Here is a 112,039-nt window from a genome sequence, read left to right as displayed (position 1 = left end):
ATGCCCTGGCTTGAACCGGTCACCCTTCGCGGCGCGCATGCGCGGCTGGAGCCGTTGTCCCACGATCATCGCGACGGGCTGGTCGAGGCGGTGAAGGACGGCGAGCTGTCAAAGCTCTGGTACACCGCGATCCCGCAGCCGGAGAACATGGCCAAGGAGATCGACCGCCGGCTCGGCCTGCAAAAGGCCGGATCGATGCTGCCGTTCACGGTGTTCGACGCCGACGGCAAGATTTCCGGCATGACGACCTACATGAACGTCGACACGTCGAACCGTCGCGTTGAGATCGGCTCGACCTGGTACGCCAAGCGTGTGCAGCGCAGCGCGGTCAATACGCAGTGCAAACTGCTGCTGCTGACCCATGCCTTCGAGAAGCTTGATTGCATCGCGGTCGAGTTCCGCACGCATTTCTTCAATCACCAGAGCCGGCGTGGCATCGAGCGTCTGGGTGCGAAGCAGGACGGCATCCTGCGCAGCCATCAGATCGCGCCCAACGGCACGTTGCGCGACACCGTGGTTTACAGCATCATCGCCAGCGAATGGCCGACGGTGAAGGCGCATCTGACCTATCAACTCAACGAAAAGCCGCGCTGACACGATAGTCGGCGCCAGAAACGAGACGATGGAAACGTTCGATTATGTGATCATCGGCGCAGGCTCCGCCGGGAGCGTGCTGACCAACCGCTTGAGTGAAGACGCAGGCACCAAGGTGTGCGTGCTCGAGGCGGGGCCGAGCGACTGGCATCCCTACATCCATCTGCCGGCCGGCTTCATCAAGACCTTCCATATGAAGAGCGTGAACTGGGCCTATCAGCAGGAGGTGGGTCCCTACACCGGCGGGCGCAGCATCTATGCGCCGCGCGGCAAGACGCTCGGCGGCTCGTCCTCGATCAACGGCCACATTTATAATCGCGGCCAGCGCCAGGATTTCGACACCTGGGCGCAGCTCGGCAATCGCTGCTGGGGCTATCCTGACGTGCTGCCCTATTTCCGGCGCATGGAGAGGCGGATCGGCGAGGGCGACGACACCTATCGCGGCCGCGACGGCAACCTCACCGTCACCACCATGGACTGGCAGGATCCACTCTGCGAGGCCTTCATGGCAGGCGCGGTCAGCCTCGGCATTCCGCGCAATCCTGATTACAACGGCCAGATACAGGAAGGCGTGTCGTACTGCCAGCGCACCATCCTAAACGGCCGCCGGGTCAGCGCCGCGACCGCGTTCCTGCATCCGGCGCGGCGGCGGCCCAATGTCGATGTGCGCACGCATGCGCATGTCACCGGCATCATCTTCGAGGGCAAGCGCGCGGTCGGCGTGCGCTACAACCGCGGCGGCAAGCACGGCGATCCCCTGGAGATCCGCGCCACCAAGGAGGTCATCCTCTCCGGCGGCGCCTACAACTCGCCGCAGCTGTTGCAGCTCTCCGGCGTCGGCGCGCCCGAGCTGTTGCAGGCGCACGGCATCGAGGTGCGCCACGCGCTGCCGGGCGTCGGCGAAGGTTTGCAGGATCATTACGCGCCGCGCTCGGTGGCGCGGGTCAAGAACATCAGGACCATCAACGAGCTTCGCCGCGGCTTCAGCCTGTGGGGCGAGGCGATCAAATGGGCGACGACGCGGCGCGGCCTGCTGTCGCTGTCGCCTACCATGGTCTACTGCTTCTGGCATTCCGGCGAGACCACCGAGAGCTCCGATCTGCAGCTCACCTTCACGCCGGCGAGCTACAAGGAAGGCGTGCAGGGCCAACTCGAGGACGAGCCCGGCATGACGGTGGCGTCATGGCAGCAGCGGCCGGAGAGCCGCGGCTATGTCCGGATCCGCTCCGCCGATCCGTTCGCGCCGCCGATCATCCAGACCAACTACCTCGCCGAGGAGATCGACCGCCGCGTCGTCGTCGCCGGCATGAAGCTGGCGCGCCGGCTGCTCGCCTCCGAGCCGCTCAGTCCGTATTACGCCTATGAGGACTTTCCGGGCCCGAAGGTCACGAGCGACGACGAACTGCTCGCGGCCGCGACCGAGCGCGGCACCACCACCTTCCATCCCGGCTGCACCTGCCGGATGGGACCGGCGGACGCGCCGTGGGCGGTGGTCGACGACCAGCTTCGGGTCCATGGCATGGAGGGCCTGCGCGTGATCGACGCCTCGATCATGCCGCGGATGATCTCAGCCAATCTCAACGCCTCGACCTTGATGATCGCCGACAAGGCCTCCGACATGATCCGCGGCAAGGCACCCGAGGCGGCTGCGAAGCTGCCGGAGTATGCGTGACGGAATAGAGGCGTACGCGATGTTGCTTCTTGATCAGCGCGCTGTGTCTAACACCGTCATGCTGAGGAGGCCGCGAAGCGGCCGTCTCGAAGCACGACGGCCCGAGTGGGCCGTGCATCCTTCGAGACGCGCTACGCGCTCCTCAGGATGACGGGACTAATATCAGGAGCTCAGCCGTAGACGAACGCCTTGTCCTTGAGGTCGATCGCCGGGAATTCGTCCTTCTCGGCCCAGTAATCCTGGTTGTGCTGCCACTCCGGCTTGTCGCCGCGCTTCGGCAAGAGGTGCATGCCGCGCATCATGTAGCCGGGGTTGAAGTTCTCCGGATCGATCCACGGCAGCAGCGGCATGTTGTGGTCTTCGGGGCGCAGTTCCGGCGTCACCTTGTTCGCGCCGGTCGCCTTCATGTGCTGCAGCAGGCGGCAGACGAAGTCGCCGACCAGATCGACGCGCAAGGTCCAGCTGGCGCGGAAATAGCCGAACACCCAGACGAGGTTCGGCACGCCGGTGAACATCATGCCGCGATAGGTCACGGTATCGGCGAAGTCGAGCGGCTTGCCGTCGATCTCGAAGTCGATGCCGCCGTTGGCGGAGAGGTGGAAGCCGGTCGCGGTGATAATGATGTCGGCCTCGAGCTGCTTGCCGGACTTGAGCAGGATGCCCGTCTCGGTGAAGCGGTCGATCTCGTCGGTGACGACCGACGCCTTGCCGCCCTTGATGGCGTGGAACAGGTCGGCATCCGGCACGAAGGCGATGCGCTGCCGCCACGGCCGGTAGCTCGGCGTGAAATGCGTGGCGATGTCGTAGTCCTTGCCGAGGACGGCTTCGACCGCTGCCAGCAGGTCCTTCTTGGCGCCCTCGGGCTCGGCGAAGGTCCGCCTGGTGAAGGCGTCCTGCTCGAACAGGATCTTGCGGCGGGTGATCTCGTGGATCCAGTGCTCGTCGACCTGCAGCCTGCGCAGCTCCTCGGCGATCTCGATGGCGTTGCGGCCGGTGCGGAAATAGGTCGGTGAGCGCTGCAGCATGGTGACATGGCCGGCGTCCTTGGCCATCGCCGGGATCAGGGTCGCGGCGGTGGCGCCGGAGCCGATCACGACCACGCGCTTGCCCTTGTAGTCGAGGTCGTCGGGCCAGGTCTGCGGATGCACGACGGTGCCCTTGAACTTCGCCATGTCGGTCCATTCGGGCGTATAGCCCGCGTCGTGGCGATAATAGCCCTGGCACATCCAGAAGAAGTTGGTGGTGAAGCGCAGCCGCTCGCCGGTGTCGATGCGCGTCGCATCGATGGTCCAGAGATTGGTTTCGTTCGACCACTTCGCCGCGGTGATGGTGTGGCGATAGCGGATGTGACGGGCGATGTCGTTCTCCTCGATCACCTCGCCCATGTACTTCAGGATCTCGGCCGCGGTCGCGATCGGCGCGCTGGTCCACGGCTTGAAGCGATAGCCGAAGGTGTGCAGGTCGCTGTCGGAGCGGATGCCGGGATAGCGGTGGGTGGACCAGGTACCGCCAAAAGTCTTCTGCGTCTCCAGCACCACGAAGCTGGTGCTGGGGCATTGCGTGGCGAGGTGGTAGGCGGCGCCGACGCCGGAGATGCCGGCGCCTGCGATCAGGACGTCGAAATGCTCTGTGGTGACGGGCTCGGCGGCCCGGATCTGGGTCTGGACGTTCATCTTCCCTGGTCTTCTTGCTTGTTGGCTTGTTTGTTGAGCTGCAGAAGCAAGACGCCGGAGCCATTGCCCCGGCGTTTGCCGATATCGGAACTAGACTTCGCGGCGGCTGAGGAAAGCCAGCCGCTCGAACAGGTGCACGTCCTGCTCGTTCTTGAGCAGCGCGCCATGCAGCGGCGGGATCAGCTTGCGCGGATCGCGCTCCCTGAGCATCTCCGGCGTGATGTCCTCGTTGAGCAGCAGCTTGAGCCAGTCGAGCAGCTCCGAGGTCGAGGGCTTCTTCTTCAAGCCCGGCACCTCGCGGACTTCGAAGAAGATCCGCAGCGCCTCTTCCACCAGGCGCTTCTTGATGCCGGGGAAATGCACGTCGACGATCCTACCCATCGTCTCGGTGTCGGGGAACTTGATGTAGTGGAAGAAGCAGCGGCGCAGGAAGGCGTCCGGCAGTTCCTTCTCGTTGTTCGACGTGATCATCACGATCGGGCGCAGCTTCGCCTTGATGGTCTCGCCGGTCTCGTAGACGTGGAATTCCATGCGGTCGAGTTCGAGCAGCAGATCGTTGGGGAATTCGATGTCGGCCTTGTCGATCTCGTCGATCAGCAGCACCGGGCGCTTCTCGTTGGTGAAGGCCTCCCACAGCTTGCCGCGCTTGATGTAGTTCTTGATGTCGGACACGCGGGCGTCGCCGAGCTGGCTGTCGCGCAGTCGCGAGACGGCATCGTATTCGTAGAGGCCCTGCTGCGCCTTGGTGGTCGACTTGATGTGCCAGGTCAAAAGCGGCGCGTCGATCGCCTTGGCGACTTCCTCGGCCAGTACGGTCTTGCCGGTGCCGGGCTCGCCCTTCACCAGCAGCGGGCGCTCGAGCACGATGGCGGCATTGACGGCGACCTTGAGGTCATCGGTGGCGACGTAGTCCTTGGTACCCGTGAATTTCATCTATCTGTTTGCCTTGCTTCGTTCGTCGGCGGCCCGGGCCCCCACACGAAACGACCGCTCTCGCAGCGGTCGCATGTCCTCTCCGATATCTTGTCCGGTACAATTCTAATTGAAAAAGCCGGGCGGTCTAGCGCGGATTCCGCAGCGCAGCGGTACCGATGTGGGCTTCCGCATGGAATGTCATGCATCATCTTTCCGCTCTGCGGAATGATCGCCGGCGTGGCGCGACCTTGCCGCGATGGCGCGGGCGCCGCCACGGACCGACGGCGGCGGAGGTAACCCGGTGAAAGTGGATGGCTGATCTCGGGATGAAGCACGGCCGGGGGCCCTTGACGCCACCGGCCCAGCGGGCGATCTAGGTGGGTATGTTCCTGCAGTTTTTCACATCGCTGCGCGACGCCCAGGTCCCCGTGACGCTACGGGAATATCTGACCTTGATGGAAGCGCTTGACGCCGATCTCGCCGAGCAGACGGTCGAGAACTTCTACTATTTGTCGCGCGCCGCGTTGGTGAAGGACGAGCGCAATCTCGACAAGTTCGACCGCGTGTTCGGCACTGTGTTCAAGGGGCTCGAGAGCTTGCTCGACGCCATGGGCAAGGCCGAGATCCCCGAGGAGTGGCTGAAGAAGCTCGCCGAGAAATATCTCACCGAGGAAGAGAAGAAGCAGATCGAGGCCATGGGCTGGGACAAGCTCATGGAGACCCTGAAGAAGCGGCTCGAGGAACAGAAGGGCCGCCACCAGGGCGGCAGCAAGTGGATCGGCACCGCCGGCACCTCGCCGTTCGGCGCCCATGGCTATAATCCCGAGGGCGTCCGCATTGGGCAGGAGAAGAACCGCAACAACCGCGCCGTGAAGGTGTGGGACAAGCGCGAGTTCAAGGATCTCGACGGCAATGTCGAGCTCGGCATCCGCAACATCAAGGTGGCGCTGCGGCGGCTGCGCAAGTTCGCGCGCACCGGCGCGCCCGACGAGCTCGACCTCGACACCACGATCAAGGAGACCGCCAACCACGGCTATCTCGACGTGCACATGCGCCCCGAGCGGCGCAACGCGGTCAAGGTGCTGGTGTTCTTCGATATCGGCGGCTCGATGGATTCGCATATCGAGCAGGTCGAGGAACTGTTCTCGGCCGCCAAGAGCGAATTCAAGCACATGGAATATTTCTACTTCCACAACTGCCTCTATGAGGGCGTGTGGAAGCAGAACAAGCGGCGCTTCACCGATCGCACGCCGACCTGGGACGTGCTGCACAAGTACCCGCACGACTACAAGGTGGTGTTCGTCGGCGACGCCTCGATGTCGCCTTACGAGATCATGGTTCCCGGCGGCTCGGTCGAGCATGTCAATGAAGAGGCCGGCTCGGTCTGGCTCGATCGCATCATCCGCACCTATCCGCACGCGGTGTGGCTCAATCCGGTGGCGCAGAAGCACTGGGACTATTCGGAATCGACCACCATCATCCGCCGCCTGTTCTCCGAGCGCATGTATCCGATCACGATCGAAGGTCTGGAGAACGCGATGCGGGAGCTGGTGCGGTAACCAATCCCGTCATTCCGGACGGTCCGCAGGACCGATCCGGAATCTCGAGCTGACGAAATTCGATCGAGGTTCCGGCTTCGATGCTGCCGCATCGCCCCGGAATGACGATCAAGAAAAGCCAGGGAGAGCCCCATGCCCCAGAATATCCACCGCGGCATCAAGGTGATGATCGACGAGGCCAATGCCGAGATCGAGACCATCAGCGCGGCCGATGCGATCACGCTGATCGGCAAGAACGACGTCGTCATCGTCGACATCCGCGATCCCCGCGAGATCGAGCGCGACGGCAGGATCCCGGGCGCGTTCTCCTGCACCCGCGGCATGCTGGAGTTCTGGATCGATCCGAACAGCCCCTATGCCAAGCCGATCTTCCAGGAAGACAAGAAGTTCATCTTCCACTGCGCCGGCGGCCTGCGCTCGGCACTCGCCGCCAAGACCGCGAAGGACATGGGCCTGAAGCCCGTCGCGCATATGGGCGGCGGCTTTGCCGCCTGGCGCGAGGCCGGCGGGCCGGTCGAGGCGTGGGAGCCGAAGAAGAAGGGCTAGGCAGGATGTCACACGCGGGCTTGACCCGCGTGTCCATCGCTTCAAAGCAAGATGGATTGCCGGATCAAGTCCGGCAATGACGATGGAGAGACACGCAAGATGACGACGACCGACGATCCGCTCGTTTCGACCGAATGGCTGGCTGCGCATCTCGGCGATGCCAACGTCAAGGTGCTCGACGCGACCTTCAAGCTGCCCGGCGTGCTGCCATTGCCGAAGGACGATTATCTCGCCGCGCATCTGCCGGGTGCTGTGTTCTTCGATGTCGACGCGGTGTCCGACCATGCCAATCCGCTGCCGCACATGTTTCCGAGCGCCGAGCAGTTCGGCCGCGACATCGGTGCGCTCGGCATCGGCAACGCCGACACTGTGGTGATCTATGATGCCGGCGGCTGGGTTGCGGCGCCGCGCGCCTGGTGGATGTTCCTGTCCTATGGCCATCGCAACGTGCGCATTCTCAACGGCGGCCTGAAGAAGTGGCGCGCCGAGGGCAGGGCGGTCGAGAGCGGCGAGGTGAAGCCGAAGCCTGCGACCTTCAAGGCGAGCTACGATCCGAAGCGCGTGCGCAGCATCGAGCAGATGATCGCCAATGTCGAAAGCCGTGCCGAGCAGGTGATCGATGCGCGCGCCGCCGACCGCTTCGAGGGCCGCGCGCCGGAGCCACGGCCGGGCATCCGCGCCGGCCACATCCCAGGCGCCCGCAACGTGCCCTACAACCAATTGTTCGATGCCGCGACCGGCGAGATGAAGCCGCTCGATGACCTGCGCAAGTCGTTCGCGGGCGCCGGCGTGAAGCTCGATGGCCCCATCGTCACGAGCTGCGGGTCCGGCGTCTCGGCCGGCGTGCTGACGCTTGCGCTCTACCGGCTCGGCGTCACCGAGAGCGCGCTCTATGACGGCTCGTGGTCGGAATGGGGGCAGGCGAGCGGCCCGCCGATCGCAACGGGGCCGGCCTGACAGGTCATTCCTGCTTGCTAGCGCCGGGTGAGCGGCACCAGGGTCGGCTGGCCGAACGGATCGAGCTGCTGCTGCTGAACGACCTGCCGAACCGGCGGCGCGCGGACAATCCGCCGCCGCTCCTTGCGATGTGCCGGCTTGCTGACCGCGCTGCGCTCCGGCTTCTTCGCCTCAGCGGCCTTCGGCGCTACCGGCACTTCGACAACAACTTCGGGCCCACCCAGCGTTGCGATCTTGGTCGCGGCCGCGATCGCCTCGGGTGATGGCGGCGGGGCGGGCTCCGGCGCAACCATTGCTGGTGCCGGTGCAGCAGGCGCGGGCTCGCTGGTTGTGGCGGGCGGATCAGCGACGGCGGCGACCTTGGCCTCGGTGGCCGCCGGTGCGGCTTCGGCGGCAGCGGGCGTTGGCTCCGATGCCGGCGAAGGATCTGCGGTCGGAATCTGCGCCGCGCCGTCGACGGGCTGAGCTGGTGGCGCGGGGATCTCCGTGGCTTGAGCCTCCGGCTTCGGCGGAGCGGGTGGGACCCGATCATCCGCCGTCACGGCGGCGACCTTCTCCGGCTCGGCTGCAGGGGCGGCGATCTCAGCGGGAGCGGCCGGTTGTTCGGACGCGGCCGGCTCGGACGGGGCTGCCGGCGTATCGGTCGTCACCTTGTCGGCGGCGGGCGGATCGACCCGCACCATGGCAAGCACGGGCGGGGTCTCGGGCTGCTGCGCGAATTGCGGCTCGGGCGGCGGCGCCCGGCGGGCCGGAATGCTGGCGAACTCTTCATGTGCCGCGCGAAACAGCGCGGCTGCCCCTAACCCGAACACCAGAAGCGAGGTCGCCAGCACGATCGCGGCGAACAGAAAACGAAGGCCGGGGAGCATGGGCGCGGGTTCCCCCTTCTGCGGGAGGGTCTTCGATGTCGAGGGAACGCGGTGACCACACAAGAAAGCCGGCGTCGTGAGCGCGAATCAGGCCGATTCGAAGATATCGCAACGTCCCGGGACTGTTTGTTACAAAATGCGGGTGATTGATGACTTTGGCCACGTGGACAAACATTCCCGACCCGTGAGACATCTTTGCCGCAGCGTCGACGCGAAATCACAAAAGGCCCGGAATAGCCCGGGTTTCGCGGATTTGTCTTGAATGCGCCGCTATCTTCCTGCATTGGGCCGTTAACAGTCCGGTGTGGCTTGGGGACTATAACAGAGCAATGATGATCAACCGCATTCTGACGATTTGCGCTGCCGCGGCTCTCGGCGTGGCAGGAACCTCGCTTGCGCATGCGCAGCAGGGTTATCCGGCGTCCCAGGGCACCGCCTATTCGACGGCACCTCAGCCCTACCCCCAGGGCAGCATGCCGGATTTCGACGCTCTCAATGACGATGACGGACAGGATTCGGCTGCACTGCCGCCGCCCGGTCCGGTGCTGTCGCCGAACGACCCGCGCTATGGCCGTCCGGCGAATGCGCCCACCTATTCCGATCGTGGCGCGCCGACCGGCCCAGTGATGTCGCCGGACGATCCGCGCTATGGCCGCCCGATGAATGCTCCTCCGGTCTATTCCGACCGTGGCGCGCCGACTGGGCCGGTGATGTCGCCCGATGATCCCCGCTACGGCCGTCCGATGGGGCCGCCGCCGGTGATCTACGGCGATCGTCCGGGTGCGCAACAAGCCAATCGCGACAATGGCGTTCCGGCCGCCGGTGTTTCCTACGGCGACGACCGCGGCGGCATGCGTCCGCCCGAGGGCGTTACCGGAGCCGTGCCGCAGCAGCAGGCGCCGGTCGATGCCAACGGCAAGCCGGTGCAGATCGCGGCGCTGCCGCCGGACGAGCAGCCAGAAGACGCCCCGGCGCAACTGCCGCCGAATCTGCGTCGCCAGGAAGTGTCGTTCGCGACCAAGGAGCCGGCAGGCACGATCGTTGTCGATACGTCGAACACCTACCTCTATTACATCCTGGGCAACGGCCGGGCGATCCGTTACGGCGTCCGTGTCGGCCGCGACGGCTTCACCTGGACCGGCGTGCAGAAGATCACCCGCAAGGCCGAGTGGCCGGATTGGCATCCGCCGACCGAGATGATCGAGCGTCAGCCCTATCTGCCGCGCTTCATGGCCGGCGGACCCGGCAACCCGCTCGGCGCCCGCGCGATGTATCTCGGCTCGACCGTGTACCGTATTCACGGCACCAACCAGCCGTCGACCATCGGCAAGTTCGTTTCGTCGGGCTGCATCGGCATGCTGAACGAAGACGTCTCCGACCTGTTCGAGCGCGCCAAGGTCGGCACCCGCGTGGTTGTGCTGCCCGGTGGTCCGCCGCCGGGAACGGCGACGGCTTCTGCCACGCCCCCGAACCCAATGGCTCCCTCTGCGGCCCAGGCTCAGGCGGCCGCGCCGCTGCCCGGCACGCAGCCGACCACGGTGCAGCCGCTGCCCGCACCGGTGACGGTGCGCTAGGCCAACCGGCAAGTTCATCATTGAAAAAGGCGCGCGAACAGCGCGCCTTTTTTTGTTGCAACAAGCCGCGCATTTCGACGTTGCAGCTTGGGAAGCAATGCGATGCAGGACGTCTGCGAGACCTATCCGCCGCTGAATGCGCCAAAGCCTGTCGCCGATGACGTATGGATGATCGATGGTCCGATCATCCGGTTCGGTCCGCGCTGGTTCAAGATGCCGTTTCCAACGCGCGCGACGATCGTTCGTCTGCCGGGTGGGCGGCTGTTCATTCACTCGCCGACACCATTGCTGGCCGAGCTCAAGGCCGCAATCGTTGAGCTGGGCGTACCGCGCTGGATCATCGGTCCGAATCGTCTGCACTATTGGTGGATTCCGGAATGGCATGCTGCCTATCCGGATGCGCGCATCTTCCTTGCGCCCGGGATCAAGCAACAGGCGGACAATCGGCTGACCTTCGAAGGCGAGCCACTGGAACGATCATCCGGCTATCCCTGGGATGAGTGGATCGCGACGCTGCCGGTGGCAGGCAGCTATATGACGGAGGTCATGTTCTTCCATCTGCCGTCGCGGACATTGCTGCTGACGGACCTGATCGAGAATTTTGAGGCCGGACGAGTCCGCTCGCCGTTGATGCGGTTCCTGATCTGGCTCGGCGGCGTGCGCGATCCCGATGGCAGCACGCCAACCGATCTGCGCTCGACCTTCCTGCAGGACAGGGACGCGATGAAGGCCGCCGTCGCCCGCATGATCGAATGGGATCCGGAGCGGATCATCCTCGCCCACGGGCGCTGGTACGACCGGAACGGCCGCGCCGAGCTCGAACGCGCGTTCCGCTGGCTCGGCTAGTCGCGGTGAATGCTGCTGTCAGGCCAGGCGCCGCGGCGGCTCGTTGCCCTTGGTGAAAGCGTCGATGCACTCGACCATCTGCTGATAATGCGCCTGCAGGCTCTCGCGCGTCGCGTAGCCGAGATGCGGCGTGATCACGACGTTGTCGAGCTTGCGCAGCGGGTGATCCGACGGCAGCGGCTCGACCGAGAACACGTCGATGCCGGCGCCGGCGATCGTCTTGTCGCGCAGCGCCGCGAACAGGGCGTCCTCATCGACGATCGGCCCGCGCGCGGTGTTGACGAGATAGGCCGACGGCTTCATGCGGGCGAGATCGGCGGCGCCGACCAGTCCGCGCGAGCGCGGGCTCAGCACGACATGGATGGTGATGATGTCTGATGTCGCGAACAGCTCGTCCTTGCTGGCATAGCCGACGCCGGCCTCCTTGCACTTCTCCGGCGTCAGATTAGGACTCCAGGCGATGACGTTCATGCCGAACACTTTGGCCATGCCGGCGACCTTGCTGCCGAGCTTGCCGAGGCCGATGATGCCGAGCGTCTTGCCCTCGATCTCGGTACCGGCAAAGGTCTGCCAGGCCTCGCCGGCGTGCATGCGCGCATTCTCGCGGCCGATGCCGCGCGTCAGTTCCAGGATCAGGCCCATGGTCAGCGGCGCGGTGGGATCGCGGCTATATTGGGTGCCGCACAACACCACCTTGCGGTTCTTGGCGGCCTCCATGTCGATCGCCGCGTTGCGCATGCCTGACGTGATCAGGAGCTGCAGCCTGGGCAGCGCGTCGAGCAGGCTCTTCGGGAACGGGGTGCGCTCGCGCATCGCGCAGATGATCTCGAAATCCTTCAGCTTCGTCGCCGCTTCCGCCTCGCTCGCGAACGGCTTGTCGAACACGGTGACGTCGACCCGGTCCTTGACCTTCGGCCAGTCGGCCACCGAAAGCGCGATGTCAAAATAGTCGTCGAGGATTGCACAGCGGAGCCGCGTCATCGGGGAGGTCCATTCAGGGTGAGGACGACGGCGGGAGATCAACCGTCGGGATACCCGTCATGGTCGCGCGCAATCGGCAGGCGCGCAAGCGGCCGCGGTTTCAAAAAGCGGCGATTGTCACACGCGCGGCGACGGCTTCTTCGTGGCGCGGATATCGGCGAGCATCGAGCGGACCGCCGGCGACAGCGCCATCTGCTTGGCACGGCAGGCCGGACCCGGGCCGCGCATATAGTGCAGTTCCGGCCGGTAGGGATTGAAAGCCTTGGCGACGAAGGCGCGCCAAAAGGCGCGGAATTCGGCGAACAGCGTCGCCTCGCCTTTGGTCGTCGGGCGCGGAAGGGGTGCTGAAATGATGGTAGCCATGACGTGGCCTCAACTGTTTTGGCCGCGGTTCTGCCGCCAAAATCGCCGTTTTTCGACGTTGAGAACGAGTTTTGGCCTGATTTATTAAAAGATGGTTTCAATTGTCGTGATTCGGCGCACACATGACGTCGAACCCGTAATCACCCGTGGTGAAGCCGCCAAACGTGGTGAACGGACGGAAAACAGAGGTCCCGCGGTTGCGCTTTTGGGGGCCGGCCGTTACATCGGCGGCAGCAAAATTTCCACAAATCGGATCAATTCCAGGGACAGCGGATGGCTCGCCAGTTCATCTATTTCATGCAGGGTCTGACCAAGGCGTACCCGACCCGCAAGGTGCTCGATAACATCCATCTGAGCTTCTACCCGGACGCCAAGATCGGCGTGCTCGGCGTCAACGGCTCGGGCAAGTCGACCCTGCTCAAGATCATGGCCGGTCTCGATAAGGAGTATAACGGCGAGGCCTGGGTCGCCGAGGGCGCCCGCGTCGGCTATCTCGAGCAGGAGCCGCACCTCGATCCGGCACTCAACGTTCGTGAGAACGTCATGCAGGGCGTCGCCAAGCAGAAGGCGATCCTCGACCGCTACAACGAGCTTGCGGTCAACTATTCGGACGAGACCGCCGACGAGATGACCAAGCTGCAGGACGAGATCGAGGCCCAGGGCCTGTGGGATCTCGACAGCAAGGTCGACCAGGCGATGGACGCGCTGCGCTGCCCGCCCGACGATGCCGATGTCACAAAACTGTCCGGCGGTGAACGCCGCCGCGTGGCGCTGTGCCGCCTGCTGCTCGACCAGCCGGAATTGCTGCTGCTGGACGAGCCGACCAACCATCTCGACGCCGAATCGGTGTCGTGGCTGGAAGGCCATCTGCGCAACTATCCCGGCGCGATCCTGATCGTGACCCACGACCGCTACTTCCTCGACAACGTCACGGGCTGGATCCTCGAGCTCGACCGCGGCCGCGGCATCCCGTACGAGGGCAATTACTCGTCCTGGCTGGTGCAGAAGCAGAAGCGACTCGAGCAGGAAGGCCGCGAGGATGCCGCGCATCAGAAGACGCTGGCCCGCGAGCAGGAATGGGTGGCGTCCTCGCCGAAGGCGCGCCAGGCCAAGTCGAAGGCCCGCTACCAGCGCTATGAGGATCTGCTCAAGAAGGCGAGCGAGAAGCAGACCCAGACCGCGCAGATCATCATTCCGGTCGCCGAGCGGCTCGGCGCCAACGTCGTCGACTTCGAAGGTCTCAGCAAGGGATTTGGCGATCGCCTGCTGATCGACGATCTCACCTTCAAGCTGCCGCCCGGCGGCATCGTCGGCGTGATCGGTGCCAACGGCGCCGGCAAGACCACGCTGTTCAAGATGATCACCGAGCAGGAGACGCCGGACAAGGGCACCATCACGGTCGGCGAGACCGTGCATCTCGGCTATGTCGATCAGTCGCGCGACGCGCTCGAGGGCAACAAGACGGTGTGGGAGGAGATCTCCGGGGGCAACGAGCTGATCCTGCTCGGAAAGAAGGAAGTCAATTCGCGCGGCTACTGCTCGGCGTTCAACTTCAAGGGCGCTGACCAACAGAAGAAGGTCGGCGCGTTGTCAGGCGGTGAGCGCAATCGCGTGCATCTCGCCAAGATGCTGAAGTCGGGCGCCAACGTGCTGCTGCTCGACGAACCGACCAACGACCTCGACGTCGACACGCTGCGCGCGCTGGAAGAGGCGCTCGAGGATTTCGCCGGTTGCGCCGTCATCATCAGCCATGACCGCTGGTTCCTCGACCGCATCGCGACCCACATCCTGGCCTTCGAGGGCGACAGCCATGTCGAATGGTTCGAGGGCAACTTCCAGGATTACGAAAAGGACAAAATGCGCCGGCTCGGCCAGGACAGCATCATTCCGCATCGCGTGAAGTACAAGAAGCTGACGCGCTGACCAGTATGAACGGTCGAACGCGGCATCTCGCCGCGCTCGACCGTTCTTCGTTGGCAGGATCGTGACGGCATCGCGGCGCAATCTGCGGCCAGTTGTCGCTTTTCAAGCGCGCGGGATTGCGTAGATAGAGCGCTCCGCAATTTTCAATCCTGCGAGCACTCCACCATGTCCGCACTTTCTGAGGCGCGCGCCCCCGCGAAGGGCCGGTCGCTGCGTCCCGTTCCCATGCTGATCTTCGGATCGCGCTGGCTGCAATTGCCACTCTATGTCGGCCTGATCATCGCCCAGGGCGTCTATGTCGTGCTGTTCCTCAAGGAACTGTGGCACCTGTTCGCCCATGCCTTCGATTTCAGCGAGCAGCAGATCATGCTGGCCGTTCTCGGCCTGATCGACGTCGTCATGATCTCGAACCTGTTGGTGATGGTGATCGTTGGCGGCTACGAGACCTTCGTGTCGCGCCTCAATCTGCAGGGACACCCGGACGAGCCGGAATGGCTCAGCCACGTCAATGCCAGCGTGCTGAAGATCAAGCTGGCGATGGCGATCATCGGCATCTCCTCGATCCATCTGCTGCGCACCTTCATCGAGGCCGGCGCGCTGTCGTCAGGCAAGGGCAACTACACCGAGACCGGCGTGATGTGGCAGACCATCATCCACTGCGTCTTCATCCTGTCGGCGATCGGCATCGCCATCGTCGACAAGCTGTCGAACGACTCGATTGAAGGCGCCAAGCAGGCCGCGCATTGAGCGCGGCCGCCAAGGTTCACAGCAATCCGGTGTCGTGGTAAGGCTCACGACACTGATATCGCGGGCGTTGGCCTGATGCCGCGCCCATTGGACCGCTGCGTGAACAGGTTGTTGGATTTGACATTCCTCCGCGCGCTTGCCCTCGGGCTCCTGCTCGCATCCGTCGTCTCACCCGCGCGCGCCGCCGATGCCGCGTTCACGCAATTCATCGCCTCGCTGTGGCCGGAGGCCAAGGCCGCCGGCGTGTCGCGCGAAACCTTCGATCGCGAGACGCGCTCGCTCGAGCCCGACTACAAGCTGCCCGACCTGATCCTGCCAGGACGTCCCAAGACCGGCGCACCGGCGCAGGCCGAGTTCGTGCAGGTGCCGGCCGATTATATCAGGGAAGCCTCGATCGCGCGGCTCGCCGCCGAAGGGCAGCGGCTGATGCAGAAGTATCGCTCCTCGCTCGATGCGATCGAGAAGCGGTTCGGCGTCCCGGCCACCGTCGTGCTGGCGATCTGGGGCCGCGAGACCGACTACGGACGCTATTCTCTGCCCTACGACACGTTGCGCGTGGTGGCAACGCAGGCCTATGTCGGCCGTCGCAAGGATCAGTACCGTACCGAGTTCATCCTGGCGCTGAAGATCCTCGGCGAGGGCGCGGTGACGCGCAAGGAGATGCGCTCATCGTGGGCGGGAGCGACCGGCTACACCCAGTTCCTGCCGTCGGAATATTACAAGCACGGCGTCGATCTCGACGGCGACGGCCGCGTCGACATCTGGCATTCGGTGCCGGACGCGCTCGCCTCCGCCGCGCAGCAGCTGGTCAACAAGGGCTGGCAGCCCGGCGTGCGCTGGGCTTATGAGGTGCAGGCGCCGGCCAATGCCGACTGCACGATGGGCGTGCCTGAAGTGACGAAGCCGATCAGCCAGTGGCTGCGCGCCGGCTTCGTGCCGGTGCGCGGGCAGAAGCTCAGCGCCGCCGAGCAGGCGCAATCGGCGTCGCTGCTGCAGCCGGAAGGCAGCTACGGTCCGGCCTTCCTGACCACGCCGAACTACTTCGTGATCAAGGAATACAATTTCTCCGATCTCTACGTGCTGTTCGTCGGCCACCTCGCCGACCGCATGACGAGCCCGCAGCCATTCGCGACGCCATGGTCGGCGTCGAAGCAGCTGCGCTCCGCCGATGTCGAGGCGATGCAGCAGCAGCTGACGAAGATCGGTCTCTACGAGGACAAGCTCGACGGCAAGGCCGGGATGCAGACCCGCGCGGCGCTCGGCGCCTATCAGAAGCAGGCCGGGCTGAAGGTTGATTGCTGGCCGAGCGAGGCGGTGCTGCGCGCGATGAACGGGCAGCGCTGATCGGGCTGGCTCGCAAGGCCGCCTGTTGGCGTAAAAGCAAAAACCCGGCCGCGAGGCCGGGTTTTCGAATGTGATGCTGAAAACGTGTCGGTCGATCAGTCGCAAACCTGGATGCGACGGAAGCGCCAGCCGTAGCCGTCCCAGAAGCGCTCACGAACCATGCGGCACGGGGCCTCTTCGACGTAAACCGGCGCCGGTGCGACATAGACCGGCGCGGGGCGAGCGCCTGCGATCGCGCCGCCCAGCAGGGCGCCGCCGATCAGGCCGCCGGCAACGCCGGCTGCGACGGCGCCGCCGTCACCAGCCTTGGCAGCCGGAGCAACGGCCAGCGAACCGGCAATCGTGGTAACGGCGACAAGGGCAGCTAAAGTCTTCTTCATGTCTTTGGCTCTCCTGGAAGGTGGTGGCGTCGTGGTTCGGCGCCGGGTTGAGGTGACTCACACGCTGATCTCGAACTGCTGTCTTGCTAAACAGCGCAGAACAGTCAACCGAAAGTAAACGTCCGCAGGCTGATCGCGCAGAAAAGCGGTTTTTTCTGGCCATCTGCAGCAGATGTCCCGGAGAAACAGTCGGTTTTTCCGGGACATTTGGTTCGATTTAATCGAGATGAACGGCGATCAATCGCAAACGCGGACGCTGCGAACGCGCCAGGTGTAGCCGTCCCAGAACCGCTGGCGCTGCCAGAAGCAGTCGGGGCCGTAGCCGGGTTCGGCGACATAGGCCGGACCGGGCGCATAGTAGCCGTATCCGGGACCGTAATAGCGGTTCTGCGATGCGATCGCGCCACCGACAATGGCGCCACCGATCAATCCCGCAGCGACGCCGGCGGCGACACCGCGTTGTGCCTGGGCGGGGGCGGGCACCGCCACAGTCGAAGCCGCCACAGCGGCAACGGCGCAAAGCGCCAGCAATGTCTTCTTCATGGCCTCACCTTTCTCGCGGCAGCAGGGACAGCGTGCATTGGCGATCTGTCTCGCCGGAGGGTTCCATATTCAGCTTGAATGATCAATGAACGACGCTGCCGCATTCGCGACCAAATGCTTGCAGCTTTTGCAATATCTTGCAACGCACAAGCCCGATAGCGCCGCGGCGAGGCGCCTACTCATGGGGGCCGGCGGCGAAGGCAGCGGTTATTGGCCCGTCAGCCACCCGGCGGGTGTCGGATTCCTGACCTCCGATCGATTTAGACTCATTCCAATATGAATCCCGCATCAGTTTGGAATTGCTACAAAAACCGCTTTTTCCTTTTGCATCCCGCGGGAGCCGACAATATCCATATTGCCAAGCATCACCGTTGGACCCCGCCTTTCTCCGATGATTGTCTGTTCCTGTAACGTCCTCAGCGACCACGATGTCCGCAATGCCGTTAATGGCGGTGGGGCCGTGACACGAAATGCCAAGCAGGTGTACGGCTGCCTCGGCTGCAGTGCCGAATGCGGCCGCTGCGCGCGCACCATCAAGGCGATCATCGACGAGGCGCTCGGTCCCTGCGCCAAGGCCTGCTGCTCCGGCTGCCCCCACAGCGGCCATCCGCACGCCGCCAACGAGGACGCCGAGCCGGCCGAATTCGCGCTCGCGGCCTGCTGAAGCTTCTCGTTTCGACGCGCTTCCTGACGGCGAACGGGCTTCCGCTTCGCTGGAAGACGCTGCGCCAAATCCTTCGAATCCGGTTACCCACGCGCTGCTTCTGCGAAGGGTTGCTCTTGCCCGCAAACTGATTTAGAAGCATTCTAAGTTTAGCGCCGGCCTAGGTTGGCCGCGACAGGTGGAGTGGATCATGCAAGGCGACCCGAAGGTCATCGATTATCTGAACAAGGGGCTGCGCAGCGAACTGACCGCCATCAATCAGTACTGGCTGCACTACCGGATGCTCAACAATTGGGGCCTCCTGGAGATGGCCAAGGTCTGGCGCAAGGAGTCCATCGAGGAGATGGAGCACGCCGACAAATTCGTCGATCGCATCCTGTTCCTCGACGGCTTCCCGAATCTGCAGGTGCTCGATCCCCTGAAGATCGGCCAGGACGTCAAGGAGATCATCGAGTGTGACCTCGCCGCCGAGATCGGCGCGCGCACGCTCTACCAGGAGGCGGCGACCTACTGCCATGGCGTCAAGGACTATGTCAGCCGCGACCTGTTCGAGCAGCTGATGAAGGACGAGGAAGACCACATCGACTTCCTCGAGACCCAGCTCGACCTGATCAAGCGCATCGGCCTTGAGCTCTACACCCAGAAGCACGTCGGCCATCTGAAGGGCGAGGATTCCTGACCGGCTGTCTGCCGGCGCGCCGAGCGTCTGCCAAAATACGAGAGGCCGTCCTTGCGGGCGGCCTCTTTTGTTTTTGCGAACGGGATCGAGCTATTCGTCAGTAGCACCGCGTGATGTTGACCGTGCGGTCGCCGCCCCGGCCGGGCACCGTGACGCTCTCGGTGGGGCAGCTCGACACATAGGGCCGATCCGACGGCACCACGGCCGGCGGATAGCGATGCGCCCAATCCCACGGCACGTCCTGGGTGTAGGTGTAACGGACGTCGCTCGAGACTGGCGCCGGGACGTCGGCAGCGAAGGGAACGCTCGCCGCGCCATCATAATAACCGCCCGCGTCCGGCAACACGATGCCGGGGACCCGCACATGATGGCGGAAGGCTGGATGGTGCGAGGAGAACGTGCCGCGCGCTGCGGATCCGGATCTCGCATATGTCTCGGTCGGGGAAGCAAGCAGCAGCGCTGCAACGCCAAGGGACGCCATCAGCGCCCCAGTTGTTCGATACGCCATTCTTCGAAGAGCCATGGCACGCACCAACTCGCGGTTACGGAGCATTTCTGCAGACGCTAGGCCGCGCCTCACGGCGCCCGCAAACTCATCCTTAATTATTGGTTAAAAAGTAAGGTTAACAGGGAGTAACTGTTTCAAATTGACGCGACCTCGCGCGCAGGCTTCCCGCGCAGGCGGCGGGCGCCGTTCAGACCGCATCCGCCGGAACGAAGCAGCTGATGATGATGCTGCCGCGGTGGTGCACGTACCACACCACGGCCTCGCCGACCGGGTTGCCGCGATCGCGGATCACGGCGCGCTCCGGCACCATCATCCACTCGCCCTCGATCGGCATCCAATAGGCGCCGCCCCGAACGTCGTAGCTGGTGCGATGGCCGTCGGAGATGTCGCAGCACGGCACGCCATTCGGCGCGATCACGCTCTTGAACCAGGCGCGGATATCGGGCGGCACGTTGTCATATTGGCCGTTGTCGAACGCCAGTGCAGCGCCCGCCATCATGGCGAGCCACGCAAGCACCGCGACATGCGTGAGCTTTCGCATTGCCTTCCTCCGGCGAAAACTTCTACGTGACCCGCGCGTAGCGTCACGTGAATCCGGTGTTTGCGCGATTAGGCACGAACCGCGCGCGGGATGCATGCTCAAAGAATCAGCGAATCCGCGTGTCTTGCTTGATGCAGTGCGGGATGGTTGCGCTCAGGTTGGTTGCTTCGTGCGCGCCTTCTTCGCGGCTTTCACCGCGATATTGTCCCGCGCCATTTCGAGCACGCTGCGCAGCGTGATCTGATCCGCTTTCGCGAGGCGGACATTGGTGCTGCCGCTCTTGCCCCAGCCGCCCGGCACCGGCCGGAAGATCTCCGGCTCGGCCTCGACCAGCATCGCCTGCTGCTCAGGTGTCAGCTTCACCATGCCCCAATCCTGGTCGGGATAGCCGAGGGTTGCGAAGATGCGCTTGCCGACGCGGAAATCGGTTGTGCCGTGATGCGCGCCTTCAACGACCTCGGGCAGGCTCAGCGCAATGCGGCGGAAGCGATCAGCGGACATTGCCATGACCTCGATCGCTACATCGTCGGCGCCGTCTGCAACAGTCCCTGCAATTGCCTGGCATAGAACTTCGCATCGCCGGTGGTGAGATGGCCGCGTGTCTCGCTGCTTGCCGGGATCAGATCAATCCTGCCGTTCTTGATCCGCTTCACTGCAGCTTCAGTGACGCCGGTCTCCGGCGGGTTGCGTTCATCGTCGGCGGCATTGATGGCACACAGGGTGGCCTCGATCTTCTCCATTCCGGCGGAAGGATCGTAGTCGTGCGAGGCCTCCCATTGATAGATGTAGTCGTTGGCATCTGATGTGACCGGCAGCGCCAGCTGGTCGTCGACCAGCTTGTCGGCCTGCGCCGCGGTCGGCGCCAGCGTCTGGTAATTGAGCGTGCCGCCGGCACTGGCGAAGCGATAGGCGGCGACGGCGTATTTCATCATCCGCGGCTGGCTGGTGTAGTTGCCGCCATTGTAGTCGGGATCGTTGCGGATCGTGTCCAGCATCGTCCGACGCAGCATCCAGTTGCGTGCCGCCATAGCGGTCGGCTGCGAGGCCATCGGCACCAGCACGTCCATCATCCGCGGATAGCGCACGCCCCAGATCCAGGTGTGCATGCCGCCCATCGAGTTACCGATCACGAGCCGCAGATGCCTGATGCCGAGCCCTTCGGTGACCAGCCTATACTGCGCGTCGACCATGTCGTTGTAGTCGTATTTCGGAAAGCTCGTCCGCATCGCGTCCGACGGCTTCGACGATTTGCCGTGCCCGATGCCGTCAGGGATGATGATGTAGTATTTCGCCGCGTCAAGCGGCTGGCCGGGGCCGAACAACTGGCCGGCAAAGCTCGGCGTCAGCATGCTGGCGGCCGAGCCGCCGGAGCCGTGCAGCACCAGCACCGGCTGTCCGGTCGGTGCGCCGACCGTGGTGTAGTGCAGCCGCAATTCCGGCATCACCTCGCCGCTGTGAAACTTGAAGTCCTTTGCGGTCCACTCGCCGTCCTGCGGCGTGGGGTAATCTGCAGCCATGGTCGGTACCGATATCGAGACGAGAGCGGCCACAAGCGCCGCGCACCAACGGATCATCATGCTTCTTCCCACGCGCGGCGCGTTTGTCCAGCCGCTTCGGTGCAAGCCTAGCATGGAGGAAGGAGATGTCCGAGAGTACGTCGGCACGGCTGGCGAAGAAGTGTTCGGCTAACTCTGCTTCAGCACGTTCAGCGCATACCATCCCCAATAGACGCGGTGACGCTGGATCAGGCCGTCATCGATCTCCATGACCTCGACCAGATCCATCTGATCGCCGTCCGGAGACTGCCGTGGATACTCCCAGGTGAGAAGGCGGCCGTCGCTGAAGAAGCCCTGCTTGAAGCGCCGCCGTTGCGGCGGGTTGGTGCGGAACACGCGCGTGATGAACTCGCACAGCGCGTCGCGGCCGCGGACGATCCCGTCTTTGGTCTGCATCAAATGCTGGACCAGCGGGCTCTCGATCGAGGCGTCGGCTGCGTAGAGCGCGAGCGCCGCCTCGAGGTCCTTGTTGCCAAGCGCTTCATCCCAGAGCCTGTAGATGCGTTCCGCGTCGTTGCTGCCGGCTGTCATGATCGTTCCCTTGTGTTTGATCGACTGCCGCCCATTTGAACGGAACAGGCCGCCGCGACGTTTCAGGAAAATCTGAAATGAGCTGCGCGGCACGGCGCATGCGGGTAGGACGCTTCGGCGCGATCTGGAGGACAATGCGGTGGGATCATCCCAGGCCTTGCAGACAGGATTTTCGCGGATCGCCGAGGCCTTGGGCGATCCGGTCCGCGAGGCCATGGTCAGTGCGCTGGCCGACGGCAAGGCGCTGCCGGCGGGCGAGCTTGCTGCGGTCGCCGGCATTTCGCCGCAAGGCGCCAGCGCGCATTTGCAGAAGCTGGTCGACGCCCGCGTGCTGTCGGTGTGGGCACAGGGCAGGTTCAGATATTACCGGATCAGGGACGACGACGTCGCGGCGCTGATCGAGAACCTCGTCGATCTTGCGGCCAAGGCCACCGTCGGGCGGCGGCGTGCGATGCCGGCCGAGCAGCTCAGGCGATCGCGGACCTGCTACCACCACCTTGCGGGTCAGCTCGGCGTGCTGTTGTCGAATGCGCTGATCCGCCGCCGCCTCGTCGTGATCGACGGCCGCGATGGTCGCGTGACCGAGCAGGGGTTGGCCTGGTGCCGGGCCGAGGCAATCGATTTCGATTCGGCGCGGCAGCCGCATCTGCGGCTCTGCAACGACTGGACCGAGCGCGTGCCGCATCTCGCCGGTCCGTTTGCCAATGCCGTGCTGGCGCGGCTGGTCGAGATGCGCGGCGTTGCGCCGCATCGGATTCCGCGCGCATTGCGGATCACCGATCGGGGGCGGGCGTTCTTCGACCGGCTTGGCGTCCAGGTTCCGTTCTGAAGGCGACGAGGTGAACTAGCGGCCGTCCTCGACCTCGGTCTCCGGGCGGTCGTTACCTGATGCGGTTTCGGTCAACCATTTGCCGTCCGACGTCTCGTACTGGATCGCCTCGGTGCGGCCGGGGACGCGCTGCTCGTTGGCGGCGCGTCGGGCAGCGGCGAGTGCCGCGGCATGGGTAGGAAATGGTTCCGAGAACACCCCGTTGACGGTATAGGCCCAGCCGCCGTCGTGCTGGACGACCTTGTAGATCACGTGGCTCATCCGGAACCTCGCTCCACCGTGGACGATGACACTGCCAGAATAGACCACGATGTCGTATTTTGCAGCAGCCGATCGTCCTTGAGAGAGCCGCCCCGTTGCCGCGGGCGAGGGAGACCGACATGTGCCGCAATATCAAGACGCTGTTCAACTTCGAGCCGCCCGCCACCGAAGACGAGATCCACGCCTCGGCGCTGCAGTTCGTGCGCAAACTGTCCGGCTTCAACAAGCCGTCGCAGTCCAATGAGGCCGCCTTCAACCTGGCCGTGACCGAGGTCTCGAATGCCGCGCGCAGGCTCCTGATCTCGTTGCAGACCACGGCACCGGCGCGCGATCGCGAGGTGGAGGCGGAGAAGGCGAGGGAGCGTTCGCGCCTGCGATTTGGCTGAGGGCGGGGCGCACCGTGATGCAGGTCACGGTACGGCGCCACGCGTCCGGGCATCGGTGCAGTTCACCCGATCCCGGAGCAACGCCATGAAGCCTGCCCTGCTCACGTCCTGTTCGATTGCGTTTGCCGCGCTCTGGACCTGCGGCATGCTGTGGTCGAGCGGGACGATCGACCTTGCCAACGTCATCATCCTGTCGGCCTGCGGGGCGTTCGCGGGCGTTGCCTGGTACTACGCGATGCGCTGGGTCTTCCAGCTCATGCACCTCGCTCGACCCTCCGATCCTCCGGCCAATCCCGGCGCGGAGCCGTAGGCATCGGGCGCGGCACGGACAGAGCTGGCCGTGTCGCCGCGCGAGGACAGGAAGGATTACTTCTTGTCCTTCTTGCGGTGCTTCTTCTTTTTCTTGTGATCGTCGTCCTCGTCGTCATCTTCCGCGAAGTCGATGGCGTCGACGTCAAGCGCGATCGCCTCCGCTGCCGCGCGCTCGGCGGCATCGCGCTCGGCGAACTCGGCGGCTTCACGCTCCTTGGTGCGCTTGTAGTCTTCCCAGGCGTCGAAGATCATGTGCAGCCACGGCATCACCTGTTCGATCGACGGCAATTGTCCGGGCGGGCCGGCTTCACCGCGCGGGCCGGCCGGTCCCTGCGGTCCCTGTGGACCAGCTTCGCCGCGCGGACCCTGCACGCCCGCCTTGCCTTGCGCTCCCGGCTTGCCCTGGGGACCCGCCTTCCCAACCAGTCCGGGCTTGCCTTGCGGGCCCGGCTTGCCGCGCGCACCTTCCGGCCCCGGCCGCCCCGGATGTCCTTGCGGACCGGGCCGACCCGGCTCGCCCTGACGGCCCTGCGGCCCCTGCGCCCCTCGTGACCCCTGGCGGGAGATTGTCTCGTCAGCCACTGATATGCTCCGTCGCGATTTCAAGCCGCTTGTAACAGAGGTTGGATGACGGCTTCAATTCTGCCGGGCGCGGCTGATGCAAGCGATCAACAGTCATAATTCGATGCGAAGATTGTGACGGGAGGACGCGTTGCGGATTCTGAACGACAGGCGCGGGGCAGTTGCAGGCGACGCAACAGGGGCGCTGACGTTCGACATCGTGGTGACGCGGCACGATCTGCGCGATGAAGTGGCGTTTCGCAACACCGGCGTCCTCAATCTGTATGCCGAGCTGTTTCCTCCGAACGAGCGCGACGCCCCCGACGACATTGTGCGCTGGGTGCTGTCAGATGATGTCGGCGAGCGACGAGAGTTCAGCGTCGGTGATCAGCAGCTGTCATATTGCCTCGACTCGCGCTGCTTCATCCTGCGCGCGGAAGGGCGCGCGATCGGCCTCGGCTTCTTCACCTACGATCACGCAAGCGAGCTGATCTACTGCAACTATGTCGGCGTCGCGAAGGCGTGGCGCGGCGGCGGCCTGGCGGGCCGGTTCTATCGCGAGATGATCGAGATGCTCGACGCCTTGTTTCCGCGCAATATCGGCGTGGTGCTCGAGGTCGAGCCGTATGATCGCGATCGCTTGGCGGCGATCATCGGCGATCTCGAACGGACCGGCGTGAGGCGGCTCGCAGCGGATCAACAGACCGAGATTCGCAGATTGCTGCGCGTCAACTGGTACGACAAGCTTGGCTATTGCTTCTTCTGCGACGCGCGCGGCATGCAGCCGCTTGAGTGTCGCTCGCCATGCCTCGATCCATCGCTATTGCCATCCGCTTGGGTCGGCGCGGAGGAAAATTATTGGTTGGCCTGGCAGTCGCGGACCGGCGCGCCCTCGGCGGAGGGCGAGCGCGCGGGTGAGCTCTGGCAAAGAGCCGTCGCTGCGATCTATGTCGAGATCCTCGCAAAATCGCTGGTCGACGACGATCCGAAGGGGCGGCGCGACTATTGGGACTATGCGACGGCGCTGGTCGCGCAGACGCTGCAACAGGCCGGGACGACCGAGGTGCGTCTCGCTCGCTGCCTCGATGCCGACGGCAGCGAGCTATTGTCACGCTGGCGGCGGCTTTCGATCGACCTGCCGATCTAGCGTCGACGTGCCGCAAAGCGTGATGAGATCCGGTTGAATCATCATCACGCTTAGCTCGTTGTCCAAGCACGATCTTCCCGGAAAGCCGCTTCGCGCGCTCCCGGATCTTGCTCTAGGCTGCGGCGTGCTCGCTCAGCGGCACGTCGATGCCGTCGGCCGAATATTCGCGGATCTTGTTCCGCAATGTCCGAACCGACAGCCCGAGCACGCGCGCGGCGCGGGTGCGGTTGCCGTCGCAGCGCGCAAGCGTTTGCAGCACGAGCTCGCGCTCGACTTCATCGACGGTCGCGCCGATCAGCAGTGGGACGATTTCATTTGGAGCCAGCGACGGCAGCAGAGCTTCCGGCGACGGTACGGTGGACGCGTAAGACATGAACTCCTCCCGATCAACGCCCGCTTCGTCGGTGAAGCGAAGACATCGAGAACCAACTACCCCGTAGATCCACGGTGTGCCGGTTTGGTTAACAAGCCCTTAACGCGCCCCTAACTCCCTGCTCTGTAAGCAAAATACCCAGAAATCGCCACGATTGCGGTTCCATCCGTCACAATGTGCGGTAGCCGCCATCGACCATCACGATCGATCCCGAGACATAGGCCGACAGGTCCGAGGCGAGGAAGATGGCGGGGCCGACGATGTCCTCCGGCTTGCCGGCGCGGCCGAGCGGGGTGTGGTCCATGAAGACCTTGACGAGGTCGGGATTGGTGGCGCGCACCTTCTCGTTCAAAGGCGTCTCGATGAAGCCCGGCCCGATTGCATTGACGCGCACACCATCCTTGCCGAGTTCGGCGGCCAACGCCTTGGTGAAGCCGAGCACGCCGTGCTTGGAGGCGGTATAGGCCGGCGAACTCGGCGTGCGCAGATGCACGAAGGACTGGATCGAGCCGATGTTGACGATGCGCCCCTTGTTCTTGCGCAGTGGCGCGAGGAACGAATGCGTCACGTTGAACACGCCGGTGAGATTGATCGAGATGATGTCTTCCCAATCCTTGATCACGGCCTCGTCGGTGCCGAGCATGCCGTTGCGGCGCGCGATGCCGGCATTGTTGACCAGGATCGAGACCGGCCCGACCTTGTCGGCCACCTGCTTTGCCATCGCGACGCAGGCGTCGCGATTGGTCACGTCGAGCGCAAAGCTCTCCGCCTTGCCGCCGGCATTGCGGATCTCCCTGGCCGCTTCCGCCGCCGCATCGCCGTTCATGTCGAGCAGCACCACGCGCGCGCCCTCGCGGCCGTAGCCCAGTGCGATGGCGCGCCCGATGCCCGAGCCCGCACCGGTGATGACGGCGATGTGATTGTCGAGAAGGGCCATGGCGTTTCCTCGTTCTGATTTGTGAGCGTTGTCGACAACACTATTCAAAACTGCGCCAACCGAAACGCCAAGCCGCGTTTGCGCGTTGCTGTTATCCGGATTCGGATGACAGTTACGGACCGCGGACATGGACCCGCATATCAGACACTGGAAAGTTGCGATCGAGCGCTTTTGCGCGGCGCCGGATCCCGACTACCGCGAGATGGCCAAAATGGTCGCGGAGATCGCCGCGACCGACATCGACGAGACGCTGCGGCATGCGGCCGCACAGGTGCTGCCGATCCTGCGCCAGGCGGCGATGAAATCGGCCGACCGCCGCACCAAAGCGATGGCGCTGCGCCGTCTCGGCATCGTCAACGACGCACTGCACATGCTGTCGGCGCCGCGGTTCGGCCGGCGCGGCCTGGCGCCGAAGGCGCTGACGCAGGAGGAGCAGTACCGGCAATTGCTCGGCCTGCCGTTCGGCCGCCGGCTCGCAGCGACCGAAGTCCAGCAGGCTTTCAAGCGCGCCGCCAAGACGGTGCATCCCGACGGCGGCGGCAACGGCGCGGCATTCCTCGAACTCGCCGCCGCGCGCGACGCCCTGATCAAGCATCACTGACGCTGGATGGCGTCATATCTGACAGCACAAGGACGGACGCCGCGCTGTTGCCGCGTGTCCGCCCTGTGCGTGATCGAATGGCGTTCGCTCAGAACGCGCAGGTGCCGTTGTTCAGGAGGCCGGTCTTGTAGCTGAACGCGGCGTCGAAGGTCGGCAGCTCCTCGCTGACGATGGAGAAGTTCGCCGGCCACGGCGTGGTCGGGATGCTCTGGTCCCAGATCTGGCAGAAGCCGGTGTCCTGCCAGCGGATCAGATGATAGGGCGTGGCGCTGGCCGGGCTTGCCGCGGCAAGCAAGGACACGGTGGCGGCAATGGCGGCACAGGCAATCGCAAGACGACGCATGGGAAATCTCCGGTTTGAAAAATGAATGCTCCGCGGGGCAATCCTGGAGCTCAGGGGCCGATCGCCCCGGACATGCAGTGAGTATTGCAACCCCGGGAACAGGTTCAACACCGGTCGTGCGAAAGCACCCGTCAACAAATCGGCCATCGCTGTGCCAAATTGCGCCTGTTTACGCGCTTGCTACAGTCGGAGCATCGCGATTCGCAGCCGTGTCACGACGCGAGCAAATCGACGAGAGCAAATCGACGTGAGTAAATCCTGGGGAGACCGCACATGAAACCTTCATCCACCCTGCGTGCTGCGCTTGTCGCGCTGCTGGCGTTCATTGGCCTTGCGTTCTCTTCCGCGGCCCGCGCCGACAGCGGCTTCGTGACGCTCACGATCTACAAGGCCGGATGGATCATCGGTGGCTCCGGCGGCAGCGGCGTGTTGACCTTCCGCGGCCGCTCCTACCGGCTCTCCACCGGCGGCCTCGACTACGGACTGGTGTTCGGCGGCTCCAAGACCGTGCTACGCGGCCGGGTCAGCAACATCAACCGTCCGTCCGACGTTGCCGGCGTCTACGGTGCGGCCGGCGCGGGGCTTGCCGTCGGACGCGGCGCGCGTGCGATCGTGCTGACCAATCAGAAGGGCGCGGTGTTGGAGTTGACCGGCCACCAGGTCGGCCTGATGGCCAACGCCGATCTGAGCGGGCTTGCGATCACGATGCGGTAGAGCATTTCGTTCGGTTTATCCCCGTCATCCTGAGGAGCGCGTCTTCGCGCGTCTCGAAGGATGCACGGCCCGGCTGGTGGCCGATTCATCCTTCGAGGCTCGCCGAAGTGGCTCGCACCTCCAGCGACAATGGCATAGCCATTGCGCAGGGATGACGGGGGCAGCTAGTCTAAAGCGTTGAGTGCGCGAAGCCGCAAGGCCGTGCCGGCACCGGCCGGGGCGAAGCCGCGTTCACCTGAACAGATGCAGCGCGGCGTATTGCAGCAGCATGATGGTCTTGGCGTCGACGATGCGGCCGTCGCTGATCATGGCGAGCGCGTCGTCGATCGCAAGCTCGAGCACCTCGATGTCCTCGCCCTCGTCGGCGAGCCCGCCGCCGTCACCGATGCGCATCGCGGCATCGTATTCGGCGACGAAGCAATGCAGCTTCTCGGTCACGGCGCCCGGAGACGTGAAAGCCTCGAACACCTTGCGCACATGCACGAGCCGGTAGCCGATCTCTTCCTCCGCTTCGGCGCGGATGCGTGCTTCCGGCTCGGCATCGTCGAGCATGCCGGCGGCAACCTCGATCAGCAGATCGTCATAACCGTTGGCGAAAGCGGGGAAGCGTAACTGGCGCACCAGCACGACGCAGCGGGTCGTCAGATTGTAGGGCAACAGCGCCGCGCCGTTGCCGCGATCGTAGACCTCGCGCACCTGGGTCTGCCATTCGCCGTTGGCGCGCCGGTAGTCGAACGTCGCGCTCTTCAGCTCGTAGCGGCGCTTCGAAAGCAGCTCGACGTGCTTGACGCGAACGCGGTCGGCGATGCTCATGCGTCGGTCCTCAGCCCTCTCACGGCGTCGCTTCGCGCCCGTCGAGCCATTTGGCCAGCATCACCGAGGTCGACTCGTCATAGCCGAGCGATTGGTAGAACGCGCCGGCCTTGGCGTTCTCCCGCCGCACCAGCAGTTGCAGCTTCGGCACGCCGGCGGCGCGCAGCCAGTCCTCGGCCGCCGCCATGATGGTGCGGCCAAGCCCCTTGCCCTGGCGGTTGGGATCGACCGCGACGTAATAGACCCAGCCGCGATGACCGTCGTGGCCGACCATCGCGGTCGCGACGATCGCATTGGCGTCGCGGCCGACCAGCACGGCTGAATTCGGTCCGCGCCGCGCCAGCGCGATGTCGGCAGCAGGATCGTTCCATGGCCGCGTCAGGCCGCAGGCCTGCCACAGCGCGACGACATCGGCGATGTCGTTATCGGTGATCTCTGCAATGGCGAGGGAGGCAGAGGAGGAGGGCATCGTCGTCTGCGCGGTCACAGCACCTTGCCCGGGTTCATGATGCCGAGCGGATCGAGCATCGCCTTGACCTGCCGCATCAGCTCGATCGCGACCTTATCCTTGACGTCAGGCAATTCGTCGCGCTTGAGCACGCCGATGCCGTGCTCGGCCGAGATCGAGCCGCCCATCCGCAGCACGATCTCGAACACGACGGCATTCACGTCGTGCCAGCGCGCCAGGAAGTCGGCCGCATTGGCGCCGACCGGCTGGCTGACATTGTAGTGGATGTTGCCGTCGCCGAGATGGCCGAACGGCACCGGCCGCGAACCGGGGATCAGCTTCACCACGGCAGCATTGGCTTCCTCGATGAAGGCGGGCACGGCTGCCACGGGCACCGAGATGTCGTGCTTGATCGAGCCGCCTTCCGGCTTCTGCGCCGCCGACATCTCGTCGCGCAGCTTCCAGAACGCCTGGCGCTGGCTCAGATTGGCGGCGATGACAGCGTCATCGACGATGCCGTCCTCCATGCCCTGGGCCAGGATCGCCTCCAGCGTGTCGCGTGCATCGTCGCGCGACGACGACAATTCCATCAGCACGTACCAGGGGTGCTTGCTCTCAAGCGGATCGCGGATATCGATGCCGTGGCGGATCGAGAAGTCGACCGCGACGTCGGCGAGCAGCTCGAAGCTCGTCAGCGCTCCGGCCGCTTGATCGCGCGAGATCGACAGCAGCTTGAGTGCGGCCGCCGGCGAAGCCAAGCCGACATAGGCGGTCTCGACCGCACGCGGCCGCGGAAACAGCTTGAGCGTCGCCGCGGTGATGATGCCGAGCGTGCCTTCGGCGCCGATGAAGAGATTGCGCAAATCGTAGCCGGTGTTGTCCTTTTTCAGCTTCGACAGCGCGTTCAGCACCCGGCCGTCAGCCAGCACGACTTCAACCCCGAGCGCCATTTCGCGCGCCACGCCATAGGCAAGGGCTCCGGTGCCGCCGGCATTGGTCGAGAGGTTGCCGCCGATCGTGCAGCTGCCTTCTGCGCCGAGCGACAGCGGAAACAGCCGGTCGACCTCGGCTGCCTTTTGCTGCGCGATCTGCAGCACCACGCCGGCCTCGCAGGTCATGGTGTTGGATTCGACATCGATATCGCGGATCTTGTCGAGACGCCGGAGCGAGACCACGACCTCGCCATTGTGCGGCGTCTGGCCGCCGACCAGGCCGGTATTGCCGCCCTGCGGCACCAGCGCGATCCTGTGCTCGGTCGCAAGCTTGCAGATCGCAGCGACCTCGGCGGTCGAGCCCGGGCGCAGCACCAGCGGCGAGCGGCCGTGGAACAGGTCACGCTCCTCGGTGACGTAGGGCTTGATGTCGGCGGCGTCGGTCACCGCATATTTCGCGCCGACGATGGCGCGGAATTTCTCGAGCAATTCGGGCGGAAGCGGCGGCACCGCTGATTGGACGATGTTCATTTTTTCTTGGTCTTTCACTCAGTCGGGGATCTTTGCCTAGGCATGCCCTTCACGCAAACGCTTCGCGTTTGTCGCGAGGGAAAACCGGTTCCCGCTTGGCGCCAACGCGGCCGTTCCGGTCCGGGTCATGCTTGTTACCGCCCAACGGCTGCGCGGCGCAGCCGGTCATTGATGGCTTCGCCCAATCCCTCCTCGGGAATCGGCGTCACCGCGATCGCATCCGCGTTTCTCTTGTCGAGGGTGCGAAGGTAGCCGAACAGATTGGCGGCGGCTTCGGCAAGGTCGCCGCGCTCGGACAGGTTCATCTCCACAGAGGCGCATTCGCGCCGCGCGACCTTGGCCGGCCCGAACGACAGCAAGGCTTCGCCGACATGGACGTCGCTGGCATTGAGCCGGACCGGTGTCCGCGGCGCATAGTGCGAGGCGAGCATGCCGGGGGCGACCGGCTGGGCGTCGCTTTCCGCGTCTTGCGGCGGCGACTGCAAGGGGTGGCCGAGCACGCGCTCGATCTCGGCGCGCGTCAGCCCGCCCGGCCGCAGCAGCACCGGATCGGAGAAGCAGCCGATGATGGTGGATTCGACGCCGACCTCGACCGGCCCGCCGTCGACGATCAGGTCGATGCGGCCCGCGAGATCGCCGTTCACATGCTCGGCGGTGGTCGGCGAGACGTGGCCGGAGAGATTGGCCGACGGCGCTACCACGGCACCGCCGAAAGCCTTGATGATGTCGCGCGCCACCTTGTGGGCCGGGATGCGTATGGCGACCGTGTCGAGCCCGGCGGTCGCGAGTTCCGCAACCGGGCAGGACAGCGCCTTCGGCAGCACCAGGGTCAGCGGACCCGGCCAGAACGCGTCCGCCAATCGCAGGGCCTGCCCATTGAACAGGGCAATCCGGCGGGCGGCGCCCAGATCGGCGACATGGGCAATCAGGGGATTGAAGGCCGGCCGGCCCTTGGCCTCGTAAAGCCGGGCGATCGCTGAGGCGTTGCCAGCATCGGCGCCGAGGCCATAAACCGTCTCGGTCGGAAACGCCACCAGGCCGCCCTCGGCCAGGACCCCGGCGGCGGTCGCCGTGGCGGCGGCGCCTGCGGACAAAACGTGCGTTTTCAGACCTGTATCCACTGTGACTAGATTCCTCAATTGGGTGGCTCGTGGTCCCTTGCGGTCCCCGAAACCCGACGCTATAAGCCGGCCCTCAGTCGGAGTGTGGCTCAGCCCGGTAGAGCACTGCGTTCGGGACGCAGGGGTCGCAGGTTCGAATCCTGCCACTCCGACCAGATTTCCTTAGGTTTTTTCTTCTCATCGGTGGCTGTTCCCGAGTCAACCACCGATTTGACCACCGAAACATACCTCGCTTTTTGGCCAATGGCTGCCGCCGCCCCGTGCAAATGATCGGGATGGTGATGGCCATAGGTTTCCTGCAGCACCTCCGCCGACATGCCGAGGAACCCGGCCGCCTCCCAGATCGGCACGCCGCGCTGCATCAACCAGGTCGCTGCCGTGTGGCGCAACGTGTGCGGAGTGACTTTCCCGGGCAGCCTTGCCAGATCCACGGCAGATTTGAAGCCTTTCTTTACGGAAGCGACCGGCTTGCCATTGAACTCGACGAAGCAGGTGTTGATCAGCTTCCGATCTTTCCAACGACGCATGTGGGCCAATAACCGGGGTGGAAGCGGGGCCGGCGTCTGACGCTTCTTGGTGGCTCGCTTCCCGATCGGCCTCCGGTAGAAGATACCACGCTCGAGATCGACGTACGAGTGCCCAAGCTCGGGGTATGGCGATGCCGCGGCGATCGCACCCGCCCGCGTGCCGGTATAGAGGCCGATCAGGATAAATCTGGCGACGTGTCGCAGCGGTCGGCGGTCCGTCCGTACCGGCTCGCCCTTTGATCTGCCGGCGTGGACGGTCTGCTTTTCGCGATAGCGCCAACATTGCCAGACCAGAGCTGCGGCCTCGTCGCGTGTCAGCCATCGGTCGCGCGCCTCACCTTTCGGCGGGAGGGACACGCGGACAATGCCCCGGTGAAGGCCCTCCTTTGCATGATGGTTGATCGCTGCGCGGAGAGTCTCGAGGTCGCGACGCGCGCCACCTCGGTTGCCGCGGTGCTTGGCGTAAGCCGCACAGGTCCGCGCGTTGACTGCCGACAGCTTCTTGCCACCCCAAAAATCGTTGAGGCGGTCGATCCTCGCTTCAATTTCAAACTGATCACCGGGCTCGCCGATATCCGTCAAATAGATCGACAGCACATCGGCGCTATCGATATCATCGATGTCCCGCCGCCTGCGATCGGGCTGATACTTCTGCGCAATATAATCCGCTAGCGCTTGCTCTGCTTCTCGAGGCGGCTTTGTTTCAGACGGGCTCGCAAGGCAGCCTGTGGCGATATGGCGCTCGCCGTCTTTGATGATCCAGACGGCTCGGGCGACGAGCTTTCCGCCGCGATATCGTGCCTTTCGCTTAAAGAGACGGGCTCCCTTACTTTGACGCGGCACAGTTCCCTCATCTTCTCGATGTTTTCGAGCGTAGTATAGTCTCTGCCGGCAATCCTTTCTATTTCGAGTCGGCCTCGGCGTGCTTCCCGTCGCAGGCCAGAAGCAGTCATCGATCCGTCTGGAAAAGCCAACGATGCGGCAGCAGACAGTCGGATAGGCATATCACGCGAAACCAGACCTGGGGAGAGATGCGCTCTGGCCATGCTAAGACCAAGTCACCTAGATCCGAGTGGCGTGCATTTGTCGATGGTCCAAGTCCACGCGAGCCTTCCGATGGTCTGAGGCGAGCCAATTTTTCTGGTGACGTTACGACCTCAAAATTCGAGCAGTTGAAGCCGCGGCGGTGGCAAAGTTAACTAACCTTGGAGAAGTATACGGACGCTTCGTCATCGCTCCATTGAGCGAGGTTCGGGCTCTTCCTTGACGTGATCAATGCCTCGCGTCGAGTGTCATAATCTCGTCCATTCCAGGCTGCTATTAGTATAAGCGAAGGCTTCTACTGTGAAAGCGGATCGTGCTCGCTCGTGCGACAATCGGCGGCTTCCGAGTGCAAATCGGAACACTGAGACTAGTACCGCTGCACAGTGATTATGATTCTTTGGCGGAGGGCATTTTGGCGTCATCTGGGAGCGGGAAAGCACGGCCCATTTTGGCTCGGGCTATCTCGGTTGTGAACATCCATTTGATGTGAGCGCGTGCGGCGTTGCGTTGGCGCTCCCAGCTATTGATCTCGGCCCTGAGTTGGTCCTGATTGTCGATGCGTCTGTCCAGGCACTGGCTGCGCAGCACACCGATCTCGATCCACACCATGTTCAGCCAGCTGGCGTGCTTAGGGACGTAATGGAACTCCAGCCGGCGCAGGAGGCGGCGCGCTTCGGCGGGCGGGAAGGCCTGATAAAGCGCTCCAGCCGAGTGGGTGGAGAGATTGTCCAGCACGAGGCGGATGCGATCGGCCTTTGGGAAGTGAACCTCGGTGAGTTCACGCATGCAGGCTGCGAAGTCGACTGCCTTGACCTTGCGCCAGGGCCGATGCGCGTCGAGGGAGATGAATAGGTTCGCCGTGCCATTGCGCCTGTACTCATAGTCGTAGCACTCGAGCTGCCCCGGCTTGGCCGGGATCGGCTGGCGGACCTCAGCGTCTTGATCGAGCCGGTGTAGCCGGTGTCCGATGCAGTGAAAGTGCCGATGGTCGCCATGGTAATCTCCGTCTGTTTGTTGTTCGGGCCGCGCCCATCGCAGCCTCGATGGCGTTCCTTGGCCCGGGGAGCGATCGGCCCGCAGCCGCAAGGCCCGCAGCGCAGCGGAGGACGGCGAAAGCCTGCTTTTTTTCTTCCCGCGAGGAATGCCGCCGCTTGGCGGCAGGGGAAAAAAGCAGGCGTGAGCTGTTGCGGGAAGGCGATCGAGGCTCTTGCCGTCCCTCGGGCCCGATGAGCCATTCGTGGATGCGTTGGACGCGAGCCCATGACCGAGAGATATTCGCGGTCGCTGTCACGAACGGTCTTCTTCCAGGCAGCGCCGAATTCGGTCGCGCCTGCAAAAATCCGGTAGTCGGGAGCGTTGTCCTTGTCCTTTTCGGACGCCGTGAACTTGGCCTTGATGTTCAGCGTCAGCGAGGAGGCCGCCGAACGCTTGTCGGGGATGAAAAAGGCCGAGATGGCGGCAGCCGCCGAGCAACTATTGGCGGCAACCGACTGGTTGCCGTCCCTGCTGCGCGCGCCCAAGACTGAGGATCAGGCTGATGCGCCAGACCGGGCGCAAGAGCAGGATTTTTGCTCGCAAGCAGCAGAGTAAGAGGTGAGCCGGGGGCCGGTAGAACGGCCCCGGCGCGCTAACAGACCGGCCGCGCACCTCACGGTGCGCGGCCGGATTAGTTGACGCGAAGCGGGCGATTGCTCTCGTTAGCCAGCCTCCAAATGCGAGACGTGGTCCGTCGATAAATGCCTTTGAAGCGGCCTGTGAGGCCGAGCCGCGCCTCCCTTTTGGCAGCGGCGAGGCAATCGGGTTGGGGACTGATCGTTTGCAGACCTCGCTTATTCAAACCGCAATCGAGCGGGTCATCCTGGCCGGCGCCGTCGCTTCCTGAGGCGTAGATGCAATCAAGTTCGCTTGGTTTGTCCGGTGCACCGTGCCCGCGGCTGACGTGCAGACGCCAGCTTTTCTCTTGTCGATCCGCCCGTCTCCGACGCGTGCTGGGCGTGGGCAGCCAGGGCAGTCTCCGTCGGTTCGGTCAAGCTCGACGATCCGAGCTTCCCCGCTCCGATCTATGCCTCGCTGGTCAAGGTCGAGGGCGAGGAGGGGTACACCCTGATCTGGTCGCGCCGCAGCGGCGACTAACGCCGGGGATCATCGGCCCCGCCTCCTCGGAGGCGGGGCCTTTTTGCGCTTCCTGCGCCGCTTTTAAGAGTAAGGAGAAGAGCATTTTCTACCTCCAAAAGGAGGCGCGAAGTTGCGAATTCTCGGCGCAACTTAAGCCGGTTCGACGCGCCGAGTCGCGAACAAGTCGAGCTTTTGAGAGCGTCCTCTTTAGGCGGTTCGCGAGCCCAACAGCCGTTCGCGCGGTCGACTGACACCGGACAATTCGACTCGATAACCAGCACCATGGCCACGCTTCAGACCCGTAACTGAGCCGCTTGCCAAGCGATTAATTCGAGAAACTCGATAGGCAACGCATTCGTCGAAGCGTCGCTCGAGCACCGTTTCGAACGGTGGGTACTCTGCTGAAAGGCCTGGCTCTTTCGCCCGAAAGGACGATTCCCTGCTTATGGTTCTATGACCTATGGCAGCCGTCTCCCATCCGAAACCCTCGCACGCTTCCTTTTTCCCCGCCGGCAAGCCGGCTCCTCGCGGCCGCTTCGCTGCAAAAAAGGAGCGTGCTTCAGGTGTTCCGCTGCGCTTCGCCCCAAGGGTTCGGATGGGTGCCAGCCGCCATGACGGTCTCGCCATCGCAGGGCATCGGTGCCTTGCGGCAACGAAGGAGACAGACCATGACCGCGATCGGATTCGTTACCCGCACAATTTACGGCGGCTTCAGGAGCCAGCTCAAACTTCTGCCCATTTGCGCCGACATCGACATCGTGCCCAACCGGGATAAGTCCGGCGAAAACTCACCGGACTTTCGCATCTTCACCCACGGGCTCGAGGTCGGATCCGGCCGGATTTTGACCGGCGAGGGCTGCGGAGCGGACTATCTCAGCGTGTCATTTGCAGCACCTGGCCTCGGAGGCCGCGAGCTCCGCGCAAACCTTGGTCGAACGGTTGGCCTTTACGGTGAAGGCAGCTTCTTCCTGATCTGGAATCCTGTCGATTAGGTCAAAACAAAGGGCTCTCGCGCATCGCGCGAGAGCCCTTGCTTGTCTCCCGGATGCCAGGTTTTGAATATCGCCGACTGACGTTAGAGCGTCCTCAAGTGGGCGCATGTTGAGGAGCGAGTGTGGCTGAATGGCCTGTGAGATATCTCGTTCCGATCGAAAAAATGCACTCGCACGGAACGGAATTTTGCCTAGAGCGAAGGTCGTTCCATGGTTTTTTCTCTTCGTTTCGATGCAGAAAAGCGCTCAATCGCTATGGAATTTACACCAAACTATGGACAGCCGAGAGGCCAGAATTGATGGTTTGGACATGTGCCAAGCGCTCAATTTTTGGACAAAAGTTGCGGGCATATGGGCGATGCCTTCGGCCCGCGCTCTACTCGTCGCTTCGCTCCTCACCGAGCCACCCTACGGGTGTCTCGGCCCTTCGGGTAACGATCGCTATCGCAAGCCTTCGCAGGCAGTGGGGCTTCGCGAGTCAACTGCCAAGTCGCGGCGGCTCTTGCGCAATGAATCGGACACCAGATGGCAGCGCGCCCGACTGAACTCTCAGTAGAGCGCGCGCGGTTGAGCAGTTGGCGAAACGCCCCGTTTCGATCGGAGAAATGCACCTGCTCGGAGTGGAATTTTGCCTGGAATTGAAAGTCGCTCAAGGGCCATTCTCTCCATTCCGATGCGGTAGATGCTCCATTGCCACTAGAATTTGCGCGACCCCATAGGCCGCAGAGAGGCTGCAATTGATAGCTTGGACGGTCGATTTTTTTGCGTGTCGCTTGGATCGGCAGACGCAGCTGCGGCAAGATGAGGAAGAATTAGCGAGCAACAAAGAGGAGGGGGAGTCATTGCCGCCCGTAATCGGTCTGCGCCGGAATGTACGGCTGCTGACGTGGCTCGGCGGCCGAATAACCCGCACACTGCACCGCCTCAGCAACGCGGGAGGCGTGCGATGGAATGGTTCTGTGGACTGGATGTCGGCATGGACGAGAGCGCGATTTGCGTGGTCGACGACCGCGGCGCGGTGGCGCTGCAGACCACGGTCGTGACCGATCCCGACGCGATCAAAACGGCGCTCAAACCGTATCTTTCCCGGCTGCGACGGCTCGGCCACGAGGCCGGCGCGCTGTCGCCCTGGCTGCATCCGGAGCTCGTCAAACTGGGCTTGCCGGCGGTGTGTCTCGAGACCCTGCACGTCCGCGCGGCACTCAACGCGCAGCGCAACAAGACCGACAAAACCGACGCGCTCGGCATCGCCCACATCATGCGCACCGGCTGGTTCCGCAAGGCGCATATCAAGAGCGAAGCCTGCTACCGGCTGCGGCTGTTGCTGACCCACCGGCGCAATCTGAAGCGCAAGTTTCTGGACCTCGAGAACGCGGTCCGGCACTCGCTGAAGGCGTTTGGCATCCGGCTGAACCGGGTCGGGCGGGGTGGTTTTGCGCAGGCCGTGCGCGACGCCGTGGCGCACGATGCGCTGGTCAGCGAGCTGATCGACGCCATGCTGAACGCGCGCGCGGCGCTGTGGAAAGAGTACTGCCGGCTGCACAATCTGGTGGTCAAACTGGTCGCCGGCCACGCGTTGTGCCGCCGCTTCATGCAGATTCCCGGCGTCGGCCCGATCGCGGCGCTGAGCTTCATGACCGCAATTGACGATCCTTCCCGCTTCAGGCGCTCGCGCGACGTCGCTGCCTATTTTGGCCTGACCTCGCGGCGCTGGCAGTCCGGCACCTCGATCGACATGCAGGGCCGCATCAGCAAGGCCGGCGACGGCGATGTACGCCGCGCGCTGTACGAGGCGGCGAGCGCGCTTTTGACCCGCTACAAGAAGAAAGACAAGGTCAGGAGCTGGGGTCTGGCGCTCGCCAAGCGCAGCTCGCACCGCAAGGCAACCGTCGCGGTGGCGCGCAAACTCGCCGTGATCATGCACGCGATGTGGGTCGATGGCACGTTCTATTGTGGTGATCCGGATGCCGCCAAGGCGGACGTCAGCGCACGCGCCGCCGTCAAGCAACGCAGGCTGCTCGCGCCCCTCGCGTGAGGGCGCAGGGCCAGATTTGGGAGATCGATTGAGCTGATCGACGCGACGTTTTGAACACGGAGCTCCGCGACGAGCGGATGAGACCTGGTGCAGATCCACGACGACGGGACGCACGTTATCTTGCCTGTGGCCGCGCCCCAAGAGGGGCGCCTGGACCACGCGGCACTGCCTGTGATGTGGCTCCGTCCAACCGATGGAAAGATGCGCCGCGACGGCTGCCAGCTGCCCTGGAGCAGCGATTTTGGGCCGTCGACGAGCGCGGAAGAGTGCACGGCGCACCGGGACTCTCGCGCGTCGCCGACCCATCATGGCGTCGATGCAAGGACCTTGCCACAGCAAAGAGAGGAAGCGAGAATGGGTGAGATGAAGCGCACAACACGACCGATTAAGAGTGCAAGATAAAAGCACTGGCGCCGAAGTGCGGCTAAGTGGTTGTCTGCACATCCAAGAGTTGGCGACACCGGTGCAGGCGATGTCGTCAAAACGATGCTAAAGCGATGCCGGCTTTGGATAATTGTGTCAGCAATGGCTGATCGACAGGATCTGCGTGAACGTCGGCCAGGTGGAGGTTCGACAAGCAAGGAAGATCATGAGGTTCCTCACTGTGCACCCGCTGGAAGGCGAACTAAGCAGGCGAGACTGAGCGGAGCGGTTGGCTACTCGCCCACGCCGCATGGCGTCAAGCTGATTTGATGCGGGCCAAATGATCGCGTCACATCGCAATAATTGCGTGCTGCAGGCGACATCCCTGGCGTCGCGCCAAGGCTAGAAGGCCCCTTCGAGCTTCACCAGCTTCGATAGGCGAAGCGAACGCAAGATGGGCTCCTCATCCAGACGAATGATGAAGGTTCTTAAGGATCGGTACTTGTTCCAATAAGCGCTGCCTGTTGGCTTCCGATTTGCGCTCCCTATGCCTTCAGTGCCCCGACCAGGCTCTCAGGTGGACGGTGGCATGCGTGCGATGGCTTCCTTCACGAGGCTCACTGAATGCTCAAGGCGGTCGAGGAGGGATCTCAAGTCCGATCCTGAGGCCTCTTCAAGGCGAAGATTCTCTTCCGCAACTGTCTTGGCGACAAGCTCGTCGATCGATTCATTTTCTAGGGACACTCCTGCGAATACCTCGATCCGACCAGCTGCAGTTAGCACAATCGAAATTCTGGACTGAGGGAGGCGTGCTGCCTCCGCGACCGCTAAGGGTAACTTGATCGCGCAGATAACCTCACCGGATCCGATCAGTCGATAACCGACACTCCAAGACGCGGATTGAAGGGGCTGCCCCTTCGCTCAACTCTAGGAATGCTTCTACTGCATCGCTCTCTTCATTCATGACGCTGATCGCTATGGGCTCGCCTTGCATGGGAGACGATAGCAGTTTGGCCTGCCGATTGTAACTTAAAAGCGGTCGCCTTAAAGGCGTCGGACGGGCCCAAATGTCTTCGTGAAACGGACGCACAAGGGACCACTGCGGGACATTCTAGCGAGGAACATGCTCCGACTTCGAGCAGCGCGTGGCCTTAGCCAGGAGGCGCTTGCGCTTGAGAGCGGCATCAATCGAACTTACCTTAGCGGTGTGGAACGTTCGGAGCGAAATGTCTCAATTGACAACGTGGCGCGCATTGCCAAGGGCCTCAGTGTGGAGCCTTGGAAATTACTCAAGGACGAATGATGCGCGTATTCACTCGGCAAACTCATTAACAATAGGCGTTATTGCCATCATAGTTTAAGCTTCTCGTGGGGGCAGTTTTTGGTTGACAGGCCAAGACGATCTGACCGTCAAAACCTACCGAAGACTTGTCGCATTAAAGAGCAGCTTCTGAGGCGGCGGCGCGCTCTTCAGCCGGCTCGATTAACGCCCTCCCGAATGCCGATCAAAAAAGTTCCTGGGATGTAGCAGGGCACCCTAGATTATTGCGGCTCTATCCGGCTTTGCGAGCGGGGTCGGCATCGTTCTCCAGAAGCTGCATTTCCAAGCTCGGGATTTCCGGCATCGCTTTGCCCGCGATGGCCTGAAGGTCTCCGACCATGCCAACAGTCGAGTCGATGACTGCGAGGATTTGGGTTTCGCGCTTAGCCCACTGCCGACCCATAAACTTGCGCTCTTTGTCGAGGTCGTCGCGCATGTCATTGAATTTCTCGACCACGGCTTCAACACGTTGTCGGAACTTCGTCCCCGTCAGGTAATGATAGACCTGTTCCATCTTGGTCTGTTGACCTTGCTGGACAAGGCGCGAGGTGCTGACGTCGATCAATGCCTGACGGAGCGCGACCGCTACAGGCAATGCGCAGCGCGGGTGAGCCACCCAGACGCCATCAACGAGGTCGAATTGCTCAACATGTTTGGGCAGGGCGTGCGAGATAATCAAAGCGACGTCGGCACCGGAGCGGCGCTGATCGTCTCGCAGCTTGGCAAGCCACCCGTCGCTCCAGGCCTTGGTGCGCTTGGTTTCCCAAAGAATAATGCCGGCAGGTTGTCCGATCGATCCGTTCACCTGCTGAATAAGGTCGGCGCCAAGTTCACCTTTGCCGACCGGTTCAATCGAGTCAGCTGGAAACCTACCGCGCAGCAATTCCTCAAGTTCAAGCTCAAGAGCCTCGCCCTGTGACTGTTGCGAGCCCTGCTCAGCCTTGCGCTTCAGTTCCTCGATCGTACGGGTCATTGATTCAATGGTCTGGTCCTTCTCGGCGACACGCAGCCGCGCCGCTTCGTCAGCCTCCTGCCTGGCTTTGACCTGGATCGGATCAACCAGCGCCTGGACCCGTTTCTCAACCGTCAGGTCAAGCTCGCGCTTCTCGTCATCGAGCGCCCGCTGTTTGCGGATCAGTTCGGCCTGCGCCTGCTGTGCTTCTGCCAATTTGGCGCTGTTCGCTTCGAGCAATTGCCGAAGCTCGGCCGCCTCGTTGGTCCGGGCCTGAATTTCGGCGGCGGCGACCTCACGTGCCTTCTTCGCTTCCGCCGCAACGAGCTGGCCGCGTTCAGCCGCCAGCCGTTTGGCGACCTGGTCTTCAACTTCTTCGCGATCCTTCTGAAGCTTCTCACGCTCTTGCTGAAGCACCTCGGTTTTCCGCGCGACTTCGGCGTCTTTACTCGCCAACTGCTCATTAAAGCGCTGGCGGGTCTCCGCGAGAAGGGGGGCGGCGAGCGACTCCGTCAGCCGAATCTCGTGGTTGCAGTTCGGGCAGTGCAAGGTGGGTTCATGGGCGGCTTTGGCCGCCGTCGCGCTAAATGTCATGAACCCTCCCTGTTGACCGATCTAGGCCGGAATAAACGTGATCCGGCCGGCTTCGCCACGCTTCCGATGTGGCTTTACCGTTATTTCAACGTCCTGGTCGAACGCCGTAAGCATGCGCAGCAGCTTTTCCACTGAAACCAGCTTGAAATGCCCACGGAGCAACTTGGACAAGTCAGGCTGCTTCATATCCACCAGCTTGGCGGCTTCGATCTGGGTCATTTCCCGGTCCGCCACGAGCCGCTTTAATTGGACAACCAGGGCGGCCTTCAGTTGATGTTCCTCGGCATTTGGCAGGCCGAGATCAGCAAAAATGTTGCCAGAGCCCATGTCATGGGCGGGCAGCTTTTTCTTAGCGCTCATTATCGGTCTCCCTTTGTTGCCTTGTGGATAGCCTCGGCATCGCGCAAACGCTGCCTGATCAGGTCTATATGCCGTTGCGGTGTGGCGATTCCGCTGGTGGACTTCTTCTGAAACGCATGAAGGACGTACAGGACCCCTTCCAGACGCGTTGCGTAGACGGTCCTGTAGGTATCGCCAGCGAAGTTGTCGCGAATCTCTAAAACCCCGCTGAAGCCTTTCAAGGGCTTCGCGTTGCGCGGATGTTCGCCGAGTTGCGCTTCAAAAAGGGACTGGCCGATCTCGCTTCGGACGGCTGCAGGAAACGCCCGCAGGTCTTTCTTGCTCGAACCCACGAAAACTGTGGGCTTGATCGCGCGCAGAAGGTCATCCACAGGCATATAGTAATATACCTATAAAAACGTGTCAACGACTTTGGTTGCAGAAGGGGGTGCCTTGACAAGCTAAGCCGTGCGACCTCCTTTGATGCAATCAATGATTTCGAAGCCCGCTTTATACAATTGATTGTTTGGATCACGTATGGCTGACGACAAGACCTTATTCGAATGGTGCGCCGCACGCCCCAAGTGGCAACAGGAGGCTGTGCGGCTTCTCGCCTCAAAAACGAAACTTGATGAGAGCGAGCTTGGGCAATTGGAGGCGGCCATAAGGGCCGACGCAGGCCTTCCCGGCGGAAAATTAACGACCTGGCCTGCTCTGACCAAAACCCACCTCAAGGCCGGCAACAAATTCGCCCCAGTTACGGTGCTGGGATCGATCGGCCCGTTGCGCAACATCGATCGTCTCGCAGCGAAGCAGCCCCCGCTCAAATTCGCTATCGATGGGGTGACGCTGATTTACGGGCCGAATGGATCGGGCAAGAGCGGGTATTGCCGCATTGCCAAAAAAATCTGCCATTGCCTCCATGACGTTACCTTGCGGGGTAACGTGTTCGAGCCGGAATCGTCCGAACCGCGCGAGATCACGCTGTCATTTCGTGTCGATGGCGACAAGACAAAGAGTGTTGTCTGGAATGACAAAACCGACCCGCCGCCAGAGCTGGGGCGCATTTCGGTCTTCGACAGCGACGTCGCCGGCTTATATGTCGATGCCGAGCGAAACATCGAGTTTCTGCCCTTCGAGCTTGCGTTGCTGACCAACCTGGCCGACACCCTGCGCATCCTCGATGGCCGGTTCAAGACCGAGGAAGCGCAGCTGATCAAGGCGCACAAGACGCCCCTGCCGCTTGGCTATGAGAAGAAGACCAGAGTATCGACGATGCTCGCCAATCTCAAAGCAGACGAGCATCTGCCAGCTGAAGCCGCGATGCGGTCACTGGCGGCATTGACCGAGAAGGACGACGCCGAGCTGCAAGCAATTAAGCTGGAGCTGAGCCAGGATCCCGCGCGGCTGTCCAAGGTGAAGCAGGCGACCAAGGCCACGGTCGAAACACTCGTCGCGGAGGCAAACGCGATATTCGATACCATCGGCAATGCCGGCGTAACGAAGTTGAAGGAAGCGCAAGCGAAGGCCGCGACAACGCGGGACGCTGCGAAGGCAGCTGCCACGGCGCTTTCGGAGGGTTCCGCGGTGCCTCAGCTGGGCAATGAAGCGTGGCGTCAGCTGTTGAGATACGCTCGTGACTTTGCTGCTGAAGCCTATCCTGCCCTTGCTAAACCTCAACTGGTTACGGCCGACACCTGTGTGCTTTGCCATCAACCACTGAACGATGATGCACGTCTTCGGCTGGCAGCCTTTGACGAGTACGTAGAGGGCAAGGCCAGCGCCGACGCTGAGCAGGCAAAGAAGAGCTTCGCGGACATCGCCCGCGCGGTGCTCGAGGTCAAGTTCATTGACGGAACGGAGATCAAGAACCGGCTGATCAATTTCGTCGAAGGGTCGGCTCGCCGCCAAGGGCAGGCAGATCGATTGGAGCAGTTCTATACCGCTGCCCAGGAGCGTCATGACCTGCTTGCAAAGGCCATCAAGGCTATCGACTATTCGGGACTGGAGGGGCTCGCTGATCTTGATCGTTCGGTTGTCGATGAGCTGGTCGCGGAAAGCGCGATGCTCGCCAAGGAAATTGACGATCTGAAGCCGGCTGCCGGCGATGCCGCCAAACGCGCCGAGCGTCAGCAAAAGCATGATGACCTTGAGGCGAGGAAGAAGCTATCGACCGATATCGAGACGTTTGTGGCGCGGCGCAACTCGCTGGAGGTTCTGGTTAAGACCAAGGCTTGCGTTGCAGCTTGCGCGATTGGCGCCATCACGACTTACATTACCAAGTTGAGAAGGAAGGTTCTGACGGATTCCCTTCAATCGAGCCTGCAGGATGAAATCGTTGCTCTCGATCTTCAGCATTTGCCGCTCAAGCTTGCTGACCGTGGCGAGGTCGGTAAGAGCAAGGTTCAAATCGGCCTCGAAGCGCAGCAGAAGATCGGAAAGAACAGCGACATCCTGAGCGAGGGCGAAAGAAGAGCGCTTGCCCTGGCTGGATTCCTGGCAGAATTGAAGGAGGTTGGGGCAAAGCACGGCATCGTGGTCGACGATCCGGTTTCGTCGCTTGACCATGCACGTATCGAGGCAGTGGCGAAGCGCTTGGTGAAAGAGGCAACTGCGGGGCGGCAGGTCATCATTTTCACGCACAATCTATTCTTTCACTATGCCGTGGAGGAGCTCGCGCAAGAATTGAAGGTGCCTCTTAGGAAAGAATGGATTGCCAAGCACGGCGATGGGCGCTTCGGCATCATTGATGACAATCAACGCCCCTGGATTTCGATGGGTGTTACGAAACGCTTGGCGGTGATCACCGAGCTTTTGCAGAAGAAAAAGACGACCTACTCAGAAACGGATGAAACCCAGCGGTCGTTCGTCATCGACATCTATACGAAGATGCGTGAAACCTGGGAGCATTCGATCGAGGAAATTCTTTTTGCGGGCGTCGTTGGCCGATTCAGGCCGGGCGTTTCAACCATGAAGTTAAGGGCGGCGCGGATCGAGAAGGCCGACTACGAAGCCATTTACGCGGGAATGACCCGCTGCTCGAAATTCTCTGGGCATGATCAGTCCATCGAGGTGCCGGCCGATCTACCGAAGCGGGATACGATCAAGGCGGACCTCGATACTCTTTCCGCTTTCATTAGCGCGGCGGACAAACGACGGAAGGCGCTTGAAGAGGAAGGCAAAGTATTTGAGAAGGGGCCTGTGGCCGCCGCTGTGCTTGATTAGCGAGGTGCTGATCCCACGAAATGATCGGTGTTGTGGCTATTTTTTGCAGCGAGTTTGACGAGCCATTCTAGGAGCTCATTTCCGTTCATCAGCTCCAGTCGAGTTCGCAAAAATGGCTTGATAAACGGGTCGGGCTTGATTTCTAGCCTCAGTTCTTACAAGCAAACTCTAGGTCATCCAGATCGCGAAAATCGTCTTTTGGATTGTCCTTGGAGTTCACGAATTTCATGTTCACGCGAGGGGGAACGGCAAATTCGACGTCGAGAAAGGCCGTGCCCAATTTCATTGTGGTCTGAATCCGCTTAGCGGTTACTGCGCTGGAGATCAGAGCGGAAACTAGGACGCCGCTGCTCGGGGCCTTCGCAGCGATGGCGGTTACTTTTTGCGTGTCGGCATTGCCGCTAGACTTCAGTCGTAGTCGCGCCTTCGGTGGGAGACCCCAAGTGACTTTGAAGGTGGTGACCTCATAGCCCATTTGTTCTAAGAGAGGCAGAGCGTCCCCGACTTGCTGAGTGAACGAATTGAACTCCGCCATTAGCTTGCCTGATGGATCGGACAAGTCAGGAAGCGATAGGTCCGGCATTGACGGCAGAGAGACGGTTGGCATTGAGGGAATCATGTCTCGGGCCGACTTGGTAATACTGTCTAGCCTGCTGGGAGCGCTATCCTGCGCCCAGACCGGCGTAACGACGAAATTCATCAAAGCAAAGATTGTGAAAACAACTCGCATCAGAAATACCCCTAGACTCTTGATTGATAGGATATCAACCTGAGAATGCGCGCAATAGGTCGTGCGCCTAAAGTCTAGATTGCTAACACTACTTTGGCAGATTGTGTTTTCGCCGCTGTTTTTCAGGGATTTCCTTTCGGCAATATGGGCACTGCTGAGGCGGCGGCCGAAGGATGAGATCGACGATGGCGTGACGTACGGCTGGCATGGTTGGCTGAGGCGGAGGCCCGTTGATTCTTTTTTTTCCGCCCCGCGTATGCGAGGCGACGATGTTGCAGGAAGGCGTAGGCAATCATTGTCATCAAGGCGTGGCGATGAAGACCTTGCCATGACCGCCCTTCGAAGTGATCAAGTCCAAGCTCCTCCTTCAGCTGTTGATGCGCCTGCTCACAAATCCACCGTGCCTTGATGGTGGCGGCCAGCGTGCGCAGATCCGTCGCCGCCGGAAGATTGGCGAGATAGTATTTCTTCTCCCCGGAGGCACGTTGCTCACCAATGAGCCAGGCTTCGTCGCCTGGGAGATGCTGCTGACCTTTATCCCATATTCGCTGCGGAGGGCCGTCGGCGGTGCGGACACGGAGAGCAGCAAATCGAGCTTTGAGCCGACCTTTCGTCCCGCTACGCCAACTCAGGGTTTTCCATTTGGCGCTGGCCAGCATTTGTTCGGCCGCAATCGATAAGATATCGGGCACGTGGTGCTTTCGTGGTTTGCCACGGACTTTGGTGATCGGCCAAATGAGCTTCACATCGACCGGATACACTTTCTGGTGCCGAGGGATACCGACAGCCCAGGTCAGCCCGCGCTCTGTTAGCCCTTGTCGAAACGGTGCGCTGAGGCCGTATCCTGCATCCGCCAGCACACATCCAAAGCGCATGTTGGCTGCCATCGCGCGGTCAATCTCGGCCAAAGCGATCTCCGGCTTGGACCGTGGCGTTCGGTGTTCGACTGGCACGCGAGCGCGCTTCAAACGAGACATGTCGCTTGTCGAGCTGTCAGGCAGAAAGAGACGTAACGCGACCATCACTGGCACTTCGCCGCGTGCAAGCGTTAAAGACACCAGCGTTTGGCAATTTGCGGTTTTACCGAGAGCCGACGCGTATTGAGCCGCAACACCGACCGATCGCTCACCCTTCTTGGGAAGTGAGGTGTCATCGATAACCAGCATCGCATCCCTGCCGCCGACAAGTCGGTCCGCCTGGTTGAGCAGCTCCGTCTCCAGCGGCGTCGCATCCCAGACACCGTCCGCAATGAAATGGTGCAACTGGTCGTAGTTGCTCGTGGCAAGGCGTTCCGCCATCGGCTGAACGCTCTTGCGATCGCCCGGACCGATCAATCCCGCAACATACAGAGGACACATCCGCTGCCGGGTCTTATGACCCAGCCGGTCCAAGAACGGCATTAGCCAGCGTTCGAGTTCGTCTTCCCATCTCGGCATGGTCAGCCCTCCAAGAGCCGACCACCCATGAATCATTGAAAAATTGATTCGGGAATCCTATAAAACGCGGCAAAATCAACAATCTGCCAAGTAGTGCTAAGACGCATTGTCTTTAAAGCAGGCGTACTTGGAAGCAACCATGCTTGATGGGATCACAGGAGGCATTAGGAAGTGGCTGATAGCCCGCTTCGCGTCGGCCATAAGACATTCAACGCGATCAGAGGACCGCGCGATCGCCATTCGATGGCTAAGCGATTCGCGTGCTGTCATCGCGAGCGATTTGAGTCCAACAGACAAATTCAAAAAGCTGAATTCGCTTGTCAAGTCGCGGACAGCAATTACCGCGATTGCAAAAAGCGTTTCGGAAGCGGTTTCGAACTATCGCAGCTCAGACCTTCCGCTGTCGATGAAGATTGCGCTGCCCGCGACGTTAGCTGCGGTCCCGTTGGTTGGAGGGCATGCAGCCGGTATTGCAGCGTTCGGCGGCGCGTTTGGTGTGCCTGTTCTGTTGCTCGTGTTCCTTGGCACAGCGGGCATCACTTCAATCATCGAAACGATCGTGACCAACCCCGAGGCGCGCCCACACATTGCTGAGATAATCGATGCCATAGCGCAGGACGAACGCCTGCGCCGGGCTAGTGCAGACATGAGGGCTGCAATGAAAGAGCAGCCGATGGATCCCACACGCTTTGCGGTGCCGCCCGAGGAATTAGCGCTTCGGGCCTACCTGCTAAACATGGACCCGTTTCAATTCGAGCGGCACGCGATGAGCTTTTTCGACGCCGCAGGCTTCGAGTCCTGGGCGACACGGAAATCGAATGATTACGGTGTCGACGGCTTTGCCATCCACCCGGAGGGCTTGATCGTTGTGCAGTGTAAGCGCAATGCACCGGAGAATAGGGTGGGGCGCCTGACCATCCAGCAATTCAAGGGCGTGATTGAAGAGCACGGCGCTTTTCGCGGATACGTCGTCTCCACTTCCGGGTTTACCGACGAGGCGATAGAATCGGCCGGGCTTTCCGAGAAAGTCGCGTTGGTGGATATGGATGTGCTCGTGGGGTGGCATGCGAGCGCACCAACGTTTTAGGACGGAGGGGGCAAATCGTACACTGGCTGTTGCTGATTGTCGCGTTCGTGCTGTTGGTTGCGATAACGAAGAGCTTTCGGCAGCAAACCGGGGTTGATTTGCCAAGCCGGGGCGCTCTGAGGGGCATCCGTCGCCGAGCGCGAAAGGCGGGCAAGGACGAGTGGCAGGCAGTTTCCGATAACATCGCCCGTAAGCTGAAGAGGCAGCGGAAACCGCCTTCAGGCCCTTTTGGCTGATCCCAACCCTCGGGCTACGCGGTAAGTCTCTGAAAACACTGGCTCAACGGCGTGGGGGACCGTCCGTAGCGCTCCCCTGCTAGCAAACGCGCGATTTTGCGCGCTGATCTACGCTTTTGTACGATTGCGCGAGATGGTAGCTCCGAGTGCAGGCTCCCGGGAGGAAGGCCATTACGGAAGGCCGCGCGGACACGACCTTCGACGATTGTACTTCCCTACTGTCACACGCTATTTCTGGACGAAAGAAGCGGCGGGGATAGACGGAGATATGGGGCGGCGGAAGGGCGGGTCTACGGCAGGAATGGGCTTGCTGCTCGTGCTGGGCGCGATTTACGCGGTCCTCAGCGCGGCTTATCGGTTCGTCGTTGAAAATCTGACCGCGGTCGTGGCCGTCTGCACGGTCTCCGGTCTCGTGCTGCTGCTCGGCTACCTTTCCTCAAAAGCCAAAAAGCGAGACGAGATCGCGCCGAGCCGGTCGCGCGTGCAGCCCGCTCCGCCGCCGCTGGTCGGGCCACGGACAGCGGCCCCGGAGCGGATCGCGCCGGCCTATCGCAGGGGGCGGGCTGCGGCGCCGGCGAGGTGGGTGCCGCCGGGGGAGTCGGTCACGGTCCAGGGCGTCACCGTCGCGGCCGGTCGCTTCTATCTCGGTGAGGCTCTCTTCTCGGAAGGCCAGGAGATCGATGGTTATGTCATCAATCCCAAGCTTTCCGCGCAAACGTCGCGGCCGGACGTTGCCGGGGATTCGATGCCGTACTGGCCGTCCTACGCGGACGTGACGCCAGCGGCCCGTCGTGCGTTCCTTGACTGGATGTCGACCGGTCGGCGAGACGATTCCTACGGTATTGGGCACGTCTTCGTGTTCTTCTACGGGCTGGAGCACAGGCTCTTCGTCGATCGGGATGTCGCGAGTGCGCCGGATTGCATTTCCGAAGTCGAGAGGCTCCTCGCGAGGCGCGTCAACAGCGAGTCCTTCCAGGGTTACGGGAGGCGGTTCGTTGACATGGCAAGGTGCGCGGCCGGCATGCCGCTTGCTGTTCCGCAGCCGTCGGCGGAGCGGTCGCACTCTCCTGAAATAGACATTCCGGTGCGCATTCATCTTGGGCGGCGTCTTGCGCAGTCGTCGACGATCCTGTCCGAGGACGCACTGCTCTGGGTTCTCGCCTTGCCGGACGTGTATCTGCGTACCGCTGCCGTCCGCTGCTTCGACGAATTCGTGGCCCTTTGGCATCTGCGCTTCCGGAGCGCGTTCCCGGAAGGATTGGACGTATCCACATCCGGCAATATCGATCTCAGGTACGAAGCCGCCAGCGGAGCCTTCAGGGTGGCCGTGGACGGCCCCCATCAGGCCTATCCTGACGTCGCGAAGGCGACGACATCTCCCGAACCGCTGAGGCACCTCGTGCAGGAATGTACCGACGAACTCGATGGGTTCAGCCGACTTCTGGGTCGCCAGCCCGAGGCGCGCAACTCGGTGCAGGCCTCGCTTCTGTTGCCGCAGGACCTGTTGTCGGAAATCGGGTTCGACGCGTTGCGTGCGTTCGAGGGACGCCTGTCGGAGGTCATGGGCGGCCAGAGCCGGGCGAGCACGAAGATGGGCACCGTGCTGCGGGCGGCGGACTTCGACCTTCCGGAGAATGGCAAGGTATCGTCCGGGCTCGCGGACCAGCTTGGGCAGGTGCTCGATCGGCTCGATATCGCGATCGAGCCGGATCGGCGCTTCGGCGGCGCGGTCCCGCAGCCAGAGGATCAGATATTCCTGTTCAAGGCACCCGGCGGCGGGCCGGTCGACCCGGAGCGTCAGGCCTATCGGGCGATGAAGGCCCAGGTCGAGGTCGCCGTGCTCGCGGCAGCGGCGGATGGCGATTCCTCGAACGAGGAGATGTCGCGGGTTATCGCTGGGATCAGGGACGGGAAGGATCTCAGCGCGGTCGAGCGCGCACGTCTGATCTCATTCGCCGTCACGATCTTCAACAATCCGCCCAAGCTATCGAGAGTCATGAAGCGCCTGGCGGAGCGCAGCGATGCCGAACGGGAAGCCATCGCCGACGCGGCTGTCGCAGTCGTCGGCGGCGACCAGAACGTGCGGCCCGACGAGGTCAGGTTCCTCGAGAAGCTCCACAAGGCACTGGGCCTTCCGAAGGAGCGGGTCTACTCAGAGCTGCACAAAACTGTGCCGCGAGTCGACGAACCGGTATCCTTGTCCGTAGAGAGACGCGAAGCAGGAGTGCCGATCCCCAAAGAGCGACCGGTCGTCGCGCCGATTTCCGTCGACGCACCAAGTCCCGTCGTCGCGCCACCGGAGGTCGTCGCGGAGGCACCCGTAGCCGGCATCCAGATCGATGCCGCGCGCCTGGCGCGGACGCAGCGGGAGACCGACGCGGTCGCGGAGCTGCTGGCGAACATCTTCGAGGAAGACACGACGCCGGCTCCGGTCGAGACACCGGTAGTGTCCGCTGCAAACGAGGCCTCCTTCGAAGGGCTGGACGGACCGCATACTGAACTCGTCGAGCTTCTCGAGCGGAAGGGATCCATTGCGCGGGCCGAGTTCGATCAGCGGGCGCGCGCGATGAAGCTTCTGACGGACGGCGCAATCGAACGCATCAACGACTGGTCGTTCGATCGCTTCGAGGAACCGCTGCTCGAAGACGGGGACGAAATCGTCATGGTCCCGCATCTGCGGGAGCGACTGGCTGAACTGAGAGAGACGACGGCATGAGCAAAGCGCCGAAGACGATAAAGCCGAAGGAACGGGACACTATCATCCAGGCGCTGAGCGCCGGCGTGGTCCCGCGCGTCGGACTTCCGCATATCCAGGTCGGCAGAGCCGCGGAGATCGGAGCGTTGGTTCGCGACGTCGACCGCATCGCGGACGGCGGGGCCGCCGTCAGATTCGTGATCGGCGACTACGGCGCCGGCAAGACGTTCTTCGCGAACCTCATCAGGCTGATCGCACTGGAGCGGAAGTGCGTGACCATGCACGCGGACCTGGGGCCCGATCGCCGCATTCACGCCAGCGGCGGTCAAGCGAGGGCGCTCTATTCCGAAGCTGTCCGCAACATGGCGACACGCACGAAGCCGGAGGGCGGGGCGCTGGCGGCGGTTGTGGAGCGGCTCGTCACCGACGCAGTCAAGGAGGCCGGAGAACGGAAGGTCCCGGTGGAGAAGGTGATCGACGAGAAGCTGGCTCCGATCCAGGAGTTCGTCGGAGGCTACGATTTCGCGACGGTGTTGAAGGCCTACTGGCGCGGGAGCGAAGCTTCGAACGAGGAGCTCAAGCTCGCGGCCCTGCGTTGGCTGCGCGGAGAATTCTCGACCAAGACCGAGGCGAACAAATCCCTCGGCGTCAGGACCATCATCGACGACGACAGCGTGTACGATTCGCTGAAGTCCCTTGCGTGCTTGACGAAGGTCGCGGGCTACGCCGGCCTTTTGGTGATGTTCGACGAGATGGTGAACATCTACAAGCTCCAGAACGCCCAGGCGCGCAAGTCCAACTTCGAACAGATCCTCCGCATCTTGAACGACGCGCTGCAGGGTAACACTGCCAACATAGGCTTCCTCATGTGCGGCACGCCGCAGTTCCTGCTGGACACCAGGCGCGGTTTGTTCAGCTACGAAGCGCTACAGTCGCGGCTGGCAGAGAACCAGTTCGCCACCAAGGGTCTCGTTGACCTTTCGGGCCCGGTCATAAACCTCCAAAGTCTGACGCCGGAAGATCTCTTGGTCCTGCTGACCAACATCCGAACGGTGTTCGCTGCCGGAGATCCGTCCAAATATCTGGTCCCTGACGAGGTGTTGACCGCCTTCATGGCTCACTGCGATCGCCGCATCGGAGAGGCGTATTTCCGTACGCCGCGGACGACCGTGAAGGCCTTCGTGCAGATGCTTTCCGTGCTTGAGCAGAACCCGGGCACGAAGTGGCAGGATCTTCTGGGGCAGGTCGACGTACCCGCGGATCTGCAAGGCCAGCAGGAGGCGGTGCCCGAGGGCGGCGCGCAGCCCGGAGACGACGATGAACTCACCAGCTTCCGGCTCGGGACTTGAAGCCGCCTACCATCTGCTGCATCCCAAGATCCGCCGCTGGATCCGCGACCAGGGCTGGGACGAGCTGCGCGAGATCCAGGCGCGCACGATCCTCGCGGTTCTCGAGGACGACCGCGACATCCTGATCTCCGCGACGACCGCGGCCGGCAAGACCGAAGCGGCGTTCCTCCCGATCCTGACGTCGATCGCCGAGCGCAGCGCTTCGGGCTTCTCGGTCCTGTACATCAGCCCGCTCAAGGCGCTGATCAACGACCAGTTTCGGCGGCTCGAGGGATTGTGCGAGAGCATGGAAATCCCGGTGGTCAAATGGCACGGGGACGCGCCGCAGGCCGAGAAGAAGAAGGCAATGAACAAGCCTGACGGGATCGCTCTCATCACACCGGAATCGATTGAGGCGATGTTCGTCCGCCGTCCGGCCGACGCCAGGCGGCTATTGTCGGCCGCAGAGTTCATTGTCATCGACGAGCTTCATTCGTTCCTGCAGGGGCCGCGGGGATTGCACGTGGCCAGCCTGCTACGGCGGATTGACGCGATGGCAGCGCGTCCGGCCCGGCGCGTCGGCCTTTCCGCGACGATCGGCAACCTCGGCCAGGCCCGCGCGTGGCTGCGGCCGAGAGATCCGACGAACGTCGAGGAGCTCGTGGCGAAGTCGGACGCTCCGGAACTGCGCCTTCAGGTCAGGGGCTACGTCGAGCCACCGGATCTCGACGATCCGGATCACGCGGAAGGCGGTGGATCTGGTCCGGAGCAGAACGTGCCGCGGCGGATCGCGCTCGACTCAATCTCCGATCATCTGTTCGAGACGCTGCGGGGCGAGAACAACCTCGTGTTCGGCGGATCGCGGCGGACGGTGGAGTCGACCGCCGACCGCCTGCGGAGACGATCGGAGAAGGCCGAGGTACCCAACGAGTTCTACCCGCATCACGGGAGTCTTTCGAAGGTGCTCCGCGAAGAGCTCGAAGATCGCCTGAAGGAGGGGAGACTGCCGACGACGGCGGTCTGCACCTCGACGCTCGAGCTCGGAGTGGACATCGGCTCGGTCAAATCGGTCGGCCAGATCGGCGCGCCGCGCTCGCTGGCGTCGTTGAAGCAGAGGCTCGGGCGCACTGGCAGACGACGTGGAACGCCGTCGATCCTGCGCATCTACCTGCGCGAGCCGAACATCGACAACAAGTCGGGCTTCCTCGATCGCCTGCGTCTCAACACGATCAGGTCCGTCGCTGTCGTCAGGTTGCTACTCGAAGGATTCGTGGAGGAGGCGCGCGCTGCGCCCGAGATCGCCTCGACGCTCATCCACCAAATGCTGAGCGTGATCATGGAACGCGGCGGCATCGGGCCGAAGCCGCTCTACGACCTGTTGTGCGGCCCGGGGCCCTTCGCCTCGATCTCCGCGGCCGATTTCGCTTTGCTGCTTCGGCATCTCGGCAGCCAGGCCGTCCGCTTCATCGAGCAGGCGGGCGACGGAACGCTGATGCTTGGGCAGGAAGGCGAGAAGGTCGGCCAGTCCAGGAGCTTCTTCGCAGTGTTCGAATCGAACGAAGAGTGGCGGTTGATGACGGGCGGACGCACGCTCGGAACGCTGCCGATCATGCATCCCGTCCACAAGGAAGGACTCGTCGTCTTCGCGGGCCAGCGCTGGATCGTGCAAAACCTTGACGAACAGACGATGACGCTGGTGGTCGCTCCGCATCCGGGCGGCGTCGTGCCGCGTTTCGAGCCCGCGGCCGGCGAACCGGCTCACGACCGGCTGATCGCGGAGATGCGCAAGGTCTATCTCGCCGACGACGTCCCACCCTATCTCGACGCCAGAGCCCGGGATCTCCTGGCGGAAGGTCGCGACATGTTCCGCGAGCTCGATCTGGAAAGCCGATCGCTGGTCGAGGAAGAGCGCGACACGCACATCTTTCTCTGGCGGGGATCCCAGGCGACCGCCGTCTTCAGCGCGGCGCTCGCGATGGCCGGGCTTCAATCGGGTGTGCATGAACTCGGCGTCACGGTCTCCAAGATCAAGGAGAGCGAACTCCGACCGATCCTTTCCAAGCTTGCCGAAATGCGAAACATCGATCCCCACGACGTCTCGGAGTTCGTGGCGAACATCAAGGTCGGAAAATTCAGAGAACAGGTCCCGGAAAATCTGGCACGATCGCTTTGGGCCAGACAGAACGGCGACAAGGTCACCGGAATCTCCGTCATGGCCGAAAGTCTGTAGCTGCGTGCTGCCTTCGAAGGTTCGACGGCGGAGGAATGACGAGATGCATAAGACGGGCGACAAGCTCAACCTGAGCGCCGGCGATCTCGTCGGTCACCTGAACTGCCGGTACTTGACCGAGCTCGACCTCGCGGTCGCGCACGGACGGCTGGCCAAGCCCCGGGTCCGGGACCCGGTGCTGGAGACGCTCGCCGAGCGCGGCGCGCTTCACGAACGGGGTTACATCGAGCATCTCGAGAAAAGCGGGCTGAAGGCGACCACGATCGACGGCGTGGGCATCGACGCGGGCGTCGTCGCAGCAACCACCGAAGCGATGGTCCGAGGCGATCCCGTCATCGTGCAGGCGGCCCTTCAAGGAGGTAACTGGAGCGGACGTGCCGACGTCCTGTTTCGCGTCGAACGGCCAAGCAGTCTGGGCGCCTGGTCATACGAAGTGACCGACACGAAGCTCGCCCGCGAGACGAAGGGCAACACCGTTCTGCAGATCTCGCTCTATTCCGATCTCCTCGGCGAAATGCAGAGGCTCGCGCCGGAGGCGGCGTTCGTTGTCACCCCCGGGACGGACTTCGCGCCGGAGCGATTCCGAATCTCCGACTACGGCGCCTATTATCGTCACGTGAGAGGAAGTCTCGAGCGAGCCGTCTCCGACCCCGAGACCGCAAACGCCTATCCGGAGCCGATCGAGCATTGCGATATCTGTCGGTGGCGGCGCCACTGTAACGAGAAGAGAAGGGCGGACGATCACATGTCGCTCGTCGCCGGCATCAGCAAGTCCCAGATCGGAGAGCTCGAGAGGCACGGCGTCGGCACCACCGCCGCGCTGGCCGCGATGCCAATACCGATGGAGTGGAGGCCGGATCGAGGTGCTGCCGAGAGCTTCGAGAAAGTACGCGAGCAGGCGCGTATCCAGGTCGCGGGGAGGGACGCGGGGAAGACGCTGTACGAGACCCTTCCTCCGGTCGCGGGGGTCGGATTGTCGCGCCTCCCGGCGCCTTCGCCGGGCGACATCTTCTTCGACTTCGAAAGCGACCCGTTCGTGGACGATGGAGGTCTGGAGTTCCTGTTCGGCTACGCCTTCGCCGACGAAGACTGCGCGGACAGGTACGTGGGCGATTGGGCCTCCAATCGGCAGGAGGAGAGGGAGGCGTTCGAGCGCTTCGTCGATTTCGTGATCGAGCGCCTGAAGAAGCATCCGGATCTTCACATTTATCACTTCGCGCCCTACGAACCGGCCGCACTGAAACGCCTGATGGGACGTTACGCGACGCGCGAGAACGAGGTCGACGACCTGCTGCGCGCGGAGATCTTCGTCGATCTGTTCTCGGTCGTGCGTCACGCCGTCCGCGCCAGTGTCGAGAGCTATTCCATCAAGAAGCTCGAGCCGCTCTATGATTTCACGAGGTCCGTCCCGCTGGACGAAGTCGGCGCGACCATGGCGCGGACCCAGGCGCCCCTTGAGATGGCCGATGCCGCCGGAGTTCCGGAAGAGGATAGGGCGCCGCCATAAAGGGCTACAACAAGGACGACTGCGCATCCACCAAGTCGCTTCGGGACTGGTTGGAGATGGTGCGAGCGGAACTCATCGCCCGCGGTGCACAGATCGAGCGTCCGGCCCCGTCGGAGGCGGAGATCGGCGCCGAGCTCGACGATCGGCAGAAGAAGATCGCAGCGCTCGTCGTCCGCCTCACGGAGGGCGTGCCCGACGACGTCGCGGAGCGGAGCGCCGAGCAGCAGGGACAATGGCTGCTGGCGCACATGTTGGACTGGCACGGGCGCGAGAAGAAATCGGTCTGGTGGGAGTACTTCCGACTCCGCGATCTGTCGGCGGAAGACCTCCTTCACGAGTGTGACGGTCTGGCGGACCTCGAATACGTTGAACCGTGCGGCGGGACCGCGAAGACACCGGTGCATCGGTATCGGTTCGCGCTCCAGGACACCGACATACGGGCCGGCGACGAGCTCAGAAGCATCGGCGGCGAAAAGTTCGGGCACGTCGTGGCTATCTCCCTGGACGACCGTACTATCGACATCAAGAAGCGCGGCGATACAGCCAAGCTGCATCCCGAGGCGGTCTTTGCCCATAGCTATGTCGACACTCAGGTGCTCGCGGACTCGCTGATGCGGATCGGCGAGTACGTCGCGGACCACGGACTGCAAGGCGACGGCGACCATAGGGCAGCGCGGGACCTTCTGATGGCGCTCGTTCCGCGCCTCAACAAGGGGCAACTGCAGGTCGACGGCGAACCCGTGGTCGCGGCCGCAACGCGCATCGCCGTCGATCTCGACGAAAGCGTCTTTCCCGTGCAGGGCGCGGCCCGCGCCGGTAAGACATTCGCCGGTGCCCGCATGATCTTGGCGCTCGCGCGCGAGGGACGGACCATCGGGATTACGGCGAATTCGCACAAAGTAATCCGTCACCTTCTCGACGAGGTCCAAGAGGCCCATAACGCAAGCGATCCCCTCGATCCAGACGCCCGGAAAATTCTGGACGTGGCGGGGAGCGAAGGGCAGATCGCTGATCTCATCAAGCGTCTCGCCGATCCCGGTACGCCGGTCGCCGAGCAACTCAGCGCCCTCAACACCCTTGGCATCGTCAGTAACTTTTCCAAGGTACTGCCAACCCAAGCGGCCGACCTGATCAACGCGTTACGTGGGTTGATACACTCCCCCGATGCGGAGGTGCGGCGTCAGGCGCTGTCCAGTCTTTCCCTCAGAGGGGACGCGGTTGCCCAAGACTACCTGCGCACGGAGCTGCAATCGGACAAGCCGGAGGCGGAGAAGTCCATCCCTACCTATCAGGCCATCGCCATGTTGGGCGTGGACGGGAAGGCCCTCGACAAATCGCTACTCCTGAACATTGCCCGAAATCCGCCTGACGAAGCGAGCCTGGTTCAAGCCGTCCGGCACCTGCCGGCCGACAAGGATACCGCAAGCGTATTGATGGGTATCCTCCGGGACGAGTCGAAGCCAATGGCTGCGCGTGCGCTCATTCCCGACATCGTCAACAACGTCGATCCAGGCGGCTTCGCCGCGCAGGCGAAGCAGATGCTCGAGGAACACGGCGCTGCAAGCAAAATTGCGCCTTACCTCGCACTCGGCCTCGCCGGCATTCGGCCGGGTCACAACGAGCCATTGGTCGATGACACCAAGGCGGTCGTACGTTCGCTGGCGGCGGACGGCTCGGACGCGTTCCAGCAGGCCGTCAGTCAACTGAGCAACACGATCTTGCCGGACAAGTAAGGACAATGCCTTGATGCGTGCTGATCCGGTCATCCAGGCTGAGGCGCCCCGGCTTGACGGTTCGCTGCCGGAGCAAACGTTCGCCGCGCTGGTCGACCAGCTACGGTCACGCGGTCGCGAGTCCGCGCCGGATCTGGTGTCTTTGTTGGCGGTCAGCCATGCGGTTTTTAACGGCCGGTCCGCCAGCTCCGCGGCGCGGATGCGCGCCTACGCGATGGCAGCATTCCATGACACCGGTCTGCCCGATCAAGCGCTACCCTACATCGTGGAAGTCCTGGAGACCTCCTTTCATCCGAACCTGGTGGCCGCCGCAGCCCGGGCGGTTCGGGGCATGGCGGCTCCCGATGCGCGACTGGCCGATTACCTGATCCGTTCCATCTACAACATCTGGCAGAACGACCAGCCGGTGACCTTCGAGACATACGACGTGAAGTGGCCGCTCACCAGTTTCTCCACGGCACTGCTGGAGGTGTTGGACACCCTCGCTTGGTTGGGTCCTCAGGCCCGTCACGTGATTCCCGAGCTCGATACCCTGTCGTCCACCTTCAGCAAGCGGTTCAGTCCGCGGGTTCGCGCCGCGATCGTGCGCTGCATCGAAACGTTGCGGCCATCTGCTGCGGAGTCTCCCAAAGCGTGTTGCTGTGGTTCAGCGCCGCTTATCGATTCCCGCGCTGTGACAAGCGGCAAGGATCTGGATATTGCTTCCATTGAACTCGAGGACCAGGACGGTCGCAGGTTCGAGTGGCACCAGTTCTTCAAGGGCAAGCCGAGCGTTTTGGCGTTCTTTTATACGACCTGCATGAACCCGCGAAAGTGCGCTCTGACCATTTATAACCTGGTGAGCATTCACCAGCGCGTGTCAGATGCCGGCCTCGATGATCAGGTTAGGATTGCGGCGATCACATACGACCCGCAGCGGGATACGCCCGCCGTGCTGCGCCAGTACGGCGAGTCCAAAGGCGTGCGCTTTGGCGCGGACTGCAAGATGATGCGCGTGTCGAACCAGTTCGACGGCGTCATTGAGGCTTTCGAGCTGGGAGTCAATTATATCGGTAACCAAGTCAATGACCACCGCGTTGAACTCTACTTGCTCGATTGCGACGGCAAAATTACTCACACGTTCTTGCGACTCCAGGCTGATCCCGAACAGGTGATTACCGAGTTGGCTCGACTTGCGAGAGTTTCGCTGCTCAAACGGGCCTGTAGCGACGAGTGACGCCTCACATGCTAAGACACGACGGTGTCAAGCGGAGCCGGCGGCAGTTTCTGGCGATGATCATTTGCTGCCGGGGGCCACCGATATTGGCAGCGTTGTTGCGCGCGATCGGGGGGGCGCTGAGCTTATTAGCGATCGAGGGTTGCTACGCGATTTACAATTCAGCGGTAAGTCGTTGATGTGGCTCTGACGCCGGATAGGTGCGTCCCGACTTGCGCAAGGGGTAGGAACAACTTCACGGGCTTAGCCACGAACGACATGCCAAAGCTCTACATCGTCAGCATTGACGGGAAGCCGGTATACGTCGGTCAGACAAAGCGGAGCGTTGGTGAGCGTTTCCGCTATGGCATGAAGGCTGTCGGCGCCAACGGGTATCACGGCTACGCGTGGCGCCATGGAAACGATAAGGCGACCCTGAGCGTCTGGTGCCACATGGACGCCGTGGACAGGAGCGAGCTGGACATCGAGACGGTCGAAGCTGAGGTCGTCTTCCTCATCCGGTCAGCGGGGCAATGGCCCGCGTTTCAAACCGAGATCCACTTTCACCCTTCGACTGACGTTTCACCGTCAGGTCGCGGCGGACATTATGCGGCACTTCCAGCTTTAGAGGCTGGCGCGTTATCGTTCGCGGCCTCCCCGGTTGCTGGTGGGGGACTTGGCTCAAGACACTCGACCACATCAAGGCCGAGATCGCCCGCATGCGCGTGCAGATCAAGCGGCAACAAAGGGACATTCTCGACCTCCAGCGGGCCGGCATCAGTACCGCGTCAGCCGTTGCCCTGCTGGAACGCATGCAAAACAAGGTGGACGAGCTGATCGGCGAGCGAAACCGCCTGTTCGGCGAGGCGCTGATGCAGCGTCCCACTTACGCAAACGGTAAGGCCATCCACGGCACCCCTTCATCCAGGCGGAAGTAATGGACAACCTGCAGCGGTTTCCCGCGCCGTGGCGGATGGAAGAGGGCAAAGAGCGCGACCAGTGCTTCCGGGTCTACGACGGCAACGGGTTCTGGATTTGCTCGGTCGTCCATCGCGACGATTTGCATTCGCGCGATTACCAGTACGCCGACGCCCATCTCACTCGGGATGAGGCGCGGCGGATCGCTCTGGCGATATCGCGGCTGCCAGAGCTGTTGAGACTTCCGCAGTATTGACGGTCAGTCCTTGCCGCCCAGGTCGACGGTGATGCTGATCGCCGACATGAGGGGAGCTGACCGCTCGTAGAGCAATCGCCGCAGGTTCTCATCGCTTTGGTCAGTGAAAAGCTTGCCTTGCCTGCAGCGCAGAACTTCGTCCGCGATAAAGTTCTCCAGGCGCCATCCCAACTGAGACTGCGGGTCGTTATCGTCAAACTGGGATGAGGCCTTCAGGTCGGCGACCGAAGGCGCAGTTCCTGCGGGAAGTCCAGCCAAGACAGCGTGGACGGCCGGGGCCGGTTGAACTCTGTTGCCGATAATATTTTGCGCAGGAGCGAGCGCAGTCGAGTTGTGCGGGTAAGTCGCGAAAACGGGCAACTCCGGCGGATTGTAGAAGCCATAATAAACCGGGATTCCGCTGTCGGCCGTGTCGTTGTCGATTCGCTCGGGCTGAGGCTCTTCCTCTGGCTCTGAGCTTGGGCCATGGCGCAGCGCGTTGTAGCGGCAGTTCTCATCGAACGTGAAGGATCGTGGACGGGAGAGCGGGAAGGAAGGGTCGGTGCGGTCGGCAATTCGGCCGACCCCAATCACATAGTCAGACAACGATAAGCCCACGACCGGGATTTCTCGGGAATAGAGCCGCTTGGTCTGCAGCAGCGCGACCTTGCGAGAATCCAAATACCCGCTTCGCCGCAAAATGATGAAAATGGCGATGTCGGCAATTTCCCATCGTCGCCACATGCGCCGACCGCCAAGCCAGTGGCTTTCAATCTGCACCGCCGCATTCTCGGCCGCGAAGAATGTTGGCGGAGACGCGGAGAGGGAATTCACAAGGCTGAAGTCAAGTTGCTCTTCGTGCAGATTCGGATGGAAGAACGTGGAATTCGATGTCGTGTCGTTTGCCTTGGCAAACTCGGCTCGGATGAATTCGATAACGACAGGAGGAATGTCAGCAAAACCGCTCATAAGTGTCTAAATCCAAGTGACGTAATGTCGATTGACTACAACGGCAGGTCGAATCATTATCGCACCCATGGATGGCCGACCACAAGAACCCCAACCACCACCCCCGCAACGATGACAGCCTGCCTCGCATGCTGCTGGACCTGTTGCGGAAGCTGACACAGGGCATGAGCGAAGAGGGACGCGTTGCCGTCTGCGCGCTGGTGTCGCTACCCGCCGCCCAATATTTCCATGTCGATGCGCAGTTCAGCTTCTGGCTGACGTTCCTCGCGCTCGGTGGTTATCTGAGCCTGCGGCTGATCCGCATGGTGCAGTGATGGGAGACAAGCGCAGCCCCCGTGAGTATCGACGGGGGCTGTCTTGGGAAACGAAGCGGCCATTATGAAGGGCGCTCCAGGGAGCGCCTTTTATTTGCTCTTCGGCTTCCGGAACGGGTTGTTCTTCTTCCGCTGCCGGTGCGCCCGCTTCTGTTTGGATGGACTGTCCGCCTTGCTGGGATAGTTTGTCGCCTGCGTGTTCGAGTATTGCATCTTGTCTTTGCGGTAAATGTCGTAATGTTCCTGTGCCTTGAGCGCATCAGCCACCACCTCATCCGTCCACTCATCGACGGATATGGCCATCAGGTCTTCCGAGCCACCTATGTTCCCCATCTCTGTCCAGCGAGCGTCCAGAGCAATGCCGACGGCGACGTCGATGTCGCGGTTGATGTACAGGAGAACGATACAGTAAGCTTGGAGCATTGCGGCCCGCGCCTGCCGGTACTGCTCGTACCCGCCTGGCAGGCCGCCAGCTTTCTCCAAGTCATGCGGGTAGGCGAGCACGAGGAAGATATATGCCTGCCTCCGCGTCGCGCTCCCCTCAGTTGGCAGGACCGTGCGGGCGTGCCTGTACTCCTTGTGCTGCTGTGCGCGCTGCAGCAGCTCGTACAGGCTGTGACCCAGGATGCGCCGGAAGAACCGAGTTTCCAGCGCCATGTAGCGCAGACCACGTTCCGCGAGGGCGACGTCGGGAGCCGTGTCGAGGATTTCAACGCTGGTGCCGGCGATGATGTTGTCGGTGAAGAGCTTGATGAGCTTGTCCCAGATGTATGAGACTTCATCGGCCATCGTCTTCGTGAAGTATTCGTCGGAGATGAGGTATGCCCGCCACTCGCCGTCTAAGGTCATCCTCGCATGGTCTTCAAGCCCTTTAGGCCTGGGCAGCTCAAACGTCGGGATGCCTTTGTTCCGCATCGTCGAGTTGAGATATACGGCAAGCAGCTCTTCCTCGCCCTGAGCGAAGCCGAGCTTATCCGAACGGATGTAACGGGCACGCTCATTGAGGTACTGCGTGAAGTCCGTAATCGTATCCAGGTGCTCGATCAGCCGTTGGATGGAGAGGTCATCGAAGACGTGGATGAACATCCCGTCTGGGTTCACGTCTCCGATGCAAAACGGGAAGAAGTGGGGCGACTTGAAGTCGACGGCATCTCGGCCCTTGTACTGCGGCACAATGGGGAATGACCCGCTCTCGTCACCGTAGTGCTTCTTGATGGCGGCCTGAGCACCCGTGGCCACGACAACGCCATGCATGCGCCGGGTCGCCACTGGCGGCAGTTCAATGGGGAGCTTCTGCGTGCAGGCCGGGTCGGTGAAGATCTTATCAGGGAAGCGATCGATCCAGTTTGCCGCGCCGTTGATTTGCTTCACGGCCTCCTCAACGGCATTCCGGTAGAAGCGGGGCCATGCCACGTCCAAAGGCCGGTCGTCCTGCCATTTAATGGCCTTGTCGCTGAAGATGATGATGTCATCGCCGCAGACGACGAGCATATCGCACATCTCTTTGCCATCGCCCTTGCCGCCTTTCTTCTTCTCGTAGAACAAATTCGGGTATGACCAGAGATCGAGGAAGGCGTGGTCGCCAAGGTCGGCCAGCAGGCGTTCGCTGGCAGTGAAGCCGCGACCGCGAAATATCTTCTTGGCCTGTTCGGAATCGGGCTCAGACATAGTGGCTTGCCAAGGGAATCGCTGTTGTGTGCATAATCAGGGGTGAGCAATAAGAAGTCTTCTCGTGCAGGCCGTCCCCCGATTCCGGAGCAGGATGTTGCGGCGCTTCAAGAGCTCTACCTGAGCTTGCTGCGGTTGGGCAAGACAGCGGTTGAAATCAACGCCGTTGAAGGGATGGTTTGCTGGGACACCCGGTGGCGCTGGCTCGCTGACAAGGAATTTTCGGCACGTCGCCATGAGGCGCAGCGGCAGGGCGTCGAATTGCAGTTGACTGCACACGAGACGAGGCTGGCGGAAGTCTATGGCATGGGATTGGAGGACGCGGCGAATAAGCCGCTAGTAAATGTCTTGAAGGAGATGGGTGCCCACACGCGCTAGAAGGCCTCCAAGCTCAACCGTGAAACTTACGGCGAAAAGACCGAGACCACTCTCAAGGGCGACAAGGACAATCCGCTCGTCACCAAGCAGGACTTCAGCGAAGTGCCTGATGCCCTGGTATCCGCCGTTGCAAAAGCCATCAAGGAAAGCTCCGGAACGTAGACTTCGATGCCCGCTCGATTGCGGCAAACGCCGATGACTGGCTTGCTGAAGAACGGCGCCGGCTTCTTCAGTATGTACCTCACGCAAAGCAGGCGCAGTTTCACGCTCTCGGCGCCACCAACCGGGAGCGGCTGTTTCTGGCGGGCAACCGGGTGGGCAAGACGTTCTGCGGGGCCGCCGAGACGTCGATGCATCTCACCGGGCGTTATCCGAGCTGGTGGGTCGGCAAGCGCTTTAATGAGCCGATCAATGCTTGGGCAGCCTCGGTAACCGGCGAAGCAACGCGCGACATTCTGCAGAATGAATACCTGGGCAATCCGAAAAAGGGGACGATAGGCCTTATCCACGCCTCGCCCGTCGGCCGCCCGACGCTTCGCAGCGGGATAGCCGACGCGGTGGATATGGACCACACTTCGAGATTAATCAGGACGGCGTGATCCAATTCGCCCCGCCAGCGGCACTCGATCGCCAGGGGAACAACGTTGATCGATTGCGGAGGATGCATCCAACCCTACGTGAGTTATCGCAGGGACTTGTCGAAACGTCGGGGTTGGGAAATGCGCCTCACAGCTATTTGCACGAGCGCGCCAAGACATACAACGATTTGGTCAAGCGGGCATTGGAGGAGATCGACTTCTCTCTGCTTTACGTTGAAGGGGTGAGGCTGTCGAATGCCGAGAGGGCCGTCGCAAGTGACAAAGAGCTGCCTCCGCTGGATGCGCCGGTTCGCGAGACGGTGGACAGCCTGCTTCAACTTCATGGATCGTTCATTCTCGCTTCCCGAGATGGCCTGGAGGCATACGAAGCAGAGCAGCGTTATCGACGTAACCAGCAGCAGGAAGCCGACTATCGATCAGCGGCGGTCGATTTTGCCAGCGGCTTGCAAAATAAGCCCGAAGTGGTGGACCCTTCGGTTGCATCTGCCGCGTTGAATGCTGCGCAAAAGATCGGTCGGGGAGCAAATCCCGAACGGAGCGGCACGGTCGCGACCGGGCTCCTTGGCAATCTAACCGTAACTCTCACCGTGGGAGCCGGCATCGGGACCTTGTCTCTGGCTGCGTCGACGGGGTCGCCCGCTCTGATCGGGTTGGCCGCCGCAGCCACCCTAGTCGCAGCCGAAGGGTTAAAAAAAATCAAAGCCGTTCACCGCGCTCGCCGGGCTTGTTACGCAGGGCATTGATAGCGTCTCTCCAGTCGATCTGAAGCCGGCGTTGGTGAAGTTAGGCGAACGGTTCAGACCTCAATTGGACTTGTTTCGGTCAGCTGAAAATCCCTTGTCAAAGCTCGCAGCTGGCCGCACCGAGTTCAGCTGGCTTAGCAATGCGATGAGCTGGATCGAGGAGCAACTGAAACCTGGTCCAACGACGAAGCGCACTCCCTCATCGGAAATCCAATCAACTAAACCGCCGTCGCCGTCCGCAGTCGGAAATATCTATCTTGCTAAGGTCACCAGGATTGAAGCGGCCTTGGATGGTGCGTATGTCGAGTTCGGCCCCGAACGACCTGGCTTTCTGCCATTCAGCGATGTTCATCCGGACTACTATCAACTCCCCACGGAGCAGAGGAGGGAGCTCGCAGCTCATCTAAGTCACGACATGCTTTACGAGTTGGAGGCGCAGTTCGGAGATGCCATTGATGATGAAAATGAGCGAAGCGCCCATCGCAGATTCGCGCGTGTTCGCAAGGGTCTCAGCATTCAGGATGTGATTAAGCGTCGTCAGGTGATGCTGGTGCAAGTGGTGAAGAATGATACTGAAAAAAAAGGTGCGATCCTGAGCACTTTCCTTTCGATCGAGGGTAAATTCCTTGTGTTGGCGCCCAACACTGCGATTGGGCTAAGGGTGAGCACAGCAATCCAGTCACCAGAAGATCGTCTGCGATTGGAGCAACTGAACGTCGACGTTCCGACAGGAATGGGCGTTTTTGTAAGGAGTGCTGCGCGCGACGTTGTCGAGCCGGAGATCGTAGATGAGCACCAGGGGCATCAATAGACAAGCGGTACGACCGAACTTCCTCAACTCATCGTTCAAGAACGGCCCGTATTGCGGCGAGCGAACCAAATAGAGCACGCCGAGACCATCATTCATTCTGCAGCACATCATCAGCCGATGATGCATGCGTTGGGAAAGAAAGAGCTTCCTCTCAAAAGCGCGGCGCCCGACTGATGCTGCGTCGACCTCGATTAGGAAGATTGTGCGAATGTGCTTCCTTATCGATCATTTCCGTCGTCGGATCGGATCTCCAGTGACCATCATGGATATAGCGATCGACGAAGGTTCCGGATTTGCCTGACCCGTCTTGCTGAACGCGCCGGGCTTTTGAAGATCGCGTTCGCTGAGCAGATAGACCCCACAATGCTCTGCGTTGGAGGCTTCGGCGATGAACTGAAAAAGGCCGGTATGAAAATCGGGTGAGCCCTGCCGGTTGATCAGCTGCGTCAACGAGGCGGGGTTCAGATGAGACTGTTCAAGATGGATCGGCGTAAGGCCTTCCATGCTCGCAGTGGGATGATGGCTGATCTCTCAAGCGTTCGACGAAGTATGTACGTGAATTAGTTGTTCGAGGGCACGTTCCAGTACATAATCGAGTTGGCAAGCCCGCGCTCGATCAGATTTCTCGCGCCCTCTGATCTACTCATGCCACGGAGCGCTGACCAGCGTTCGATCCGCAAAACGAGGTCTTCAGAGGCTCGAAACGAGAGCATCGGGTCTTTGCCGGTAGGCGGCCGGCCCACTTTTGCCGGTCGCTTCCGATTGCTCCATTTTCGTCTCGCGGGTTTTTTCCGAGTCGCCATAGAGCAATTAGGTAATACCAGGACCCGCTACTAGTCAATTCGATTTTGTATTTTGGTATTACCCAGGGTTTGAATTTTGTAGTCGGGGATTTGAATTTTATAGTTTAGGTAATACCCATTCTATAAAAATTTGCAGATTCCGGCGTTTCTCGGGTGCGACATTTCTGCCGAGATCACCGATTTGCGACCGTGACCTGGCTCATTGAACGAGGTCGGGTAGGTTTTATATTCACACCAGCGGCGCTACCAATGCGCCATGGCTCCGTCACGATCCTGTGCGATTGTGCAACTGTACGGAGAGATGGTCATTGACCTCGCGCGTACAGGCTTGGTATTAACGCCACGTGAACACTTTCCCGCCACACTTCGATCCAGTCAGATGGGCAGCACCAACGATAAAATGAAGCGCCGGTTGAAGCCGCTCCCAAAGAGCAACGAGATGCGATCGCTCGCACTCGCGCTTGGCGCTGCTCGGGGCGACCCGGACATTTTGAAGTTGCTCGAGTCCAATCCAGACGCAGCAAAGCTGATTGGAAAGTACGCTGAACGCGCGCGCTCGTCGTTTGCGGCTGCGTATCCGGGGCAGACGCGGGAAAAGACAATCAGCAATGGCGATTGGGAACAAGCGGGCTACGCGGGCATCGCTGTATTGAACCGCGTCTTGGGACTTAAGAGCTCCTAGTACAATCGCCCCTCATTGCGGGGGCAGGGGGGATGAAGAGGAAACGCCGGTCACGCGCGAAGATTTCTCGCGCGTTCGCGACTGTTGGGAGTGAGCTGGAAAGAGTATTTCCCAAGGGGACTGATCCCGATACAGGTCGTTTGTCGTTGCCGCCGGCTCTACCAGCCGAAATGTTCGGCGCCGTGGCCCATTTGCTTGAGGCGTCAGGAGCTTACACTTACATCGTTGCTCCGTTCGCGCCGACAAGAGGTGCGACCAAGGTGAACTACGCTGGCGCAACCCAAGCACCCAGAGCGGCGCAACTGGATGCTTGGCGCAAGATCGGCAAGCGGTGGGCTTCCAATGTATTCAAGCGGCAGCCGGAGATCGACAAGCTCTGGGCGGAGCTATGGTCCCACCGCAACAAGCAGCTTGTTATTGGCCAAGCAACGCGACCCAGTCTCCCATGGTGGAAAGCTGCTCATGCGCTGCTGGTGATCGCCGACGAGGCAAGCATCAACTGTGGTTACGAGACATTCGCCGACGATGGCGCAGATCCGAATTGGGCAAACAAGCTCGCCTCGTATTTGCTGATTAATCGCACTGAAAAGCTACTGATTCCGTCAGGCCGTTTTCGGTCGGACGATCGGCATTTGAGCCGGCACGTAGCGCTCGACAGCTTGGCGGTCGATGCCTCTCGCGATGTTGTTCGCGTACTTCCAAAGGGGCGCACCACAGACGTGGGTTGCACCATGAGAACGCTGAGCCACAACCTGACTATGTTGCGTCCACATGGTCACCCGAATGTCTATTGGCATCATCAGTTATGGTCGAGCACTTCGGATCGACTGGACGATCTGGGCGTACTCCTCGTCCCGTTCCCCTACGATATGCCTGATGGCTGTTTCAAAGGAGATGTGCATAACGGTCCCGCGGACATGAAGTGGGGCAGATTTCGCGTAGAGCAAAAATGGCTCACTCCGAAAAAGAACAAGGTGGTCCGTGACGGCCATTGGAGCGATCCTAGTGCTCGTCGCTCATTCGTGGACTTCGTGAACGAACTTCTACTGCGGGCCGATGGTGATGTGCATGGCGTAGTTCTGCCCGAATATTCGCTCGACTGGGCTACGTATGACGAGCTTGTTAGGCATCTTCGTGACAAATGGCCGTCAATCGAATTCTTGATTGCTGGCGTTTCAGAGGACTGCAATAGGCGAAAGGGCAATCAGGTCGTCTTTTCTGTCATGCACGAAGAGCTGGGAAACCGGATCGCCGAGACGCACTCCAGGAGAAAGCATCATCGGTGGAGGGTCGACGACTCACAGATCCGGACCTACGGTCTTCAAGCTGATCTAAGTACGGACTGTATCTGGTGGGAATATCTCACGATTGAAGAACGGGTCCTCCATATCGATGTGTTTCGGTCTCAATCTGCATTTACCGCGGTGATCTGTGAGGACCTTGCGCGCGCGGATCCAGTCGTATCCGAAATCAGGTCTCTCGGACCGAACCTGATCTTTGCGCTTTTGATGGACGGCCCTCAAATAAAGAATCGCTGGCCCGGCCTGTACGCGACCAACTTGGCTGATGATCCTGGCTCTTCGGTTTTGACGCTGACTTCGTTCGCCCTTATCAAGCGCTCGAACGCCTCGTTAGGAAAAAACAAGCGCACGATTGCGCTATGGCGCAACAGGCCAACTAATGCTCCGTCGCGGGTCGACAAGGACTTTGTAGAACTCGATTTGGCGGATGATGCACAGGCGCTCGTCGTCAATCTGAGGAGTGCTCAAGCCGTCGACGTAACGATAGATGGTCGTCAGGATAGGAATACAACTGCGTGGCTGTACGAGAATGCGCGGCAAGTGAGCATTCCAAGCGACGAGATCACAGCCCGCGGCTGGCGCTGGATCGTTCCGTAGCATTGCCGCGATGCGTGTGCTCGGCGGAATATCGAGGAACGAAGACGCACATGCTCGCGCTCAAGCAACATATCTCCCAAGCTCAATTGAGTCAGTCACAAGCTGCCAAGCTATTCGGCGTGACGCAGCCCCGTATCTCCGATCTCACGCGGGGCAAGGTCGACGTCTTTGGCTTGGATGCCCTCGTGAATATGGCTGCAATGGCTGGTCTACGCGTTGAGATGCACCTGCGAAAGACAACGTGATCGTCTCCGAGCACCGTTTCCGAGGCTACGGGCCGCGTCGCCGGCCTTGTCCGTTCCCCAAGTGACGTGCCAGGACAAAGCCTTCCAAACCGAAAGCAGGACGAGATCGTCGGTTGGTCTCGCTTTGAGCGCCGTTTTGACCGGGCGAAGGCCTTCAGCGAAGTGCTTTGTCGATGCTTTCCGGGCTTCGTCGGGAACCTTGCTGTTGAACATGCCGATCGGATACCTGAAGGCATCTTCCAGTGAGGCCGCGGCACACACGCCGATCCTGACGTCGGAATTGAACAGCTGCTCGATGATGGCGCTCAGGCCACCTGCTCGAGTGTCGCTCCCATTTGAAGTCCACTCATTCGACAGTCATGGAAAAGTAGGCTGGGATCTTATGACTCTCACGCTCCAGTTTGGGTGGTCATTTTGAAACGCCTTGAAATACAATGAGGCGTGCCTTACCCAAACAGTTCCGTAAGGCATTGAGTTCGCGTTCTTATTTCAGTTCCCTAGGGAGCGCCAAATACGCGATATTCCACGACATTTTGCGATGTGAGTCCCGATCGGGAGTGTCAACCCGTCGATCGACTGATCTTGCAAGCGGTGGTGGGCAGCAGTCTTACCCCGGCTCGGTGACTGTTTGCCAGTTCTTCGGGGTTTCTTAGACGCCTGTCGACTGCAACGCGATTTGTCCATCTACCGGCGTCCATTCGTCGCCACACACGATTTGCTCATTCCCGCTCCATCATGTCGGCGATCGCCTTGATGCGGCTTCTGGCGTATTTCGGCAGGCCGGCGCTCAGCGAAGCGCCGCTGTTGAAGGAGCTCTTGCCCATCAGCAGTTGCGCGGGCACGAGGTTCCGCAGAATGGGTGTATTGCTGTATTCCCTTTGCTTGTTCAGCACGTCGTTCCTGACCGCAATCAGGATATAGACCGTTGCGATGGCGGCTTCCCGCTCGGTCGGATGCTGTTGCAGAACCGCGAGCAGCTTGCCGAACTGGATGACCTGGTTGACCCAAAAGATGTTCTGCTCGAGCGCGCTGGTGACTGTGGAATCGAGCCCTGTCAGGCTCGGCAGCTCGGCAAGGAGCGGCTGCGTGACCAACATGATCTCACTCTGGAACTCGATGAAATCCGGAATGGGCTTTTTGCTCTCCTCGCGCAGCTTGTTGGCAAGCTGAATGCCCGACGGAATTTTCCCTTCGAACATGTAGCGGGACTGCACGCAGATCGCCTTCGCGTCCTCGCACCAGCGGCGATTCGGCGGACGGTTGTGCGCGGCGCCCGCGTCCTTGTTGGGAACAGCATCGCCCGTCGTGATCGGCCGGTGCTTGACTGCCGGATCGATCTGCTCGAGGAACGCGACACTCGCATACCGCGACAGATCCATTGCCGCTGCCGATCTTGGAAGTCGAAACCGCGCCTCCGCCTGGTAGACCGAGAGCTTTAGCTTCGCTTGTTGGTTGAGCGTGGGCTCAACGAAGGTCGGGAAGAGCGAGAGGAAGCGCCGCTGAACCGGACGTGAGCGGGCCCAATCGTCGAAAGGAATGAGCCCGGTCGAGGAATCGGCGAGCTTGTCGTTGCGTTGGTCGGCGAAGATGACCGTGAGCGGTTTGATCTGCGTGATCGGAACGCTGGCGGCTCCGGGCACGTCCTCCAACTGGAATTCCTGCGCTTCCGCGCCCGTGCAGGCGGCCACGCAGGCGGCGATGAGGGCAGCGGCACGGTAGAGTCTCATGGCGTCAATGCTCAATTCAGCCGCCGCCAGAAATAATCGGGATCGACTCGAAGCGGCGGTCGCGGGAGGCGGTCCTCGTCATCGGGATATCCGCGCGAGGAGGGATATTCGCGCGGACCAAGACGCCAGGTCGGGAATGGAAATGGCGGCCGGTTATCGCCGTAAAGGCGGTTATCGTGGGACCACTGCTGGAATGGCCCGTCGTTTTCGTCCTGACCGCCACGATAGGCGTAGCGTTCTGCACGCGAGACAATCCGAAATCGCGAATCATTGATTCTGCCCGATGGATCCCTCTTCAAGTACTCGGTGAAAGCGCGCCCGGAGCCGGCCGATGCCGGATCGCCCGTATAAGGATCGATCGACAGAGCAACGAGCTGATGCATGGCTTCGCGCGAAGGGCCGTTCAACACCGTCCTCGGAGCGTGCAGCTCCCAGGCTGCCTGCACGATCGGCTCGAACATCGGCAGCGCTACTTTCGCTCCGGTCTGGCCGGGCCCAAGCGTGCGGCGCCCGCCGTCGCCGTTGTCGTAGCCGACCCAGATGGCGATGGTGACGTCATTTGTGAAACCGACGAACCAGGCATCTGCCGAATTATCAGTGGTACCAGTCTTGCCGCCGACATAGGGCGAGAGATGTTTTACCACGCGCGCGGTTCCGCGCGCGAGCACGCCCTGCAGCATTGACTTCAGCTGGTAAAACGATGCGCGGTCGGCGGGGCCGATCCAGGAGACCGCATGCGGATCGTGCTGGTAGACTGGGCGACCGTCCTGTTCGATCGTTTCGATCGCATGGGGCTGGGGTCGTGCGCCTTCGTTGGCGATCGCTGCATAGAACGCCGCAAGATCGATGAGCCGCACTGCTTGGGCACCGAGCACGAACGGATAGTGGCGCGTGCATTCTTTGTAGAGTTGCGCTTCCATCGCGACATCACAGACCCGGTCGAGGCCTCGCTCGGCGCTGTCGTCGAGACCGGTCGCGAGCAGTTGCACGGTGGCAAGATTCCGAGAGTTTTCCAGCGCATGCCGCAGTGTAATGGGGCCCATAGCGCCGCCGTCGTAGTTCTTCGGCGACCAGAAATCGCGCTGGCGCGCGTGAACCGTCGCCCCGATCGGCGCCAGCGTAATGGGTTCGTCCATCACCAGCGTGTTGGGCTGCAATCCCTTGCGAAGGGCGGCGAGGTAGGTCAGCGGCTTCAAGGTGGAGCCGGGCTGCCGCAGGCTCTGGACGACGCGGTTGAGCTGGCTTGCCGGATACGAAAAGCCGCCCGCCATCGCGAGAATGCGGCCGCTTTCGTTCCCGAGTACGAGCGCCGCTCCCTGCACGGTCGGTCGAATGCGCAGATCGGCAAGCGCCGCTTGCTTACCCTTGGCTTCGCGCACCTGTACGTAGACCACGTCGTACGGCTTGAGACCGCGCCGGATCGCGTTGCTCCAGGTGTTCAGCGGCAGGATGCTTCCGTCAGTCAGACCGACGTTGATCGCATGGCCGCGCTTGCCACGCGTATTCTCCAGGATGACCGCCGCTTCCCAGTGAACGTCATAGAGAGGTAGCCGCGTCGTCTTCAACGCCACGCGCCAAGCCGGTTCGGTGGCCCTCGGGTCTGCCGCAATCAGACGGACAGCATCGGAAATATTCGCTTCGGGTCCCTCAAATTTGTAACGACCGGTGTTCAGCTCGTACCGCGCGAGGCCCTCCTGCAATGTCGCTTCGACTACGCGCTGCAAGGCCGAGTTGACGGTCGAGCGCACCGTGTAGGAGGAATTGGTGAGAGTATCGAGGCCCGCGACCATCTTTGCCTCGCGGCCGATGTGATCGACGAAGTGAAAGCCGAAGTCCCGTCGCGTCGGCCGGTACTCCACGAACTGCGGCAATACTACTTGCGCCGCGGCGGCGTCGATCATGGCGTCGTCCTGCATGCGGCTCAGCACATAGGCAAGGCGCTCGCGCGCGCGCTCAGGGTGGTGGTCGGGATTGAAGTAATTCGGTCCCTTGGCGAGCCCGGCGAGCAGGGCGCCCTCGACTGCGGAGAGCGCCTTGGCTGGTTTGCCGAAATAGCTGCGCGCCGCCATCTCGATGCCCCAGGCTCCGCGACCGAGATAAATCGAGTTGAGATAGAGCTCGAGGATCTCTGCCTTGGTCAGGGCGCGCTCGATGCGCGAAGCAACGATCATTTCGCGCAGTTTTCTTTCGTAGGTGATGTCGTTGCCCACCAGCAGGTTCTTCGCGACCTGCTGCGTAATGGTCGAGCCGCCCTGCGGCCGGCCCGGCTGCGTGAAGTTGCCGATGAAGGCGCGGACCAGTCCGCGCTCGTCAATGCCGGTGTGTTGGAAGAAGCGCTTGTCCTCGGCGGCGATGAAAGCGTTGCGCACCGCTTCTGGGATATCCGCAAGCTTGACCCAGATGCGGCGATTGTTCGGCGCGTAAATCTCGGCAAGGCGCTGGCTCTTGTTGTCGAGGATGACGCTGGTGACAGGAAGCCTGAGGTCTTTAAGCTGCACGGCGTCGGGCAGATCCTTGACCGCGCTGTTGTAGAAAGCGATGACCTGACCGAGATCGACCGGAGAGCCTTCAACTTTTTCGACCTTGCAGAACTGCCTGTAGGCTACGTGGAGGTCGGCCAGATTCAGTCCTTTGAGTGCCCTGATCTCGCTGCTCAACGCTTCCTTGTCATCCATGGCAGTGGCAATCAGATCGTCCAGGTTGATGTCCTCGATGTCGAAAGCCTTGCGCATGTGGACGCAGCCGGCACTCAAAAGCTGCGCCACCTCGACGCGGTCGCGCACCGCATCGAACTCCGTCTTGACCCCATCCGGCCGGGTAGTGACCTGGCTGAAGGCAAGCGCCGTGGCGAAGATCTTGATGAGAATCGAGTCCATGACCTGCCGACGGTCGAAAAGCCGCCCCCGTAAGGTCCCGAACAATATTGAATAAGCCTGTATTGAGGAAAAAGTTCCCGAGGCGCCGCCGCCCGCTTCTCCGGGCCCTCAGCACTGCTCCGACCGGCCGCGCCGCGGAACCAACGCTGCGGCCAGCGCGTTTTAAAAAGTCCGTATTGGCAGCGCACCCATGAATGCCCCTCTTCCAGTCGTGCTTGCCGTGGCGCTCATCAGCGCCGCCATCGCCGCGATGCCTGCGGATGCTGCTTCTAGAAAAAGGAGCACCCGGGCTCTTGCCGCGGTCTCCCCTGCTGCCAGCGCCGCTCCCACGGACAGATTTTTTGCCTGCGACGTCCGGGTGCGAGACTATCTTCGCGAAGGCGGAGCGGTGGCACGGGTGACCAAGATCGAAGTGGACGATGCCCGACTGCAGTTGAACATTCATCATGAGTACGGGGAGGCGGGAAAGTCGGCTCGAAAATACCTCCGCGGTGACACTGAAGAAGAAATGCGCAAAAATCTGCGTGGAATATTGGATGAGTTCGCTGCGGCTGCGAAGGCGGCAACGGCTGGTCGCGCTTGGTATGTGATCGCTGCTCGCAAGGTCATGCCGGACACCCGCGACGGTTCGGGCGAGACCACGAGTCCGTGGACAGCCGTCGTCCTCGCGGATTTCGAAGGAAAATGCAGACCCATCACGTTCTTTCAGTCTGTCGACCGGAACAAGCTCGATGCTGAACTGAGCAAGAAATTGGATGAGTGAAGTTTTCCGCTTGAAGTGATTTGCAGTCGTAACAACGGCGCCTGGACGCCATGAGGCGCGGCGAGGTGCTCAACTGCCGTCGCCGTTGAGTTTGCGGCATTGGCGGCGAGGCGCGGCTTTCATAGGGTACGTTTGGGCAGCCGTTCTGAAGCGCTTTGAAAAGCAATAAGGCAGTTGCTGCCCAAACTTTTCTTTAACCCACTGAAATCACTCATTTCTGCCCCATCCCTAGGGAGCGCCAAATGTTCGCTATTCCACGACATTTTACGATACGGCTCCATTCGCCGGGAGCTTTCCTGCTCGACGACTGATTGATCACGCCGGCCGCCTGAGCAGTTGCCGCCTTGTGCTCATTTGCGTCCCGGTGACGCAGCTTCGAGCCCTCATCGCGCCTTGGCGGGCAATCCCCACCACGAAACAAGCGGCGGGCGTCCCTCGTTTCCGCTATGATGAAGCCATGACGATCGGGATTACCGGACCCGGCCGGAAAGGACCACGGCAAAGTGGCGTGGTCAGGCTGATCGTTGCGGCCATCGTCATCACGATTTGCCTGATCCTGCTCTCGTTCGCGAGCGACTTCCTGGTCGATTGGCTGTGGTTTTCATCGATCGGCTACCTACAGGTTTTCCTGACGGCGATCGGCGCCAAGGCAATCGTCTTTCTCTCCGTCTTCGCGGTGACCACCGTCGTCCTCTCGCTGAACGGAGTCCTGGCGGTGCTGTTTGCCATGCAGCAGCCGCTACAGAACCGAGTCGCCCCGGGGAAGGTCGCCGGTTTTACGGCGCCGCCCGATCCGTTCGTAGAGCTGCGCGACCAATTAGCCCGGCCGCGGTTTGTCGCGCTCGGTGCGGGCGTGCTCGCCGTGCTGGTTGCCGCAGGCGAAGTCGGCAATTGGAACATCTTCCTGCAGTTTCTCTACCACGTGCCCTACGGTGCGCAGGATCCGCTCTACAACAAGGACATCGGGTTCTATCTCTTTTCGCTACCCGCCTATATCGCGATCAAGAACTGGATGCTGCTGACAATTATCCTGGGCGCGCTGTTTGCCGGAGCGATCTACTGGGTGCGCGGCGACATCGAATACGATGTTCACAACCGTTCAATTTCGCCGACCGTGATCGCGCATGGCTCGGCGCTGATTGGCCTTCTGTTCGCGGTGAAAGCCTGGTCCTATGGGCTCGACCGCTATCTGCTGCTCTACGGCGACAATGGTGTCGTGGTCGGGGCGAGCTACACCGATGTCCATCTGGGGCTGCCGGCTCTGTGGTTGATGATCGGGCTTTCGATCATCGCGGCGCTCATCGCATGGGCCAATTTGCGGGCGTGCACCTACCGGCTTCTTGCCGCCGCGTTCATCCTCGTCGGCGTCGGCTCTGTCATGCTGTCGAGCCTCGTCCCTTCGCTTTTCCGGCACTTCGTCGTCAAGCCGACGGAGTTGGAGCTGGAGAAGCCCTACATCGAACGCAACATTGCGCTCACCAGGCAGGCCTACAATCTCGACCGGATCGCAACCAAGCCGTTTGCCGCTGAACAGAGGCTGACCTTCAAGACGCTGGAAGCGAACAAGGCGACCATCGACAACATCCGGCTGTGGGACTGGCTGCCGCTGTCGAATACCTACGCGCAGCTGCAGGAGATCCGTACCTATTACAAATTCCACGATCTTGACGTCGATCGCTATTGGCTCGACGGCTCCTACCAGAGCGTGATGCTCTCGGCCCGCGAACTCCGGGCCTCCCTGCTGCCGGCGAACGCCCAGACCTGGGTCAACCGCCACGTGCTGTTTACGCACGGCAACGGCGCAGTGATGAGCCCGGTCACCCGCAAGAGCACGGAAGGACTGCCGTTCTTCTATTTGCGCGATATTCCGCCCGTTGCCGACGGTGGCCCCAGGATCGACGAACCGCGCATCTATTTCGGCGAAGAGAGCGACGACTACGTCATCGTCAAGGCCAGCATCCCGGAGTTCGATTATCCGAAGGGGAAGGACAACGTCTATGCGGCCTATGACGGCAGCGGCGGTGTGCCGATCGGAGCATTGGGATGGAGAACGCTGTTCGCCTACTACTTCAACGACGCGAATCTGGTCCTCTCAAGCTATATCACGGCCGACAGCCGGATCATGATCCGGCGCAACATTACGGAACGGGTGCGCACGATCGCCCCATTCCTCAGGCTCGATCATGATCCCTATCTGGTCGTCAGCAACGGTCGGCTGTTCTGGATGCAGGATGCCTACACCACGAGCTCCTATTTCCCCTCAGCGCAGCCCGTGCCGGAGCTCGATCTCAACTACATCAGGAATTCGGTGAAAATTGTCGTCGATGCCTATAACGGGACGGTCGATTTTTACCTGATCGACCCAAGCGACCCCATTGCAGCGACCTACCAGCGCATCTTCCCGGACCTGTTCAAGCCGTTCATGGCCATGCCGGCGGATTTGCAGAAGCATATCCGCTATCCGGAGAATCTGTTCCTGATCCAGGCGCGGCTGTATCAGACCTACCACATGGAGCAGGCCGAAATATTCTACAACCGCGAGGACTTCTGGCAGTTTCCGCGACAGCCGGGCGGCGACGGCACTTCGGTGATGACCCCCTATTACATCATCATGCGGCTGCCCGGCGAGCCGCAGGCCGAGTTCTTCCTGATGCTTCCCATGGTACCGAGCCGTCGCGACAATATGATCGCGTGGCTCGCGGCGCGTTGCGACGCCCCCGACTACGGCAAGCTGATTGTCTACGAGTTCCCCAAGGACAAGCTTGTCTACGGGCCGTTTCAGATCGAGGCACGGATCAATCAGAATACCGAGATCTCGCAACAACTCACGCTGTGGAATCAGATGGGCTCGCGGGTGATACGCGGTGCGAACCTGCTGGTGATCCCGATCGAGAACTCGATCCTTTATGTCTCGCCGCTCTATTTGCGCGCCGAGCTTGGACACCTGCCGGAGCTGAAACGCGTGATCGCGGCCTACGGTGAGCACGTCGTGATGAAGGAGACGCTCGCTGACGCCCTGGCCGCGTTGTTCGCGGAGCCCGGTGCGGTGCCGGCGGTTTCAAACGCAACGGAAACGGTGTCCCCTGCGGGCGGGACGGCGAGCCCGGCGCAGCAGGCGCTCGATCACTACAATCAGGCGATGGAGCGATTGAAGGCGGGAGACTGGAAAGGTTTCGGTACCCAGTTCGATGCCCTGCGCGAGCCCCTTGAGGAAATGAACCGACGCTCCGCCGGTCACTAGAGCATGATCCGGAAAAGCGTGTAGCGGTTGTCCGAAAAGATCGTGTCAAATCAAAGGGCCAGAGCGGGATGACGGTCGAAGAAAAGTCATCGCGCTCCAATGGGCTCGGGGAATTGTGAGTGCGGACGCACGCCTCAATCGGGTATTGTTAAAGGTCGCATTGCAATTTCAATCACATAAGAGTTCGCAGTTTCGTTCCGATTGGCGCGCCATTGAGCCCTCATCCGCAAACCCGGAACTGACCCGCTTCGGCACGCAAAAGCGGCCATTTCGAGCGCATGCCTGCGGCTCCCGATTCAGATTGCGGTGCCGTTGGCCGCGATCACATTCGTGAACGATTGCGCAGGTCTTTCGGAACGGGCTCGCGCGAGAGCGTGCCTTGGTCGTTCGCCCCTCGCGAACTGATCGGCGCAGCATCAGACGCGATAGCTAGACTCCGCTGCAAATCCGCTGCTATACTTTCAGTTGCTCGACCGGCGTAAGGCACGCGCCGACATTTCGTTTGATTGCGATATCGCGAAAAGGAGCTCGACGATGGCGATCACGCTGACGGTCTTGGCGAGCCTGCTGCAACTGCACGGGCCGGGTGCGACAATCGAAAGCGATCATCAGGGTATCGACGCATTGCTGAGTGGTGTGCGCGAGCAGAGCCTTCAGGAACAGGGCGCTCAGGAACAGAGTCCTCAAGAACAGAGCGCTCAGGACGTCTTGCAGCTGGGGGTGGTTTCCGAACAGCCTCAGGCAACTCAGGTCTATTTCAGGCGCGGGGCCTTTGCCAGGGGGCCCTATGCGGGCGGCTTTCGCAGGGGCGGCGGCTACTATCCGGGCGCCGGCGCATTTCGCAGGGCCGGCGGATATTATCCCGGAGCAGGCGCGTTCCGACGAGGTGGCTTCGTCAGGGGCTACTAGAGCATGATCCGGAAAAGTGGAAACCGGTTTTCCGAAATGATCATGCTCAAACAAACAGATGAGATCATGATGCGATTCCGTGGAAACGCATCATGATCTAGCCCGATCGCAGCTTGCTGGTATCCGCATGTCGGTTGACGCTTCAAATTCCGTCGCGTTCCAGGAGCAGCCGATCACGCAGTTGCTGGTCAAGGTCGCGGCGAGGTGCAACATCGATTGCTCCTATTGCTACTGGTTTCGCGATGCGGCCGTCTACGACAAGCCCAAGCTGATGAGTGCGGAGGTGCTGCAACAGCTGTTGCTGCGCCTCGAACAGCACGTCGCCAGATACTCCCTCGTCGACTTTCCCGTGATCCTGCACGGCGGTGAGCCGCTGCTTTGGGGTGTCGATAATTTTCACCGTTTTGCGGAGGGCTGCGAGGGCATTTCATCCCGGACCGGCTGCGAGATCCCGATCGCGGTGACGACCAACGGCGTGCTGATCGATGATGAATGGCTCGACTGCTTCGAGGCCCGCAATATTTCGGTGGCGATCAGCATCGACGGGCCGGCACATATTCACGACGCTCACCGCAAGACGTTTCAGGGGACCGGCACCCATGCCGCCGTGGAACGCGCCGCCCGCATGCTGGTATCGCGCGACATCGGCGTGATCGCCCTCGCGGTTTGCAACCCGGCCTACGCGCCGCAGGAGTACGCGGATTTTTTCGCGGCGTGCGGCATCGCCAACTACGACATCATGATTCCCGACGCGACGGTGGACGAGAAGCCGTCGTCCATTGCGCCGTTCTATAACGGCCTTTTCGACCTGTGGCTGGAAGCCAATCGCACGACGCCGACATCGAATGTCCGCATCATTTCCGACATGGTCGCGGCCCTGATCGGCAACAACGCGCCGACCGAAGGTGTCGGCCACAAGCCGGTCGAGCTTTGCACGGTCATGACCGACGGCACGGTGGAGGCCCATGACGTGTTGCGGATTGCGGGTGACGGTTTCACCAACACGCGGTTCAACATCTTCGATCATGCGATCGACGACGTCAGGACCGAGCCGCGCTGGAAAGCCGCACGCGATGCGTCGGTCAATCTTTGCGAGAAATGTCGGCAGTGCAAGTTCATGAACGCCTGCGGCGGAGGCTATCTTCCGCACCGCTTCTCCACCAAGAACGGTTTCGACAATCCGTCGGTTTATTGCGACGATCTCTATTCGATGTTCGAGAACATGCAATCCGTGCTGGAACGTCATCTCTACGTCCGCAAGCAGGACGGGGAACGGATTGGCGTGCGCAACGCAGCGGCGGACGGTTAGGCAATTCGAATCAATCGGCAGTTCCGCTTTTGTAGATGACGCGGCACGCGCGGTATCTGTCCATTGCGCGCAAAGCCCGACCGTCTCAGGACCACCGTCGAAACACCAGGCTGGCGTTGACGCCGCCAAATCCAAAACCGTTCGAGATCGCGTGTTCGATCGCCATCGGCCGCGCGACGTTCGCGACGAGATCAATGCCCTGTGCAGCGGAATCGGCGTTCTCCAGATTGAGCGTCGGCGGCGCGACCTGGTCGCGCAGCGCCAGGATCGTGAAGATCGCCTCGATGCCGCCGGCGGCGCCGAGCAGATGTCCGGTCGCCGACTTGGTGGCGCTGACGGCAATTCCTCCCGCGCGCCCGAACACGCGCTTGATCGCCTCCAGCTCGGAGAGATCGCCGACCGGCGTCGATGTCGAGTGCGCGTTGAGATGCTGGACCTCGCCGGGCCGCAGCCCGGCCTGCTGCAGCGCCGCCTCCATCGCGCGCCGGGCGCCGTCGCCGTCTTCGGGGCCTGCGGTGATGTGATAGGCGTCCGCCGTCGTGCCGTAGCCGATGAGCTCGGCGATCGGCTTCGCGCCGCGCCGAAGCGCGTGTTCGAGCTCCTCGATGACGAGCACGCCTGCGCCTTCGCCCATGACGAAGCCGTCGCGGTCGCGGTCGAACGGTCGCGACGCCCGCGCCGGCGTGTCGTTGAACGACGTCGACAACGCCCGCGCCGCCGCAAAGCCGCCGAGGCTCACCGGATCGATGCAGGCCTCCGCACCGCCGCAGATCGCAATGTCGGCTTCGCCTGATCTGATCAGGCGCGCGCCGTCGCCGATCGCCTGAACGCTCGCGGCGCACGCGGTCACCGGCGCGCCGATCGGCCCCTTGTAGCCGTACCGGATGCTGATCTGCCCGGCCGCGAGATTGGCCAGGAAGGATGGAATGGTGAACGGCGACAGCCGGCGCAGGCCGCTCTTCTCCGCGGTGCGCACGGCGTCCGCGATCGCGGGAAACCCGCCGATCCCGGATGCGATCACGGTGGCGGTGCGCTGCTGCGCCTGCGCCTCGACCGGCATCCAGCCGGCCTGCGCCACCGCTTCCGACGCGGCCAGCAGCGCGAACAGGATGAACCGGTCCATCTTCTTCTGGTCCTTGCGCGGGGCCGCCAGGTCGGGATCGAACCCGCCCTCGGCATCCCCAGCCTTGTCGGCAACCTGTCCTGCGACGCGCCCCGGCAGCGCCGCCGCCCACTCCGGCAATGCCGTAAGCCCGGAATGCCCCGCCAGCAGCCTCGACCACACCAGTTCGGTGCCACAGCCCAGCGGAGCCACCGTCCCCAGGCCCGTCACAACAATTCGACGCATGGCTCTCCTGTCGCGCCCTTGGTGCGAACCGGCTTGGCCGGGATTCGAACCTGCCCGGGCGTCGGGTCGTTATATGATGCTTGTCATCTATTGTCCCGACCGGCCGGCCGTCAAGGGATTGACTTCGCTCTCAACGCTCCGTTCGTCTGACGGGGGACGTGGCCGTCTCAAGGCTGGAACAAGGGGTTGATGAGCGACTGCAGCTAGTGTGCTGAATGCGAAGTTCGTGCGATTTCGCGGCAGCCACTTTCACGAACTTCGCATTCATAAAGCACATTAGAATCATAAGTTTGCTAGTGTCCTTATCGAATCCGAAGTTCGCTCCGAAGGTGCGGCAAATGATGCGAACTTCGGATTCGGGACACTAGCCGGCAACGATCACGCCGGGACGACGATATGGTCCGGCGCAATGCCCGCCCGGTGACGCTCATACATCGCGGTGTAGGCGGCCTCGATATGCCTAGTGAAACGTTTGGTATCGAACAACGGCGCCGTCAGCCGGTTGGCCGCCAGCCTGGTTCTGAGCGCCGCGAGCCTCGAAGGATGGGTCGCAAGATCGACCGCCATGCGCTCATAAGCTTCTGGCGATTCCGCAACAAGCTCGGGCAGGCCGACCGCATGGAGCAAGCTCGCCGCGACCCGGCTGGCAAACGTGTCGCCGAGAATGGTCAGCACCGGCAGGCCGGCCCATAGCGCATCGCTGGCGGTGGTGTGGGCATTGTAGGGCGTGCTGTCGAGGAACAGGCCGGCGAGGCGGTGGCGTGCGAGATGGTCGGGTAGCGACATACGCGGCGCGAACACAAGGCGCTCCGCAGCGACGCCACGCGCGACCGCCTCCTTGCGCAAATTTGCGGCGGAGTCGGCGTTGGCTTCGAGGAGCCACAACATGCTGCCCTCGACGCGGCCGAGAATCCTCATCCACCGGTCGAACATGTCAGGCGTGATCTTGTAGTTGTTGTTGAAGCAGCAGAACACGAAGCCCGTCGGCGCCAGCCCGACGTCGCCGCGCGTGAACACGCGATCGGCAATGACGCGTTTGTCGTCGTTGGCCTGATAGCTGTCGGGCAGGGCGACCACCTTTTCGCTGTAGAATTCGCGATGGTGGTCCGGGATCACGATGCGATCGGCGATGATGTAGTCGATGAACGGGGCGCCGAGTGTTCCCGGATAGCCCAGGTAATTGACCTGGATGGGGGCGGGCCGGCGGCCAAGGACTCTGGTGCGGGATCCCCCGGTAAAGCCTTTCAGATCAACCAGGATGTCGATCTCCAATCGTCTGATCAGGTCGGCGACCTCATCGTCGTTGATGTCCCGGACCTCGACAAATCGATCGAACGACGCCTCCAGCCGTCGACGCATCTCCGAGGGGTCGCTGGGCGACCATGAGATTGCCACCGTCTCGAATTTCGACCGGTCGTGGCACTCGAACATCCCTGCCATCAAGAGCGATGTCGCGTGGTTGCAGAAATCCGACGAGAAATAGCCGATGCGAATTCGATCGTGATCGTAGCGCTCGCCCCGCCAGCGCTGGCTTGCGGACGGCGGATGATTCTTCGCGGTCCATCGCGTGGCGCATAGCAGTTGGTCGGCGGTCGATGAAGGAACGCTACAAAACAGGAATGGCGGCGTCGTCGCGTTCCGAGTCCTGATCGACTCGATAAGTCGGTCGCGCTCGGCGTCAAAGTCGGTCCAGTCGCACATGTGGGATTTGGCGTGCAGGCGATAGCCTTCGATCTCCGCCTGGTCCGGTTTGAGCGCGACGGCCTTGTCATAGGCGGCGAGTGCCTCCAGGTAGCGCGCCAGAGTGGACAGAACCTTGCCGCGGTTGGCGTAGGCAGCCGCATCGTCGCCCTTGTGCTGGATCGACTTGTCGATGCTGGCGAGCGCGGCCTCATGATGCCTGAGCCTGAACAGCGCCGAGCCGCGGTTGTTGTAGGCCTCGGCATAGTCGGGCTGCAGCGCGATCGCCTTGTCGTAACTCGCGATTGCCTCTTCGAGACGATCCAGTTCGATCAGCACGTTGCCGCGATTGTAGCACGCACCGGCGATTCCCGGGGCCCGGTCGTAGCTCGCGAGCGCATCATCGAACCTTTTGAGGTCGTTGAGCACGTTGCCGCGATCGTTGTGCGCACCGGCATCGTTGGGCTTGAGTGCAATCGCCCTGTCCAGGCTCGCCAGCGCCTCCTCGGGCCGCTGCAGCTTTCTCAGCGCGGCGCCCCTGTTGCGATGGGCATCCGCATGGTCAGGTACGAGCGCGGTCACGCGATCGAAGCTTGCGAGCGCCTCCTCGTGGCGTCCAAGGTCCGCGAGCGTGATTCCGCGATTATAGAGCGCCGGCGCAAGGTTTTGCTTGAGCGCGACCGCCCTGTCGAAGCTCGCGAGCGCTTCGTCGAAGCGACGCAACGCGCGCAGCGCATTGCCGAGGTTGCTGTGCGCGTCCGCGACGTTGCCGTTGAGCCTGATCGCGCGCCGGATCAGGTCGACGCCGCGCTCGCTACGGCCGGTCTGCGCGGAAATCAGGCCGAGCAGATGCAGCGCATCGAAGTTGTCCGGCTGCTGTCGGAGCATGTCTTCATAGATCTTTTCTGCTGCCGCCAACTGACCCCGCTGATGCAGCGCGACCGCCTGCGCGAAGGCGCGCTGCAAGTCGGTCGAACTGGATTTTTGAAATTCACCTGTTTCGGGCATCAGACGTCTTCACGCGCTCCGTGTCCGGTCCTGGCCTCACGCCGGCGGACATGTCGCATCCTGTGCCCGCGATATGGATCGCCCGTTGATTAAAGCTTGAAAACTGGCAGATCGTCCTCGATTGCGCAACGGCCTCCAGAAACAGCTCCGCGAATAGTCGGGCTGAAGCGGATGGTCCTCGGTCAGCCCGGCGGCTGCCTCGTCGGTCGCAGCCGAACCGTGGACAGTCACGACGGAAGCGGGGGCATCGTCCGGAGCATTAAGGCCGGCGTTCATGATGCGCCTGCCATTCTAGCTCGAACACGCGTCGTTGCTGAGAAGCGGCGTCGGGTTCTCGGTCGAGTTTTCTCCGCCGCGATACCATGGCTTGAAACGAAACCCGGTTCTCGCATACGACCATGGCGCGGTCAGGGATCGGGCGCTGCCTTCCGTCGTATATTCCGAAGCGACGCCAGGGTCTGGATTGTAGAGCGAGAAGACTCCGCGCCAGCTGCCGTCCGGCTGCTCCTGGGCGTAGGACAGCTCCACCTTGTTTCGCGAGACCGAAACCAGACGATCCGAAACGTGATCGAACACGAATGGCCGCTCGAACCAGATCGTCGTTTCGTCCTGCTTGATTGCGACGTTGGCCTCCTGTCTTGCCGTGCCGCCGCCGACCAGCAAGGGAATCCCCAGCGGCACCGCGACTTCAGCGGTGGCGGTGGCATTGAGACGGTGGGCGGAAAGCGTCGATGCAAAACCATCGGGCCGCGCAATGATGGTCTTCTTCGTGAACGGGCCGTGCGGGCTATCTGCCGTGGCAACCAGCGCGACGGCGTTCTGCGTGTTGTTGTAGTAGCCGTGATAGAAGATGACATACTCGCCGTTCGCGCGCCGGCAGGCATAGCTGATCGACAGCCCGGACGCTTCCTCGGGCAGTGAGGGCGTGATCACGGCGCCATGGCGCGTGAATGTCATGCCGTCGACGCTGGTCGCAAGCTTGATCTGCTTCGACGCGCGGTCGAGGTAATAGATCATGTACGGCTCGGCTGCTCCGGGCTCATACACCACCTGCGCCGGGCCGATCCCGCCGGGCTCGGAAGCGTCCGACTGAAAGGCGATTCCTTGCGGGATCCAGGCGCCGCCGTTCGTCGACGTCCAGAGCCGCAGCTGAAACCAGCCCGTCGTATAGGCTGACGCATATAGACGCCTTGTATGCGCATCCGGCGCGATCGCGGATGACCACGCCAAATGAAGAACGCCATCGGGCGGCGACAGCGTCGGCGTCAGGCTCGACACCAGGCCGTCGTCGCCGAACTCCCAGATGTGATAAATGCCGCTGCTCCCGAGGCCATTGAGAAACCAGCTTCTGGCAATTGCGCCTGCCGGGAAAAGCGTGAGGATGACGAAAACAAGCCCCCGCGCAATCATGAAATTTATCCTGGGTCGTGCCGTCTATCGAGCAAACAATTCCGCTGTGATGACACACTCGGACGCCCGTTTCGCTCGGAAATTTGTTTCTGAAAATGACGCGCGGTCTCGGATTGAGACGCGCAGGATACGTCGGCGGATTCAATTGCCGGTGGCACTCGCCGTCGATGTTGCGGCGCTGCAGAGCCGTTCTGAAATCGCGTCCACGGAAGAGATCGGCGATCGCTTTGTTCGCGGCCGCGATCAGCAAGCGGAGCCCGGACGACAAGCCGTCCGTCCCGTAAAATTACCGACGGACGCAGACGTCCCTTTCCTGCCGGTAGAGGTAGCGGTAGGCTTCTGACCTTCCAGCGTGTGTTTTCAAAGCAATTTATGCGGAGGGATTCATGCTTCGATTAGCTGCCGCTTCGCTTTTGCTGCCGTATTGGTGCTCCCGCCCCTAAGCCCATTTGCATAGGCTCAGCAAAGTCCCGGACAGCGAGCGCCGAATCCCAGAAGCTGGAGAAGTGTAAAGCGCTTGCTCGCGAGCGCGGCTTTTTAGGCGGAGGGGCGACAAAAGGCGCAATCAAGCCGCGAGATCTCATTATCGCGTGTATGCAGGGCAAAGTTACCTGGTAGCTGCTGCTGCGATGCTAATGTCTGCGAGGACGGCCGTTCCCGTTGATGAGCTCTTGCCCAAGCTCAGGAAGGGCCACGGTCCAAACAAAGCCTCCACCCAAAAGCAAGTCAGCAAGCGTAGCCCGGATGAGCGCAGCGAAATCCGGGGATGGGTTCATTCCCGCGTGCCGCTACGCTCATGCGGGGTACTTGCTGAGTCCGCGGCGACATCGAGGGAATGGCCCTGTAGCCTTGCTTGAGCTGTGGTCCCTCCGCGAAGTCGGCTCTAGCTCGCAGTCTCTTCCTCGATAGATGGCGGCCGGTATCCAACCGGTCCAAAATGGTAGCGATAAGCCACCCGTTCGACCCTAAGTCTATTCAAGCATTTGACGGCAACGGCGCCGTCCTTGATTGGTCGGCCAAAGATGGCCATGTTCGGAATTGTCTTGGACTTTTCTCTTTCGGAATATTGCGCAATCGCTCGATGAGAGATGCCAAATACCGTCTCCAGGGGGGCTCCACCTGTGCGAAGTAAGCTGAAATACGACGGGTAAATGATGCCGTCGAATCCATTCGCGTGCGCGGTCGCAGCTATATCGCGTGTAATCTCGTAGGAATGTCCACCAGCCAAGAAGAGCATGTGCACTGCCATATCGAGGCTTTCGAATTCTGTTACGTTCTCGTACGGGAGCATCGCAGTGAGATCTAAGAGCTTGAGTTCTCGCGTAAGCGCATTTGGTGCATACGCTTTATTCAACGAAGTGAGAGGACGGAAAGGCCCGTAATGGAGGGGCGCTCCAACATCTACTATGTCGACGTTGCTGCTTCGTTCCGCAGGACTATGAGCAGCGGACGCTTCTCCACCATTGGTCTTGCTAAAGGTCTCGGTTATCAGCATCAGTGTCGATGTGCACAACAGCAACGGGCACTGCGATACCAATCGCGCCATTTTCAACGCGAACGCGGACATCAATCGACAGATCAAAGGTTGAGAGGGAGGGCAGCACCTCGCCGGCGAGGCGAGTTCGCGCAACGGTCTCCTGTATCTTTGGGCGAGCATTGCAGACTTCCGTAGCAATCGATTTCGCTACCGATCGGTCTTTTTCTAGGAAGACCTTATTCTCGGCAGCTACAATAAATTCGTCAGGAGTTGCAGTAGTCTCCGACAACAACCCAATTACAAGCGAGTATACAGTGGCAAGTTGGTCTGCTCCGTTTTCCGACAGACCTGTAATCTTGCGTAAATTGCTGCTGTCTAAGCGCCGAGTGCCTCGCTGGAAGTTCGAGATCATCTCCGCGAGCACGTGACGTCGTGCCTCCTCTGGCAACGAAGCAGCCGAAGAGAAACCGGCTTGGAAAAAAAGCAGCGCCTGCTGCGGATACCGGCTTAGACGCCCCTCTAACTCCTCCACTCCCTTAGAGTTTTCAGCCATACTGATTTGCCCCCTTTACAAAATAGGCCACTACCTGTGCGAGTGTAAATACCCTGACTTAAGTTTCCATCCGCGGCTGCGCACAGCATCCGGATACGCCCTCCTCAGAAGAGTGCAGTAGGCCCCGCCTCATGTCGGATCCCAAATCCTTGCCGTGATGATGAAAGCGCCGGAATAAAACTACTCAGCCTACTCCCTTGAAATCACGACGTAAATTCGAGCGCGTCGTGAGCTGCAAAAGGCTTGGCGGACAAATGGCCTCATTTTCATCTCCTCCAGCAACCTCCGCGCTTCCCCCAACAACGCCCATATCTGCCGCCGCTCTTCGATCGCATCCCCGGTGAATAGGCCGTGCCTGCGCGCGTTCCGGTTTGCCCTTGATGCGCCGGATCCCTTTGCGCCACCGTGCATGCGGCAGCGCGTCTTGCCGTGCACTGCCGGCGCGCGGCACGCGCCGCCAGAGCGGGTTTTGGCGCCACGGTGCGGGCTGGCAAGCATCGGGCCGGTATTTTTGATTTGATCGCTCATGCCTGTGCGTCCTGCCTGGCGTCGGCGGGGGCGCGCCTTAGCCTGGCGCGCGCGGCCTTCGGCGCCTTCCGCGCCGCGGATGCCGGCTTCTGGTCCGACACGACCACATTCGCATGCTGCGTGACGTTGCCGACGATGGCGTTGCCGCCGCCCTCGACCTTCACGTTCTGCACGGTGACAAGCCCAACAGGCCGGCAATTGGAAAGAGAGGGTTACTTCCTCAGTCGGATGCAAGGAGCCCACAGGGTTGGCGCCGGCAGCTTACAGGGGCTAGCCCGGATGGACGGTCCCGTAGATTTACCATGACCCGGAATTCCAGCTGCTCGGCGCCGGAGCGGGCGCTAAGTTGATTGCGCGGGGGCGGCGCCTTGAGGTCAGGAGGCCGCAGTGGAGCGTCTGTATTTGGGCATCGCCGTCACCAGCACTTACGCGCTGGTCACCATTGCGCTGATCCTGGCCTTCGTGCACTGACCGCCGGGAATCCGGATCTTTGCTCGCGGGGTCGCTACCGGGTGCGTCGTCGTCTTCGCGGAACGCGGCAATGTCCGGCAACCGGCAACCTTATACTGCGTCAGCGGGTTTAAACGTCATGCCGAGGCCTGTAGCGATAACCCTGATGAGTTTGGCCGTTGCAACGCTCACGGCGTTCGGCATCGCCGCAGCCCTCATGATCCATTAAAGCGCGATGAGATTAGGTTGAATCGTCATCGCGCTTTAGCTCTTTGTTTGAGCATGATCTCCGCGCAAACGCTTCGCGTTTGTCGCAGGGAAAACCGCTTCGCACTTTTCCGGATCATGCTTTAGCGGGAATGGGCCAGCGGGATTTCGCGCCCGGCGGCCCATTGGTCGTTGAGGCGTGCGGCCATTTGCGAAACGCAATCACTTTATCCCTTCCAGCATCCTCCGCGCGTCTCCCAACAACGCCCGGATCTGCCGCCGCTCGGCGATCGCTTCCCGAGTGAACCGGCCGTGCTTGCGCGCATTCCGGTTCGCCCGTGGCGCGCCGGATCCCTTTGCTCCGCCGTGCATGCGGCAGCGCGTCTTGCCGTGCACCGCCGGCGCGCGGCACGAACCGCCGCAGCGGGTCCTGGCGCCGCAGCGCCGGCTCGCCAGCATCGGGCCGGGCGTTTGGATGTGGCCGCTCATGCCTGGGCGTCCCGCCCGGCATCGGCGGAATTCCGCCGTCGCCGCGAGCCCACTGCCTTCGGCGCAATCCGCGCCGCGGATGCCGGGCTGTTGCCGGACACGATCACCCTCGCATGCTGCGTGACGTTGCCGACGATCGCCTTGCCGCCATCCTCGACCTTGACGTTCTGCACGGTGATGGCGGGCTCGCCGCGGCTGCGGTGCCGGTTCAGCGCCTCGATCTGGGCGGGAAAGGTGCGGGCGAGCCGGCCCAATGCGCGCGCGGCGCTGTCGTGCTGGGCGAGGTCCTTGGCATGCGCGAGGTGATGGGCACATCGCATCGCCATCACATGAACCGACACCATCTGCGCCACCAGCATGGCCTCGACGGAATCCCGCGGGCGAATGCTTCTCACCATCGAGATCATGAAGGCGAGGTTGACCTCGCAGGGCTTGCCGCCGCTCACGCTGGCCTTGACCAATTGCCGCAGGATGCCGTCCATCGCGTCGCGATCGGCGACCCCCAGCGCGTTCGCCATCAGCCGTGCGCCGAGCTCCGGATCAGGATGGTCGATGCAGAAGCCGTGCGAGGAGAATTTGATCCGCGGGGGTGCGGCAGCCTGGGTCTGGGCGGTTGCGGCGGGCATCGTCGGCACGGTGATTTCAGGTGCAGGTGTCATGTCGATAGTCCCTGGAACGCGCGCGGCAAACGCGCAGACGATCGCTCGCTGCGGCAGCCGGCGCGATGTCAATTGTGAGGAGGGTTTTGGGCGGCAAGCGCCATCCGTCGCTCCCGCTGTTGCGGCGAGGGGGCACTTGCACGATTTCGGAATATTGGAAATGTATCCCTGATTTGCCCGACGCGTCAAGTGGCCTTGTCGGGCGTGTCAGTAGCTCGTGATCTGTCGCCTGTTTGTAGCTCGTGAAGTGTCGTGTTTTCGGTGCTCCGGAACAAGGGGGGCACGATGGGCACGGCATCCATTCACGAGGGTGTACGACGGATGCGGTTTTCAGATTTGCTGGATCGGACGGAGGCGAAGGAACTGACGCAGGAGGCAGCTTCGGAGGTTCTTGGGATCAGTGTTCGGACGTTTCAACGCTGGGCGGAGCGCTATGAGGCGGAGGGCGACGACGGGCTTGTCGACCGCCGGCTGGGGCGTCGTTCGCCACGGCGGGCGCCGGAGGAGGAGCTGGAACGGATGCTTGCGCTGTACCGGGACAAGTACGCGGACTTCACGGTGAAGCACTTCCACGAGCAGATGCAAAAGCGGCATGATTATGTGCTGGGCTATACGGTGACGAAGCTGGCGCTGCACGCGGCAGGGCTGGTGCGGAAGGCTCCGAAGCGTTCGGCGCACCGCAAGAAGCGGCCGCGGCGGCCGCTTCGGGGCATGCTGCTGCACCAGGACGGATCGCGCCACGTTTGGATCGAAGGCCTGCCCGCGAGGGACCTGATCGTCACGATGGACGATGCGACGAGCGAGATCTACTCGATGGTGCTGGTCGAGGAAGAAGGAACGGCCTCGACCTTCCAGGCCTTGCGCGAAGTGATTGGCGAGCATGGCCTGTTCTGCGCGCTCTACACCGACCGCGGCAGCCATTATTTCCTGACCCCAAAAGCTGGCGAGAAGGTCTCGAAGACGCAACAAACCCAGGTGGGACGGGCTTTGTCGCATCTTGGGATCGAGCATATCGCAGCCTATTCGCCGCAGGCGCGCGGGCGCTCCGAGCGGGTGTTCGGCACCTTGCAGGATCGGCTGCCGAAGGAGCTGCGGCTTGCCGGGATCACGACGGTTGAGGCTGCCAACGCGTGGCTGAAGGCGCATTACATCCCCGGGCACAACGCCGCGTTTGCGATCAAGCCCGAACAGGAAGGCTCGGCATTCGTGGCCGACCGGCATGAGGCCTGGCGCGAGGCGCTGTGCGTGATCGAGGAGCGAACCGTCGCCAACGACAATACCGTTGCATGGAACGGTCGGCGGCTGCAGTTGCCGGAGAGCCGGCTAAGACCTCACTTCGTCAAGGCCTTGGTGCGGCTACATGAGTATCCCGATGGCACCGTCAGCGTGTTCCTTGGACCGCATCGATTGGCGAGGTTTGCGCCTGACGGACAGCAGATCAGCCCCGACGCGCTTCAGCCTGGCGGCGTGCTCGGAGCCGTCAAGGACAAGCCCTGGCGGGCGCGCAAGCGCGCGTCCTTGACCGCTCCTGCGCGCGCCGCCGTCGAGAAAGCGCGGGTCGGGACGGAGAAACGGGCTTCAAGTCGAACAAAGAAACTCACCCACAGGGCTAAAACCGCCACAACAGCCGTGGCATGATCAATCAGGGAAAGCCGTCCCCGCCTTCCGGCTCCCCTGCAAATCAGAAACGAAGGCGACAGATCACGAGCTACAAAAACACGACATCTTCACCCGCTACGGACAGTGGCCTTGTCGGGCGCCGGCGGCCGCCCGGCGCCTTTGCATGGGGTTGTTTTCGATATTTTGGCGGCGTGGCCCGGCGGGAGTTCCGCCGCCGTCGCCCGCAGTCATGCCGGCAAGGCGCGGTGCGATCCGTGTTAGCGGGTACCGCGCGCCGATTGGATCATTATACTGGCCGGAACGTTGCGCAGGCGTGGCGCCGGCCTGCGGATGAAGGAGCATCGATGAGCGAGACCATTGGCCACCCCGATCCCGGCCTCGATTTGTCCGACGGGTTCAAGCCGCACACCTCGCATTGGGGCGTGTTCTCGGCGCGGCTCGGCAAGGCGGGTCTCGAAGTCAGGCCCTATGCCGCCGATCCCGATCCGAACGGCATCATCAACAATTTCCCCGGCGCGCTGCGCCACCAGGCGCGCATCGCGCAGCCCGCGATCCGCCGCGGCTGGCTCGAGCGTGGGCCCGGTCCGGACGATCGCCGCGGCCGCGACGAGTTCGTCTCGGTCAGCTGGGAGCAGGCGCTCGATCTGCTCGGCGGCGAGCTGACGCGGATCCGCGACACGATCGGCCCCGGTGCGGTGTTCGGCGGCTCCTACGGCTGGTCCAGCGCGGGCCGCTTCCATCACGCGCAGAGCCAGGTGCACCGCTTCCTCAACATCGCCATGGGCGGCTATGTCCGCTCGGTGAACACCTATTCCTCGGGCGCGTCCTCGGTACTGCTGCCGCAGATCCTGACCGGCTACGAGGACATCACCAAGCGCAACGTCACCTGGGAGCAGATTGCGGCCGAGACCGACATCGTGCTGGCGTTCGGCGGCATGGCGCTGAAGAACTCGATGGTGGCCGGCGGCTCGATCAGCAAGCATGTCGAGCGCGGCGCGATGGAAGCCGCGCACCGGCGCGGCTGCAAGTTCGTCCTGGTCAGCCCGCTGCGCGACGATCTTCCCGTCGAGGCCGGCGCCGAATGGCTGACGGCCACACCCGGCACCGATACCGCGCTGATGCTCGGCATCGTCCACACTTTGGTCAGCGAAGGCCTGCACGATCAGGCCTTCCTCGATCGCTACACCGAGGGCTGGCCGGTGTTTTTGCGCTATCTGACCGGCGAGAGCGACGGTCAGCCCAAGAGCGCCGAATGGGCCGCGGCGATCTGCGGCATCGACGCCGGCACCATCAAGACGCTCGCGCACCGGCTTGCCGGCCGCAGAGCGCTGATCACCGTGTCGCATTCGTTGCAGCGCGCCGAGCATGGCGAGCAGCCGGTGTGGATGGGCATGGTGCTGGCGGCGGCGCTCGGCCAGATCGGCCTGCCTGGCGGCGGCTACGCCTATTCGCTCGGCGCGATCGGCTATTACGGCCGCCGCGTCAATGCGGTGCCGGGACCGACGCTCGGGCAGGGCCGCAACGGCGTCGCCGACTTCATTCCGGTGGCGCGCATCGCCGACATGCTGCTCAATCCCGGCACCAGCTATCGCTACAATGGCGAGACGCGCACCTATCCGGATATCCGGCTGGTCTACTGGGCCGGCGGCAATCCGTTCCACCATCACCAGGACCTCAACCGCCTGCGCAAGGCGTTTGCGCGGCTCGACACGCTGGTGGTGCATGAGCTGGCCTGGACCGCCACCGCCCGCCACGCCGACATCGTGCTGCCCTCGACCATGACGCTGGAGCGCGAGGACATCGGCTATTCCAGCAACGATCCCTTGATGGTCGCGATGCACCGGATCGCCGAGCCGTTCGGCCTCGCGCGCGACGACTACGAGATCTTCGCCGATCTCGCCGAGCGGTTAGGGGCCCGCGAGCCCTTCACCGAAGGGCGCACCTCGCGGCAATGGCTGGAACATCTTTACGAGCCGACCCGCAAGGCGCTCGCCGCGCGCGGGCTTGAGGCGCCGAGCTTCGAGGAGTTCTGGGCGCGCGGCAGCCTGGTCGTGCCGCAGCATCTCGACGATGGCGGCTCGCTGCGCCGTTTTCGCGAGGACCCCCTCGCGCGCCCGCTGCCGACGCCGAGCGGCCGCATCGAGATCTTTTCGCGGAAGATCGCTAGCCACGGCGATGCGGATTGTCCGGGCCATCCGGTCTGGCTCGAGAAGACCGACACGCCGACGCCGGGCGCGCCGTGCTTCCTGGTCGCCAACCAGCCGGTGACGCGGCTGCACAGCCAGCTCGATTTCGGCGGCCATTCGCTCGACGCCAAGCATCGCGGCCGCGAGGTCGCGCGCATGAATCCGCGCGACGCCAAGCCGCGCGGCATCGCCGACGGCGACATCATCCGCATCTTCAACGCACGCGGCGCCTGCCTCGCCGCGGTGCATGTCACCGACGGCATCGCACCCGGCGTGGTTCAGCTGCCGACCGGCGCCTGGTACGATCCGATGGATCCCGAGGAGGAAGCGCCGCTCTGCGTGCACGGCAATCCGAACGTGCTGACCCGTGACATCGGCACGTCATCCTTCGCGCAGGGCTGCACCGGCCAGCTCACGAGCGTCGAGGTCGAGCGCTTCAACGGCAATCTGCCGCCGATCCGGGCGTTCGATCCGGCGTAGAGGGGGATCGCAGCCGATCACGAACAAATCATCGGTGGGTGCTGGATGGCGTTAAGCCGTTCGGCTACGGCATCACGAGATCGCCCCTGAGTTCTGGATTTGCCGAGATGCCCCTGAAAACCCTGTTTCACATCGCCGTCGCTGCGACCGTTGCGCTCGGATCGTCCAACGCCTTGGCGCAATCGGCCGCCGAGCCGGCCTACGGACCGGAGTTGCAGGGCTTCGACTATCCCTATCCGGTGGAGCATTATCGCTTCAGCTCGCAGGGGCAGGAGCTCGACATGGCCTATCTCGACGTCAAGCCGGCGACGCCGAACGGCCAGACCGCGGTGCTGCTGCACGGCAAGAATTTCTGTGCCGCCACCTGGGACGGCACCATCAAGGCGCTCAGCGGCGCCGGCTATCGCGTGATCGCGATCGACCAGATCGGCTTCTGCAAATCCAGCAAGCCGGAGCGCTATCAGTTCACCTTCCAGCAGCTCGCCGGCAACAGCCGCGCGCTGCTCGCCTCGCTCGGGATCGCGCATTCGATCATGGTCGGCCACTCGACCGGCGGCATGCTGGCGATGCGCTACGCCCTGATGTATCCGGAGGCCACCGACCACCTGGTTTTGGTCGATCCGATCGGACTGGAGGACTGGAAGGCCAAGGGCGTGCCGTGGCTCAGCCTCGACGGCTGGATGCAGCGCGAGACGCGCGTCACCGCGGACAGCATCCGCGCCTATGAGCGCGCCACCTATTACGCCGATACCTGGGATGCGTCCTACGAGACGTGGGTGCAGATGCTGGCCGGCATGTATCGCGGAGAGGGCCGCGCTGCCGTGGCGTCGAGTTCGGCGCGGCTCTACGACATGATCGCGACCCAGCCGGTGTTCTACGAATTCGAGCAGATCAAGCCGCCGACGCTGCTCTTCGTCGGCGACAAGGACACCACCGCGATCGGCAAGGACACTGCGCCGCCGGAGATTCGCAAGACGCTCGGCAATTATCCGGTGCTGGGCAAGGAGGCGGCCAAGCGGATTCCGCATGCGCAGCTGATCGAATTCCCCGACCTCGGCCATTCGCCGCAAATCCAGGCGCCGGCGCGCTTCCACGAGGCGCTGCTCGGCTGGCTGCAGCATCCGGAGACCGGCGCGACGCTGGTCAAGTAGGGACGGCGAGACAGGCGAGCGACATCATGGCGACAGCGGAACTGGTCAGCGTGTTCACAGTGGATGGGCAGGGCGGCAATCCCTGTCCGATCGTGGTGGATGCAAGCGGCATGAGCGCCTCCGAGATGCAGGATATTGCGCGCCGCCATGGTCACGAATCCGGCTTCGTGCTGCCGGCACAGAGCGACGATTTCGACGCCACGTTCCGCTTCTTCGTTCCGAATCACGAGATGGAAATGTGCGGCCACGCGACCATCGGCGCGCTCTGGCTGCTTGCGCGCCAGGGAAGGCTGCCGGGCGATACGATGCGGATATCGACGCGCAGCGGTCCGGTCACCGGCTTCATCAGCCGTGATCGTCACGGCGAGCCGCGTGTCGAGATCACCCAGCCGGCCGGGAAGACCGTTCCGCTGACCACGGGGCAACGCGATGACGTGCTGCGGGCGCTCGCGGTCGGGCCCGATGCGATCGACGCGGCGACACCCTGCAATGCCGTCACATCGCGGATCAAGACACTCGTTCCGATGCGTTCTCCCGACGCGCTGAATGCGCTCGATCCCGCGGCCGAGCAAGTCGAGGCGGTCTGCGGCCGGATCGGATCGACCGGGCTCTATCCATTCGCCGTGATCGACCGAAAAGCTCGCCTGTTCGAGGCGCGGCAATTCCCGCGCTCCTCCGGCTATCGCGAGGATGCCGCAACCGGCATTGCGGCCGCCGCGCTGGCGTTCGGGTTGCTCGACTATGGCTTGGTCGCTCCTGATGACGACGAGATTCGAATCCTGCAGGGCAGGGCGATGGGGCGGCTGTCGGAGATACGCGTCCGCATCGGCTTCGCCGGCGGCCGTCCCGTCGGCTGCCTGCTGGGCGGCAATGTTGCGCTGATGGCTGCGCCGTCAGGCTGAGTAGCCGCCAGCGCGGGGCGCCGGCTTCGCGAACAGTATCCAGGTCTAATCAGCGGCACGCTTGGCTCGCTCCTGCGCCTTGGCGTGCACCGGTGACGATTTCCGCGCACCGGGGCCGGGATGCACGTGGACCGCCTTCGCGCTCAGCGGCTCGCCGCATTCCGAGCAGACCATGACGGGATCGAACATCTTCTTGCAGGTCTTGTGTTCGTGCAGCATCGGCCGGCCGCGCGAATCGACCATGTGGACGTTGCCCCAGTGCACGATCGACATGATGATCGGATAAAGATCGAGCCCCTTCTGCGTCAGGATGTATTCGTAGCGCTTCGGCGCCTCCTGATACGGAATCTTGCGCAGCACGCCGAAGCGCACCAGCTTCTTCAGCCGGTCGGCGAGCAGATGCCGCGTGATCCCGAGCGAGGCCTGGAAGTCATCGAACCTGCGGATGCGCAGGAAACATTCGCGCAGGACCAGCAGGCTCCAGCGGTCGCCGATGACAGCCACCGTGCGGGCCACCGAGCACGGCTCCTCCTCGAGGGCATCCCATTTCATCAGCATCTCCTGCGGTCTGCGCCGACATCGCCTTTTAAATTCTAAAACAGAACTAACGCAATTTCAATAGGATGCCTCGCCTGCAGCCGTGACTTAGTCATTGGATGACAAATATCATATTGACAGTTCTAAAATAGAACTTAAGGTCCCGGCTCGATCAACGCGGCGGCTGAGGGCTGCTGGTACTCAAAGGGAAGGGCGTTCCATGGTTGCTCCGCTCAAGGTCGAATTCCATTTCGATTTTGGAAGTCCGAACGCCTATCTGGCGGAGCAGGCGCTGCCCGAAATCGAGAAGCGCACCGGCGTGAAGTTCGACTACATCCCGGTGCTGCTCGGCGGCGTCTACAAGGCGACCGGCAACATGTCGCCCGGCGAGTCGCTGCGCGGCATCAAGAACAAGCCCGAGTATAACGCGATCGAGACCGAGCGCTTCCTGCGCCGCTACAACATCACGACGTTCAAGACCAACCCGTTCTTTCCGGTCAACACGCTGATGCTGATGCGCGGCGTCGTCGCTGCCGATTTCGAAGGGCTGTTCGAGCCGTACTTTCGCGCCGCCTACCACCACATGTGGTCCGAGCCCAAGAAGATGGACGATCCGCAGGTGTTACGCGAAGCGTTCCTGTCTTCCGGCCTCGATATCGACCGCATCATCGCCCGCGCCCAGCAGGACGAGGTGAAGAAGAAGCTGATCGACAACACCAGCAACGCGGTGGCGCGCGGCTCGTTCGGCTCACCGACCTTCTTTGTCGGCGACGAGATCTTCTTCGGCAAGGACAAGCTGCGCGAGGTCGAGGACGAGATCGTCGCGCAACTGGTTGCGGGGCGGCGCAAGACCGCCTGAGCGGGAAAATTCCTCAAGACAACAAATCAGGCCCAAAGGGCTGTCACAGGGAGGTTTCAGTGCAGGCGTCGACCCAGTTTGAAGGAAGTGTGGAAGGCTTGCCGAACCGCATCCACGAGGTGATCGATCACCACGTCGGGGCGACGCCGGATCATCCGGCGCTGATCGACGACAAGACGCGGCTGACCTACCGCGAGCTCGACCGAACGGTCGGTCGCGTCGCCGAGGCGCTGCGGGCGCTCGGCATCCGCGCCGGCGACCGCATGATGATCGTGAGCGAGAATTCGATCCCGCTCGCCTGCCTGCTGCTGGCGGCGAGCCGGCTCGATGCTTGGTCCATCGTGGTCAATCCCCGGCTGTCGCCGCGTGAGCTCGACCAGATCAGGGATCACAGCGGCGCCCGCCGCGTGCTGCTGACCGCCGAGGTCTCGCAGGAGGCGGCTACGCATGCCGCGCGTTACGAGGCCGCCGTGCAGGATGTCGGTCCGCTCCGCGGCATCGCCGTCACCGGTTTGAACCTGGCAACCGTGGCGGAGCCGGTCGAGGCCGACGGCGCCAACCAGGTTGCAGTTCTCATCTACACCTCCGGCACTACGGGCACGCCGAAGGGCGTGATGCTGACCCATCGCAATCTCTTGTTCAGCGCCCGGGCGACGGCAAGCTTCCGAAAGATGGCGGCCGATGACGTGCAGTATTGCGTGCTGCCGATCTCGCATATCGTCGGCATCTCGTTGCTGACCATGACCCTGATGATCGGCGCCACCGTGCGTCTGGTGGCGAAATACGATCCGGCCGCGCTGGTCAAGGCGATGACTGAAGAGGGCATCACGATCCTGAACGGCGTGCCCGCGACCTATCAGCGTCTGCTCGAATACCGGCGCAATACCGGCCTGCCGAAGCTCGATCGCGGCCGGTTGCGGGTGATCTCGGTGGCCGGCGCGCCGCTCGACCTCGATCTCAAATCACGGGTCGAGCAGGAGCTCGGGCTGCCGCTGCTCAACGGTTACGGCATCACCGAATGCTCGCCGGGCATCTCCGGCGTCCGGCCCGACAATCCGCGGGCCGATCATGCGGTCGGCAGCGTCATGCCGGGCCTCGAGGCAAAACTGGTCGGCCGCGACCTCAAGCCGGTTGCGGCAGGGGAAGTCGGCGAGCTGCATGTTCGCGGCCCCAACGTGATGCGCGGCTATTACCGCGCGCCCGATTTGACCGCCAAGGCGATCGATCCCGACGGCTGGTTCAACACCGGGGATCTGGCCCGCTTCGAGAACGATGCGCTCTACATCGTCGGGCGGACCAAGGAGATGATCATCCGCTCCGGGTTCAACGTCTATCCGGCCGAGATCGAGGCGGTGCTGAGCACGCACGACGCCGTGGTGCAGTGCGCCGTGGTCGGCCGGCCGGTCGAGGGCAACGAAGAGGTGGTTGCCTTTGTGCAGCTGATCAAGGGTTCGATCGCCACGGTACAGGACCTGATGGCCCATATTGCCCCGCAACTCACCTCGTACAAGCGGCCGTCGGAGATTATCCTGATGGACGCGCTGCCCGCGACATCGACGGGCAAGCTGCTGAAGCACAAGCTGGCGGAGTCGCTGCGCGGCTGAGGGTGAGCCGACGCCGCAAGCCAGTTCACTCAAACAAGACCGGAGAACACCATGCAGAAGAGAAACAGGACGGTGGCCGTCATTGGTGCCGGTGATTTTATCGGCGGCGAGATCGCCAAGAAGTTCGCCTCCGAAGGCTTCACGATCTTCGCCGGCCGCCGCAACGGCGACAAGCTGGCGCCGCTGGTCAAGGAGATCGAGGCCGCCGGCGGCGAGATCCATGCCCGCTCGCTCGATGCGCGCAAGGAAGAGGAGATCACGGCCTTCCTCAACGATGCCGACAAGCATGCGCCGCTCGAGGTTTGCATCTTCAATATCGGCGCCAACGTCAATTTCCCGATCCTGGAAACCACCGAGCGCGTGTTCCGCAAGGTCTGGGAGATGGCCTGCTACTCCGGCTTCCTGGCTGGGCGCGAGGCGGCGCGGCTGATGATGCCGCGCGGCGAGGGCAACATCTTCTTCACCGGCGCCACCGCGTCGCTCCGCGGCGGCAGCGGCTATGCCGCGTTTGCCAGCGCCAAGTTCGGCCTGCGCGCCGTGGCGCAAGCGATGGCGCGCGAGCTCGGACCGAAGAATATCCATGTCGCGCATCTGATCATCGATTCCGGCGTCGATACCGAATGGGTCCGGCAGCGCCGCATCGAGGCGCTCGGTCCGAACGCGCTCGACAATCCCGATCTCTTGATGCCGCCGGCATCGGTCGCGGGCGCCTATTGGCAGCTCTATCAGCAGCCGAAGAGCGCCTGGACCTTCGAGTTGGAAATCCGGCCCTTCGGCGAGAAGTGGTAGGGAGCCGGTCAGATGGAGCTCGCGCTATCCCCTGAAGATGCGGCGTTCCGCGATGAGGTTCGCGCCTTCATCAAGGACAACTACCCGGCGGAGATGCGCGTCGCCAATCCGGAGACCGATCTCTCCAAGGAGCAGATGCTGCTGTGGCATCGCATCCTGCACGACAAGGGCTGGATCGCGCCGCTCTGGCCTAAGGAATATGGCGGGCCCGGCTGGTCGATCACCCGCCGCTTCATCTTCGAGCAGGAGACGACGCGCGCCGGCACGATGCCGCCGCTGGCGTTCAGCGTCACCATGGTCGGGCCCGTCATCTACACCTTCGGCAACGATGTGCAGAAGAAGAAATTCCTGCCGCGCATCCTTTCCGGCGAGGATTGGTGGTGCCAGGGCTATTCGGAGCCGGGCTCCGGCTCCGACCTCGCGACCGTGCGCACCAAGGCGGTGCGTGACGGCGACCACTACATCGTCAACGGCCACAAGAGCTGGACCACGCTGGCGCAGCACGCCGACTGGATCTTCTGCCTGGTGCGCACCGATCCCACGGCCAAGCCGCAGTCCGGCATCTCGTTCCTCTTGATCGACATGAAGTCGCCCGGCGTCACCGTGCGCCCGATCATCACCATCGACGGCTCGCACGAGGTCAACGACGTCTTCCTGGAGAACGTGCGCGTTCCCGCCGAGAACTTGATCGGCGAGGAAAACAAGGGCTGGACCTACGCCAAATTCCTGCTCGGCAATGAGCGCACCAGCATGGCCGGCATCGGCCGCTCGACGCGCTACATCGCGCGGCTGAAGAAGATCGTGAAGGCGGAGATCCCCGAAGACGATCCGGCGCATCTGGAATTCATCCGGGACATCGCCCGCGTCGAGCTCGACGTGCTGGCGCTGGAGGCGACCGAGCTTCGCGTCGTCGGCCAGATGGCGCGCGGCATCGACCCGGGACCGGCCGCCTCGTTGTTCAAGATCCGGGGCACCGAAATCTTCCAGAACATCACTGAGCTGACGCATCGGGCGATCGGCAATTACGGGCTTGCGATCCGCGAGCATCCGGTCAGCGCCAATCACTTCATGCCGGGCCCCGACTACGGCCACACCGCGTCGGAGAAATTCCTCAACTCGCGCAAGCTCTCGATCTACGGCGGGTCGAACGAGATCCAGCGCAACATCATCGCCAAGGCGGTGCTTGGTCTCTAGAGCATGATCCGGAAAAGTGTGAAGCGGTTTTCCGAAGAGATCATGCTCAAACAAAGAAAGCGCATTTCATCGCGCTTTAACGGCAACGAGGATCGGATGGATATCCAGTTCACGGAAGAGCAGGAATTGTTGCGGTCCAGCGTCCAGCGGCTGCTGCGCGACCAGTATGATTTCGACGCCCGCCGCAAGATCGTCGCGAGCGAGGAGGGTTTTGGCCGCAAGCAATGGGCTGAATTCGCCGAGCTCGGCCTGCTCGCCGCGCCGTTCTCGGAAGCGGTCGGAGGGCTCGGCGGCGGGCCGTTGTCGACCATGATCATCATGCAGGAGTTCGGCCGCCATCTTGTCGTGGAGCCCTTCGTCGAGACGGTCGTCGTCGCGGGTGGCTTGATCGAGCAGGCAGGTTCCGACGCGCAGAGGCAGGCGTTCATCGCCGACATCATCGCTGGCACGAAACTCTGGGCGCTGGCCTGGACCGAGAAGGGCTCGCGCTTCGATCTCGCCACCGTCACCACCACGGCGCGCCGCGAGGGCAACGATTATGTGCTCACCGGCGAGAAGACGACGGTGACCGCCGCGCCGTGGGCGGATTATCTGATCGTCTCCGCGCGCACCTCGGGCCATCGCCACGATCGTGGCGGCGTCAGCCTGTTCGTGGTCGATCGCCGGGCGGCCAATCTCGACCTGCAAAGCTTCAAGACGATCGATGGCCGCAGAGCGGCCGAGGTCAGCCTGCGCGGCGTGCGCGCGCAATTGCTGGGCAGTGAAGGCGAGGGCGTCGCCGCGTTGGAGGCCTGCCGCAACCGCGCCATCGGCGCGCTCTGCGCCGAGGCGGTCGGCGCGATCGGCGAACTGAACGCTGCGACCCTGGACTATTCCAAGACGCGAAAGCAGTTCGGCGTCACGATCGGCAGCTTCCAGGTGCTGCAGCACCGGATGGTCGATATGTTCATCGCGCTTCAGGAGGCGTTGTCGCTGATGCAGCATCTCAGCCTCAGTCTCAATGACGATGAGGCCGGCGTGTCTCGGCTCGCCTCGGGTGCCAAGTCGAAGATCGGCTATGCCGGCAAGTTCGTCGCCGATCAGGCGGTGCAGCTGCACGGCGGCATGGGCATGACTGACGAGCTCAATGTCGGCCACTACTTCAAGCGGATTTCCTCCATCAACATCCAGTTCGGCGATCCCGCCTATCACGTGCTGCGCTATGCGCAGCTCGACGCGGCCGCCTAAGCCAGAGAGGCAAGCATGTCACAGGATGCAGTCATCGTTTCCACCGCGCGCACCGGCGTCGGCAAGGCCTATCGCGGCGCGCTGAACAACACCGACGGCCCGACTTTGGCCGGCCATGTGATGGCCGAAGCGGTGAAGCGTGCCGGCATCGCGCCCGGCGAGGTCGAGGACGTGGTGATGGGCTGCGCGATGCAGCAGGGTACCATGGTGATGAACCTCGCGCGCAAGGGTGCCATCCGCGCCGGGCTGCCGGTGACGGTCGCCGGCACCACCATCGACCGGCAATGCGCCTCCGGCCTGCAGGCGATCGCGGTCGCCGCCCGCTCTGTCATGCTCGACGGCGTCGAGATCGCGATCGGCGGTGGCATCGAGTCGATCAGCCTGGTGCAGAACGAGCACATGAAGAGGTTCCATGCCGTCGACGACGAGCTGATGGCAATGAAGCCCGAGATGTACATGTCGATGCTGGAGACGGCGGAAGTCGTCGCCGAGCGCTACGGGATCGGCCGCGACAAGCAGGACGAGTACAGCCTCGAATGCCAGCGCCGCGTCGGCGCCGCGTTGCAGGGCGGCCGCTTCAACGACGAGATCGTGCCGATCACGACCAAAATGGCCGTGGTCAACAAGGACACCAGGGAAGTCAGCTACCAGCAGGTGACGCTGGCCAAGGATGAGGGGCCGCGGCCGGATACCACGGCGGACGGGCTCGCCAAGATCAAGCCGGTGTTCTCGGGTAAGACCATCAGCGCCGGCAACGCCAGCCAGCTCTCGGACGGCGCCTCGGCCTGCGTGATCATGAGCGACAAGATCGCCGCGCAGAAGGGCCTGAAGCCGCTCGGCATCTTCCGCGGCTTCGTCGCCGCCGGCGTCGAGCCGGACGAGATGGGCGTCGGCCCGGTTGCCGCGATCCCGCGGCTCCTCAAGCGGCACAACCTCAAGATCGACGACATCGATCTCTGGGAACTCAACGAGGCCTATGCGGTGCAGGTGATCTATTGCCGCGACAAGCTCGGCATCGATCCGGACAAGCTGAACGTCAATGGCGGCTCGATCGCGATCGGCCATCCCTACGGCATGACCGGGGCGCGGCTCACCGGTCACCTCTTGATCGAGGGCCGGCGGCGCAAGGCGAAATACGGCGTGGTGACCATGTGCATCGGCGGCGGCATGGGCGCGGCGGGCCTGTTCGAAATCGTCCACTGAGCGGAAACGCGGGAGAGACTTGTGAAGACAGCAATCACTGAACTGTTCGGCATCCAGCATCCGATCATCCAGGGCGGCATGCATTTTGTCGGCTTCGCCGAGATGGCGGCCGCGGTGTCCAACGCCGGCGGCCTCGGCATCATCACCGGCCTGACCCAGAAGACGCCGGAGCTGCTGGCGAAGGAGATCGCGCGCTGCCGCGACATGACCGACAAGCCGATCGGCGTGAACCTGACCTTCCTGCCGAGCTTCACCGCGCCGCCCTATCCCGAATACATCGCGGCGATCCGCGAGGGCGGCGTCAAGGCGGTGGAAACCGCGGGCCGCAGCCCGGAGCAGTACATGCCGGCGCTGAAGGCGGCCGGCATCAAGGTGATCCACAAATGCACCTCGGTGCGGCATTCGCTGAAGGCCGAGAAGATCGGCTGCGACGCGGTCAGCGTCGACGGTTTCGAGTGCGGTGGCCATCCCGGCGAGGACGACATCCCGAACATGATCCTGCTGCCGCGCGCAGCGGACGAATTGAAGATCCCGTTCGTCGCCTCGGGCGGCATGGCGGACGCGCGCAGCCTTGTCGCGGCGCTGTCGATGGGCGCTGCCGGCATGAACATGGGCACGCGCTTTATCGCGACCAAGGAGGCACCGGTTCATCCCAATGTGAAGCAGGCGCTGCTCGACGCCGACGAGCTCGACACCCGCCTCGTGATGCGCGCGCTGCGCAACACCGAGCGCGTGCTGAAGAACAAGGGCGTCGACGAGCTGCTCGAGATCGAGCGCGAGAAGGGCGCCAGGCTGAAGATCGAGGACATTCATGAGCAGGTCGCCGGGGTCTACCCGAAGGTGATGATCGACGGCGAGATGGACGCCGGCGCCTGGAGCTGCGGCATGGTGGTCGGCCTGATCAACGACATCCCGACCGTCAAGGAGCTGATCCACCGCATCATGGCCGAAGCCGAAGCGATCATCCGGCAGCGGTTGACCGGCTTCCTCGACGGCAAATTCGAAACCATGCCGGCCCGCGCGGTCGCCTGACGGGAGAGTGCCATGACCGAGCATGTCAAGGTTGAGATCGCCGCCGGCGTCATGACGCTGACCTTGCAGCGGCCCGAGAAGAAGAACGCGCTGACCGGCGCCATGTATGACGCCATGTCGAACGCGCTGAAAGAGGCCGAGGCGGATCCGTCCGTCCGCGTGGTCCTGTTCCAGGGCGACGGCGACAGCTTCACCGCGGGCAACGACCTCGCCGACTTCGCGAGCCAGGCACGCGGCGAAAGCGCGGTCGATAGCCCCGCGCATCGCTTCATCGAGACCATCAGCAAGGTCGGCAAGCCGCTGGTCGCCGCCGTGCAGGGCAATGCGGTCGGCGTCGGCACCACCATGCTGCTGCATTGCGACCTGGTCTATCTCGCCGAGAACGCGCGGCTGATCACGCCCTTCGTCAATCTCGCGCTGGTGCCAGAGGCGGCGTCGAGCTGGCTGCTTCCCTTAAGGATCGGGCATGCGCGCGCCTATGCGATGTTCGCGCTCGGCGAGCCGATGGACGCGCAGGGCGCGCTGGCATCGGGTCTCGCCAATGCCGTCGTGCCGCAGGCCGATCTGCGCAAGAGGGCGCATGACGCGGCGGTCGCGCTGACCAGGCGGCCGGCAGGGTCGCTCAGCATGACCAAGAAGCTGATGCGCGAGCAGCAGAAGATCGCGGCGCAGATCGCCGAGGAAGGCGTGCTGTTCAAGGAGCGGCTGACGACGCCCGAGGCGCGCGAGGCCTTCGCCGCCTTCGCGGAACGGCGGCAGCCTGATTTCACCAAGCTGTCGGCCTGACCGACAGCGGAACTCACGGACACATCGAGGGAGTGAAAGCATGCGCGTCACCGGCAGCCATCAATACCCGACCATGGAAACCGTGATCTACGGCAAGCCGGCAGCCGAAGCGCTGCGCGAGGAGGCCGAGCGGCTGGGCGCGAAGCGCGTCTATCTGATCGCCAGCCGGACGTTGAACACCACGACCGACGAGATCGTGAAGATCCGTCAAGCGCTCGGCGACCGCCATGCCGCGACCTTCGACGGCGTGCCGCAGCACACGACGCGGGACGTGGTGACGCAGATCGCGCGGCAGGCTAGCGAGGCCAAGGCGGACCTCGTCGTCGCGATCGGCGGCGGCTCGGTGGTCGATGCGGCAAAGATCGTGCTGATGTGCATCGAGCAAGCGATCTTCGAGCCTGATGGCCTCGACGGCTTCGAGACCACGCCGGACCGCCGCTTCGGGCCATTCCGCACGCCGAAAGTCCGCATGATCGCGATCCCCAGCACGCTGTCCGGCGGCGAATACAATTCCGGCGCGCTGGTCACCGATACCAGCCGCAAGCTGAAGCAGATCTTCAACCATCCAATGATGATGCCGCGCAGCATCATCCTCGATCCCGCGATCACGAAATATACGCCGGAGAAGCTCTGGCTCGGCTCCGGGACGCGGGCGATGGATCACGGCATCGAGGCGATCTGCTCCAGCCGCCCCAACGTGCTGGTCGATGCGGTGTGCCAGCAGGGACTGCGCTATCTGCATGACGGCCTGCTGCGCACCAAAGCTAAACCCGACGACGAGGCGGCGCGGCTGAGCTGCCAGCTCGGCTCCTGGCTGTCGGCGTTCGGATTGCAGTCGCGGGTGCCGATGGGCGCCAGCCACGCCATCGGCCATGTGCTCGGCGGCACCTGCGACGTGCCGCATTATTTCTGCACGGCGGTGATGATGCCGAGCGTGCTGCGCTACAACCGCCCGGCGACGGAGGCCGCCCAGCAATCGATCGCCGCTGCGCTCGGCGCGCCGGGGCGCGATGCCGGCGAGGCGTTTGCGGCGTTCATCGCGGAGCTCGGCCTGCCGCGGCGGCTTGCCGATGTCGGCGTCGGCGAAGATCGGTTTGAGCTGATCGGCCGGAACGCCATGCTGTCGATCTTCACGCGGGCCAACCCGCAGCCGATCCGCGAACCCGCCGACGTCGTCAAGATCCTGAAGCTCGCCGCCTGAGGCATCAGCACCGGAGCAGCCGCCATGGCCGCCTTGCGCATCTTCTCCTATCTGCCGAACCCGCGCGTCTGGAAGGCGACCATCGCGGCGCGGTTCTGCGGCGTCGATGTCGAGGTCAGGGGAGCCTCCGGCAAGGAGCTGCGGGACTGGCTGTGGGATTATGATGCTCGCCCGCTGGCGGAGCACGAGCGCGCCTCGCTGTCGTCGCTGGCGCGGACCGGGCGGGTCGGACTGACCGGCGCGCAGCTCTTCAAGACCGATGCATTCATGGCGGCACAGCCCTTCGGCAATGTGCCGGCGGCATTCGGCGCCGACGGCAAGGTCGGGATCTTCGAATCGAACAGCATCATGCGCGCGGTGGCGCGGCTCGGCGAGGCAGCATTCCCGCTCTACGGGCGCGACGCCTATGAGGCGTCGCGGATCGACAGTTTTCTCGATGTCAGCCTGGTGTTCGCGCGGGACTCGCAAATCTATCTGCTGGCGCTCTCGGGCGGCACCGTCGATGCGGCCATTCATGCGCGCGCCAAGGATGCGTTCGCGATCTATGCGTCCGGCATCGAGCAGGCGCTGTCGCCGCGGCGGGGGACGCTGGTCGGGAATGGCATCTCGATTGCCGACATCTGCTTTGCCGCCGAACTCGCGCTGTTCATGAATGAACATGCGCGGACCGAGCAGCTGAAAAAGCAAGGATTGGCGAAAATCCTGCATTCGGGCGTGCAGGATGAGTATCCGCTGATGTTCGCTCACTTTGATCGCCTGATCGCGCATGAGCACGTCGGGCTGGATCTCAAGCCTTATGTCGAGAAGCTGCTGTCGAAGGCGGCCGCCTGACCATGAAGGCCATAGGCCGCAACGCGGAGGGTTGATCGCATGACCGCACCTGTCTGTCTGATATCCGGCGTTGGGCCCGGCACCGGTTCGGCGCTCGCCAGGAGGTTTGCCGAGGGCGGCTATCGTGTCGCGCTGCTCGCCAGGAACGAGGCGCGTCTCGCCGCGCTCGAGCAGCAGCTGCCGGGCGCAAAGGCCTATCGATGCGACGTGTCCGATCCCGCGCAGGTCGAGGCGGTGGCCTCGGCCGTGGAGCGCGATCTCGGCAGCCCGGGCGTCGTGATCCACAACGCCGTCGGCGGCGCGTTCGGCACCTTCCGCGAGATCGATCCGGAGATTCTCAATCGTAACTTCCAGGTCAACACGATGGGACTGTTGTACCTGGCAAGGCGATTTGCCCCGGCGATGATCGCTGCCGGCAAGGGCGCCATCGTTGCGACCGGCAACACCTCGGCGTTGCGCGGCAAGGCCGGCTTCGCGGGGTTCGCGCCGACCAAGGCAGCGCAGCGAATTCTCGCCGAGGCGATGGCCCGCGATCTGGGGCCGCAAGGTGTTCACGTCGCCTATCTCGTGATCGATGCCGTGATCGATCTGGAGTGGACGCGGAAGCGCTGGCCGGATCGGCCGGACGACTTCTTCATCAAGCCGAAAGCGATCGCCGACGAGGTCTGGCACGTCGCCCATCAGGATCGCAGCGCGTGGTCGTTCAATTTCGAGATCAGGCCGTTCGGCGAAGCTTGGTAGCGCCGCGCGCCGGTCGCAAGAGTTGGTCAATTCATAAAAGCTCAGGAGGAATTTCATGTTGTTGAAGACGTTTGCCGTGTCCGTTGCGATGCTCGCGGCGCTTGCCGCGGCTCCAGTCCGCGCCGAAACGCCGGGGGTATCGGAATCAGAGATCAAGGTCGGGGCGACGTTCCCGTTCAGCGGCCCGGCGTCTCCGCTCAGCAACACCGGCAAGGGCCTGATCGCCTACGTCCATTCCGTCAATGACCGCGGCGGCATCAACGGCCGCAAGATCAACCTCATCACCTATGACGATGCCTACACGCCGCCCAAGGCCGTGGAGCAGACCCGCAGGCTGATCGAGAGCGACGAGGTGGCGTTCCTGTTCAGCCCGCTCGGCACGCCCGGCATCGGCGCGACCATCAAATACGTCACCGCGAAGAAGGTGCCGCATCTGTTCGTCGTCAGCGGCGCGACCAAGTTTACGAATCTCGCGGAATTTCCGCTGACCACCACGGGACTGCCGAGCTACAACACCGAAGGCAAGATCTACACCAAATACATCATGCAGACGGCGCCCGATGCGAAGATCGCGATCCTCTACCAGAACGACGATCTCGGCCGCGATTTCGTGGCCGCGTTCAAGGAGGTGCTGAAGGCCGATTTCGACAAGAAGGTGGTGACGTCTCCCTATGAGGTCACCGAGCCGACCATCGAATCCCGCGTGGTGACGCTGAAGGCGTCGGGTGCGCAGGCGTTCCTGATCGCCGGCACGCCGAAATTCGCGGCCCAGGCGATCAAGAAGGCGAACGAGATCGGCTGGTCGCCGCTGACCATCGTCAACTATGTGTCGAGCTCGGTCTCCGCGACCATCGTGCCGGCGGGCGCGGACAAGGCGGTCGGCGTTGTCGTGGCGACCATCACCAAGGATCCGAACGACAAGAAGTGGGCCGACGATCCCGGCATGAAATGGTATCGCGCCCATTTCGAGAAATATCTCCCAGGCGCCGATATCGGCGACAACAACTATCTGTTCGGCACCCAGCAGGGCCAGATCCTGGAGCAGGTGCTGAAGCAGTGCGGTGACGACCTGTCGCGCGAGAACATCGTGAAGCAGGCGCGCAACATCAGAGGGCTCGTGCTGCCGACGCTGATGCCGGGCATCGCCATCAACACAGGCCCCGACAACAGCATGGCCTATACGCAGCTTCAGCTGCAACGCTGGACCGGAAGCTCATGGGAGCAGTTCGGCGGCGTGCTGAGTGCCGACCTGAACTGAACCGGGTCGACCGAGGCTAGTGGAGCCGTCGCGCGATCGGCTTCGCCAGCGTGCCTTGCCACTCCCGCTGCGCTGGTCGGTCGCTTGACCGCAGGCTGTTCAGCAAGGCGGTGGTCTTCGGCTGGACCCGCGAGCCGTCGATCACCTCGAGCCGGCCGCAGCGGTTGAGCGTGTGCAGCTTGCGTCCGGTCCACAGCGGCCCGGGTTTGAGCAGATGGCGCACGGCCTGCCGGTAGGTCGTCGGCGACAGTTCGAGCACTTCCGCAAGTCCGAGCGCCGCGCCGTACCCGTTGCTGCAGTCCTGCACCGGCCGCCACAGCTTGCCGTTGATGGTCACGAAATTGCCGGCCGGCCGCGTCGTCGCGCGATCCATCAGGATCGGATTGCTTGCATGCGGCCGCCACGGGCCGAACAACTGCTCGGCGTAATAGATCGCCAGCGTGTCGGAATATCCGCCGGTGCCGTCGCGCCAGGCTCCGAACATGTAGTAGAGGCCGTCATGCTGCGTGATGGTCGCGTCGGCGAGTTCGAGCCCGGACAGCAGCGTGCCCTGCCGTTCCCACTGGTCGGGAAAGCGAACGCATTTGTAGATCGGGACATCGCGATGCGCGGTGCTTTCCGGGATCATCCACAGCTCGCCATTGTTCTCGATCAGGAACGGGTAGGACAGGTGCCACGGCTCTTCGAGCACCGGCAGCACCGTGCCGACCGGACCGTTGCCGTCGAATTCGATCGCGGAGATGATGCCCTTGCCGGTTCGGTGGTCGAGGTCCTCGAAGAACACGAACGTCCTGCCCTGCCACTTCACCGGGACGGGATCGGCATAGAAGTGATTGCCGGGATCGCCGAGCACGTTCCAGGCAGGTCCCGACAGGTCACCGGTCCGCCAGACATCCGTGTTCTCGGCGTAGCGCCAGCCGACATGCCAATGCGGCGCGTAGCAGCAGAGACGATAGATTTCCTTCGCGATCGAGGTCGCGACGCCGCGCAGGACAAAGGGCGCGGGATTTCGCGGTGCGCTGCCGGCCGCCGGCACAGCCAGTTGCGGCACCAGCCGCGGAGCCCCCGACAGGATCGGCGGCAGCATGGACAGGGTGCGCGCCATCACCGTTTCGAGCCCGCCGCTCAGGCCGGCGGCGATTTCCGCCGAGGGATGGCCGCGGTCCATGACCGTGCCGTCGAGCTCGTTGACGATTTCAATCACCGGCAGGTCGCCGGCGAGAATGGCGGCCAGTGCGGCGGCTTCGCCCGCCTGTCCGTTGAAGCGCGGACGGAGGTAGAGCCTGGCGGGGCAGTTCGGGTCCCGCGCGGCAGTGGTGAAGTCGATCACCACATCGGGGTTGCCCATGCGCGGTCGTTCCGCAATCGCCTTCAGCCTGTCGACATCACCCGCCTTGCCCTTGCGCAGCACGATGCGCTCGAGCTCGAACAGCATGTCGAGGCCGGCGGGCCTTGGCCCTGGCGTCGTCGTCCAGGCGATTTGAACAGGAATATCCTGATCGTTGACGCGCAGCGTCTCGCGGCGCATCCAGAGTCGCGCCTGCGCGCGATCGCAGCGAAACTCGATAATCATGTCCAGCCCA

At 62.5% G+C, this 112,039-nt stretch carries 103 protein-coding genes, 1 tRNA gene and 4 pseudogenes; 64 read left to right on the top strand and 44 right to left on the bottom strand.

The annotated features are described in order from the left end of the window. Together ACVIHF_RS27135 and ACVIHF_RS27130 are read left to right on the top strand one after the other, a co-directional pair. Positions 1-594 carry a GNAT family N-acetyltransferase gene (locus ACVIHF_RS27135; RefSeq protein ID WP_253625584.1) on the top strand — a complete coding sequence of 198 codons (594 nt, stop codon included), beginning with the start codon at positions 1-3 and terminating at the stop codon, positions 592-594. Between the two features lie 28 nt (positions 595-622). Next, on the top strand, positions 623-2,266 hold the full coding sequence (locus tag ACVIHF_RS27130; protein ID WP_456792849.1) for a GMC family oxidoreductase: 1,644 nt from the start codon (positions 623-625) through the stop codon (positions 2,264-2,266). Positions 2,267-2,436: 170 nt separating this feature from the next. Here ACVIHF_RS27130 and ACVIHF_RS27125 read toward each other — a convergent pair whose 3' ends face one another. Both ACVIHF_RS27125 and ACVIHF_RS27120 read right to left on the bottom strand, forming a co-directional pair. Continuing rightward, the gene (locus tag ACVIHF_RS27125; RefSeq protein WP_456792848.1) at positions 2,437-3,939 is read right to left on the bottom strand and encodes a flavin-containing monooxygenase; all 1,503 of its coding nucleotides are present in this window, start codon (positions 3,937-3,939) and stop codon (positions 2,437-2,439) included. Between the two features lie 90 nt (positions 3,940-4,029). Further along, a complete protein-coding gene (locus tag ACVIHF_RS27120; RefSeq protein ID WP_456792847.1) occupies positions 4,030-4,872 on the bottom strand; it encodes an AAA family ATPase in 843 nt (280 codons plus the stop codon). 365 nt (positions 4,873-5,237) lie between these two features. On the opposite strand from ACVIHF_RS27120, the gene ACVIHF_RS27115 reads away from it, so the two are divergent. The 3 genes from ACVIHF_RS27115 (at position 5,238) to sseA (ending at position 7,916) form a co-directional block, all read left to right on the top strand. After that, on the top strand, positions 5,238-6,413 hold the full coding sequence (locus ACVIHF_RS27115; RefSeq protein WP_016847779.1) for a vWA domain-containing protein: 1,176 nt from the start codon (positions 5,238-5,240) through the stop codon (positions 6,411-6,413). Positions 6,414-6,545: 132 nt separating this feature from the next. Next, the gene (locus tag ACVIHF_RS27110) at positions 6,546-6,959 is read left to right on the top strand and encodes a rhodanese-like domain-containing protein (RefSeq protein ID WP_456792846.1); all 414 of its coding nucleotides are present in this window, start codon (positions 6,546-6,548) and stop codon (positions 6,957-6,959) included. Between the two features lie 99 nt (positions 6,960-7,058). Next, positions 7,059-7,916: a 3-mercaptopyruvate sulfurtransferase gene (sseA, locus tag ACVIHF_RS27105; protein WP_456792845.1), complete on the top strand. Its 858-nt coding sequence runs from the start codon at positions 7,059-7,061 to the stop codon at positions 7,914-7,916. Positions 7,917-7,933: 17 nt separating this feature from the next. Here the strand turns inward: sseA and ACVIHF_RS27100 are convergent, their stop codons facing one another. Next, positions 7,934-8,785, bottom strand: coding sequence for a hypothetical protein (locus ACVIHF_RS27100; protein WP_456792844.1), 852 nt, complete (start codon positions 8,783-8,785; stop codon positions 7,934-7,936). A 329-nt stretch (positions 8,786-9,114) separates the two neighbouring features. On the opposite strand from ACVIHF_RS27100, the gene ACVIHF_RS27095 reads away from it, so the two are divergent. Both ACVIHF_RS27095 and ACVIHF_RS27090 read left to right on the top strand, forming a co-directional pair. Further along, positions 9,115-10,359: a L,D-transpeptidase family protein gene (locus ACVIHF_RS27095; protein ID WP_456792843.1), complete on the top strand. Its 1,245-nt coding sequence runs from the start codon at positions 9,115-9,117 to the stop codon at positions 10,357-10,359. 102 nt (positions 10,360-10,461) lie between these two features. After that, complete coding sequence (locus ACVIHF_RS27090; RefSeq protein WP_456792842.1) at positions 10,462-11,205, top strand: DUF4336 domain-containing protein; 744 nt, start codon at positions 10,462-10,464, stop codon at positions 11,203-11,205. An 18-nt stretch (positions 11,206-11,223) separates the two neighbouring features. On the opposite strand, the gene ACVIHF_RS27085 is transcribed toward ACVIHF_RS27090, so the two are convergent. Together ACVIHF_RS27085 and ACVIHF_RS27080 are read right to left on the bottom strand one after the other, a co-directional pair. Beyond that, entirely contained in the window at positions 11,224-12,186 is a 963-nt protein-coding gene (locus tag ACVIHF_RS27085; protein ID WP_225160019.1) for a D-2-hydroxyacid dehydrogenase family protein, read from the bottom strand. A 117-nt stretch (positions 12,187-12,303) separates the two neighbouring features. Then, positions 12,304-12,549, bottom strand: a complete 246-nt coding sequence (locus tag ACVIHF_RS27080; protein ID WP_057019128.1) for a hypothetical protein — start codon at positions 12,547-12,549, stop codon at positions 12,304-12,306. Positions 12,550-12,822: 273 nt separating this feature from the next. On the opposite strand from ACVIHF_RS27080, the gene ettA reads away from it, so the two are divergent. The 3 genes from ettA to ACVIHF_RS27065 all read left to right on the top strand — a co-directional run bounded on the left by ettA (position 12,823) and on the right by ACVIHF_RS27065 (position 16,563). Next, positions 12,823-14,472: an energy-dependent translational throttle protein EttA gene (gene ettA, locus ACVIHF_RS27075; protein WP_057019129.1), complete on the top strand. Its 1,650-nt coding sequence runs from the start codon at positions 12,823-12,825 to the stop codon at positions 14,470-14,472. 165 nt (positions 14,473-14,637) lie between these two features. Further along, positions 14,638-15,219, top strand: coding sequence for a TIGR00645 family protein (locus ACVIHF_RS27070; protein WP_057019130.1), 582 nt, complete (start codon positions 14,638-14,640; stop codon positions 15,217-15,219). Between the two features lie 99 nt (positions 15,220-15,318). Next, a complete protein-coding gene (locus tag ACVIHF_RS27065) occupies positions 15,319-16,563 on the top strand; it encodes a lytic murein transglycosylase (protein WP_456792841.1) in 1,245 nt (414 codons plus the stop codon). Positions 16,564-16,658: 95 nt separating this feature from the next. On the opposite strand, the gene ACVIHF_RS27060 is transcribed toward ACVIHF_RS27065, so the two are convergent. Together ACVIHF_RS27060 and ACVIHF_RS27055 are read right to left on the bottom strand one after the other, a co-directional pair. Next, a complete protein-coding gene (locus tag ACVIHF_RS27060) occupies positions 16,659-16,943 on the bottom strand; it encodes a hypothetical protein (RefSeq protein WP_016843728.1) in 285 nt (94 codons plus the stop codon). 237 nt (positions 16,944-17,180) lie between these two features. Then, entirely contained in the window at positions 17,181-17,486 is a 306-nt protein-coding gene (locus ACVIHF_RS27055) for a hypothetical protein (RefSeq protein WP_016843729.1), read from the bottom strand. 391 nt (positions 17,487-17,877) lie between these two features. Here ACVIHF_RS27055 and ACVIHF_RS27050 point away from each other — a divergent pair, with 391 nt between their 5' ends. Together ACVIHF_RS27050 and bfr are read left to right on the top strand one after the other, a co-directional pair. Beyond that, positions 17,878-18,150 (top strand): (2Fe-2S)-binding protein, encoded by a 273-nt coding sequence (locus ACVIHF_RS27050; protein WP_253607159.1) that lies wholly within the window; start codon positions 17,878-17,880, stop codon positions 18,148-18,150. A 190-nt stretch (positions 18,151-18,340) separates the two neighbouring features. Then, complete coding sequence (gene bfr / locus ACVIHF_RS27045) at positions 18,341-18,829, top strand: bacterioferritin (protein WP_026193251.1); 489 nt, start codon at positions 18,341-18,343, stop codon at positions 18,827-18,829. Positions 18,830-18,926: 97 nt separating this feature from the next. Here bfr and ACVIHF_RS27040 read toward each other — a convergent pair whose 3' ends face one another. The 5 genes from ACVIHF_RS27040 to ACVIHF_RS27020 form a co-directional block, all read right to left on the bottom strand. Beyond that, entirely contained in the window at positions 18,927-19,337 is a 411-nt protein-coding gene (locus ACVIHF_RS27040) for a hypothetical protein (RefSeq protein ID WP_253607160.1), read from the bottom strand. A gap of 187 nt (positions 19,338-19,524) precedes the next feature. Further along, the gene (locus tag ACVIHF_RS27035) at positions 19,525-19,878 is read right to left on the bottom strand and encodes a hypothetical protein (RefSeq protein ID WP_456792840.1); all 354 of its coding nucleotides are present in this window, start codon (positions 19,876-19,878) and stop codon (positions 19,525-19,527) included. A 153-nt stretch (positions 19,879-20,031) separates the two neighbouring features. Then, positions 20,032-20,385 (bottom strand): MmcQ/YjbR family DNA-binding protein, encoded by a 354-nt coding sequence (locus ACVIHF_RS27030; protein ID WP_456792839.1) that lies wholly within the window; start codon positions 20,383-20,385, stop codon positions 20,032-20,034. 11 nt (positions 20,386-20,396) lie between these two features. Next, positions 20,397-21,452: an alpha/beta fold hydrolase gene (locus ACVIHF_RS27025; protein ID WP_456794127.1), complete on the bottom strand. Its 1,056-nt coding sequence runs from the start codon at positions 21,450-21,452 to the stop codon at positions 20,397-20,399. 111 nt (positions 21,453-21,563) lie between these two features. Beyond that, a complete protein-coding gene (locus tag ACVIHF_RS27020) occupies positions 21,564-21,965 on the bottom strand; it encodes a nuclear transport factor 2 family protein (RefSeq protein WP_310880301.1) in 402 nt (133 codons plus the stop codon). Positions 21,966-22,104: 139 nt separating this feature from the next. Here ACVIHF_RS27020 and ACVIHF_RS27015 point away from each other — a divergent pair, with 139 nt between their 5' ends. Beyond that, on the top strand, positions 22,105-22,794 hold the full coding sequence (locus ACVIHF_RS27015; protein ID WP_310880300.1) for an ArsR/SmtB family transcription factor: 690 nt from the start codon (positions 22,105-22,107) through the stop codon (positions 22,792-22,794). Between the two features lie 15 nt (positions 22,795-22,809). Here ACVIHF_RS27015 and ACVIHF_RS27010 read toward each other — a convergent pair whose 3' ends face one another. Next, complete coding sequence (locus ACVIHF_RS27010) at positions 22,810-23,055, bottom strand: DUF2188 domain-containing protein (RefSeq protein WP_016840968.1); 246 nt, start codon at positions 23,053-23,055, stop codon at positions 22,810-22,812. A gap of 119 nt (positions 23,056-23,174) precedes the next feature. Between ACVIHF_RS27010 and ACVIHF_RS27005 the strand changes: the two genes are divergently transcribed. After that, the gene (locus tag ACVIHF_RS27005; RefSeq protein ID WP_057019313.1) at positions 23,175-23,441 is read left to right on the top strand and encodes a DUF2277 domain-containing protein; all 267 of its coding nucleotides are present in this window, start codon (positions 23,175-23,177) and stop codon (positions 23,439-23,441) included. An 85-nt stretch (positions 23,442-23,526) separates the two neighbouring features. Next, positions 23,527-23,751 (top strand): hypothetical protein, encoded by a 225-nt coding sequence (locus tag ACVIHF_RS27000; RefSeq protein WP_253607164.1) that lies wholly within the window; start codon positions 23,527-23,529, stop codon positions 23,749-23,751. A gap of 56 nt (positions 23,752-23,807) precedes the next feature. On the opposite strand, the gene ACVIHF_RS26995 is transcribed toward ACVIHF_RS27000, so the two are convergent. Next, a complete protein-coding gene (locus ACVIHF_RS26995; protein ID WP_057019139.1) occupies positions 23,808-24,335 on the bottom strand; it encodes a collagen-like domain-containing protein in 528 nt (175 codons plus the stop codon). Between the two features lie 130 nt (positions 24,336-24,465). On the opposite strand from ACVIHF_RS26995, the gene ACVIHF_RS26990 reads away from it, so the two are divergent. Continuing rightward, on the top strand, positions 24,466-25,461 hold the full coding sequence (locus ACVIHF_RS26990; protein WP_310880299.1) for a hypothetical protein: 996 nt from the start codon (positions 24,466-24,468) through the stop codon (positions 25,459-25,461). 112 nt (positions 25,462-25,573) lie between these two features. Here the strand turns inward: ACVIHF_RS26990 and ACVIHF_RS26985 are convergent, their stop codons facing one another. Further along, a complete protein-coding gene (locus ACVIHF_RS26985) occupies positions 25,574-25,834 on the bottom strand; it encodes a helix-turn-helix domain-containing protein (protein WP_016840962.1) in 261 nt (86 codons plus the stop codon). 169 nt (positions 25,835-26,003) lie between these two features. Then, positions 26,004-26,771 (bottom strand): SDR family NAD(P)-dependent oxidoreductase, encoded by a 768-nt coding sequence (locus ACVIHF_RS26980; protein WP_225648960.1) that lies wholly within the window; start codon positions 26,769-26,771, stop codon positions 26,004-26,006. A gap of 127 nt (positions 26,772-26,898) precedes the next feature. Here ACVIHF_RS26980 and ACVIHF_RS26975 point away from each other — a divergent pair, with 127 nt between their 5' ends. After that, entirely contained in the window at positions 26,899-27,372 is a 474-nt protein-coding gene (locus tag ACVIHF_RS26975; protein WP_253607167.1) for a hypothetical protein, read from the top strand. Between the two features lie 88 nt (positions 27,373-27,460). Here ACVIHF_RS26975 and ACVIHF_RS26970 read toward each other — a convergent pair whose 3' ends face one another. Beyond that, positions 27,461-27,715, bottom strand: a complete 255-nt coding sequence (locus ACVIHF_RS26970) for a hypothetical protein (RefSeq protein ID WP_057019143.1) — start codon at positions 27,713-27,715, stop codon at positions 27,461-27,463. A gap of 273 nt (positions 27,716-27,988) precedes the next feature. Here ACVIHF_RS26970 and ACVIHF_RS26965 point away from each other — a divergent pair, with 273 nt between their 5' ends. Then, complete coding sequence (locus ACVIHF_RS26965; protein ID WP_253607168.1) at positions 27,989-28,429, top strand: hypothetical protein; 441 nt, start codon at positions 27,989-27,991, stop codon at positions 28,427-28,429. A gap of 231 nt (positions 28,430-28,660) precedes the next feature. Here ACVIHF_RS26965 and ACVIHF_RS26960 read toward each other — a convergent pair whose 3' ends face one another. The 4 genes from ACVIHF_RS26960 to ACVIHF_RS26945 form a co-directional block, all read right to left on the bottom strand. Next, positions 28,661-29,242 carry an NUDIX hydrolase gene (locus ACVIHF_RS26960; RefSeq protein WP_310880298.1) on the bottom strand — a complete coding sequence of 194 codons (582 nt, stop codon included), beginning with the start codon at positions 29,240-29,242 and terminating at the stop codon, positions 28,661-28,663. Between the two features lie 19 nt (positions 29,243-29,261). Beyond that, positions 29,262-29,711, bottom strand: a complete 450-nt coding sequence (locus tag ACVIHF_RS26955; protein WP_035632483.1) for a GNAT family acetyltransferase — start codon at positions 29,709-29,711, stop codon at positions 29,262-29,264. A gap of 14 nt (positions 29,712-29,725) precedes the next feature. Next, complete coding sequence (locus ACVIHF_RS26950) at positions 29,726-31,153, bottom strand: FAD-binding oxidoreductase (protein WP_456779314.1); 1,428 nt, start codon at positions 31,151-31,153, stop codon at positions 29,726-29,728. 134 nt (positions 31,154-31,287) lie between these two features. Then, positions 31,288-32,274 carry an L-threonylcarbamoyladenylate synthase gene (locus ACVIHF_RS26945; RefSeq protein WP_456792837.1) on the bottom strand — a complete coding sequence of 329 codons (987 nt, stop codon included), beginning with the start codon at positions 32,272-32,274 and terminating at the stop codon, positions 31,288-31,290. Between the two features lie 78 nt (positions 32,275-32,352). On the opposite strand from ACVIHF_RS26945, the gene ACVIHF_RS26940 reads away from it, so the two are divergent. Next, a tRNA-Pro gene (locus ACVIHF_RS26940) sits at positions 32,353-32,429 on the top strand. Between the two features lie 135 nt (positions 32,430-32,564). Here the strand turns inward: ACVIHF_RS26940 and ACVIHF_RS26935 are convergent. After that, a pseudogene (locus ACVIHF_RS26935) lies at positions 32,565-33,158 on the bottom strand (site-specific integrase); the annotation flags it as partial. On the opposite strand from ACVIHF_RS26935, the gene ACVIHF_RS26930 reads away from it, so the two are divergent. Beyond that, positions 33,051-33,473, top strand: coding sequence for a hypothetical protein (locus ACVIHF_RS26930; RefSeq protein WP_309249316.1), 423 nt, complete (start codon positions 33,051-33,053; stop codon positions 33,471-33,473). The pseudogene ACVIHF_RS26935 and the gene ACVIHF_RS26930 sit on opposite strands and share 108 nt — an antisense overlap. A gap of 759 nt (positions 33,474-34,232) precedes the next feature. Here ACVIHF_RS26930 and ACVIHF_RS26925 read toward each other — a convergent pair. Both ACVIHF_RS26925 and ACVIHF_RS26920 read right to left on the bottom strand, forming a co-directional pair. Beyond that, positions 34,233-34,778: pseudogene (locus ACVIHF_RS26925) on the bottom strand (transposase); the annotation flags it as partial. 305 nt (positions 34,779-35,083) lie between these two features. Continuing rightward, a pseudogene (locus ACVIHF_RS26920) lies at positions 35,084-35,299 on the bottom strand (DUF736 family protein); the annotation flags it as partial. On the opposite strand from ACVIHF_RS26920, the gene ACVIHF_RS26915 reads away from it, so the two are divergent. The 5 genes and pseudogenes from ACVIHF_RS26915 to ACVIHF_RS26895 all read left to right on the top strand — a co-directional run bounded on the left by ACVIHF_RS26915 (position 35,208) and on the right by ACVIHF_RS26895 (position 40,653). Beyond that, a complete protein-coding gene (locus ACVIHF_RS26915; RefSeq protein ID WP_456792836.1) occupies positions 35,208-35,435 on the top strand; it encodes a hypothetical protein in 228 nt (75 codons plus the stop codon). The pseudogene ACVIHF_RS26920 and the gene ACVIHF_RS26915 sit on opposite strands and share 92 nt — an antisense overlap. 432 nt (positions 35,436-35,867) lie before the next feature. Beyond that, a pseudogene (locus tag ACVIHF_RS26910) lies at positions 35,868-35,978 on the top strand (DUF736 family protein); the annotation flags it as partial. Positions 35,979-36,628: 650 nt separating this feature from the next. Then, positions 36,629-36,952 carry a DUF736 domain-containing protein gene (locus tag ACVIHF_RS26905; RefSeq protein ID WP_456792835.1) on the top strand — a complete coding sequence of 108 codons (324 nt, stop codon included), beginning with the start codon at positions 36,629-36,631 and terminating at the stop codon, positions 36,950-36,952. A 946-nt stretch (positions 36,953-37,898) separates the two neighbouring features. Next, on the top strand, positions 37,899-38,987 hold the full coding sequence (locus tag ACVIHF_RS26900; RefSeq protein WP_456792834.1) for an IS110 family RNA-guided transposase: 1,089 nt from the start codon (positions 37,899-37,901) through the stop codon (positions 38,985-38,987). A gap of 1,486 nt (positions 38,988-40,473) precedes the next feature. Next, complete coding sequence (locus ACVIHF_RS26895; protein ID WP_456792833.1) at positions 40,474-40,653, top strand: helix-turn-helix domain-containing protein; 180 nt, start codon at positions 40,474-40,476, stop codon at positions 40,651-40,653. Between the two features lie 250 nt (positions 40,654-40,903). Here the strand turns inward: ACVIHF_RS26895 and ACVIHF_RS26890 are convergent, their stop codons facing one another. Genes ACVIHF_RS26890 through ACVIHF_RS26880 form a run of 3 tightly spaced genes read right to left on the bottom strand, consistent with a single transcriptional unit; the run spans position 40,904 to position 42,954 of the window. Then, a complete protein-coding gene (locus tag ACVIHF_RS26890) occupies positions 40,904-42,217 on the bottom strand; it encodes a DUF2130 domain-containing protein (RefSeq protein WP_456792832.1) in 1,314 nt (437 codons plus the stop codon). Between the two features lie 21 nt (positions 42,218-42,238). Then, the gene (locus tag ACVIHF_RS26885) at positions 42,239-42,577 is read right to left on the bottom strand and encodes a helix-turn-helix domain-containing protein (protein WP_411784114.1); all 339 of its coding nucleotides are present in this window, start codon (positions 42,575-42,577) and stop codon (positions 42,239-42,241) included. Continuing rightward, the gene (locus tag ACVIHF_RS26880; protein WP_456792831.1) at positions 42,577-42,954 is read right to left on the bottom strand and encodes a type II toxin-antitoxin system RelE/ParE family toxin; all 378 of its coding nucleotides are present in this window, start codon (positions 42,952-42,954) and stop codon (positions 42,577-42,579) included. The genes ACVIHF_RS26885 and ACVIHF_RS26880 overlap by 1 nt, the downstream gene beginning before the upstream one ends. 139 nt (positions 42,955-43,093) lie before the next feature. Between ACVIHF_RS26880 and ACVIHF_RS26875 the strand changes: the two genes are divergently transcribed. Next, on the top strand, positions 43,094-45,781 hold the full coding sequence (locus ACVIHF_RS26875) for an AAA family ATPase (protein ID WP_456792830.1): 2,688 nt from the start codon (positions 43,094-43,096) through the stop codon (positions 45,779-45,781). Positions 45,782-45,929: 148 nt separating this feature from the next. Here ACVIHF_RS26875 and ACVIHF_RS26870 read toward each other — a convergent pair whose 3' ends face one another. Both ACVIHF_RS26870 and ACVIHF_RS26865 read right to left on the bottom strand, forming a co-directional pair. Beyond that, positions 45,930-46,511 carry a hypothetical protein gene (locus tag ACVIHF_RS26870; RefSeq protein WP_456792829.1) on the bottom strand — a complete coding sequence of 194 codons (582 nt, stop codon included), beginning with the start codon at positions 46,509-46,511 and terminating at the stop codon, positions 45,930-45,932. A gap of 122 nt (positions 46,512-46,633) precedes the next feature. Beyond that, entirely contained in the window at positions 46,634-47,983 is a 1,350-nt protein-coding gene (locus tag ACVIHF_RS26865; RefSeq protein WP_456792828.1) for an IS701 family transposase, read from the bottom strand. Positions 47,984-48,086: 103 nt separating this feature from the next. Here ACVIHF_RS26865 and ACVIHF_RS26860 point away from each other — a divergent pair, with 103 nt between their 5' ends. The 9 genes from ACVIHF_RS26860 to ACVIHF_RS26820 all read left to right on the top strand — a co-directional run bounded on the left by ACVIHF_RS26860 (position 48,087) and on the right by ACVIHF_RS26820 (position 61,132). Beyond that, positions 48,087-49,034 carry a restriction endonuclease gene (locus ACVIHF_RS26860; RefSeq protein ID WP_456792827.1) on the top strand — a complete coding sequence of 316 codons (948 nt, stop codon included), beginning with the start codon at positions 48,087-48,089 and terminating at the stop codon, positions 49,032-49,034. 537 nt (positions 49,035-49,571) lie between these two features. Further along, a complete protein-coding gene (locus ACVIHF_RS26855) occupies positions 49,572-51,986 on the top strand; it encodes a tellurite resistance TerB family protein (RefSeq protein WP_456792826.1) in 2,415 nt (804 codons plus the stop codon). Further along, positions 51,983-53,314: an ATP-binding protein gene (locus ACVIHF_RS26850; RefSeq protein ID WP_456792825.1), complete on the top strand. Its 1,332-nt coding sequence runs from the start codon at positions 51,983-51,985 to the stop codon at positions 53,312-53,314. The genes ACVIHF_RS26855 and ACVIHF_RS26850 overlap by 4 nt, the downstream gene beginning before the upstream one ends. After that, a complete protein-coding gene (locus ACVIHF_RS26845; RefSeq protein ID WP_456792824.1) occupies positions 53,283-55,523 on the top strand; it encodes a DEAD/DEAH box helicase in 2,241 nt (746 codons plus the stop codon). The genes ACVIHF_RS26850 and ACVIHF_RS26845 overlap by 32 nt, the downstream gene beginning before the upstream one ends. Positions 55,524-55,635: 112 nt before the next feature. Then, positions 55,636-57,030, top strand: a complete 1,395-nt coding sequence (locus tag ACVIHF_RS26840) for a TM0106 family RecB-like putative nuclease (protein ID WP_456792823.1) — start codon at positions 55,636-55,638, stop codon at positions 57,028-57,030. A gap of 56 nt (positions 57,031-57,086) precedes the next feature. After that, positions 57,087-58,763, top strand: a complete 1,677-nt coding sequence (locus ACVIHF_RS26835; RefSeq protein ID WP_456792822.1) for a hypothetical protein — start codon at positions 57,087-57,089, stop codon at positions 58,761-58,763. Between the two features lie 13 nt (positions 58,764-58,776). Further along, the gene (locus ACVIHF_RS26830; protein WP_456792821.1) at positions 58,777-59,979 is read left to right on the top strand and encodes an SCO family protein; all 1,203 of its coding nucleotides are present in this window, start codon (positions 58,777-58,779) and stop codon (positions 59,977-59,979) included. A gap of 698 nt (positions 59,980-60,677) precedes the next feature. Then, positions 60,678-60,896, top strand: coding sequence for a hypothetical protein (locus ACVIHF_RS26825; protein ID WP_456792820.1), 219 nt, complete (start codon positions 60,678-60,680; stop codon positions 60,894-60,896). Beyond that, positions 60,896-61,132: a hypothetical protein gene (locus ACVIHF_RS26820; protein WP_456792819.1), complete on the top strand. Its 237-nt coding sequence runs from the start codon at positions 60,896-60,898 to the stop codon at positions 61,130-61,132. The genes ACVIHF_RS26825 and ACVIHF_RS26820 overlap by 1 nt, the downstream gene beginning before the upstream one ends. A gap of 3 nt (positions 61,133-61,135) precedes the next feature. On the opposite strand, the gene ACVIHF_RS26815 is transcribed toward ACVIHF_RS26820, so the two are convergent. Next, positions 61,136-62,080, bottom strand: coding sequence for a hypothetical protein (locus ACVIHF_RS26815; protein ID WP_456792818.1), 945 nt, complete (start codon positions 62,078-62,080; stop codon positions 61,136-61,138). Positions 62,081-62,151: 71 nt separating this feature from the next. Between ACVIHF_RS26815 and ACVIHF_RS26810 the strand changes: the two genes are divergently transcribed. Continuing rightward, positions 62,152-62,394, top strand: coding sequence for a hypothetical protein (locus ACVIHF_RS26810; RefSeq protein WP_456792817.1), 243 nt, complete (start codon positions 62,152-62,154; stop codon positions 62,392-62,394). Between the two features lie 90 nt (positions 62,395-62,484). On the opposite strand, the gene ACVIHF_RS26805 is transcribed toward ACVIHF_RS26810, so the two are convergent. Then, entirely contained in the window at positions 62,485-64,062 is a 1,578-nt protein-coding gene (locus ACVIHF_RS26805; RefSeq protein WP_456792816.1) for a hypothetical protein, read from the bottom strand. 42 nt (positions 64,063-64,104) lie between these two features. On the opposite strand from ACVIHF_RS26805, the gene ACVIHF_RS26800 reads away from it, so the two are divergent. The 4 genes from ACVIHF_RS26800 to ACVIHF_RS26785 all read left to right on the top strand — a co-directional run bounded on the left by ACVIHF_RS26800 (position 64,105) and on the right by ACVIHF_RS26785 (position 66,593). Continuing rightward, complete coding sequence (locus ACVIHF_RS26800; protein WP_456792815.1) at positions 64,105-64,440, top strand: hypothetical protein; 336 nt, start codon at positions 64,105-64,107, stop codon at positions 64,438-64,440. 119 nt (positions 64,441-64,559) lie between these two features. After that, positions 64,560-65,039, top strand: coding sequence for a terminase large subunit domain-containing protein (locus ACVIHF_RS26795; protein ID WP_456794126.1), 480 nt, complete (start codon positions 64,560-64,562; stop codon positions 65,037-65,039). Continuing rightward, a complete protein-coding gene (locus ACVIHF_RS26790; RefSeq protein WP_456792814.1) occupies positions 65,036-65,782 on the top strand; it encodes a hypothetical protein in 747 nt (248 codons plus the stop codon). The genes ACVIHF_RS26795 and ACVIHF_RS26790 overlap by 4 nt, the downstream gene beginning before the upstream one ends. A gap of 94 nt (positions 65,783-65,876) precedes the next feature. Further along, on the top strand, positions 65,877-66,593 hold the full coding sequence (locus tag ACVIHF_RS26785) for a ribonuclease E/G (RefSeq protein WP_456792813.1): 717 nt from the start codon (positions 65,877-65,879) through the stop codon (positions 66,591-66,593). A 225-nt stretch (positions 66,594-66,818) separates the two neighbouring features. On the opposite strand, the gene ACVIHF_RS26780 is transcribed toward ACVIHF_RS26785, so the two are convergent. Next, entirely contained in the window at positions 66,819-67,097 is a 279-nt protein-coding gene (locus tag ACVIHF_RS26780) for a hypothetical protein (RefSeq protein ID WP_456792812.1), read from the bottom strand. A 678-nt stretch (positions 67,098-67,775) separates the two neighbouring features. Between ACVIHF_RS26780 and ACVIHF_RS26775 the strand changes: the two genes are divergently transcribed. The 3 genes from ACVIHF_RS26775 (at position 67,776) to ACVIHF_RS26765 (ending at position 70,221) form a co-directional block, all read left to right on the top strand. Continuing rightward, entirely contained in the window at positions 67,776-68,078 is a 303-nt protein-coding gene (locus tag ACVIHF_RS26775; protein ID WP_456792811.1) for a hypothetical protein, read from the top strand. A gap of 170 nt (positions 68,079-68,248) precedes the next feature. After that, entirely contained in the window at positions 68,249-69,976 is a 1,728-nt protein-coding gene (locus ACVIHF_RS26770; RefSeq protein WP_456792810.1) for a hypothetical protein, read from the top strand. Positions 69,977-70,026: 50 nt separating this feature from the next. After that, a complete protein-coding gene (locus ACVIHF_RS26765) occupies positions 70,027-70,221 on the top strand; it encodes a helix-turn-helix domain-containing protein (protein ID WP_456792809.1) in 195 nt (64 codons plus the stop codon). Between the two features lie 719 nt (positions 70,222-70,940). Here ACVIHF_RS26765 and ACVIHF_RS26760 read toward each other — a convergent pair. Then, the gene (locus ACVIHF_RS26760) at positions 70,941-71,963 is read right to left on the bottom strand and encodes a hypothetical protein (protein WP_456792808.1); all 1,023 of its coding nucleotides are present in this window, start codon (positions 71,961-71,963) and stop codon (positions 70,941-70,943) included. After that, complete coding sequence (locus tag ACVIHF_RS26755; protein WP_316395695.1) at positions 71,960-74,824, bottom strand: penicillin-binding protein 1A; 2,865 nt, start codon at positions 74,822-74,824, stop codon at positions 71,960-71,962. The genes ACVIHF_RS26760 and ACVIHF_RS26755 overlap by 4 nt, the downstream gene beginning before the upstream one ends. Positions 74,825-75,014: 190 nt before the next feature. Here ACVIHF_RS26755 and ACVIHF_RS26750 point away from each other — a divergent pair, with 190 nt between their 5' ends. The 4 genes from ACVIHF_RS26750 to ACVIHF_RS26735 all read left to right on the top strand — a co-directional run bounded on the left by ACVIHF_RS26750 (position 75,015) and on the right by ACVIHF_RS26735 (position 81,046). Next, a complete protein-coding gene (locus ACVIHF_RS26750) occupies positions 75,015-75,587 on the top strand; it encodes a hypothetical protein (RefSeq protein ID WP_028343337.1) in 573 nt (190 codons plus the stop codon). Between the two features lie 457 nt (positions 75,588-76,044). Continuing rightward, positions 76,045-78,828, top strand: coding sequence for a UPF0182 family membrane protein (locus ACVIHF_RS26745; protein ID WP_225160051.1), 2,784 nt, complete (start codon positions 76,045-76,047; stop codon positions 78,826-78,828). Positions 78,829-79,362: 534 nt separating this feature from the next. Then, positions 79,363-79,737, top strand: coding sequence for a hypothetical protein (locus tag ACVIHF_RS26740; RefSeq protein WP_253607196.1), 375 nt, complete (start codon positions 79,363-79,365; stop codon positions 79,735-79,737). Between the two features lie 127 nt (positions 79,738-79,864). Next, on the top strand, positions 79,865-81,046 hold the full coding sequence (locus ACVIHF_RS26735) for a radical SAM protein (RefSeq protein ID WP_456792807.1): 1,182 nt from the start codon (positions 79,865-79,867) through the stop codon (positions 81,044-81,046). An 85-nt stretch (positions 81,047-81,131) separates the two neighbouring features. Here ACVIHF_RS26735 and fabF read toward each other — a convergent pair whose 3' ends face one another. The 3 genes from fabF to ACVIHF_RS26720 form a co-directional block, all read right to left on the bottom strand. Further along, positions 81,132-82,394, bottom strand: coding sequence for a beta-ketoacyl-ACP synthase II (gene fabF, locus ACVIHF_RS26730; RefSeq protein WP_456792806.1), 1,263 nt, complete (start codon positions 82,392-82,394; stop codon positions 81,132-81,134). A 378-nt stretch (positions 82,395-82,772) separates the two neighbouring features. Continuing rightward, positions 82,773-85,082, bottom strand: a complete 2,310-nt coding sequence (locus tag ACVIHF_RS26725; protein WP_456792805.1) for a tetratricopeptide repeat protein — start codon at positions 85,080-85,082, stop codon at positions 82,773-82,775. Positions 85,083-85,373: 291 nt separating this feature from the next. Continuing rightward, positions 85,374-86,492, bottom strand: coding sequence for a hypothetical protein (locus ACVIHF_RS26720; RefSeq protein ID WP_456792804.1), 1,119 nt, complete (start codon positions 86,490-86,492; stop codon positions 85,374-85,376). On the opposite strand from ACVIHF_RS26720, the gene ACVIHF_RS26715 reads away from it, so the two are divergent. Next, entirely contained in the window at positions 86,491-86,835 is a 345-nt protein-coding gene (locus tag ACVIHF_RS26715) for a hypothetical protein (protein ID WP_456792803.1), read from the top strand. The genes ACVIHF_RS26720 and ACVIHF_RS26715 overlap by 2 nt on opposite strands. A 1,129-nt stretch (positions 86,836-87,964) precedes the next feature. Here ACVIHF_RS26715 and ACVIHF_RS26710 read toward each other — a convergent pair. The 5 genes from ACVIHF_RS26710 to ACVIHF_RS26690 all read right to left on the bottom strand — a co-directional run bounded on the left by ACVIHF_RS26710 (position 87,965) and on the right by ACVIHF_RS26690 (position 90,855). Next, on the bottom strand, positions 87,965-88,522 hold the full coding sequence (locus ACVIHF_RS26710; RefSeq protein ID WP_456792802.1) for a hypothetical protein: 558 nt from the start codon (positions 88,520-88,522) through the stop codon (positions 87,965-87,967). A 189-nt stretch (positions 88,523-88,711) separates the two neighbouring features. Then, the gene (locus ACVIHF_RS26705) at positions 88,712-89,050 is read right to left on the bottom strand and encodes an HGGxSTG domain-containing protein (protein WP_456792801.1); all 339 of its coding nucleotides are present in this window, start codon (positions 89,048-89,050) and stop codon (positions 88,712-88,714) included. Beyond that, positions 89,047-89,223 carry a hypothetical protein gene (locus ACVIHF_RS26700; protein ID WP_456792800.1) on the bottom strand — a complete coding sequence of 59 codons (177 nt, stop codon included), beginning with the start codon at positions 89,221-89,223 and terminating at the stop codon, positions 89,047-89,049. Before ACVIHF_RS26700 ends, ACVIHF_RS26705 begins: the two co-directional genes overlap by 4 nt. 706 nt (positions 89,224-89,929) lie before the next feature. Next, positions 89,930-90,196, bottom strand: coding sequence for an HGGxSTG domain-containing protein (locus ACVIHF_RS26695; protein ID WP_456792799.1), 267 nt, complete (start codon positions 90,194-90,196; stop codon positions 89,930-89,932). Continuing rightward, positions 90,193-90,855, bottom strand: a complete 663-nt coding sequence (locus ACVIHF_RS26690) for a hypothetical protein (RefSeq protein WP_456792798.1) — start codon at positions 90,853-90,855, stop codon at positions 90,193-90,195. Before ACVIHF_RS26690 ends, ACVIHF_RS26695 begins: the two co-directional genes overlap by 4 nt. 321 nt (positions 90,856-91,176) lie before the next feature. Here ACVIHF_RS26690 and ACVIHF_RS26685 point away from each other — a divergent pair, with 321 nt between their 5' ends. The 4 genes from ACVIHF_RS26685 (at position 91,177) to ACVIHF_RS26670 (ending at position 97,194) form a co-directional block, all read left to right on the top strand. Next, a complete protein-coding gene (locus ACVIHF_RS26685; protein ID WP_456792464.1) occupies positions 91,177-92,493 on the top strand; it encodes an ISNCY family transposase in 1,317 nt (438 codons plus the stop codon). Positions 92,494-92,819: 326 nt separating this feature from the next. Beyond that, the gene (locus ACVIHF_RS26680; protein ID WP_456792797.1) at positions 92,820-95,141 is read left to right on the top strand and encodes a molybdopterin guanine dinucleotide-containing S/N-oxide reductase; all 2,322 of its coding nucleotides are present in this window, start codon (positions 92,820-92,822) and stop codon (positions 95,139-95,141) included. A gap of 107 nt (positions 95,142-95,248) precedes the next feature. Further along, entirely contained in the window at positions 95,249-96,292 is a 1,044-nt protein-coding gene (locus ACVIHF_RS26675; protein WP_253607207.1) for an alpha/beta fold hydrolase, read from the top strand. Between the two features lie 26 nt (positions 96,293-96,318). Next, positions 96,319-97,194 carry a PhzF family phenazine biosynthesis protein gene (locus ACVIHF_RS26670; RefSeq protein WP_456792796.1) on the top strand — a complete coding sequence of 292 codons (876 nt, stop codon included), beginning with the start codon at positions 96,319-96,321 and terminating at the stop codon, positions 97,192-97,194. Between the two features lie 45 nt (positions 97,195-97,239). On the opposite strand, the gene ACVIHF_RS26665 is transcribed toward ACVIHF_RS26670, so the two are convergent. After that, positions 97,240-97,746, bottom strand: a complete 507-nt coding sequence (locus tag ACVIHF_RS26665; protein WP_028334861.1) for a winged helix-turn-helix transcriptional regulator — start codon at positions 97,744-97,746, stop codon at positions 97,240-97,242. A 205-nt stretch (positions 97,747-97,951) separates the two neighbouring features. On the opposite strand from ACVIHF_RS26665, the gene ACVIHF_RS26660 reads away from it, so the two are divergent. From ACVIHF_RS26660 to ACVIHF_RS26605, 12 genes are all read left to right on the top strand, one after another. Further along, positions 97,952-98,590: a 2-hydroxychromene-2-carboxylate isomerase gene (locus tag ACVIHF_RS26660; protein WP_253607209.1), complete on the top strand. Its 639-nt coding sequence runs from the start codon at positions 97,952-97,954 to the stop codon at positions 98,588-98,590. A gap of 59 nt (positions 98,591-98,649) precedes the next feature. Then, positions 98,650-100,194, top strand: coding sequence for a class I adenylate-forming enzyme family protein (locus ACVIHF_RS26655; protein ID WP_253607210.1), 1,545 nt, complete (start codon positions 98,650-98,652; stop codon positions 100,192-100,194). 51 nt (positions 100,195-100,245) lie between these two features. Further along, positions 100,246-100,983, top strand: coding sequence for an SDR family oxidoreductase (locus ACVIHF_RS26650; protein WP_016845326.1), 738 nt, complete (start codon positions 100,246-100,248; stop codon positions 100,981-100,983). A gap of 12 nt (positions 100,984-100,995) precedes the next feature. Further along, positions 100,996-102,177: an acyl-CoA dehydrogenase family protein gene (locus ACVIHF_RS26645; RefSeq protein WP_253607211.1), complete on the top strand. Its 1,182-nt coding sequence runs from the start codon at positions 100,996-100,998 to the stop codon at positions 102,175-102,177. A 96-nt stretch (positions 102,178-102,273) separates the two neighbouring features. Then, complete coding sequence (locus ACVIHF_RS26640; RefSeq protein ID WP_253607212.1) at positions 102,274-103,404, top strand: acyl-CoA dehydrogenase family protein; 1,131 nt, start codon at positions 102,274-102,276, stop codon at positions 103,402-103,404. 15 nt (positions 103,405-103,419) lie between these two features. Continuing rightward, positions 103,420-104,607: an acetyl-CoA C-acyltransferase gene (locus tag ACVIHF_RS26635; protein ID WP_456792795.1), complete on the top strand. Its 1,188-nt coding sequence runs from the start codon at positions 103,420-103,422 to the stop codon at positions 104,605-104,607. 21 nt (positions 104,608-104,628) lie between these two features. Next, positions 104,629-105,639 (top strand): NAD(P)H-dependent flavin oxidoreductase, encoded by a 1,011-nt coding sequence (locus tag ACVIHF_RS26630; RefSeq protein WP_456792794.1) that lies wholly within the window; start codon positions 104,629-104,631, stop codon positions 105,637-105,639. A gap of 12 nt (positions 105,640-105,651) precedes the next feature. After that, positions 105,652-106,425 (top strand): enoyl-CoA hydratase-related protein, encoded by a 774-nt coding sequence (locus ACVIHF_RS26625; RefSeq protein ID WP_456792793.1) that lies wholly within the window; start codon positions 105,652-105,654, stop codon positions 106,423-106,425. Between the two features lie 40 nt (positions 106,426-106,465). After that, a complete protein-coding gene (locus ACVIHF_RS26620) occupies positions 106,466-107,626 on the top strand; it encodes an iron-containing alcohol dehydrogenase (RefSeq protein WP_456792792.1) in 1,161 nt (386 codons plus the stop codon). A gap of 24 nt (positions 107,627-107,650) precedes the next feature. Next, complete coding sequence (locus ACVIHF_RS26615; RefSeq protein ID WP_456792791.1) at positions 107,651-108,457, top strand: glutathione S-transferase; 807 nt, start codon at positions 107,651-107,653, stop codon at positions 108,455-108,457. 39 nt (positions 108,458-108,496) lie between these two features. Beyond that, on the top strand, positions 108,497-109,198 hold the full coding sequence (locus ACVIHF_RS26610; RefSeq protein WP_456792790.1) for an SDR family NAD(P)-dependent oxidoreductase: 702 nt from the start codon (positions 108,497-108,499) through the stop codon (positions 109,196-109,198). 55 nt (positions 109,199-109,253) lie between these two features. Then, entirely contained in the window at positions 109,254-110,456 is a 1,203-nt protein-coding gene (locus ACVIHF_RS26605; protein ID WP_456792789.1) for an ABC transporter substrate-binding protein, read from the top strand. Between the two features lie 16 nt (positions 110,457-110,472). On the opposite strand, the gene ACVIHF_RS26600 is transcribed toward ACVIHF_RS26605, so the two are convergent. Beyond that, positions 110,473-112,029, bottom strand: a complete 1,557-nt coding sequence (locus ACVIHF_RS26600) for a glucosamine inositolphosphorylceramide transferase family protein (protein ID WP_253607220.1) — start codon at positions 112,027-112,029, stop codon at positions 110,473-110,475. Positions 112,030-112,039: the final 10 nt, after the last annotated feature.

The organism is Bradyrhizobium sp. USDA 4506, from assembly GCF_054058795.1.
Note: the sequence above shows the minus strand (reverse complement) of the source record. Positions and strands in the feature narration are given on the sequence as shown.

What these genes read in the sequence shown, in the direction of transcription:
- ACVIHF_RS27135 (WP_253625584.1), top strand. Translation starts at nt 1, where the DNA reads ATGCCCTGGCTTGAACCGGTCACCCTTCGCGGCGCGCATGCGCGGCTG.
- ACVIHF_RS27130 (WP_456792849.1), top strand. Translation starts at nt 623, where the DNA reads ATGGAAACGTTCGATTATGTGATCATCGGCGCAGGCTCCGCCGGGAGC.
- ACVIHF_RS27125 (WP_456792848.1), bottom strand. Translation starts at nt 3,939, where the DNA reads ATGAACGTCCAGACCCAGATCCGGGCCGCCGAGCCCGTCACCACAGAG.
- ACVIHF_RS27120 (WP_456792847.1), bottom strand. Translation starts at nt 4,872, where the DNA reads ATGAAATTCACGGGTACCAAGGACTACGTCGCCACCGATGACCTCAAG.
- ACVIHF_RS27115 (WP_016847779.1), top strand. Translation starts at nt 5,238, where the DNA reads ATGTTCCTGCAGTTTTTCACATCGCTGCGCGACGCCCAGGTCCCCGTG.
- ACVIHF_RS27110 (WP_456792846.1), top strand. Translation starts at nt 6,546, where the DNA reads ATGCCCCAGAATATCCACCGCGGCATCAAGGTGATGATCGACGAGGCC.
- sseA (WP_456792845.1), top strand. Translation starts at nt 7,059, where the DNA reads ATGACGACGACCGACGATCCGCTCGTTTCGACCGAATGGCTGGCTGCG.
- ACVIHF_RS27100 (WP_456792844.1), bottom strand. Translation starts at nt 8,785, where the DNA reads ATGCTCCCCGGCCTTCGTTTTCTGTTCGCCGCGATCGTGCTGGCGACC.
- ACVIHF_RS27095 (WP_456792843.1), top strand. Translation starts at nt 9,115, where the DNA reads ATGATGATCAACCGCATTCTGACGATTTGCGCTGCCGCGGCTCTCGGC.
- ACVIHF_RS27090 (WP_456792842.1), top strand. Translation starts at nt 10,462, where the DNA reads ATGCAGGACGTCTGCGAGACCTATCCGCCGCTGAATGCGCCAAAGCCT.
- ACVIHF_RS27085 (WP_225160019.1), bottom strand. Translation starts at nt 12,186, where the DNA reads ATGACGCGGCTCCGCTGTGCAATCCTCGACGACTATTTTGACATCGCG.
- ACVIHF_RS27080 (WP_057019128.1), bottom strand. Translation starts at nt 12,549, where the DNA reads ATGGCTACCATCATTTCAGCACCCCTTCCGCGCCCGACGACCAAAGGC.
- ettA (WP_057019129.1), top strand. Translation starts at nt 12,823, where the DNA reads ATGGCTCGCCAGTTCATCTATTTCATGCAGGGTCTGACCAAGGCGTAC.
- ACVIHF_RS27070 (WP_057019130.1), top strand. Translation starts at nt 14,638, where the DNA reads ATGTCCGCACTTTCTGAGGCGCGCGCCCCCGCGAAGGGCCGGTCGCTG.
- ACVIHF_RS27060 (WP_016843728.1), bottom strand. Translation starts at nt 16,943, where the DNA reads ATGAAGAAGACTTTAGCTGCCCTTGTCGCCGTTACCACGATTGCCGGT.
- ACVIHF_RS27055 (WP_016843729.1), bottom strand. Translation starts at nt 17,486, where the DNA reads ATGAAGAAGACATTGCTGGCGCTTTGCGCCGTTGCCGCTGTGGCGGCT.
- ACVIHF_RS27050 (WP_253607159.1), top strand. Translation starts at nt 17,878, where the DNA reads ATGATTGTCTGTTCCTGTAACGTCCTCAGCGACCACGATGTCCGCAAT.
- bfr (WP_026193251.1), top strand. Translation starts at nt 18,341, where the DNA reads ATGCAAGGCGACCCGAAGGTCATCGATTATCTGAACAAGGGGCTGCGC.
- ACVIHF_RS27040 (WP_253607160.1), bottom strand. Translation starts at nt 19,337, where the DNA reads ATGGCGTATCGAACAACTGGGGCGCTGATGGCGTCCCTTGGCGTTGCA.
- ACVIHF_RS27035 (WP_456792840.1), bottom strand. Translation starts at nt 19,878, where the DNA reads ATGCGAAAGCTCACGCATGTCGCGGTGCTTGCGTGGCTCGCCATGATG.
- ACVIHF_RS27030 (WP_456792839.1), bottom strand. Translation starts at nt 20,385, where the DNA reads ATGGCAATGTCCGCTGATCGCTTCCGCCGCATTGCGCTGAGCCTGCCC.
- ACVIHF_RS27025 (WP_456794127.1), bottom strand. Translation starts at nt 21,452, where the DNA reads ATGATCCGTTGGTGCGCGGCGCTTGTGGCCGCTCTCGTCTCGATATCG.
- ACVIHF_RS27020 (WP_310880301.1), bottom strand. Translation starts at nt 21,965, where the DNA reads ATGACAGCCGGCAGCAACGACGCGGAACGCATCTACAGGCTCTGGGAT.
- ACVIHF_RS27010 (WP_016840968.1), bottom strand. Translation starts at nt 23,055, where the DNA reads ATGAGCCACGTGATCTACAAGGTCGTCCAGCACGACGGCGGCTGGGCC.
- ACVIHF_RS27005 (WP_057019313.1), top strand. Translation starts at nt 23,175, where the DNA reads ATGTGCCGCAATATCAAGACGCTGTTCAACTTCGAGCCGCCCGCCACC.
- ACVIHF_RS27000 (WP_253607164.1), top strand. Translation starts at nt 23,527, where the DNA reads ATGAAGCCTGCCCTGCTCACGTCCTGTTCGATTGCGTTTGCCGCGCTC.
- ACVIHF_RS26985 (WP_016840962.1), bottom strand. Translation starts at nt 25,834, where the DNA reads ATGTCTTACGCGTCCACCGTACCGTCGCCGGAAGCTCTGCTGCCGTCG.
- ACVIHF_RS26980 (WP_225648960.1), bottom strand. Translation starts at nt 26,771, where the DNA reads ATGGCCCTTCTCGACAATCACATCGCCGTCATCACCGGTGCGGGCTCG.
- ACVIHF_RS26975 (WP_253607167.1), top strand. Translation starts at nt 26,899, where the DNA reads ATGGACCCGCATATCAGACACTGGAAAGTTGCGATCGAGCGCTTTTGC.
- ACVIHF_RS26970 (WP_057019143.1), bottom strand. Translation starts at nt 27,715, where the DNA reads ATGCGTCGTCTTGCGATTGCCTGTGCCGCCATTGCCGCCACCGTGTCC.
- ACVIHF_RS26965 (WP_253607168.1), top strand. Translation starts at nt 27,989, where the DNA reads ATGAAACCTTCATCCACCCTGCGTGCTGCGCTTGTCGCGCTGCTGGCG.
- ACVIHF_RS26960 (WP_310880298.1), bottom strand. Translation starts at nt 29,242, where the DNA reads ATGAGCATCGCCGACCGCGTTCGCGTCAAGCACGTCGAGCTGCTTTCG.
- ACVIHF_RS26955 (WP_035632483.1), bottom strand. Translation starts at nt 29,711, where the DNA reads ATGCCCTCCTCCTCTGCCTCCCTCGCCATTGCAGAGATCACCGATAAC.
- ACVIHF_RS26950 (WP_456779314.1), bottom strand. Translation starts at nt 31,153, where the DNA reads ATGAACATCGTCCAATCAGCGGTGCCGCCGCTTCCGCCCGAATTGCTC.
- ACVIHF_RS26905 (WP_456792835.1), top strand. Translation starts at nt 36,629, where the DNA reads ATGACCGCGATCGGATTCGTTACCCGCACAATTTACGGCGGCTTCAGG.
- ACVIHF_RS26900 (WP_456792834.1), top strand. Translation starts at nt 37,899, where the DNA reads ATGGAATGGTTCTGTGGACTGGATGTCGGCATGGACGAGAGCGCGATT.
- ACVIHF_RS26895 (WP_456792833.1), top strand. Translation starts at nt 40,474, where the DNA reads ATGCTCCGACTTCGAGCAGCGCGTGGCCTTAGCCAGGAGGCGCTTGCG.
- ACVIHF_RS26890 (WP_456792832.1), bottom strand. Translation starts at nt 42,217, where the DNA reads ATGACATTTAGCGCGACGGCGGCCAAAGCCGCCCATGAACCCACCTTG.
- ACVIHF_RS26885 (WP_411784114.1), bottom strand. Translation starts at nt 42,577, where the DNA reads ATGAGCGCTAAGAAAAAGCTGCCCGCCCATGACATGGGCTCTGGCAAC.
- ACVIHF_RS26880 (WP_456792831.1), bottom strand. Translation starts at nt 42,954, where the DNA reads ATGCCTGTGGATGACCTTCTGCGCGCGATCAAGCCCACAGTTTTCGTG.
- ACVIHF_RS26875 (WP_456792830.1), top strand. Translation starts at nt 43,094, where the DNA reads ATGGCTGACGACAAGACCTTATTCGAATGGTGCGCCGCACGCCCCAAG.
- ACVIHF_RS26870 (WP_456792829.1), bottom strand. Translation starts at nt 46,511, where the DNA reads ATGCGAGTTGTTTTCACAATCTTTGCTTTGATGAATTTCGTCGTTACG.
- ACVIHF_RS26865 (WP_456792828.1), bottom strand. Translation starts at nt 47,983, where the DNA reads ATGATTCATGGGTGGTCGGCTCTTGGAGGGCTGACCATGCCGAGATGG.
- ACVIHF_RS26860 (WP_456792827.1), top strand. Translation starts at nt 48,087, where the DNA reads ATGCTTGATGGGATCACAGGAGGCATTAGGAAGTGGCTGATAGCCCGC.
- ACVIHF_RS26855 (WP_456792826.1), top strand. Translation starts at nt 49,572, where the DNA reads ATGGGCTTGCTGCTCGTGCTGGGCGCGATTTACGCGGTCCTCAGCGCG.
- ACVIHF_RS26850 (WP_456792825.1), top strand. Translation starts at nt 51,983, where the DNA reads ATGAGCAAAGCGCCGAAGACGATAAAGCCGAAGGAACGGGACACTATC.
- ACVIHF_RS26845 (WP_456792824.1), top strand. Translation starts at nt 53,283, where the DNA reads ATGAACTCACCAGCTTCCGGCTCGGGACTTGAAGCCGCCTACCATCTG.
- ACVIHF_RS26835 (WP_456792822.1), top strand. Translation starts at nt 57,087, where the DNA reads ATGGTGCGAGCGGAACTCATCGCCCGCGGTGCACAGATCGAGCGTCCG.
- ACVIHF_RS26830 (WP_456792821.1), top strand. Translation starts at nt 58,777, where the DNA reads ATGCGTGCTGATCCGGTCATCCAGGCTGAGGCGCCCCGGCTTGACGGT.
- ACVIHF_RS26825 (WP_456792820.1), top strand. Translation starts at nt 60,678, where the DNA reads ATGCGCGTGCAGATCAAGCGGCAACAAAGGGACATTCTCGACCTCCAG.
- ACVIHF_RS26820 (WP_456792819.1), top strand. Translation starts at nt 60,896, where the DNA reads ATGGACAACCTGCAGCGGTTTCCCGCGCCGTGGCGGATGGAAGAGGGC.
- ACVIHF_RS26815 (WP_456792818.1), bottom strand. Translation starts at nt 62,080, where the DNA reads ATGAGCGGTTTTGCTGACATTCCTCCTGTCGTTATCGAATTCATCCGA.
- ACVIHF_RS26810 (WP_456792817.1), top strand. Translation starts at nt 62,152, where the DNA reads ATGGCCGACCACAAGAACCCCAACCACCACCCCCGCAACGATGACAGC.
- ACVIHF_RS26805 (WP_456792816.1), bottom strand. Translation starts at nt 64,062, where the DNA reads ATGTCTGAGCCCGATTCCGAACAGGCCAAGAAGATATTTCGCGGTCGC.
- ACVIHF_RS26780 (WP_456792812.1), bottom strand. Translation starts at nt 67,097, where the DNA reads ATGGAAGGCCTTACGCCGATCCATCTTGAACAGTCTCATCTGAACCCC.
- ACVIHF_RS26775 (WP_456792811.1), top strand. Translation starts at nt 67,776, where the DNA reads ATGGGCAGCACCAACGATAAAATGAAGCGCCGGTTGAAGCCGCTCCCA.
- ACVIHF_RS26770 (WP_456792810.1), top strand. Translation starts at nt 68,249, where the DNA reads ATGTTCGGCGCCGTGGCCCATTTGCTTGAGGCGTCAGGAGCTTACACT.
- ACVIHF_RS26765 (WP_456792809.1), top strand. Translation starts at nt 70,027, where the DNA reads ATGCTCGCGCTCAAGCAACATATCTCCCAAGCTCAATTGAGTCAGTCA.
- ACVIHF_RS26755 (WP_316395695.1), bottom strand. Translation starts at nt 74,824, where the DNA reads ATGGACTCGATTCTCATCAAGATCTTCGCCACGGCGCTTGCCTTCAGC.
- ACVIHF_RS26750 (WP_028343337.1), top strand. Translation starts at nt 75,015, where the DNA reads ATGAATGCCCCTCTTCCAGTCGTGCTTGCCGTGGCGCTCATCAGCGCC.
- ACVIHF_RS26745 (WP_225160051.1), top strand. Translation starts at nt 76,045, where the DNA reads ATGACGATCGGGATTACCGGACCCGGCCGGAAAGGACCACGGCAAAGT.
- ACVIHF_RS26740 (WP_253607196.1), top strand. Translation starts at nt 79,363, where the DNA reads ATGGCGATCACGCTGACGGTCTTGGCGAGCCTGCTGCAACTGCACGGG.
- ACVIHF_RS26735 (WP_456792807.1), top strand. Translation starts at nt 79,865, where the DNA reads ATGTCGGTTGACGCTTCAAATTCCGTCGCGTTCCAGGAGCAGCCGATC.
- fabF (WP_456792806.1), bottom strand. Translation starts at nt 82,394, where the DNA reads ATGCGTCGAATTGTTGTGACGGGCCTGGGGACGGTGGCTCCGCTGGGC.
- ACVIHF_RS26725 (WP_456792805.1), bottom strand. Translation starts at nt 85,082, where the DNA reads ATGCCCGAAACAGGTGAATTTCAAAAATCCAGTTCGACCGACTTGCAG.
- ACVIHF_RS26715 (WP_456792803.1), top strand. Translation starts at nt 86,491, where the DNA reads ATGAAATTTATCCTGGGTCGTGCCGTCTATCGAGCAAACAATTCCGCT.
- ACVIHF_RS26720 (WP_456792804.1), bottom strand. Translation starts at nt 86,492, where the DNA reads ATGATTGCGCGGGGGCTTGTTTTCGTCATCCTCACGCTTTTCCCGGCA.
- ACVIHF_RS26710 (WP_456792802.1), bottom strand. Translation starts at nt 88,522, where the DNA reads ATGGCTGAAAACTCTAAGGGAGTGGAGGAGTTAGAGGGGCGTCTAAGC.
- ACVIHF_RS26705 (WP_456792801.1), bottom strand. Translation starts at nt 89,050, where the DNA reads ATGAGCGATCAAATCAAAAATACCGGCCCGATGCTTGCCAGCCCGCAC.
- ACVIHF_RS26695 (WP_456792799.1), bottom strand. Translation starts at nt 90,196, where the DNA reads ATGAGCGGCCACATCCAAACGCCCGGCCCGATGCTGGCGAGCCGGCGC.
- ACVIHF_RS26690 (WP_456792798.1), bottom strand. Translation starts at nt 90,855, where the DNA reads ATGACACCTGCACCTGAAATCACCGTGCCGACGATGCCCGCCGCAACC.
- ACVIHF_RS26685 (WP_456792464.1), top strand. Translation starts at nt 91,177, where the DNA reads ATGCGGTTTTCAGATTTGCTGGATCGGACGGAGGCGAAGGAACTGACG.
- ACVIHF_RS26680 (WP_456792797.1), top strand. Translation starts at nt 92,820, where the DNA reads ATGAGCGAGACCATTGGCCACCCCGATCCCGGCCTCGATTTGTCCGAC.
- ACVIHF_RS26675 (WP_253607207.1), top strand. Translation starts at nt 95,249, where the DNA reads ATGCCCCTGAAAACCCTGTTTCACATCGCCGTCGCTGCGACCGTTGCG.
- ACVIHF_RS26670 (WP_456792796.1), top strand. Translation starts at nt 96,319, where the DNA reads ATGGCGACAGCGGAACTGGTCAGCGTGTTCACAGTGGATGGGCAGGGC.
- ACVIHF_RS26665 (WP_028334861.1), bottom strand. Translation starts at nt 97,746, where the DNA reads ATGAAATGGGATGCCCTCGAGGAGGAGCCGTGCTCGGTGGCCCGCACG.
- ACVIHF_RS26660 (WP_253607209.1), top strand. Translation starts at nt 97,952, where the DNA reads ATGGTTGCTCCGCTCAAGGTCGAATTCCATTTCGATTTTGGAAGTCCG.
- ACVIHF_RS26650 (WP_016845326.1), top strand. Translation starts at nt 100,246, where the DNA reads ATGCAGAAGAGAAACAGGACGGTGGCCGTCATTGGTGCCGGTGATTTT.
- ACVIHF_RS26645 (WP_253607211.1), top strand. Translation starts at nt 100,996, where the DNA reads ATGGAGCTCGCGCTATCCCCTGAAGATGCGGCGTTCCGCGATGAGGTT.
- ACVIHF_RS26640 (WP_253607212.1), top strand. Translation starts at nt 102,274, where the DNA reads ATGGATATCCAGTTCACGGAAGAGCAGGAATTGTTGCGGTCCAGCGTC.
- ACVIHF_RS26635 (WP_456792795.1), top strand. Translation starts at nt 103,420, where the DNA reads ATGTCACAGGATGCAGTCATCGTTTCCACCGCGCGCACCGGCGTCGGC.
- ACVIHF_RS26625 (WP_456792793.1), top strand. Translation starts at nt 105,652, where the DNA reads ATGACCGAGCATGTCAAGGTTGAGATCGCCGCCGGCGTCATGACGCTG.
- ACVIHF_RS26620 (WP_456792792.1), top strand. Translation starts at nt 106,466, where the DNA reads ATGCGCGTCACCGGCAGCCATCAATACCCGACCATGGAAACCGTGATC.
- ACVIHF_RS26615 (WP_456792791.1), top strand. Translation starts at nt 107,651, where the DNA reads ATGGCCGCCTTGCGCATCTTCTCCTATCTGCCGAACCCGCGCGTCTGG.
- ACVIHF_RS26610 (WP_456792790.1), top strand. Translation starts at nt 108,497, where the DNA reads ATGACCGCACCTGTCTGTCTGATATCCGGCGTTGGGCCCGGCACCGGT.
- ACVIHF_RS26605 (WP_456792789.1), top strand. Translation starts at nt 109,254, where the DNA reads ATGTTGTTGAAGACGTTTGCCGTGTCCGTTGCGATGCTCGCGGCGCTT.
- ACVIHF_RS26600 (WP_253607220.1), bottom strand. Translation starts at nt 112,029, where the DNA reads ATGATTATCGAGTTTCGCTGCGATCGCGCGCAGGCGCGACTCTGGATG.